At 68.6% G+C, this 114,060-nt stretch carries 111 protein-coding genes and 1 pseudogene (2 of these 112 running past the window's edge); 68 read left to right on the plus strand and 44 right to left on the minus strand.

Annotated features, from left to right (window positions below):
- The 3 genes from ABD188_RS06535 to ABD188_RS06545 all read right to left on the minus strand — a co-directional run.
- A protein-coding gene (locus ABD188_RS06535; RefSeq protein ID WP_344059699.1) for a helix-turn-helix transcriptional regulator crosses the window boundary here: on the minus strand, positions 1-153 show its 5' end (the start). Its footprint begins 2,781 nt before the window's first position; only the first 153 of its 2,934 coding nucleotides appear in the window; its start codon is at positions 151-153; the stop codon falls past the left edge of the window.
- A gap of 83 nt (positions 154-236) precedes the next feature.
- Entirely contained in the window at positions 237-446 is a 210-nt protein-coding gene (locus tag ABD188_RS06540) for a hypothetical protein (RefSeq protein WP_344059701.1), read from the minus strand.
- Between the two features lie 157 nt (positions 447-603).
- A complete protein-coding gene (locus ABD188_RS06545; RefSeq protein ID WP_344059703.1) occupies positions 604-987 on the minus strand; it encodes a cupin domain-containing protein in 384 nt (127 codons plus the stop codon).
- 102 nt (positions 988-1,089) lie between these two features.
- Here ABD188_RS06545 and ABD188_RS06550 point away from each other — a divergent pair, with 102 nt between their 5' ends.
- Positions 1,090-1,695, plus strand: coding sequence for a TetR/AcrR family transcriptional regulator (locus ABD188_RS06550; RefSeq protein ID WP_344059704.1), 606 nt, complete (start codon positions 1,090-1,092; stop codon positions 1,693-1,695).
- Between the two features lie 62 nt (positions 1,696-1,757).
- On the opposite strand, the gene ABD188_RS06555 is transcribed toward ABD188_RS06550, so the two are convergent.
- The gene (locus ABD188_RS06555; protein WP_344059705.1) at positions 1,758-2,252 is read right to left on the minus strand and encodes a winged helix-turn-helix transcriptional regulator; all 495 of its coding nucleotides are present in this window, start codon (positions 2,250-2,252) and stop codon (positions 1,758-1,760) included.
- Between the two features lie 64 nt (positions 2,253-2,316).
- Here ABD188_RS06555 and ABD188_RS06560 point away from each other — a divergent pair, with 64 nt between their 5' ends.
- Positions 2,317-3,561, plus strand: coding sequence for an MFS transporter (locus ABD188_RS06560; RefSeq protein WP_344059706.1), 1,245 nt, complete (start codon positions 2,317-2,319; stop codon positions 3,559-3,561).
- Between the two features lie 15 nt (positions 3,562-3,576).
- Here ABD188_RS06560 and ABD188_RS06565 read toward each other — a convergent pair whose 3' ends face one another.
- Complete coding sequence (locus tag ABD188_RS06565; RefSeq protein WP_344059708.1) at positions 3,577-4,155, minus strand: TetR/AcrR family transcriptional regulator; 579 nt, start codon at positions 4,153-4,155, stop codon at positions 3,577-3,579.
- Between the two features lie 70 nt (positions 4,156-4,225).
- Between ABD188_RS06565 and ABD188_RS06570 the strand changes: the two genes are divergently transcribed.
- The 4 genes from ABD188_RS06570 to ABD188_RS06585 all read left to right on the plus strand — a co-directional run bounded on the left by ABD188_RS06570 (position 4,226) and on the right by ABD188_RS06585 (position 8,778).
- Positions 4,226-6,748 carry an MMPL family transporter gene (locus tag ABD188_RS06570; protein ID WP_344059709.1) on the plus strand — a complete coding sequence of 841 codons (2,523 nt, stop codon included), beginning with the start codon at positions 4,226-4,228 and terminating at the stop codon, positions 6,746-6,748.
- Positions 6,749-6,894: 146 nt separating this feature from the next.
- Positions 6,895-7,566, plus strand: a complete 672-nt coding sequence (locus tag ABD188_RS06575) for a FadR/GntR family transcriptional regulator (RefSeq protein ID WP_344059711.1) — start codon at positions 6,895-6,897, stop codon at positions 7,564-7,566.
- Between the two features lie 19 nt (positions 7,567-7,585).
- A complete protein-coding gene (locus ABD188_RS06580) occupies positions 7,586-7,927 on the plus strand; it encodes an L-rhamnose mutarotase (protein ID WP_344059713.1) in 342 nt (113 codons plus the stop codon).
- On the plus strand, positions 7,924-8,778 hold the full coding sequence (locus ABD188_RS06585) for an amidohydrolase family protein (RefSeq protein WP_344059715.1): 855 nt from the start codon (positions 7,924-7,926) through the stop codon (positions 8,776-8,778). Before ABD188_RS06580 ends, ABD188_RS06585 begins: the two co-directional genes overlap by 4 nt.
- Positions 8,779-8,817: 39 nt before the next feature.
- On the opposite strand, the gene ABD188_RS06590 is transcribed toward ABD188_RS06585, so the two are convergent.
- Together ABD188_RS06590 and ABD188_RS06595 are read right to left on the minus strand one after the other, a co-directional pair.
- Positions 8,818-9,786, minus strand: a complete 969-nt coding sequence (locus ABD188_RS06590; protein WP_344059717.1) for an aldo/keto reductase — start codon at positions 9,784-9,786, stop codon at positions 8,818-8,820.
- On the minus strand, positions 9,783-11,084 hold the full coding sequence (locus tag ABD188_RS06595; protein ID WP_344059719.1) for an L-fuconate dehydratase: 1,302 nt from the start codon (positions 11,082-11,084) through the stop codon (positions 9,783-9,785). Before ABD188_RS06595 ends, ABD188_RS06590 begins: the two co-directional genes overlap by 4 nt.
- 129 nt (positions 11,085-11,213) lie before the next feature.
- Here ABD188_RS06595 and ABD188_RS06600 point away from each other — a divergent pair, with 129 nt between their 5' ends.
- On the plus strand, positions 11,214-12,062 hold the full coding sequence (locus ABD188_RS06600; protein WP_344059721.1) for a fumarylacetoacetate hydrolase family protein: 849 nt from the start codon (positions 11,214-11,216) through the stop codon (positions 12,060-12,062).
- A gap of 22 nt (positions 12,063-12,084) precedes the next feature.
- On the plus strand, positions 12,085-12,849 hold the full coding sequence (locus ABD188_RS06605) for an SDR family NAD(P)-dependent oxidoreductase (RefSeq protein WP_344059723.1): 765 nt from the start codon (positions 12,085-12,087) through the stop codon (positions 12,847-12,849).
- A 35-nt stretch (positions 12,850-12,884) separates the two neighbouring features.
- On the opposite strand, the gene ABD188_RS06610 is transcribed toward ABD188_RS06605, so the two are convergent.
- The gene (locus ABD188_RS06610; protein ID WP_344059725.1) at positions 12,885-13,697 is read right to left on the minus strand and encodes an LLM class flavin-dependent oxidoreductase; all 813 of its coding nucleotides are present in this window, start codon (positions 13,695-13,697) and stop codon (positions 12,885-12,887) included.
- 89 nt (positions 13,698-13,786) lie between these two features.
- A complete protein-coding gene (locus ABD188_RS06615) occupies positions 13,787-14,779 on the minus strand; it encodes a hypothetical protein (protein ID WP_344059727.1) in 993 nt (330 codons plus the stop codon).
- Positions 14,780-14,859: 80 nt separating this feature from the next.
- Between ABD188_RS06615 and ABD188_RS06620 the strand changes: the two genes are divergently transcribed.
- The 3 genes from ABD188_RS06620 to ABD188_RS06630 all read left to right on the plus strand — a co-directional run bounded on the left by ABD188_RS06620 (position 14,860) and on the right by ABD188_RS06630 (position 17,527).
- Positions 14,860-15,783, plus strand: a complete 924-nt coding sequence (locus tag ABD188_RS06620) for a zinc-ribbon domain-containing protein (protein WP_344059729.1) — start codon at positions 14,860-14,862, stop codon at positions 15,781-15,783.
- Between the two features lie 50 nt (positions 15,784-15,833).
- A complete protein-coding gene (locus ABD188_RS06625; protein WP_344059731.1) occupies positions 15,834-16,514 on the plus strand; it encodes an HNH endonuclease signature motif containing protein in 681 nt (226 codons plus the stop codon).
- A 104-nt stretch (positions 16,515-16,618) separates the two neighbouring features.
- On the plus strand, positions 16,619-17,527 hold the full coding sequence (locus tag ABD188_RS06630) for an SDR family oxidoreductase (protein ID WP_344059733.1): 909 nt from the start codon (positions 16,619-16,621) through the stop codon (positions 17,525-17,527).
- Here the strand turns inward: ABD188_RS06630 and ABD188_RS06635 are convergent.
- Positions 17,499-18,062: a GNAT family N-acetyltransferase gene (locus ABD188_RS06635; RefSeq protein WP_344059735.1), complete on the minus strand. Its 564-nt coding sequence runs from the start codon at positions 18,060-18,062 to the stop codon at positions 17,499-17,501. The genes ABD188_RS06630 and ABD188_RS06635 overlap by 29 nt on opposite strands.
- A 45-nt stretch (positions 18,063-18,107) precedes the next feature.
- Positions 18,108-18,896 carry a CDP-alcohol phosphatidyltransferase family protein gene (locus ABD188_RS06640; RefSeq protein ID WP_344059737.1) on the minus strand — a complete coding sequence of 263 codons (789 nt, stop codon included), beginning with the start codon at positions 18,894-18,896 and terminating at the stop codon, positions 18,108-18,110.
- Positions 18,897-19,072: 176 nt separating this feature from the next.
- On the opposite strand from ABD188_RS06640, the gene ABD188_RS06645 reads away from it, so the two are divergent.
- Genes ABD188_RS06645 through ABD188_RS06675 form a run of 7 tightly spaced genes read left to right on the plus strand, consistent with a single transcriptional unit; the run spans position 19,073 to position 25,365 of the window.
- Complete coding sequence (locus tag ABD188_RS06645; protein WP_344059739.1) at positions 19,073-19,957, plus strand: zinc-dependent alcohol dehydrogenase; 885 nt, start codon at positions 19,073-19,075, stop codon at positions 19,955-19,957.
- Positions 19,954-20,355: a 6-pyruvoyl trahydropterin synthase family protein gene (locus ABD188_RS06650; protein WP_344059741.1), complete on the plus strand. Its 402-nt coding sequence runs from the start codon at positions 19,954-19,956 to the stop codon at positions 20,353-20,355. The genes ABD188_RS06645 and ABD188_RS06650 overlap by 4 nt, the downstream gene beginning before the upstream one ends.
- Positions 20,352-21,395, plus strand: a complete 1,044-nt coding sequence (locus ABD188_RS06655; RefSeq protein WP_344059743.1) for a glycosyltransferase family 4 protein — start codon at positions 20,352-20,354, stop codon at positions 21,393-21,395. The genes ABD188_RS06650 and ABD188_RS06655 overlap by 4 nt, the downstream gene beginning before the upstream one ends.
- On the plus strand, positions 21,392-22,009 hold the full coding sequence (locus ABD188_RS06660) for a hypothetical protein (RefSeq protein WP_344059745.1): 618 nt from the start codon (positions 21,392-21,394) through the stop codon (positions 22,007-22,009). Before ABD188_RS06655 ends, ABD188_RS06660 begins: the two co-directional genes overlap by 4 nt.
- On the plus strand, positions 22,006-22,986 hold the full coding sequence (locus tag ABD188_RS06665) for a lysylphosphatidylglycerol synthase transmembrane domain-containing protein (protein WP_344059747.1): 981 nt from the start codon (positions 22,006-22,008) through the stop codon (positions 22,984-22,986). Before ABD188_RS06660 ends, ABD188_RS06665 begins: the two co-directional genes overlap by 4 nt.
- The gene (locus ABD188_RS06670; RefSeq protein ID WP_344059749.1) at positions 22,983-23,717 is read left to right on the plus strand and encodes a RibD family protein; all 735 of its coding nucleotides are present in this window, start codon (positions 22,983-22,985) and stop codon (positions 23,715-23,717) included. Before ABD188_RS06665 ends, ABD188_RS06670 begins: the two co-directional genes overlap by 4 nt.
- Positions 23,718-23,775: 58 nt before the next feature.
- Positions 23,776-25,365: an alkaline phosphatase family protein gene (locus ABD188_RS06675; RefSeq protein WP_344059751.1), complete on the plus strand. Its 1,590-nt coding sequence runs from the start codon at positions 23,776-23,778 to the stop codon at positions 25,363-25,365.
- A 21-nt stretch (positions 25,366-25,386) separates the two neighbouring features.
- On the opposite strand, the gene ABD188_RS06680 is transcribed toward ABD188_RS06675, so the two are convergent.
- On the minus strand, positions 25,387-25,785 hold the full coding sequence (locus ABD188_RS06680) for a RidA family protein (RefSeq protein WP_344059753.1): 399 nt from the start codon (positions 25,783-25,785) through the stop codon (positions 25,387-25,389).
- A 119-nt stretch (positions 25,786-25,904) separates the two neighbouring features.
- Here ABD188_RS06680 and ABD188_RS06685 point away from each other — a divergent pair, with 119 nt between their 5' ends.
- Positions 25,905-27,158 carry an FAD-dependent oxidoreductase gene (locus ABD188_RS06685; protein ID WP_344059755.1) on the plus strand — a complete coding sequence of 418 codons (1,254 nt, stop codon included), beginning with the start codon at positions 25,905-25,907 and terminating at the stop codon, positions 27,156-27,158.
- 136 nt (positions 27,159-27,294) lie between these two features.
- Here ABD188_RS06685 and ABD188_RS06690 read toward each other — a convergent pair whose 3' ends face one another.
- From ABD188_RS06690 to ABD188_RS06705, 4 genes are read right to left on the minus strand one after another with little or no spacing between them, the layout of a single operon-like run.
- The gene (locus ABD188_RS06690; protein ID WP_344059757.1) at positions 27,295-27,915 is read right to left on the minus strand and encodes a bifunctional 4-hydroxy-2-oxoglutarate aldolase/2-dehydro-3-deoxy-phosphogluconate aldolase; all 621 of its coding nucleotides are present in this window, start codon (positions 27,913-27,915) and stop codon (positions 27,295-27,297) included.
- A 29-nt stretch (positions 27,916-27,944) separates the two neighbouring features.
- Complete coding sequence (locus ABD188_RS06695; protein WP_344059759.1) at positions 27,945-28,832, minus strand: sugar kinase; 888 nt, start codon at positions 28,830-28,832, stop codon at positions 27,945-27,947.
- Positions 28,833-28,840: 8 nt separating this feature from the next.
- Entirely contained in the window at positions 28,841-29,620 is a 780-nt protein-coding gene (locus ABD188_RS06700; RefSeq protein ID WP_344059761.1) for an SDR family NAD(P)-dependent oxidoreductase, read from the minus strand.
- Positions 29,617-30,573: a LysR family transcriptional regulator gene (locus ABD188_RS06705; RefSeq protein ID WP_344059763.1), complete on the minus strand. Its 957-nt coding sequence runs from the start codon at positions 30,571-30,573 to the stop codon at positions 29,617-29,619. Before ABD188_RS06705 ends, ABD188_RS06700 begins: the two co-directional genes overlap by 4 nt.
- Before the next feature lie 209 nt (positions 30,574-30,782).
- Between ABD188_RS06705 and ABD188_RS06710 the strand changes: the two genes are divergently transcribed.
- From ABD188_RS06710 to ABD188_RS06735, 6 genes are all read left to right on the plus strand, one after another.
- Positions 30,783-32,084, plus strand: coding sequence for a C-glycoside deglycosidase beta subunit domain-containing protein (locus ABD188_RS06710; protein WP_344059765.1), 1,302 nt, complete (start codon positions 30,783-30,785; stop codon positions 32,082-32,084).
- 40 nt (positions 32,085-32,124) lie between these two features.
- Complete coding sequence (locus tag ABD188_RS06715; protein ID WP_344059767.1) at positions 32,125-33,600, plus strand: C-glycoside deglycosidase beta subunit domain-containing protein; 1,476 nt, start codon at positions 32,125-32,127, stop codon at positions 33,598-33,600.
- 169 nt (positions 33,601-33,769) lie between these two features.
- Positions 33,770-34,723 carry an alpha/beta hydrolase gene (locus ABD188_RS06720; RefSeq protein ID WP_344059769.1) on the plus strand — a complete coding sequence of 318 codons (954 nt, stop codon included), beginning with the start codon at positions 33,770-33,772 and terminating at the stop codon, positions 34,721-34,723.
- Positions 34,720-35,928 carry a GDSL-type esterase/lipase family protein gene (locus tag ABD188_RS06725; protein ID WP_344059770.1) on the plus strand — a complete coding sequence of 403 codons (1,209 nt, stop codon included), beginning with the start codon at positions 34,720-34,722 and terminating at the stop codon, positions 35,926-35,928. Before ABD188_RS06720 ends, ABD188_RS06725 begins: the two co-directional genes overlap by 4 nt.
- Complete coding sequence (locus tag ABD188_RS06730; protein ID WP_344059771.1) at positions 35,925-37,424, plus strand: family 43 glycosylhydrolase; 1,500 nt, start codon at positions 35,925-35,927, stop codon at positions 37,422-37,424. The genes ABD188_RS06725 and ABD188_RS06730 overlap by 4 nt, the downstream gene beginning before the upstream one ends.
- Positions 37,421-39,061, plus strand: coding sequence for a DUF5597 domain-containing protein (locus ABD188_RS06735; RefSeq protein ID WP_344059773.1), 1,641 nt, complete (start codon positions 37,421-37,423; stop codon positions 39,059-39,061). Before ABD188_RS06730 ends, ABD188_RS06735 begins: the two co-directional genes overlap by 4 nt.
- Before the next feature lie 36 nt (positions 39,062-39,097).
- Here the strand turns inward: ABD188_RS06735 and ABD188_RS06740 are convergent, their stop codons facing one another.
- Positions 39,098-39,619, minus strand: a complete 522-nt coding sequence (locus ABD188_RS06740; protein ID WP_344059775.1) for an SRPBCC family protein — start codon at positions 39,617-39,619, stop codon at positions 39,098-39,100.
- Between the two features lie 235 nt (positions 39,620-39,854).
- Between ABD188_RS06740 and ABD188_RS06745 the strand changes: the two genes are divergently transcribed.
- A complete protein-coding gene (locus tag ABD188_RS06745; RefSeq protein ID WP_344059777.1) occupies positions 39,855-40,589 on the plus strand; it encodes a hemerythrin domain-containing protein in 735 nt (244 codons plus the stop codon).
- 20 nt (positions 40,590-40,609) lie between these two features.
- Here ABD188_RS06745 and ABD188_RS06750 read toward each other — a convergent pair whose 3' ends face one another.
- The 3 genes from ABD188_RS06750 to ABD188_RS06760 form a co-directional block, all read right to left on the minus strand.
- Complete coding sequence (locus ABD188_RS06750; protein WP_344059779.1) at positions 40,610-42,790, minus strand: glycoside hydrolase family 3 N-terminal domain-containing protein; 2,181 nt, start codon at positions 42,788-42,790, stop codon at positions 40,610-40,612.
- A 79-nt stretch (positions 42,791-42,869) separates the two neighbouring features.
- Complete coding sequence (locus tag ABD188_RS06755; protein ID WP_344059781.1) at positions 42,870-44,165, minus strand: ABC transporter substrate-binding protein; 1,296 nt, start codon at positions 44,163-44,165, stop codon at positions 42,870-42,872.
- A gap of 151 nt (positions 44,166-44,316) precedes the next feature.
- Positions 44,317-47,526 carry a glycosyl hydrolase gene (locus ABD188_RS06760; protein WP_344059783.1) on the minus strand — a complete coding sequence of 1,070 codons (3,210 nt, stop codon included), beginning with the start codon at positions 47,524-47,526 and terminating at the stop codon, positions 44,317-44,319.
- Between the two features lie 155 nt (positions 47,527-47,681).
- Here ABD188_RS06760 and ABD188_RS06765 point away from each other — a divergent pair, with 155 nt between their 5' ends.
- The 15 genes from ABD188_RS06765 (at position 47,682) to ABD188_RS06835 (ending at position 61,460) form a co-directional block, all read left to right on the plus strand.
- Positions 47,682-48,647: a carbohydrate ABC transporter permease gene (locus tag ABD188_RS06765; protein ID WP_344059785.1), complete on the plus strand. Its 966-nt coding sequence runs from the start codon at positions 47,682-47,684 to the stop codon at positions 48,645-48,647.
- 1 nt (position 48,648) lies between these two features.
- The gene (locus tag ABD188_RS06770) at positions 48,649-49,485 is read left to right on the plus strand and encodes a carbohydrate ABC transporter permease (protein ID WP_344059787.1); all 837 of its coding nucleotides are present in this window, start codon (positions 48,649-48,651) and stop codon (positions 49,483-49,485) included.
- Between the two features lie 7 nt (positions 49,486-49,492).
- On the plus strand, positions 49,493-49,867 hold the full coding sequence (locus ABD188_RS06775) for a nuclear transport factor 2 family protein (RefSeq protein ID WP_344059789.1): 375 nt from the start codon (positions 49,493-49,495) through the stop codon (positions 49,865-49,867).
- Between the two features lie 35 nt (positions 49,868-49,902).
- Complete coding sequence (locus tag ABD188_RS06780; RefSeq protein WP_344059791.1) at positions 49,903-50,697, plus strand: TIM barrel protein; 795 nt, start codon at positions 49,903-49,905, stop codon at positions 50,695-50,697.
- Positions 50,694-52,229, plus strand: coding sequence for a GMC oxidoreductase (locus ABD188_RS06785; RefSeq protein WP_344059793.1), 1,536 nt, complete (start codon positions 50,694-50,696; stop codon positions 52,227-52,229). The genes ABD188_RS06780 and ABD188_RS06785 overlap by 4 nt, the downstream gene beginning before the upstream one ends.
- Before the next feature lie 74 nt (positions 52,230-52,303).
- Positions 52,304-52,699, plus strand: coding sequence for a C-glycoside deglycosidase beta subunit domain-containing protein (locus ABD188_RS06790; protein WP_344059795.1), 396 nt, complete (start codon positions 52,304-52,306; stop codon positions 52,697-52,699).
- Positions 52,696-53,823 carry a sugar phosphate isomerase/epimerase family protein gene (locus ABD188_RS06795; protein ID WP_344059796.1) on the plus strand — a complete coding sequence of 376 codons (1,128 nt, stop codon included), beginning with the start codon at positions 52,696-52,698 and terminating at the stop codon, positions 53,821-53,823. The genes ABD188_RS06790 and ABD188_RS06795 overlap by 4 nt, the downstream gene beginning before the upstream one ends.
- Entirely contained in the window at positions 53,820-54,854 is a 1,035-nt protein-coding gene (locus ABD188_RS06800; protein ID WP_344059798.1) for a sugar phosphate isomerase/epimerase family protein, read from the plus strand. Before ABD188_RS06795 ends, ABD188_RS06800 begins: the two co-directional genes overlap by 4 nt.
- Positions 54,847-55,662 carry a nuclear transport factor 2 family protein gene (locus ABD188_RS06805; RefSeq protein ID WP_344059800.1) on the plus strand — a complete coding sequence of 272 codons (816 nt, stop codon included), beginning with the start codon at positions 54,847-54,849 and terminating at the stop codon, positions 55,660-55,662. The genes ABD188_RS06800 and ABD188_RS06805 overlap by 8 nt, the downstream gene beginning before the upstream one ends.
- A 25-nt stretch (positions 55,663-55,687) precedes the next feature.
- Positions 55,688-56,104 carry a C-glycoside deglycosidase beta subunit domain-containing protein gene (locus ABD188_RS06810; protein ID WP_344059802.1) on the plus strand — a complete coding sequence of 139 codons (417 nt, stop codon included), beginning with the start codon at positions 55,688-55,690 and terminating at the stop codon, positions 56,102-56,104.
- On the plus strand, positions 56,101-57,297 hold the full coding sequence (locus ABD188_RS06815) for a Gfo/Idh/MocA family protein (protein ID WP_344059804.1): 1,197 nt from the start codon (positions 56,101-56,103) through the stop codon (positions 57,295-57,297). The genes ABD188_RS06810 and ABD188_RS06815 overlap by 4 nt, the downstream gene beginning before the upstream one ends.
- A 110-nt stretch (positions 57,298-57,407) precedes the next feature.
- Positions 57,408-58,409, plus strand: coding sequence for a sugar phosphate isomerase/epimerase family protein (locus tag ABD188_RS06820; protein ID WP_344059806.1), 1,002 nt, complete (start codon positions 57,408-57,410; stop codon positions 58,407-58,409).
- A 59-nt stretch (positions 58,410-58,468) separates the two neighbouring features.
- Positions 58,469-59,440 (plus strand): sugar phosphate isomerase/epimerase family protein, encoded by a 972-nt coding sequence (locus ABD188_RS06825; protein WP_344059808.1) that lies wholly within the window; start codon positions 58,469-58,471, stop codon positions 59,438-59,440.
- Complete coding sequence (locus ABD188_RS06830) at positions 59,437-60,438, plus strand: sugar phosphate isomerase/epimerase family protein (protein ID WP_344059810.1); 1,002 nt, start codon at positions 59,437-59,439, stop codon at positions 60,436-60,438. Before ABD188_RS06825 ends, ABD188_RS06830 begins: the two co-directional genes overlap by 4 nt.
- Positions 60,439-60,464: 26 nt before the next feature.
- The gene (locus ABD188_RS06835; protein WP_344059812.1) at positions 60,465-61,460 is read left to right on the plus strand and encodes a Gfo/Idh/MocA family protein; all 996 of its coding nucleotides are present in this window, start codon (positions 60,465-60,467) and stop codon (positions 61,458-61,460) included.
- 37 nt (positions 61,461-61,497) lie between these two features.
- Here the strand turns inward: ABD188_RS06835 and ABD188_RS06840 are convergent, their stop codons facing one another.
- From ABD188_RS06840 to ABD188_RS06850, 3 genes are all read right to left on the minus strand, one after another.
- A complete protein-coding gene (locus ABD188_RS06840) occupies positions 61,498-62,367 on the minus strand; it encodes a ThuA domain-containing protein (protein WP_344059814.1) in 870 nt (289 codons plus the stop codon).
- The gene (locus tag ABD188_RS06845) at positions 62,364-63,782 is read right to left on the minus strand and encodes a hypothetical protein (protein WP_344059816.1); all 1,419 of its coding nucleotides are present in this window, start codon (positions 63,780-63,782) and stop codon (positions 62,364-62,366) included. The genes ABD188_RS06840 and ABD188_RS06845 overlap by 4 nt, the downstream gene beginning before the upstream one ends.
- 83 nt (positions 63,783-63,865) lie before the next feature.
- On the minus strand, positions 63,866-65,131 hold the full coding sequence (locus tag ABD188_RS06850; protein WP_344059817.1) for an ROK family protein: 1,266 nt from the start codon (positions 65,129-65,131) through the stop codon (positions 63,866-63,868).
- A 111-nt stretch (positions 65,132-65,242) separates the two neighbouring features.
- Here ABD188_RS06850 and ABD188_RS06855 point away from each other — a divergent pair, with 111 nt between their 5' ends.
- From ABD188_RS06855 to ABD188_RS06905, 11 genes are all read left to right on the plus strand, one after another.
- Positions 65,243-66,286, plus strand: a complete 1,044-nt coding sequence (locus tag ABD188_RS06855) for a Gfo/Idh/MocA family protein (RefSeq protein ID WP_344059818.1) — start codon at positions 65,243-65,245, stop codon at positions 66,284-66,286.
- Positions 66,283-67,062, plus strand: a complete 780-nt coding sequence (locus ABD188_RS06860; RefSeq protein ID WP_344059820.1) for a hypothetical protein — start codon at positions 66,283-66,285, stop codon at positions 67,060-67,062. Before ABD188_RS06855 ends, ABD188_RS06860 begins: the two co-directional genes overlap by 4 nt.
- 108 nt (positions 67,063-67,170) lie before the next feature.
- Complete coding sequence (locus ABD188_RS06865; RefSeq protein WP_344059822.1) at positions 67,171-68,190, plus strand: VOC family protein; 1,020 nt, start codon at positions 67,171-67,173, stop codon at positions 68,188-68,190.
- An 84-nt stretch (positions 68,191-68,274) separates the two neighbouring features.
- The gene (locus tag ABD188_RS06870) at positions 68,275-69,246 is read left to right on the plus strand and encodes a fumarylacetoacetate hydrolase family protein (RefSeq protein WP_344059824.1); all 972 of its coding nucleotides are present in this window, start codon (positions 68,275-68,277) and stop codon (positions 69,244-69,246) included.
- Positions 69,247-69,358: 112 nt separating this feature from the next.
- The gene (locus ABD188_RS06875; RefSeq protein WP_344059826.1) at positions 69,359-70,357 is read left to right on the plus strand and encodes a cyclase family protein; all 999 of its coding nucleotides are present in this window, start codon (positions 69,359-69,361) and stop codon (positions 70,355-70,357) included.
- A 31-nt stretch (positions 70,358-70,388) separates the two neighbouring features.
- On the plus strand, positions 70,389-71,522 hold the full coding sequence (locus tag ABD188_RS06880; RefSeq protein WP_344059828.1) for an FAD-dependent monooxygenase: 1,134 nt from the start codon (positions 70,389-70,391) through the stop codon (positions 71,520-71,522).
- Positions 71,519-72,535: an amidohydrolase family protein gene (locus tag ABD188_RS06885; protein WP_344059830.1), complete on the plus strand. Its 1,017-nt coding sequence runs from the start codon at positions 71,519-71,521 to the stop codon at positions 72,533-72,535. The genes ABD188_RS06880 and ABD188_RS06885 overlap by 4 nt, the downstream gene beginning before the upstream one ends.
- Positions 72,532-73,506, plus strand: a complete 975-nt coding sequence (locus tag ABD188_RS06890; protein WP_344059832.1) for a fumarylacetoacetate hydrolase family protein — start codon at positions 72,532-72,534, stop codon at positions 73,504-73,506. Before ABD188_RS06885 ends, ABD188_RS06890 begins: the two co-directional genes overlap by 4 nt.
- 338 nt (positions 73,507-73,844) lie before the next feature.
- Complete coding sequence (locus ABD188_RS06895; protein ID WP_344059834.1) at positions 73,845-75,305, plus strand: MFS transporter; 1,461 nt, start codon at positions 73,845-73,847, stop codon at positions 75,303-75,305.
- Positions 75,306-75,336: 31 nt separating this feature from the next.
- Positions 75,337-76,926, plus strand: a complete 1,590-nt coding sequence (locus ABD188_RS06900) for a GMC oxidoreductase (protein ID WP_344059836.1) — start codon at positions 75,337-75,339, stop codon at positions 76,924-76,926.
- Between the two features lie 25 nt (positions 76,927-76,951).
- Positions 76,952-77,752, plus strand: coding sequence for an SDR family NAD(P)-dependent oxidoreductase (locus ABD188_RS06905; protein WP_344059838.1), 801 nt, complete (start codon positions 76,952-76,954; stop codon positions 77,750-77,752).
- 301 nt (positions 77,753-78,053) lie between these two features.
- On the opposite strand, the gene ABD188_RS06910 is transcribed toward ABD188_RS06905, so the two are convergent.
- From ABD188_RS06910 to ABD188_RS06950, 9 genes are all read right to left on the minus strand, one after another.
- Positions 78,054-79,046: a hypothetical protein gene (locus ABD188_RS06910; protein WP_344059840.1), complete on the minus strand. Its 993-nt coding sequence runs from the start codon at positions 79,044-79,046 to the stop codon at positions 78,054-78,056.
- Between the two features lie 13 nt (positions 79,047-79,059).
- The gene (locus ABD188_RS06915; protein ID WP_344059841.1) at positions 79,060-80,898 is read right to left on the minus strand and encodes a hypothetical protein; all 1,839 of its coding nucleotides are present in this window, start codon (positions 80,896-80,898) and stop codon (positions 79,060-79,062) included.
- A gap of 166 nt (positions 80,899-81,064) precedes the next feature.
- Complete coding sequence (locus ABD188_RS06920) at positions 81,065-81,424, minus strand: hypothetical protein (protein WP_344059842.1); 360 nt, start codon at positions 81,422-81,424, stop codon at positions 81,065-81,067.
- Between the two features lie 184 nt (positions 81,425-81,608).
- Positions 81,609-82,415, minus strand: coding sequence for a prolipoprotein diacylglyceryl transferase (locus tag ABD188_RS06925; protein WP_344059843.1), 807 nt, complete (start codon positions 82,413-82,415; stop codon positions 81,609-81,611).
- A 3-nt stretch (positions 82,416-82,418) separates the two neighbouring features.
- Complete coding sequence (locus ABD188_RS06930; RefSeq protein WP_344059845.1) at positions 82,419-82,736, minus strand: hypothetical protein; 318 nt, start codon at positions 82,734-82,736, stop codon at positions 82,419-82,421.
- Entirely contained in the window at positions 82,733-84,301 is a 1,569-nt protein-coding gene (locus ABD188_RS06935) for a radical SAM protein (protein ID WP_344059847.1), read from the minus strand. The genes ABD188_RS06930 and ABD188_RS06935 overlap by 4 nt, the downstream gene beginning before the upstream one ends.
- Positions 84,302-84,451: 150 nt before the next feature.
- Positions 84,452-84,787, minus strand: coding sequence for a hypothetical protein (locus tag ABD188_RS06940; RefSeq protein ID WP_344059849.1), 336 nt, complete (start codon positions 84,785-84,787; stop codon positions 84,452-84,454).
- A 95-nt stretch (positions 84,788-84,882) separates the two neighbouring features.
- On the minus strand, positions 84,883-85,608 hold the full coding sequence (locus ABD188_RS06945; RefSeq protein ID WP_344059851.1) for a GAF and ANTAR domain-containing protein: 726 nt from the start codon (positions 85,606-85,608) through the stop codon (positions 84,883-84,885).
- The gene (locus ABD188_RS06950) at positions 85,605-86,312 is read right to left on the minus strand and encodes a GAF and ANTAR domain-containing protein (RefSeq protein ID WP_344059853.1); all 708 of its coding nucleotides are present in this window, start codon (positions 86,310-86,312) and stop codon (positions 85,605-85,607) included. Before ABD188_RS06950 ends, ABD188_RS06945 begins: the two co-directional genes overlap by 4 nt.
- Positions 86,313-86,538: 226 nt before the next feature.
- On the opposite strand from ABD188_RS06950, the gene ABD188_RS06955 reads away from it, so the two are divergent.
- From ABD188_RS06955 to sufU, 7 genes are all read left to right on the plus strand, one after another.
- Positions 86,539-86,889 carry a DUF7882 family protein gene (locus ABD188_RS06955; RefSeq protein WP_344059855.1) on the plus strand — a complete coding sequence of 117 codons (351 nt, stop codon included), beginning with the start codon at positions 86,539-86,541 and terminating at the stop codon, positions 86,887-86,889.
- Positions 86,876-87,136 (plus strand): hypothetical protein, encoded by a 261-nt coding sequence (locus ABD188_RS06960; RefSeq protein ID WP_344059857.1) that lies wholly within the window; start codon positions 86,876-86,878, stop codon positions 87,134-87,136. Before ABD188_RS06955 ends, ABD188_RS06960 begins: the two co-directional genes overlap by 14 nt.
- Positions 87,137-87,213: 77 nt before the next feature.
- On the plus strand, positions 87,214-87,441 hold the full coding sequence (locus tag ABD188_RS06965) for a hypothetical protein (RefSeq protein ID WP_344059859.1): 228 nt from the start codon (positions 87,214-87,216) through the stop codon (positions 87,439-87,441).
- 94 nt (positions 87,442-87,535) lie between these two features.
- Positions 87,536-87,901, plus strand: coding sequence for a PadR family transcriptional regulator (locus ABD188_RS06970; RefSeq protein WP_344059861.1), 366 nt, complete (start codon positions 87,536-87,538; stop codon positions 87,899-87,901).
- A 1-nt stretch (position 87,902) separates the two neighbouring features.
- Entirely contained in the window at positions 87,903-89,246 is a 1,344-nt protein-coding gene (locus ABD188_RS06975) for a permease prefix domain 1-containing protein (protein WP_344059862.1), read from the plus strand.
- Positions 89,247-89,321: 75 nt separating this feature from the next.
- Entirely contained in the window at positions 89,322-90,590 is a 1,269-nt protein-coding gene (locus ABD188_RS06980; protein ID WP_344059864.1) for an aminotransferase class V-fold PLP-dependent enzyme, read from the plus strand.
- Positions 90,587-91,048 carry a Fe-S cluster assembly sulfur transfer protein SufU gene (gene sufU / locus ABD188_RS06985; RefSeq protein ID WP_344059867.1) on the plus strand — a complete coding sequence of 154 codons (462 nt, stop codon included), beginning with the start codon at positions 90,587-90,589 and terminating at the stop codon, positions 91,046-91,048. The genes ABD188_RS06980 and sufU overlap by 4 nt, the downstream gene beginning before the upstream one ends.
- Before the next feature lie 4 nt (positions 91,049-91,052).
- Here sufU and ABD188_RS06990 read toward each other — a convergent pair whose 3' ends face one another.
- Both ABD188_RS06990 and nhaA read right to left on the minus strand, forming a co-directional pair.
- Complete coding sequence (locus ABD188_RS06990) at positions 91,053-91,613, minus strand: Dps family protein (protein WP_344059869.1); 561 nt, start codon at positions 91,611-91,613, stop codon at positions 91,053-91,055.
- 82 nt (positions 91,614-91,695) lie between these two features.
- Complete coding sequence (gene nhaA, locus ABD188_RS06995) at positions 91,696-93,552, minus strand: Na+/H+ antiporter NhaA (RefSeq protein ID WP_344059871.1); 1,857 nt, start codon at positions 93,550-93,552, stop codon at positions 91,696-91,698.
- Between the two features lie 106 nt (positions 93,553-93,658).
- On the opposite strand from nhaA, the gene ABD188_RS07000 reads away from it, so the two are divergent.
- On the plus strand, positions 93,659-95,221 hold the full coding sequence (locus ABD188_RS07000) for an SLC13 family permease (RefSeq protein ID WP_344059873.1): 1,563 nt from the start codon (positions 93,659-93,661) through the stop codon (positions 95,219-95,221).
- 115 nt (positions 95,222-95,336) lie between these two features.
- On the opposite strand, the gene ABD188_RS07005 is transcribed toward ABD188_RS07000, so the two are convergent.
- On the minus strand, positions 95,337-96,404 hold the full coding sequence (locus tag ABD188_RS07005; protein WP_344059874.1) for an SDR family NAD(P)-dependent oxidoreductase: 1,068 nt from the start codon (positions 96,402-96,404) through the stop codon (positions 95,337-95,339).
- 50 nt (positions 96,405-96,454) lie between these two features.
- Between ABD188_RS07005 and ABD188_RS07010 the strand changes: the two genes are divergently transcribed.
- Both ABD188_RS07010 and ABD188_RS07015 read left to right on the plus strand, forming a co-directional pair.
- On the plus strand, positions 96,455-97,039 hold the full coding sequence (locus tag ABD188_RS07010; protein WP_344059875.1) for a TetR family transcriptional regulator: 585 nt from the start codon (positions 96,455-96,457) through the stop codon (positions 97,037-97,039).
- A 21-nt stretch (positions 97,040-97,060) separates the two neighbouring features.
- Positions 97,061-97,378 carry a DUF7882 family protein gene (locus tag ABD188_RS07015; RefSeq protein ID WP_344059877.1) on the plus strand — a complete coding sequence of 106 codons (318 nt, stop codon included), beginning with the start codon at positions 97,061-97,063 and terminating at the stop codon, positions 97,376-97,378.
- Between the two features lie 144 nt (positions 97,379-97,522).
- On the opposite strand, the pseudogene ABD188_RS07020 reads toward ABD188_RS07015, so the two are convergent.
- The 8 genes and pseudogenes from ABD188_RS07020 to ABD188_RS07055 all read right to left on the minus strand — a co-directional run.
- Positions 97,523-97,843 (minus strand): annotated as a pseudogene (locus ABD188_RS07020) (DUF7882 family protein); the annotation flags it as partial.
- Positions 97,844-97,913: 70 nt separating this feature from the next.
- Entirely contained in the window at positions 97,914-98,549 is a 636-nt protein-coding gene (locus tag ABD188_RS07025) for an NADPH-dependent F420 reductase (RefSeq protein WP_344059881.1), read from the minus strand.
- 43 nt (positions 98,550-98,592) lie between these two features.
- Positions 98,593-100,029, minus strand: a complete 1,437-nt coding sequence (locus ABD188_RS07030) for an aspartate aminotransferase family protein (protein ID WP_344059883.1) — start codon at positions 100,027-100,029, stop codon at positions 98,593-98,595.
- A gap of 116 nt (positions 100,030-100,145) precedes the next feature.
- Positions 100,146-100,445, minus strand: a complete 300-nt coding sequence (locus tag ABD188_RS07035) for a hypothetical protein (RefSeq protein WP_344059885.1) — start codon at positions 100,443-100,445, stop codon at positions 100,146-100,148.
- A gap of 116 nt (positions 100,446-100,561) precedes the next feature.
- A complete protein-coding gene (locus ABD188_RS07040; protein WP_344059887.1) occupies positions 100,562-102,847 on the minus strand; it encodes a beta-xylosidase/alpha-l-arabinosidase in 2,286 nt (761 codons plus the stop codon).
- Positions 102,844-103,716 carry a carbohydrate ABC transporter permease gene (locus ABD188_RS07045; protein WP_344059889.1) on the minus strand — a complete coding sequence of 291 codons (873 nt, stop codon included), beginning with the start codon at positions 103,714-103,716 and terminating at the stop codon, positions 102,844-102,846. Before ABD188_RS07045 ends, ABD188_RS07040 begins: the two co-directional genes overlap by 4 nt.
- On the minus strand, positions 103,716-104,759 hold the full coding sequence (locus tag ABD188_RS07050; protein WP_344059891.1) for a carbohydrate ABC transporter permease: 1,044 nt from the start codon (positions 104,757-104,759) through the stop codon (positions 103,716-103,718). The genes ABD188_RS07045 and ABD188_RS07050 overlap by 1 nt, the downstream gene beginning before the upstream one ends.
- 11 nt (positions 104,760-104,770) lie before the next feature.
- Positions 104,771-106,060: an extracellular solute-binding protein gene (locus ABD188_RS07055; RefSeq protein WP_344059893.1), complete on the minus strand. Its 1,290-nt coding sequence runs from the start codon at positions 106,058-106,060 to the stop codon at positions 104,771-104,773.
- 196 nt (positions 106,061-106,256) lie between these two features.
- Between ABD188_RS07055 and ABD188_RS07060 the strand changes: the two genes are divergently transcribed.
- Complete coding sequence (locus ABD188_RS07060) at positions 106,257-107,264, plus strand: LacI family DNA-binding transcriptional regulator (protein ID WP_344059895.1); 1,008 nt, start codon at positions 106,257-106,259, stop codon at positions 107,262-107,264.
- A gap of 9 nt (positions 107,265-107,273) precedes the next feature.
- Here the strand turns inward: ABD188_RS07060 and ABD188_RS07065 are convergent, their stop codons facing one another.
- The gene (locus ABD188_RS07065) at positions 107,274-108,455 is read right to left on the minus strand and encodes an ROK family protein (RefSeq protein WP_344059897.1); all 1,182 of its coding nucleotides are present in this window, start codon (positions 108,453-108,455) and stop codon (positions 107,274-107,276) included.
- Between the two features lie 151 nt (positions 108,456-108,606).
- Between ABD188_RS07065 and xylA the strand changes: the two genes are divergently transcribed.
- The 5 genes from xylA to ABD188_RS07090 form a co-directional block, all read left to right on the plus strand.
- Positions 108,607-109,797, plus strand: coding sequence for a xylose isomerase (xylA, locus tag ABD188_RS07070; protein WP_344059899.1), 1,191 nt, complete (start codon positions 108,607-108,609; stop codon positions 109,795-109,797).
- A 103-nt stretch (positions 109,798-109,900) separates the two neighbouring features.
- On the plus strand, positions 109,901-111,229 hold the full coding sequence (xylB, locus tag ABD188_RS07075) for a xylulokinase (RefSeq protein WP_344059901.1): 1,329 nt from the start codon (positions 109,901-109,903) through the stop codon (positions 111,227-111,229).
- A 172-nt stretch (positions 111,230-111,401) separates the two neighbouring features.
- Positions 111,402-112,094, plus strand: coding sequence for a GTP pyrophosphokinase (locus ABD188_RS07080; protein WP_344059903.1), 693 nt, complete (start codon positions 111,402-111,404; stop codon positions 112,092-112,094).
- Between the two features lie 310 nt (positions 112,095-112,404).
- Positions 112,405-113,253, plus strand: coding sequence for a transposase (locus ABD188_RS07085; RefSeq protein WP_344059905.1), 849 nt, complete (start codon positions 112,405-112,407; stop codon positions 113,251-113,253).
- 47 nt (positions 113,254-113,300) lie between these two features.
- Positions 113,301-114,060, plus strand: partial view of a cation:proton antiporter gene (locus ABD188_RS07090; RefSeq protein ID WP_344059907.1) — the 5' portion only. It continues 443 nt past the right edge of the window; 760 of the gene's 1,203 nt are visible here — the first part of the coding sequence; it begins with the start codon at positions 113,301-113,303; its stop codon lies off the right edge, out of view.

A 114,060-nucleotide genomic window follows, 5' to 3' on the forward strand; every position in this document is an offset into this window, starting at 1 on the left:
GAACTCGTCGACGAGGCGGGTCTTGCCGATTCCGGCCTCGCCACCGACGAGGACGGCGCGGCTGGAGCCCGTGATGCTGTCGGCGTAGGCGTCGTGGAGCGCGTCGAGGTCGGCCTGTCGGCCGACCAGGGCGGGGCTGACCACTGCGCGCATGAACCCATCGTCCCACCCGCCTGCGACACTCGGGGCGGCCCATCGCAACCCGAGTGCCGCGGGCGGCGAGCCCGCCCCCGGGGTCATCGAGAGGGTGAGAGGACCGAAGGCCTTGCGTGCGCGGCCGGACGGATGCCGCGGATGCGGCGGACGACGCTGCCCAGCGCTCGTGCGGCCGCTGATTCCATGTCGTCCCCGCGCTCCCGCGCGATGCGGCGGTATTCCAGCTCGCGCTCCAGCTGCTTCTGCTCGGCAGCGCGGAGGTGCTCGAAGCTGTAGATGCTGACGCTCATGATGTCTCCTCAGGTGATTCGTCATGAGCGAGGATCGCGCCTAAGGCAGGGGGCCGGCATCCGTAAGATGCCCTATCTTTGCGCGATCGATCGCGGGTGACCCGACATCCGGCCCCTCCGAGTCACCCGCACCTGAGGGTCGTGGCCCGTCCTGTGATCAGGCGTGCGCGGCGACGTTGCCTGCCGGCTCTTTCGCCCAGTCGGTTGCGCCGAACCAGTCGACGACGATCACCTGCTCGTCGCCCACCACCCAGGCGTCGTGGCCCTCGGGCAGGCTCGTGACATCGCCGGGACCGGCGATGAACTCTTCACCGTCGTCCATGCGGATGCCGAGCCGCCCTTGCACGTGGTACTGGAAGTGCGGCGCCAGGCACGACTCCGTGCCGGCGATCGGTTTGACGTCATTCGACCATCGCCACCCCGGTTCGAGCACCAGGCGGCCGATCGTGGCGTCTCCGACGTTCAGGATCTCTGCGTGCCCGTGCGGGAACTCGCGAATCTCCGTCGGAGAGCCGAAGCTCTCGTGCTCCACTGTCTGCATGGCTCCTCCTTGATCCGATGCCTATCTACCTACTAGTAGACAGATCGATTGTCTACCTATCTGTAGGTAGATGCAAGGCCCCGACCCGACTAATGTGGAGGCATGGTCACCACCGCGACCCCCGACACCGCAACCCCTGACACCGCGACCCGCATCCTCGACGTGGCAGAAGAGCTCGTGCAGACGCGAGGGCTGAACGCGATGAGCTACGCCGACGTGTCAGCGCGCGTCGGCATCACGAATGCATCGCTGCACTATCACTTCCCCGCGAAGGCCGACCTGGCCGTCGGCCTGGTGGATCGCTACTCCGGGCGGTTCTTCGCGGCGCTCGACGAGATCGAGCGCACCAGACCGGATGTCGCGGACCGGCTTCGCGCCTATGTCGACATCTACGGCGCAGTGCTCGCGCGAGGACGCATGTGCTTGTGCGGCATGCTCGCCTCGGACTTCGAGACGCTCCCGGCTGCCGTGCAGAAGCGCGTGTCGGAGTTCTTCGAGCGGAGCTACACGTGGCTCGAGCACGTCATCGACCGCGGCGTCGCCGAGGGCCGCTTGCCGGCGCCCGCCTCGTCGCGCGCAACCGCCGAGGCCCTCGTCGCGGGCCTCGAAGGGGCGATGCTCGTCTCACGACCCGCAGCGGGCACCGAGCGTTTCGCGGCGATCGCCGACGCTCTGCTCGCGGCGGTGGGGGTTCCGGCGCGGGTCTGAGCGCGAGTCGCGCGAGGCGGTCTCCGAGCCTGTCGAGGGGGTCGCCGGACGCTTCGACAGGCTCAGCGACCGGCTGTGGGCTCAGCGACCGCGAGCGACCAGGTGCCGCCGGAGCCCGGCACGATGGCGACCTCATCCGGGGCGACGACGCGGTCGTCGTCACCGCGGAACGCCAGATGCAGGGCAGTTCCGTCACTCGGGTCGACGACCATCGACCCCGGACCGGTGGGCGCCGGGTCGAAGCGATCATTCCATTCGAGCATGGCGGCGATGACGACGCGGAGACCCTGCCCCGCTTCGGTCAGGTGGTAGCTCGCGCGCTCGCGGCTTCCCGCCTCGCGGTAAGAGCGCTTCTCGAGGATGCCCGACTCGACCAGCGATGCGAGTCGCGCAGCGAGGATGTCGGTCGGGGCGCCCAGCGACTCGCGGAACTCCGAGAATCGGGTGCGGCCGCGCAGGGCGTCTCGCACGATCAGCAGCGCCCACTTCTCGCCGACGATGTCCAGGGTGCGGACCACCTGGCATCGCGGTTCGGGTTCTCGATGGCGCGTGATCACTCACCCAGGCTACGTCGATTCCGGCTGAATTGGAAATACCAAGTCAGATGGGTATGCTGACGGCATGACGCGCCTCAGCGAACCCGCTCCTGTTCGAACCCCGACTACGCGTCGCCCTCCGATGGGCTCGCGCGGCACGTTCTGGTCGGCCGCTGCGGTGCTGGCGCTGTGTCTGTGGTCCAGCGGTGCGCCGAGCGTGCTGTATCCGCTCTACTCCCGGCAGTGGGGCCTCACTCCCGCGATCACGACGGCCGTCTTCGCGACGTATCCTCTCGCGCTGATCGTCACGCTCGTGCTGTTCGGCGGGATCTCGGATGTCGTCGGCCGCCGCCGCGCGATGATGATCGGCGTCGCGCTCATCGCGGCATCCGCGCTCGTGTTCGCCACGGCATCGGGAGTCGGCTACCTCTTCGTGGGACGCGTGCTCCAGGGCGTCGGCACGGGACTCGCGCTGAGCGCCGCGAGCGCCGCGCTGGTCGAGCACAACGTCTCGGCGAACCCCCGATTCGCCAGCTCGCTCGCCACGGTTTCGACGTCGACCGGACTGACCCTCGCGCTCGTCGTCTCGGGCATCCTCGCCCAGCTCGCGCCGCTGCCGTTGGTGTGGAGCTATGTCGTGCTGTTCGGGCTCGGTGCCGCCGCGCTGGTGGCGCTGTGGGCGACGCCCGACGACCGCCCACTCAGTGCCGTGTCGTGGCGGCCGCAGCCGCTGCGGGTGCCCACCGGCATCCGGCGCGTCTTCGTCCTCGCCACCATCTCGGTGTCGATCGCCTACTGCGTCGGTGCGATCTTCCTCTCGCTCGGCGCGCTGATGGTGCGCCAGTTCGCCCACACCACCGACATGATCGTGATCGGCGTGTTGCTGGGTCTGTCGTCCACGGCGATCGGCGTGACGGCACTGCTGCTCTCGCGGGTCCCGGCGCACGTCGCGGTCTGGGTCGGAGCGACCCTCTCGCTGGTCGGCCTCGGGATCATGGCCGCGGTCGCCGCAACGGGCTCGATCCCCCTGTTCCTGGTGTGGTGCCTGGTCGGCGGAGTCGCCTACGCGTTCGCCTTCACCGGCGGCCTTGGGCTGATCAACCGCGCCGCCCCGGCACACCATCGCGGCGCGACGCTCTCGCTGCTCTACCTCTTCGCCTACCTGCTGCAGGCGCTCACCGCGATCGGGGCGGGCGCCTTGGCGACCGCGTGGGGACTCGGCCCGGCCGTCGACATCATGGCGCCGGTGCTCGGCATCCTGTGTGTGGCGGCGTTGGCCCTCGCGGCCGTCGATGCGGTCGTCGTGCGCCGCGTCGCCCGCGTCGCCTGATCTCGGGGATCCCGCTCAGGCGAACCGGGGCGCCAGGATGAAGCGGATCAGCTGCCGCATCGGGCCCTCGTACTCGTTCGCCCTCGTGAGCACTTGGATGACCAGGGCGCCGATGATGGCCTGGGCCAGCTCCGTGACGGGGGCATCCGGAGGGAGCTGACCGTCCGCGATCCCGATCCGCATGCGTTCAGAGAGCCGGTCTTCGACCCCCATGCCCAGCGTCAGGTGGTCGCCGACATCCGCGTCCTCTGCGGCCGCGGCGACGAGCGAGCGAAGCAGTGACTCGCCGTTGTGCGAGACCAGGATGCCGATCACACCGGACACCCATTCCTCGATGTCGGCGATGACATCTCCGGAGTTCTTCGCCACCAGATCGACGGGAAAGAGCCGTCCGTCCGTCAGGCACTCCGCGATCAGGGCTCCCCGCGACTTCCACCACCGGTAAATGGTCTGCTTGCCGACGCCGGCTTCCTTGGCGATCCCCTCGATCGTGAGTTGCTCGTAACCCTGCGCTTGGAACATCTTCGCGGTGGCCGCGAGTATCGCTTCGCGGGCTGCGGCGCTTCGAACCGGGCCGGCACGGTGCTCGTTCACCCCTTCAGGCTAACTCTCAGGGAGTAGACGAGACGGTGCGTATGCTCAAACTGACTTCAAGGAGATCTCCATGGCCGCGCTGCTCTACCGCCTGGGTTCCGTCGCCGCGCGCCGGGTATGGCAGGTCATCGTCGCCTGGGTGCTCATCCTGGGCTTTTCGATCGGCGCGTTCCTGGCCTTCGGCGGATCCCTGGCCGACAACTTCGACATCCCCGGCACGGCATCGGGCGCGGTCGTCGACGAGCTCACCGACAAGCTGCCCGACAGCGCCGGGATGACGGCATCCGTCGTCTATCAGACGACGGACGGCTCGGCATTCACGGACGAGCAGAAGCAGGCGATCTCGGATGTCGCGGCCAGCGCCGAGGACCTCGACGACGTCGCGACCGTGCTCGACCCGTTCGATGCCCAGCAGCAGCAGGACGAGAACGCCCAGCAGCTCGCCGACGGGCAGAAGCAGATCGACGACGGGGGAGCTCAGCTCGACGACGGCCAGGCGCAGCTCGATGCCGGCAAGGCGCAGCTCGACGCGGCGCAGGAGCAGCTGACGGCTGCGCGTGCGCAGGCCGAGGCCGCCGGTGCCGGTGCCGAGCAGCTTGCGGCGCTCGACCAGCAGCAGGCGCAGCTCGACGCGCAGACGGCGGCGCTGCAGGAGCAGCAGGACACGCTGGATGCCTCGCGGGCCGAACTGGACGACAAGGCCGTTCAGGTCGAGCAGGGCACGGTCCTCCTGGGTCTCGCCGACGGCATCGGCGTGGTCTCGGAGGACGGGTCGACCGCGATCGTCAACGTCACGTTCGACGAGACCCGGCTGGAACTGCCGGAAGGTGCGAAGCAGTCGGTGATCGACCACTTCGAGGCGGAGCCGATCAACGGCGTGCAGGTCTACTTCGGAACCGAGCTGGCACAGGGCGTCCCGGAGCTCTTCGGTGTCGGCGAGGCGATCGGCCTCGTCTTCGCCGCGATCGTGCTGATCGTGACGCTCGGGTCGCTCATCGCGGCGTCACTCCCGATCGTCACGGCGCTCGTCGGCGTCGCGGTCGGTGTGACCTCGTCGCTCGCGTTCTCGGGGGTAGTGAATATGGCGTCGGTGACGCCCGTGCTCGGCGTCATGCTGGGCCTCGCGGTGGGCATCGACTACTCGCTCTTCATCGTTTATCGCCATCGCAAGCAGTTGATCCGCGGCGTGCCGGTGCAGGAGTCCATCGGGCTGGCTACGGGCACGGCCGGAACCGCGGTGGTGTTCGCCGGATCCACTGTGATTGTGGCGCTCATGGCGCTCAATGTCACCGGAATCCCGTTCCTCGGACTGATGGGCACCGTCGGCGCGGTGTGCGTCGCGGTCGCCGTGCTCGTCGCGATCACGCTGGCACCCGCCATCCTGGGGCTCGTCGGCACCCGCCTGCTCCGCCGTAAGGCTCGCGCCCGGATCGGCAGCGAGCGCGCTGCACACCGGGCCACGAAGGCGATCACGCCGATGTCGACGCTCCGCGCGATCCTCACCGTGCTCGGCGCTGTTGCGCTGCTGCTGGTCATCGCCATTCCGTCGATGTCGATGCGGCTCGGTCTGCCTGACGGCTCGAGCGAGCCGGCCGGCTCGACCAGCTACCAGGCCTTCCAGATCATAGAGGAGGAGTTCGGCGCGGGCGCCAACGGTCCGCTGCTGGTCACGGCGACGGCCGCCGATCCGATCAGCGACGACGACATCCTGGCGACGCAGGTCGAGGTCGCGCAGCAGCTCGCGGATCTCGACGACGTGGCCGCCGTCGCGCCGATCGCGACATCCGACGACAACACGCTTCTCGCGTTCCAGGTCGTTCCCGAAGAGGGCCCGAACAGCGAGTCGACCGAGCGGCTCGTGCAGGACATCCGGGCGCTTCCGCCAGTCGACGACCTCACGATCGGCGTCGCGGGCCAGGCCGCGAGCAACATCGACATCTCGCAGGCGCTGAGCGACGCGCTCCCGATCTACCTCGTCGTCGTGGTCGGGCTGTCGTTCCTCATCATGATCCTGGTGTTCCGGTCGCTGCTGGTCCCGCTCATCGCGACCGGCGGCTTCGTGCTGTCGCTGTTTGCGACCTACGGCCTGATCGTCAGCGTCTTCCAATACGGCTGGGGAGCGTCGCTGATCGGCGTGCACAGCACCGGGCCGATCCTGAGCTTCCTGCCGGTGATCCTGGTCGGCATCCTGTTCGGGCTCGCCATGGACTATCAGCTCTTCCTCGCCTCGGGTATGCGCGAGGCGTTCGTGCACGGATCGCCCGCGAAGCTGGCGGTGGCGCAGGGCTTCCGCGCAGGTCGCTCGGTCGTCACGGCTGCGGCGCTCATCATGGTGTCGGTCTTCGGCGGATTCATCTTCTCGGACTCGACGATGATCCGCTCGATCGGCTTCGGCCTCGCGTTCGGCGTGCTGCTCGACGCGTTCGTGGTGCGGATGCTGCTCATGCCGGCGCTGATGCACCTGCTCGGCCGGTCGGCCTGGTGGCTGCCGCGGTGGCTCGACCACATCATGCCGAACGTCGACCTCGAGGGCGCCTCGCTCGAGCGTGACCACCCCGGCATGCAGGTCGGTGGCGTCCCGCACACCGTATAGCGGGAGGTTCGGCGTCTCGGCGTCTGCGAGCGAGAGGTGACGAAACCTGGAGCGGATGCCGGAATCGAGCGCGCGAGCGCGGGCGCGCTGGCACACTCCGACCAGACAGTGCGAGTAGAGGTCGGATGTCTGGGTAGCATGTGGGCATGGCCGTGACGGATGAAGCGATCCAGAAGATCCGCGAGATGATCACCTCGGGCGATCTCGGGCCGGGCGATCGGCTTCCGCCCGAGAAGGAGCTCAGCGAACGGCTGGGCCTCTCGCGCAACTCGCTCCGCGAGGCGGTGAAGGCGCTCGAGGTCATCCGCGTGCTCGACGTGCGGCGCGGTGACGGCACCTACGTCACGAGCCTCGAGCCGCGGCTGCTGCTCGAGGCGATGTCGTTCGTCGTCGACCTGCACACCGACCGCTCCGTGCTCGAGATCTTCGGAGTGCGCCGCATCCTCGAGCCTGCCGCGGCGGCACTCGCCGCGCGCCAGCTCAGTCCTGAGACGTCGGCCCGGCTCGAGCACCTGATGGACGAGACCGACGCGGTGGCAGGCGTCGAAGACCTCGTTGAGCACGACCTCGAGTTCCACCAGGCGATCGTCGAGGCATCCGGCAACGAGTACTTGAGCCGACTCGTCGAGTCGATGTCGAGTGCGACCGTGCGCGCGCGGATCTGGCGCGGTATCACGCAGCAGGGTGCCACCGACCGCACGATCGCCGAGCATCGTGGCATCCTGGACGCGCTGCAGCGCGGCGATTCCCGCCTCGCCGAAGCCCTCATGCTCACCCACATCGCCGGCATCGAGGCCTGGCTTCGAGATGCCTCATGACGAGAGGGGATGACGCGCCATGCGCATCGCACTTCACTCCGTGATCCGCGAGGGTGCGATCGACGAATATCGGTCTCACCATGCCCGCGTGCCGGACGAGCTGGTCGAGCTGTTCGAACGCGCGGGCATTCGCGACTGGACCATCTGGCGGTCGGGCGACCGCCTGTTCCACCTCGTCGACTGCGACGACTTCGACCATGCGATGACGATCGTCGGCGCCGACCCGGCGAACGAGCGCTGGCAGGCGGACATCGGGCGTTTCGTCGAGGAGTTCCGCGGTCCGGACGGTGACACGTCCTTCACGCCGATCGAGGCAGTGTGGAGTCTCGCCACCCAGCGGGCGACGGGCGCGAACGCGTGACCGCGGTCGACACCCACGTCCATATCTGGGATCCGCGTCTGCTCGACTACCCCTGGCTCCGGGGCGCGGACGCGCTCGACGCACCATTCCTCCCCGCCGACTTTCCGTCCGTCCGTACGGAGCGGGTGGTCTTCGTCCAGGCTGATTGCGCGCCGGCCCAGGCTCTCGACGAGGCCAGCTGGGTCGCCGGTCTGGCGCCGGAGTGGCCGCAGCTCGCGGGCATCGTCGCCGGTGCCGACCTGCGTTCGCCCGAGCTCGAACAGCACCTGGACTCCCTTTCCGAGATCGGGCTCGTCGTCGGGGTGCGCCATCTGCTGCAGGGCGAGCCGGTCGAGCGACTCTCGGAGCCCGCACTGCGGCGGGGCCTCGGGGCGCTCGCAGCCCGGGGCTTCACGTTCGACGCGTGCATCCAGCATCCACAGCTCGGTGCGCTGATCGAGCTGCTCGATCGGATTCCGCAGCTGCAGGTCGTGCTCGATCACCTCGGCAAACCGCCCGTCGAGGAGGGCATGGCGGGCGATGCGGGCAGGCGATGGTCGGACGGGATCCGTCGACTCGCCGAGCGCGAGGGGACGTTCGTGAAACTCTCCGGTCTGCCCGCGGAGACGGCCGACCGCGCCGCGTACGAAGCCCATGCCGCAGACTTCCTCGCTGTCGCACTCGACGCCTTCGGCCCGGAGCGAGCCATGCTCGGCAGCGACTGGCCGGTGAGCGCCCGCGTCGGCGTCGGCGAGTCGCCCCTGGCCTGGACCGAGCGGGTCCGCGTGGCGACATCGGTCGATGCGCGCGAGTGGGACCTCATCGCAGGTGAAACGGGCTCGCGCTTCTATCGCCTGAGTGAGACGCCCTGAGCCCGGGTCGAGGCAAGACCGCGCGGTCCTCGCCCCTCCTCAGCTGCTGAGCACGGGGTCGCTGACGAGCTCGCGATCGACCAGCGCCCGCCACAGTTCGTCCGGGATCGGCAACGACATCCGTGCGACGTTCTCGGCGACCGAGGCCGGGTTCGCGGTTCCCATGACGACCGTCGCGACGAGCGGATTGCGGAGCGGGAACTGCAGGGCAGCGGTGGGCAGCTCAACGCCGAACTCGGTGCAGACCCGCGCCAGGGCCCGGGCGCGCTCGAGGATGTCGTCGGGCACGTCGCCGTAGTTGTAGCGCGCGCCCGCACCCGGGTCGCTGGTGGCGAGCAGGCCGGAGTTGAACACCGCGGCGTCGACGATGCGTACACCACGCTCGGCGCACGCAGGCAGGAGGTCGGCTGCGGCGGTCTGTTCGAGGAGCGTGTAGCGTCCGGCGATCATCACCACGTCGAGGTCGCCCTCGACGACGGCTCTCGTGGCGGCGGCGGAGTCGTTGACGCCGACGCCGATGGCATCGACCAGACCCTCGCCGCGGAGCGTTGCCAAGGCGGGGAGGCCTTCGGAGAGGCCCCAGTCGAGGTCGTACACGTCGGGGTCGTGGAGAAAGAGGATGTCGACCCGGTCGAGGCCCAAGCGTTCGAGCGAGTCCTCGAGCGATCGCCGGACCCCGGTGAGAGTCGGGTCGAAGCGGCGGACCAGGCTGTCGGGCACATCGAATCCGTTGTCGAGGTCTCGGCCGCCTGCATGGGCCGGATTGGGCTCGAGGAGGCGTCCGACCTTCGTCGACACGACGTACTCGTCGCGAGGCTTGTCGCGCAGGAACCTGCCGAGCCGCTGCTCCGACAGCCCGAGCCCGTAGTGCGGTGCCGTGTCGAAGTAGCGGATGCCGGCATCCCACGCCGCGTCCAGAGTCGCGAACGCCCGGTCGTCGTCGATCTCCTTGTAGAGGTTTCCGAGCGGCGCTGCGCCGAGGCCCAGCCGGGGGAGTTCGACGCTCACGCGCCCACCTCTGAGTCGACGGCGTTCCAGGTGTAGTCGGCGATCGAGGCGCGGTGCATCTCGGTGCCTGCTCCCGGCGCCAGGGGCGCGAGGTAGTTGCCGGAGCGGATCTCGACCGGCGTCACGAAGTGCTCGTGAAGGTGGTCGACGTATTCGATCATCCGACCGTCGACCGAGCCGGTCACGGCGACGAAGTCGAACATGGACAGGTGCTGCACCGCCTCGCACAGCCCGACGCCGCCGGCGTGGGGGCAGACCGGGATGCCGAACTTCGCCGCGAGCAGCAGGTTCGCGATGTTCTCGTTGACGCCGCCGACACGCGTCGCGTCGATCTGCAGGATGTCGACTCCGCCCGCCTGCAGCAGCTGCTTGAAGACGACCCGATTCTGCACGTGTTCGCCGGTCGCCACCCGGATCGGTGCAATGCCACGCGCGATCGCCGCGTGGCCGAGGATGTCGTCCGGGCTGGTGGGCTCCTCGATCCACGCCGGGTCGAACTCCTTGAGCGCGTTGACCCATTCGATCGCCGGCGCGACATCCCATCTCTGGTTGGCGTCGATCGCGATCGGATAGCCGGCAGGCACGTTGGCGCGGGCGATCCGCAGGCGTCGCCGATCGTCCTCGAGGTCGGCGCCGACCTTCAGCTTGATCTGCGTGAACCCGTCGGCGACGGCCTCGCGGCAGAGCCGCGCGAGCTTCTCGTCGGAGTAGCCGAGCCACCCGGGCGAGGTCGTGTAAGCGGGGTAGCCCGCTTCGAGCAGGCGTGCGATCCGCTCTTCACGGTGGGGCTCGCTCGCCTCGAGGATCTCTAGCGCCTCGTCGGGCGTGAGCGCGTCGGTGAGGTACCGGAAGTCCACGAGCGAGACGATCTCGGCGGGGCTCAGCCGACTGAGGTGCAGCCAGAGCGGTAGGCCGGCTCGCTTGGCGCGGAGGTCCCACAGGGCATTCAGCACGGCGCCGATCGCCATGTGCATGACGCCCTTCTCGGGGCCGAGCCAGCGGAGCTGGGAGTCGTGGAGGAGCAGCCGCGCCGTGGCGCCCATGTCGCCGAGGAGCGCATCGAGGTCCTGCCCGAGGAGGTGATCGCGCAGGGCATCGATCGCAGCGACCTCGACGTCGTTGCCTCGTCCGATCGTGAAGACGAAGCCGTGCCCTTCGAGTCCGTCGGGGGCGTCGGAGCGGATCACGACGTACGCCGCAGAATAATCAGGGTCGGGGTTCATCGCGTCGGAGCCGTCGAGGCTGAGCGAAGTGGGGAACCGGATGTCGAAAGTCTCGACGGCGGTGATGACAGGCATGGGGATCCCTTCCACTAGCGAGACTAAACATCCGATGTCTTGTCTGTCAACTGCCGACTTCTATGCCAGAATCGAGTATGTCGGGCTCCGAGCTCGACGAGAGTTCCGATCTTCGAGGAGGAGGCTGGCGTGAGATTCGCACGTTTGGGACCGGTGGGCGCAGAGATCCCGGTGGTCTGGGATGAGGGCCAGGCGTTCGATCTGCGGCTCATCACCGCCGACATCGGCGGAGAGTTCCTCGCCTCGGATCCGGTTGCCGCGGTGCGCACCGCTCTCGATGCCGAGACACTGCCTGTGGTGGGGGATGCCGGGGCGCTCCGCGTCGGCGCGCCGATCGCACGGCCGTCGGCGGTGTACTGCATCGGCATGAACTACGCCGCGCACGCGGCAGAATCGGGTTCGGCTCCACCCGAGAACATGGTGATGTTCATGAAGGCGCCGAACACCGTCGTCGGGCCCGATGACGACATCCCGATCCCGAGGGGAAGCGTCAAGACCGATTGGGAAGTCGAACTCGGCATCGTCATCGGGGCGCGCGCGTCCTATCTCGAGTCGACGGATGACGCATCCGCCCACATCGCCGGGTACGTGATCGCGAACGACCTGTCTGAACGCGATTGGCAGATCGCCGTCTCCGGAGGTCAGTGGTCGAAGGGCAAGTCCGCTCCGTCGTTCTGCCCGCTCGGACCCTGGCTCGTCACCCCCGATGAGGTTCACGCGGAGGATGTGCGGCTGCGCAGCTGGGTGAACGGCGAGTCACGTCAGGACTCGCGCACATCCGACCTCATCTTCGGAATCGACCGGATCGTGTGGGAGCTCAGCCAGCACCTGGCCCTCGAGCCCGGCGATCTGATCCTCACCGGCACGCCCGAGGGTGTCGCGCTCTCGGGCCGCTTCCCGTACCTTGCACCTGGCGATGTCGTGGAACTCGAGATCGACGGCCTCGGCCGTCAGCGCCAGAACTACGTCGCGGGCTGAGCCCGCAGGAAGGAGCGGTCTGATGTCCGCACCATTGGACGGCCTCGTCGCGATCGTCACCGGCGGAGCGTCGGGACTCGGCGCCGCGATCGCACACCGCCTGCGCGAGGACGGCGCCGCCGTCGCGATCTTCGACGTGAACCCGGATGCCGCCACCGGCGTGGATCTCGCCGTCGCCGTGGACGTCACCGACGACGCCTCGGTGGTCGCGGGTGTCGAGCGGGTCGTCGAACAGTTCGGTCGACTCGACATCCTTGTGAACAACGCCGGGATCGGGGCGCAGGGGGATGTGACGGCGAACTCGGATGACGAGTGGCACCGCGTGTTCGACATCAACGTCGTCGGAATCGCGCGCGTGAGTCGTGCGGCGATCCCCTACCTGCGCACGTCGCCCTCGGCCGCCATCTGCAACACCTCGTCCATCGCGGCGACGGCCGGTCTCCCGCAGCGAGCCCTCTACAGCGCGACCAAGGGCGCTGTGCTCTCGCTCACACAGGCGATGGCCGCCGATCACCTGCGAGAAGGCATCCGCGTGAACGCGGTGAACCCGGGCACCGCCGACACGCCGTGGGTAGGGCGACTGCTGTCTGCGGCACCCGACCCCGCAGCAGAGCGCGCGGCCCTCGAGGCACGCCAGCCACACGGGCGGCTCGTACGGGCAGAAGAGGTCGCGGATGCCGTTGCCTACCTCGTGAGCCCTCGGGCCGGCTCGACCGCCGGTGTCGCGCTGGCGGTCGACGGGGGCATGCAGGGACTGCGACTGCGGCCGGCGGAGCCGGTGGGCTGACCGTTTCGTCGAGGCTGGTTCGCTGACGTCCTCGCTCAGCTCCCAGCGAGTCGCTCGACGAGCGTGGCGAGGCGCCCCGCAAGGTCGCCCGGCACGGTGAAGTACGAGACCCCGGTCTGGTCTCTCAGCCGCTCGAGCGCGTCGGCGTCACGGCCGACGTCGCCCGAGAGCATGGCGGCAGCGCCCGCGTCGCGCAGCCCGTCCGGGGTGAGCCCCATCTGACGCCGCAGCCACTCCGGGATGTCGTCGCCCACGCCCGTGATCTGAAGTGCGAGTTCGAGATCGCCTGCGATCGATCGGGCCCGATCCGTCTGCACCGTGATCGCCGCCATGTCGGCAGTGGGAGGGGATGGGAGCGCGAGAGTGGTGGCGAACCGGCCGGCGATTCCGAGCATCCGATCGCCATTGCCGGCGATGACGATCGCCGGAGCCGGGTCGACGCCGGTTCTCACTGCCGTCAGCGTCGCCTCGACCTGGGTGACACGCTCGCCCCCACGACCCCACAAGACGCCGAGTGCCTCGGCGTCGCGCTCACCGCCCGGTCGCCCGGCGCCGATGCCGAGCTCGAACCTGCCCGCCGAGAGTTCCTGCAGCGTCTTGGTCTCGCGCACGACCTCGGCGGGTCGGCGCAGCGGCGCGGCGATCACCCATGTGCCGAGCCGCAGCGTGGTCGTTGCGGCGGCGGCCGCGGTCAGCACCAGGAAAGGCGACGGCGTCCACAGCGTGTCGGGCACGAGCAGCGTCGAATAGCCGTCGTGCTCGAGCTGGCGGGCGGTGTCGGCCCAGAGTGTGGCGGGACCGCGGACTGCGGCAACGGCTCCGAAGCGAAAGGGGTGTCGCGTTGTCATCCATCCATGGTCGTCGGCCGGTGGGTGATGCGCATTCTCCCGCCGGACGCACTTTCGCTACTCCCTGCGAGGTACGCGCTGGGCCGGCGTCAGGTGGATGGGAACCTGCCGGCGGCCGCGAGCACGGCCAGTGCGTCCGCCGTGACCCACTCATTGGCCTGTCGGGTCGAGACCGCTCCCCAAGACACGGATTCGATGTTCGAGCCGGCATCCGCCACTCGCCAGTACCGGGCATCGGCGCTCCAGCCGCCCTGTGTCCGGCGGCGTGATTCGAGCATCGTCAGGGCCGGTTCGCAGCGGATGTCGTCGAGCAGGTCGAGTTCGCGGAGTCCGACGAGCCCCGCGAGGACGTCGAAGTGCCAGTACACGGGATAGTGCAGCTTCACCGCGTCGGCGCTGAGGGGCTTGTCCGACGAGCGGCGCCACGCGACCCTGCGGGTGAGGAACACCTCGGCCGCGGCGACCGCCGCAGATCGGGTCGCCGCGTCACCGCTGGCGTCGGCATAGGCCGCGAGACCGCGCATCGGGAGCAGTGTCTCGTGCACCGACGACATGGCCGTGTCGGGATCGCGGTCGCAGTTCCATCCGCCGTCCGGCCATTGCCAGGCGCACAGTCTCTGGGCGAGCATCGACGCGCGCCCGTCGTCCAGGCCGAGGCGGATGATCGCGAGCAGCGCACCGCCCTGCTGCGACGCGTGAACGCGGGAGCGGCCCGAAACACGCGGAACGGCGGTCTCATACGACGTCCTGGTGATCCGGCTGACGTCCGCATCCACGAGATAGCCAGCCCTCAGCCACTGGCCGAGCACGACGTCGCGCAACGGCAACAGCGCGGGGTCTCCGCTGGGGTAGCCGAGGTTCGAGAGCGCAAGCAGAGCCCAGTGCGGGCCGCGCCACTTCGCGTACGGTGCGAGCCCGCGGCATCCGTTCAGAATCGCTTCAACGCGAGGCGAGCGGCGGATGTCGTCCTGCAGCGCGCGGATGGATCCGTCGTCGGCCCGCTCACGCAGCACGGCGGTGCGCACCCGCCACCGCACCGAAGGCTCCTCGCTCCGGAGCAGCTGCGAGACGATGTCGTCCATCGCGCCCATTATCGCGCCGCAGTGCGTCGCCGGGGGGTGGTCGGCTTCTCATGTGGGTGGCCGGGGGTACCGTGCCGCGCATGGCGGAGCGGGTCGAGGCGTGGTGGGCGCGACGTCAGTTCTCGCGCGGCGCGGAGGTGCCCTACCCGGTCGGCACCTACCGCGAGGCGTGGGCGCCGTTTCCGATGCTCATTCGGCAGTACCACCCGGAGCTGAACGCCGGGATCACTCTGACGCAGATCCCGCCGGCCGCGGATGTCCTGCTGTTGTGGCAGTGCGAGGCCGGGCATCTCTTCGCGGCGACTCCGAGCGAGCAGCGCGCGCGTCCAGGGCGCGAGCGGCGACGATCAGCGTGGTGCCCCGAGTGCACCCTGCTCGCGAATCCGCCGCGGATCAAGGGGGCCGGGGAGGGGTCGGGGGCTTGGGTGATGGGGGTTGGGGCGGTCGACGCGGGGGCCGCTGGGTCTGGCGTGCCGGTGCCTGGCCCACGCACATCCGGTATCTCGAGACAGAGTTCTCGGTCGACGAAGTCGCTGCGACCGGTGTGCGCGAAGACGCCGACGCTTCCGGTCGGCGAGCCGTTCCTGAGCGAGTGCGCTCCACGACCGGCATCCGCCGTCGAAGCGCGTCTGCGCGCCGACCTGTTCGCCCGGCTCGGCGTGACCTCGGGGCTGAATGCCGTCCGGATCAGTCGGCCGTTCTTCGACCATGTCGAGGTGTGGCCCGACATCCTGCTTCCGGAACTGCGCATCGCGGTGGAATACGACACCACGGGACGGTTCGGCCTTGAGCACGTCGGCAAGCGCGAGGATGCCGATCGGCGCAAGGACCGCGCGCTGCGCACAGCCGGATGGGAGGTCGTGCGGATTCGCACCGGCAAGCTCGAGAAGCTCGGTCCCCACGACGTTCAGCTGTCGTCGATGGGTCGGAGGGGCATCGATCGGCTGGTCGATGTGTTCCGCGACATCCGTGGGCCGCTGTTCGTCGACGCGTACCTCCTGTGAAGAGGGTTCGCTCTCGTTCGAGTGTCGTAGATATGTTCTATGTTTCAGGTGTGGAATTCGATGACGAACCACCCCCCGAACACGACGATGAACCGCGATGGGAGTCGGACTTCTCCGATTGGCCGTCCACTGGCGCGGATGCGCCGGATGCAGTCGGGCTGGTGATGGAGGTTGCGGACGTGATCGCGGTGTTCGCCGCGGAACGACTGGTGCGGGTGGATCGGATGCGACGCGAAGCCCTCGCGCACGCGGAACGGTACGGCTGGACCATGACGGATGTGGTCGCGCGGTCGATCCGCCTCGAACTCGCCTGCGCGCTGCGGATCACGGAACACGCCGCGGGAGACCTGCTCGGTTTGGCGGAGGCGGTGGTGCACCGCTACCCGCCCGTGCTCGAATCGCTGAGTCGGGCGCGGATGACGGAACGGCACGCCGAGGTTCTCGTGAGCGCGCTGGACCGATGCTTAGGACCGGGATGTGGGATGCCCGCCTCTCGCTGCCACATCGATCACAACGTGGCGTGGGAACACGGCGGATCGACCGCGTTGACGAACCTGGCCCCGTTCTGCGAAGGACACCACATCGTGAAACACCACGGCGGCTGGATCGTCCGGCAACTCCCCGGCGGAGCCATCGAATGGACCTCACCCACCGGACGCCGCTACACCGTCCACCCCGAAAGACCCGTACCCGCGTTCCGCACCACCGCCGACAACGACGCACCCTTCTAGGCAGGGAATCCGTTCACGTGGCGGGCAGCCTCCGCGACCACACGTAGACTCGCGGCGGTGGGCGAGGGGCCCTGCCTACCGAATCCTGCGTAGAGGGAGAGCCCGTGTACATCGTCCCCGATCAGACGGGACGGCGCGTCATCGTGACCGGCGCGAACAGCGGCACCGGACGCGAAGCCGCCCAGCGACTCGCCGGCGCGGGTGCCGAGGTGGTGATCGCGGTGCGTGACGCCGAGAAGGGCGAGGCGGCGCGGCGCGACATCCTGAACCTCCACCCGGATGCCGACCTCGAGGTGAGAGTCCTCGATCTCGCCGATCTGACGAGCGTGCGCACCTTCGCGGGGTCCATCGAGGCGGACGGGCGACTCGACGTGCTGATCAACAACGCGGGCGTCATGGTGCCGCCCAAACGGATGACGACCGCCGACGGTTTCGAACTGCAGCTGGGCACCAACTTCCTCGGCCCGTTCGCGCTGACCATCAGGCTGCTTCCGGTGCTGCTGCAGAGCGCCGCGCCGCGCGTCGTGACGATGAGCAGCATGACGGCGAACTTCGGACGGATTCACTTCGACGACCTTCACTCCCTCGCGCACTACAGGCCGGGCCGCGCCTACTCGCAGTCGAAACGCGCCGACCTCATGATGGGCGTCCATCTCGCGACGATCGCGAACGAGCGTGACTGGCCCCTGCTCAGCACCATCGCGCACCCCGGCTACACGCGGACGAACCTGCAGACGGCCGGACGCAACCTCGCCCGTGACAAGCCGCTGTCGCCCATCCGGCGCACTGTGCTGCCGTCCCAGTCCCCTGCGGAGGGCACTGAACCGCTGCTGTTCGCGGCCGCAGATCCGGATGCCGCTCAGGGCGCCTACTACGGCCCGAGCGCATGGGGCGGCCTCGTCGGGCCGCCCGTGCGCATCGATCTGCCACGCAGCGCGCGCGGCGTCGACCTTCCGGCATCCGTCTGGGCGATCGGGGAGTCGCTCACAGGCGAGCGACTTCCCCCGTCGTGACCACGACGCGATCGTCCGAGAGGCGTCCCGCCACGACGAAGCCCTCATCGAGGAACGCTGGAAGCACCCCCGTGAAGCGGTTGCGAGTGGCGCCGGGTGCCGCAACGTCGATGGGGTAGGCCTCGATCGGCACGTTGCGGGCGCGACCCCATTCGGCGGCGAATCGGATGAGTGCGCGCATCACCCCGCTGCCTTGAGCGCTGCGCGCGATGAAGAAGCACGGCAGCGACCATGCGTCATCCGGGGTGAACTCGAACGCCGAGAAGCGCGCCCCGAGCCACGTGAGCTCCGCGCGCGGGGTCAGGCGGGCCCAGCCGACCGGCCGCCCGTCCTGATACGCGAGCAGTCCCGCCCGGTCGCTGCCCGCCTGCGACTGGAGGTCGTGCCGATTCTCGGCCCGGTCGCGGTGGTGATAGCCGGCGCCGAGCAGCCAGTACTGACACCAGCATCCGTTGTCGGCTCCGGCTCGCCCGAACAGCGTCTCGAGGTCCGTCCAGCGGTCGGCGTCCACGTGTTCGATCTGGATCTCAGTCACGCTACCCCCGATCGGGAGCGCTCGCAGCCTCCGATTCAGCACACGCTAGACACCGCGTCCGACGTCCGCAATGTCGTCGCGCCGCCGACTCGCAATCGGCAAAGCCACAGAGCGGACCGCCTGCCGGCCCGAGGCGGTGACTGCGGCACGGTGCCGGACGAACAGCCAGACCACGTCGCGCCCGAACGACTCGATGAGCAGGCCCAGCGCGATCAGCACCACCAGGTCGTCCACCCACCGGGGCGCCAGCCCCGAGGCGGCGAGGGCCAGCGCGACACCGGCGATGGCGGCGACGACCTTGCGCCAGTACCGGAACGGCACCGTCGCCTGCAGCCAGGGAAGGAGCCATCCTGCGACGGCCAGTGCGTATCGCATCAGCCCGATCAAGAGCACCCACCATCCCAGCTCCTGCGCGACGTAAGCGCTCAGGGCGAAGATGAGGAACGCATCGACCTCCATGTCGAATCGCCCGCCCAGCTCGGTGATGGTGTCGGTGCGACGGGCGATCCAGCCGTCGACGGCATCGAGGGCGAGGGCCGGGACCGTCAAACCGATCAGCAGCGGAACCGCGATCGGCGCGGTGAAGGATGTCGCGACCAGCGCCGTGACGATACCGACCAGTGTCGATCTCGTCGCCGTCGCGATGTTCGCCGGACCGAAGCGCACAGTTCGGTGGCGGCGCAACCCCCTCGCCAACAGCACATTCGACACGACAAGGTAGAGAAGTCCGGCGATCCATCCCGCCGCGGACAGCGCACCGAACCAGTTGACCAGGGCGAGGCCGGCAACGCCGCCGACGAACGACCACAGTGGAGCGAGGTGAACCTTTTGCACAGTGAGATCCGTTCTCCCCTCATGGGTACCACTCATGACACGTACGGCGCGGGCCGAAAGGTTCAATCGCGGAGCGCGAAGAAGTGACGACCGCGACCGCGTTCTGGGTGGAGGCGCCGAACCGGGGCGCTCTCCGGTCGGAAGAGGTCGGCGCTCCAGGGCCCGGGGAGGTCCTGGTGAGGACGGTTTACACGGGCATCAGCCGCGGCACCGAGTCCACCGTCTTCCGCGGCGAGGTGCCTGTCGGCGAACATGAGCGGATGCGGGCGCCGTTCCAGTCGGGCGACTTCCCCGGACCGGTCAAGTACGGGTATCTGAACGTCGGCGTCGTCGAGGACGGTGCGTCGCAGTTCCGCGGTCGTTCGGTCTTCACGCTGTTCCCCCACCAATCCGTGTTCGTCGTCCCCGAGTCGGCGGTCGCCCTGGTGCCGGAGGGCGTTCCCGCACGCCGCGCAGTGCTGGCGGGCGCGGTCGAGACAGCGGTCAACGTGCTGTGGGATGCCGCGCCCCTCCTGGGCGACCGCATCACGATCGTCGGGGCCGGCATGATCGGCTGCGCAGTCGCGCGGCTCGCGCGCGGCATCCCGGGCGTCGACGTCAATCTCGTGGACGTCGACCGATCCAAGGAGACGGTGTGCGCAGCGCTCGGCGTCGAGTACGCGCATCCGGAAGACGCACCCCTCGAGCGAGACCTCGTCGTTGACGCCAGCGGATCGGAGGCCGGACTGCAGTTCGCCCTGCAGGCCGCGGTCACCGAAGGCGACGTCGTCGTGGCGAGCTGGTTCGGCGATCGCGGCGTCCGCCTCCACCTCGGCGAGGACTTCCACTCGCGGCGGCTGACGATCCGCTCCAGCCAGGTCGGCATGATCGCCCCGCGCCGCCGCGCGACCCGCACCACCGGCGACCGCCTGGCCCTCGCGCTGCGACTGCTGCGCGACGCGGCTTTCGACGCCCTGCTCACCGACAACTCGTCGTGGCGCGAGCTGCCCGATGTCATGGCAGCCGTCGCTGCCGGATCGCCGGGACTCTGCCACACGATCGACTGGAGGGACTCCGAGTGACCTACTCCGTCACGGTCCGCGACCACATCATGATCGCCCACAGCTTCGCCGGCGAGGTCTTCGGTCCCGCGCAGCGACTGCACGGCGCGACCTTCGTGGTCGACGCGAGCTTTCGCGCTGCCACGCTCGACGACGACGGAGTCGTGGTCGACATCGGTCGCGCGTCGGACGCGCTTCACGACATCCTGTCGATGCTGACGTATCGCAACCTCGACGACGAGCCGGAATTCCGCGGAGTCAATACGACGACCGAGCGACTGTGCAGCGTGATCGCCGACCGACTCGTCGCGGCCGTTCGCGAAGGCCGACTGGGCGCGAACGGCGGGCGACTCACCTCGATCGGCGTCACGCTCCACGAATCCCACATCGCGTGGGCGTCGTACGAGGTGACGCTGTGACCGATGCCGAGCTGCGCGCGGTGAGCTTCATCGTGCCGAGCGGCTTCGACGACCCGCAGCGGGCGAGCGGCGGAAACGTGTACGACCGACGCGTGAGCGACGGCCTCTCGCGCCTCGGATGGACGGTGCGGATGTCGCAGGTGCACGTCGATGACCCTTCGACCGTTCACTCCGTCCTCTCGCAGGTATCGGATGGTGAGCTCGTGCTCATCGACGGCCTGATTGCCGGAAGGGCACCTGCGGCGGTCGAGATCGCGAGTCTGCGGCTGCCGGTCGTCGTGCTCGCCCACATGGCCAGCGGAGCGTTCGAGGATGCGGACCCCGCGCTCATCGAGGGTGAGCGCCGTTCGCTGCGCTCTGCGCGGCAGGTCATCGCGACCAGCGACTGGACCCGATCGGAGCTCGTGCGCCGGAGAGTCGTTGCCGCCGACCGGATCATCGTTGCGACGCCGGGCGCCGATGACGCGCCGATGTCGACCGGCACGTCTGCCGGGGGCGCGCTGCTGTGCGTGGGGGTCGTCGCTCCGCACAAGGGGCAGGACACGCTCGTCGAGGCGCTCGCGACCCTCTGCCCAGACCACGAGTGGACCTGCACGATCGCGGGTTCGCTCGACACCCGGCCGGACTTCGCCGAGCAGGTCGAGCGGCTGGCGACCATGTCGGGCATCCGCGACCGGGTGACGATGCCGGGCGTGCTGGCTGCGGACGAACTCGACCGGGCGTACCGCGGCGCCGACCTGCTCGTAGCGCCATCGCGCTCCGAGAGCTACGGCATGGTCATCGCCGACGCGCTGCGACGCGGCATCCCCGTCGTGGCGAGCGACGTGGGGGGAATCCCGCAGACAGTGGCATCGAGCCGGGCGGCGATCCTGGTGCCGCCGAATCAGCCGAAGGCGCTCAGCGATGCCCTCCGGCGATGGATGGTCGACCCCGCGCTCCGCGCGAGACTCGCCGCGGACGCCCGGCGGGCCGGTTCGCACTTGCCGCGGTGGAGCGACACCGTCGCCCGGATCGCCCAGGCGCTCGCGGGTGTGCGATGAATGACGAAGACGTTCAGGGCGTGCTCACCCGCGTGGCGGATGAGCTCGCTGAGTCGACCACCCGCGACCGAGGTGTCGCCAGGGGCGTCACGGATGCCGTCGCCAGCCGCCGCGCCGACGGATGCGCCGTCGCACCGGGATCGACGGCGTCCCGTGCCATCGACGGAGTCACCCGCGACGAGGCGGAGGCTCTGGTGCGTGCGACCGTCGCCGCGGGAACCGAGGCCCGCTTCACCGCGAGCCGTGGCCCCGGCGTGACATTCGAGCCCGTCGATCCTGGCGATCGCGTGTTCGAATCGTCCTTCAACGACCATCAGCGCCGGATCGTCGGAGATCAGCGGCTCTTCGGACCCGACGCCGTCGCCGCCGTGATCGATCTCTTCCACGCCGCGGGCTGGTCGGTGCGCGTCACCGACCAGCAGCGGGTGCTCGACGCGTCCGATCGTCGCCGCGCTGCCGACTGGCTGCAAGACCGGGTCGGCGCCGCGGTCGCGCAGCGCCCGGCACTGCGCGAATGGGCGGACGAGTACCTGCGCACCCGCAGCGCACAACTGGCCGATGGCAGCCTGCGCATCGTCGTGCATGACGCGGACATCCTTGCGTGGTCGCCATGACGACCGCCCTGCGCCCTCATGCTGTCGGGGAGATGCTCGCCACGCCCCGCTTCCGCGGCTATGCACGCGCCGCCATCGGGGTCGTGATCCTGGTGGCCATCGTGCTGCACGCCGGCGGTGAGCCGTTCGCTCGCGGGCTCGCCTCGGTCTCGATCGCCGCGGTGGGAGCGGCGCTGGTCCTCGCAGCCGTGTCCACCGCCGCCGCAGCATGGCGCTGGCGGATGCTCGCAGGCGGCCTCGGCCTGACGCTGAGCTGGCCGCAGGCGGTGTCTGGGTACTATCGGTCGCAGTTCTTGAACACCGTCCTACCCGGGGGAGTCGTCGGAGACGTGCACCGTGCGGTGGCTCACGGTCGCAGCGTGAACCAGGTCGGACAGGCTTCCCGCGCCGTCGTCGCCGAGCGCTCCGCCGGCCAGGTCGTGCAGCTCGTGCTCGCGGCGGTGGTGCTGGTGTCGCTGGGAATGTCGGCCTACGCTCCCGCTGTGGGCATCGTCGCACTCGTGGTGGCTGTCATGTGCGCCGTAGGGTTCGTCGCGGCGGCCGCGAGCACGCGTGTGCGCGTGGCGGTCCGACGCGAACTCGCGGCCCTGCGAACCGCGTTCGCGTCGGGGAGCACTGTGGTGAAGGTCATCGCGGCGTCGCTGATCGTCGTGGCAGGGCATGTCGCGACGTTCGTGGTCGCGTGCCTGGCCGTCGGGGTCGACGCTCCGACCGAGCGGCTCGTGGCCCTGGCGCTGATCGCGGTGCTGGCCGCATCGATTCCCCTCAACATCGGCGGATGGGGCCCGCGAGAGGGCGCCGCAGCGTGGGCGTTCACCGCCGGCGGTCTCGGCGCCGCGACCGGAATCGCCGCCTCGACGGCATTCGGGGTGCTCGCGATGATCGCGGTCACTCCCGGTGCCGTCGTGGTCGCAGCATCCGCCCTTCGCCGTCGACGTGACAGCCAGGCCGTGCAGAGTCGGATGGTGGCGTCGTGAACCGCCCGTACGTCACTCTCAGCTGTGCGATGTCGCTCGACGGATTCCTCGACAGCGCAACGCCGCGGCACCTCGCCATGTCGAACCCGGCCGACTTCGATCGCGTCGATCAGCTGCGCGCCGAGAGCGACGCCATCATGGTCGGCGCTTCCACGGTGCGTCGCGACGATCCGAGGCTGCTGGTGCGAAGCGAGGAGCGACGCCTCCTGCGCCGTGCCGCGGGCAAGCCCTACTCGCCGACGAAGGTGACAGTGACCGGCAGCGGTGACCTGCCACCGCAATCGTCCTTCTTCACCGAGGGGGATGTCGACAAGCTCGTGTACTGCCCGGATGCCGCAGCCCCGGGTATCGCCCGTACTCTCGGTCGCAGCGCCACCGTGGTCGGGCTGGGGAATGGCTGCGTGACGATGGCGGATGTCGTCAGCGACCTCGCCGAGCGTGGCGTGGGCCGGCTGATGGTCGAGGGCGGCGGCAGACTCCACACCCAGTTCCTGACCGAAGACCTGGTCGACGAGCTGCAGCTCGTGGTCGCGCCCTTCTTCGTCGGCGAGTCCCGGGCGCCGCGATTCGTCGAGGCCGGGCATTTCCCGTGGACCGCCTCTCGACGCGCGACCCTCGCGGAGACGCGGCAGATCGGGGACGTCGTCCTGCTGCGATACGCCCTGTCGGACCGGTGCAAGGACGCGGTGCGAGGGGCAGACGCGACTCGGGGCCTGCCCGCGCGCTCGTGAGGGACAGAGCGTGAACGGCGATTTCGGCACTGAGCGAAACCGCGGGCGCGGATCGAGCGTGGCCACGGTCGGTGCGTTCGCCGCACTGGTCGTCGCGCCGCTCATCGCGGGCGCACTCGCCCTCGGCACACCCGCGGCGCTGATGAGTCTTCCGGCGGAGTCGATCGCCGTCGTGCTGATCCTGATCGCGATCCCCGCGGGCTGGATCCGCTGGGCCGTCGCGGGTGCGTTCGGAGTCGTCGTGGTCGTGGCCACCGTCGTCGCGGCGCTCGATCTGGGGTTCGAGGCGACCGTCGACCGTGCCTTCAGCCTTGCCGAGGACGGTCCCGCGCTCGTGAGCGCGTTCGGGGTCGTCGGCGACGCCACCGGCACAGGCAACGCCATCCTGATCGTCGCTCTGATCGTTGCGCTGCTGGTCGCGGCGGCGATCGCGCTCGCACGCGCGGCGCTCCGGGCAGAGCGCGTGACGGTGAGGTCTGGGCGCACCGGTCGCATCGCGGCGACCGTCATCACCGCGACGTGGATCGTGTGCGCACTCGTCGGGGTGCAGCTGCTGCCCGGTGTGCCGTTCGCCGCGGCAGATGCGACGGCGACGCTTGCCGCCACCACGTCGCAGACGGTCGTGAGCCTGCAGGAGCAGCGCGACTTCGAGCGTGCCGTGCAGACCGATCGGTTCGGCGACGGCCCGACCGACGGGTTGCTGAGCGCGCTCAAGGGCAAGGATGTCGTCATCGCCTTCATCGAGAGCTACGGCAGGGTCGCAGTCCAGGAGTCCGCGTTCTCGGCGGGCGTCGATCGGACCCTTCGACAGGGTGGTGCGCAGCTCGCCGAGGACGGGTACTCGGCCCAGAGCGCCTTCCTCACGTCGCCCACGTTCGGTGGCGTGAGCTGGCTGGCGCATTCCACGCTGCAGAGCGGGGTCTGGATCGCGTCGCAGCAGAACTACAACCGGCTCTTCGCCCGTGACCGCTTGACCCTCACTCGCGCGTTCAAAGACGCCGGATGGCGCACCGTCTCGGTGGTGCCGTCGAACAGCGAGCCGTGGGTCGAGGGGAAGCACTTCTACGGCTACGACGCCATGGTCAATTCCCTCAACATGGGCTACCGGGGTCCGGCGTTCAGCTACGCCCGCGTCCCCGACCAGTACACGTGGCAGCACTTCTACGATGAAGAGCTCTCCGACCCGCATGCCCCGGTCATGGCCGAGATCGATTTCGTGTCGTCGCACACGCCCTGGACTCCGGTTCCGTCACTCGTCCCGTGGCCGGAGATCGGCGACGGCTCGGTCTTCGACGCGCAGCCCGCGCAGGGGCTGGCCCCGGTCGACGTGTGGCCCGACCCGGAGCGCGTCCAGGAGGTCTACGGGCAGTCGGTGCAGTACACGCTGGGTGCGATGTTCTCGTTCCTCCATACGTACGACCAGCCGGATCTCGTGCTCATCGTGCTCGGAGACCACCAGCCGGCGAGAATCGTCAGCGGACCCGACGCCGACCACGACGTGCCCATCTCGATCATCTCGAAGGATCCCGCGGTGTTCGACGAGATCGCTTCATGGGGATGGGGGACGGGTGTGCTCCCGGCCCCGGACGCGCCGGTGTGGCGGATGGACCGGTTCCGCGATCGATTCCTTGACGCCTTCAGCCCGTGAGATGCGGTCACTTGCCGGGTATCAGGCGTCGCGCGCCGGGAATCCCGCGACGGCCTCGATCTCGACGAGGGCGCCCGGTCGCGCCGGAGTGACGGACAGCACCGAGACGGCAGTGCGGCGGTTGCCCCACACCGCACCCGTTGCCGCGTATGCCTCGGTGGGGTCGACTCCCGTGGCGAGGAAGATCGTCAGCTTCGCCACGTATTCGGGGGAGGTGCCGGCTGATGCGAGAACGGCGAGCAGGTTGCGCAGCGCCTGCTCGGTCTGGGCCGCGAGGCCTTCGAGCAATTCGCCATCCGTGTCGACACCGTCCTGGCCGCCGACGTACAGGGTGGGTCCGGCGGGGATGATCATCCCCTGTGCGAACGCAGGACTGTGGAACAGCTCCGGGGGATCGACCGGGATCAGTTCGTTGCTCATCTTCGCGTTCCTTCCGTTCGTTCTTCCAGTGTCGCGCCGACCACCGACACAGCGGCGGCGACGGGTTGCCGCTAGATTCGGCCCAGGGCGCCGGCCGGGCAGCGGGAGGTGGAATCCGGGTGAGAGTCGGGATCATCGGCGGCGGTGCGGCGGGTCTTACGAGCGCCTGGCTGCTGAGCGAACAGCACGAGGTCACGCTGTTCGAGAAAGACGACCGCCTCGGCGGTCACGCGCACACGATCGAGATCGACGCGCGCGGCCAGCGAATTCATGTGGATGCCGGGTTCCAGTTCTTCGGCGCCGGCGAGTCGTACGCGCGATTCAACCGGCTGCTCGACATCCTCGAGGTGGCCCGCACGGCCTATCCCGCGACGCTGACCGTCTTCCACGAGCGGTACCAGCATCCGGTCGTCCTGCCGCCGTTCCGCAACGGGTGCCCCGTGTGGGCATCGCTCACGCCGACCGCGATATGCCACATGCTGAGGCTGCGATCCTTCCTGTCCGGGGTGCCTGCCTTCCTGGAACGGCACGAGATGACGCTGACCATCGGCGAGTACATTCAGGCGCAGCACCTGCCGAAGCGGTTCGTCGACGACTTCCTGTACCCGCTGCTGCTGTCGTTCTGGTGCGTCGAGCTCTCTGAGTTCCGTGGGTTCGCCGCGTACAACGCGCTGTTCTACCTCGGGGCGAACATGCCGGCAGGACTCTCGCCGCCCTCGCAGAGCGAGATCACCGGCGGACTGAAGGTCTACATCGACGCCCTGGTGCGCGGGCTCGGCACCACGAGGATCCGGATCGATGCCGGCATCCGTCGTGTCACCCGCGAAATCGACGGCTACGCCGTCGACGATGCGAACGGGACGCGCCATACGTTCGATCACGTCCTCATCGCGACCAACGCGCGGCAGGCGGCTGACCTGATCGAGTCCGTCCCGGAACTCGAGGCGAGGGCTGCCGAGCTGCGCCGCTTCCGGTACTTCGACACGACGATCGCGATCCACGGCGATCGCCGGCTGATGCCCCGCAGCAACGCCGCATGGTCGGTCGTCAACGCCCGTTGGGACGGGGCGCACAGCTCGCTCTCGATCTGGAGCCCGGCGCGCGGGCTGCCGGTCTTCAAGAGCTGGGTCACGTTCGATCAGGCGCTCCCCGAGCCTCTCTACGCCGTGACGACCTACGAGCACGGCAAGATCGACACCGACTACTTCGACGCGCAGCGCCGGCTGAAGGATATGCAGGGGCAGCACGGGCTGTGGCTGGCCGGCCTGTACACCGACGATGCGGATTCGCACGAGAGCGCCATACGCTCCGCGATCACCGTGGCACAGCGGCTCGCGCCCGATTCACCGCGGCTCGCGCAACTGCTCGGCTGAGCCCGCCGGTCTCTGAGCCCCGGCCGGTGGCTGGGCTTGTCGAAGCGTCGGGCGGTCCGCACCGGGCCCCTCGACAGGCTCAGGGCCCTTCGACAGGCTCAGGGCCCTTCGACAGGCTCAGGGCCCTTCGACAAGCTCAAGGACCGGTGGTCGGCGAGATCGCCCGCTTGATCTCTTCGAGCTGCGCGGGGTCGGCCAAGCTCGATCCGAGCCCGACGACCCGAACTCCGGCGTCGACGAAGGACCTGGCGTTGGCGGCCGACACCCCGCCCGTGGCGACGAACCGCACCTCGGGGAAGGGGCCGTTCATCGCAGAGATCCACTCCGGCCCGAGCACCGACGCAGGAAACGCCTTCAACCAGTGCAGTCCGAAGCCCCTGCATCGCTGGATGTCGCTCGCCGTGGCGACCCCGGGAAGAGTCGGCAGCCCCGCGTCGAGGCTGGCGCGGATGACCGCTTCATCGGCGCCGGGGCTGACCGTGTACACAGCTCCGGCATCGCGCGCGACCAGTACCTGGTCGGGCGTCAGTATCGTGCCCGCACCCACGACGAGGCCGCGCTCACGACCCGCTGCGGCGACGTTCGCCAGCGCTTCCACATCGGTGGCAGACTGGATCGGCAGTTCGAGCATCGTCACACCGAGGTCCCAGGACTGCTCGGCCATCTGCAGGCTCCGCTCGACTCCGAGGCCGCGCGCGATCACCAGTATTCGCTCGTCCGCGAACGCCTCGTCGAACCACTCATCGGATGAAGGCATCCCACTCTCCCTGTCTGTAACGGTGAGGTTCAGAAATCCCCGAGCGACATCAGCACCGCTCGGGCCCGGTCGTGTCCCGTGCGCAGGGCATCTTCCGTCGATCCGCCGGCGAGCACACCCGCGAGATAGCCCGCCGCGAACGCATCCCCCGCGCCGACCGGTTCGACGACCTCGATGGCCGAGGTCGGTTCGACGAAGCGACCGGACGAATCGAACGCGTATGCCGCCCGTTCGCCGTCCTTCACGACCAGCACGGCAGGCTCGCGGAGAAGGTCGCGCACATCGTCCGCCGACTCCGTTCCCCACAGCGCATGTGCCTCATCGAGGCCGACGAACACGATGTCGCACCGCGATGCTTCTGCTCGGAGCCGGCGCGCGGCTTCGTCCCGACTCGGCCAGAGGCTCGGTCGGTGATTCACGTCGTACGACACCGGCAACCCGGCGGCCTCTCGCCGGCCGATGATCGCGGCGACCAGTGCACGGCACGAATCCGAGAGGGCGCCCGTGATGCCCGTCAGGTGGACGCACGGCACCTCCGCGAGCGGCAGCGTGTCGGCGAACGCAGGGCCGAGCTGTGAAGCAGCCGAGCCCGCCCGGTAATAGACGACTCGGGTACCGTCTGGGCCGGGATCCTTGAAGTAGACGCCCGTCGGCGCGGACGGGTCGACCACGACCCAGCGGGTGTCGACACCTCGCTCACCGAGCGTCGCTCGCACACGCCGGCCGATCGGGTCATCGCCGACAGCACTCGCCCAGCCCGAGGGAACACCGAGGTGCGCGAGGTGGCTGGCGACGTTCGATTCCGCGCCGCCGATGTCGAGCCGCAGCGTCGACGCGCGTTCGAGCGCCACGAGCGGATCGGGGGTCAGCAGGCCCATCGTCTCGCCGATCGCGAGCACGGTGGGCAGCCCAGACATGGCGTCACTCACGAGGGTGGGGCCATCGCGGCGATGCGATCGGCCATGACCTTCGCGCCGCCCGACGAGGTGAATCCGCCGTCCACCGGAATCTCGGCGCCTGAGATGTAGGCCGCGGCATCCGACAGCAGGAATGCGGCGATCCCGGCCACCTCGTCGGACTGCCCGACGCGCTCGAGCGGCGTGAGCTCGAGCTGCGCCGCGCGCATCGCGTCGGGCGCGGATGCGGTCATCGGCGTCTCGATGAAGCCGGGATGGATGATGTTCACCCGGATGCCGCGCGGCCCGAACTCCGTCGCCGCGACGTGGGTGAGGCCCCGGAGTCCCCACTTGCTCACGGTGTAAGCGGCCGGGTAGTGCCCGGTCAGCGCGGCGCTCGAACCGACGTTGACGATCGACGAGCCTTCCGCCATGAGAGGTGCGATCGCCTGGATGCCGAGCATGGCGCCGGTGAGATTCACCGCGAGCACCCGGTCCCAGTCCTCGCGCGTGAGGGTGCCGAGACGCGCGCGATGGGTGATGCCCGCGTTGTTCACGAGACCCTTGACGGGCTCGCCGTCACGGAGGTCATCGGCGAGGGCGATCCAGTCATCCTCCGAAGCCACGTCGAGCCGCCGATATCGGATGCCGGTCCCCGCGAACGCCCCAGGCGGCGTGTCCGCGAGATCGGTGGCGATGACACGAGCGCGGAGCCTGTGGAGCAGCAGCGCCTCGGCGGCACCTTGACCGGCCGCCGCGCCGGTGACGATCACCGTACGGCCCGTCAGCGAGTCGTCGGCGGGTGTCATACGGTGACGCTTCCTGCGGGATGCAGCTGGGTGTCCACGATTCGCGCCGCCTCCGCGAACAGCCCGCGCATCCAGGCGTGCTCGGGGTCGCGATTGTGGACCGGATGCCACCACAGCGCGTTGACGATCGGGGTGGCGTCGAAGGGGGCCGACAGGATCCGGATGCCGGGCACCTGCTGTGCCGCGAGCGGCGCGAGGCCCGCCTGCAGCAGACCGAGCCGGTTCGTGCCGCTGATGAAGTGCGGGAGTGAGAGGAAGCTCTCCACGACGACTTCGACCCTGGGCTCGATGCCGAGCTGCTGCAGCTGCCGTGCGGCCGAGGTGAACGCGGTGCGCGACTGGAACGTGAAGACCCAGGGCATGGCACCGAGATGCTCCATGGTGATCTCGTCGCCGATGGCCTCGTTCGACTCCGATGCGACGATCACCCAGCCATCACGCCAGAGATCGACATACGGCAGATCGGTCAGGTAGCCGTGGGGGATCAGCATGCCGTCGACGGCGCGCAGCCGCGTCGAGACTTCGTCGACGATCGATGGGTTGTGCAGCATGAACCGGAATCGCACGCCCGGAGCGCGCTCGGCGGCGATTCTCGACACCGCAGTGCCGATCGTCGCGAAGCCGTAGTCGGATCCATACACCGAGAATTCGCGCGTCGAATCCAGCGGATTCCACGTCGCCTGACTCTCGAACACCCGGCGCGCGGCCTCGAGCGCCGTCGTGGTGTGCTCGATCAGCCGAAAGGCGAGGGGCGTGAGCTCGTAGGTGTTACCGCGCCGCGCGAGGATCGGGTCGTTGAAGTGCGTGCGCAGCCGCGCGAGTGACGCGCTCAGCGCAGGCTGACTCAGGTGCAGTCGCTCCGCCGCGCGCGTGACGCTCTGCTCAGTGAGCAGCGCATCGAGGGCGACGAGCAGGTTCAGGTCGAGCCGGGAGAGCAGCGGTTGATCGGACACGTCGGTGTGTTCCTTCGCGGTCGGGATGCCTCGCCCAGTGTATCCGCGCGGTCTATGAGGACGGTAGGAGCCATCGTTGGCGACGATGACCGCACGGTCGAATGGTTATGCGCACATTGATCATACTTATGTATGAAACACACCTAAAGCTGTTAGTCTGGCGATGCACGCCGGAGGGCGCGGCATCCCGATCCAGAGAGAGAGCATCGATGCTTCTCGAGCGAGACCTCATCCAGTCCGTCGGCTTCCGCAATGTCCGAGAGGGCGATCAGATCACGGGCTTTCAGCTTCGCGTGCGGATGCCGTCGTACCGCGGGATGACGGCATCCCTCATCGACGGCATCGCCGTCCGCGTCGGCGACCTCGTCGACGTCGCGGCAGACGTTCCGCTGTGGACCTTCCTGGGCGCGACCTACACGCTCGTGGAGCTGTGGGAGAGCGACGGCGTCCGCTGGCCCCTCGAAGAGGCCGCGATCGTCACGGTCCCGTTCGAGGGCGGATTGCCCGACGGGGTACACGAGGTGTCGATAGAGCTGCGACTGCGGATGTCGTACATCCCGGTCGAGCACCAGCCGTCGACGTACAAGGTCACCAAGCACGTGACGCTCTCGCCCGAGGGCGACGGCGCACCCTTCAAGTACGGAGTCTCGCTCTACAGCTTCATGGGCGACTACGGCACGGTGCTCGACCTCGAAACCGCGCTCGCCGGCATCGCCGACCTCGGTGCGACGGGCGTCGAGATCCTCGGCGAGGGACACATCCCGAACTACCCGGATCCGTCGGAGGAGTGGGTGGACGACTGGTTCCGGCTGCTCGACACCTACGGGCTCGAGCCCACGAACTACGGCTCCTGGATCGACACCCGGCTGCACTCCAGCGGCGACAACGGTCGCGACATGACCGTCGAGGAGGGCGCCGCCGCGCTGCAGCGCGACCTTCGGCTCGCCAAGCGGCTGGGCTTCCGGTTCGTGCGCCCCAAGATCGGCGTCGTGTCGAGCGACCTGATCCCGCATCCGATCTGGACCGAGGTCGTCGAGCAGAGCCTTCCGCTCGCCGAAGAGCTCGACGTCATCATCTGCCCCGAGATCCACGCGCCGACGCCGATCAAGCACGAGGTCGTCGACGAGTACATCGAGTTCATCCGGCGCACCGGAACCAAGCACTTCGGGCTGCTGATCGACACGGGCATCTTCCAGGACCGGCCGATCCCGCTCAAGCCCGGTGAGCTCCCCGGCCGCCGCCCGGCGTTCATGGACGGCATCGCGGTCGACCCGGCCGACTTCGCGGATGTCGCCGAGCACGTCGTGTTCGTCCAGGCGAAGTTCCACGACATCGACGAGAACCTCGAAGACCAGCAGATCCCGTGGGAACCGGTGCTGCGGGCGATCAGGGATGCCGGCTACACGGGATATCTCTCCAGCGAGTACGAGGGCGAGCGCGAGCCCTGGCGCTCGATCGAGCAGGTCCGCCGTCATCACTCGCTGATGCGCCAGGTCGCCGACGCGCTCTGAGCCGCGGCATCCGATCTCCACCGACGAAAGAAGCGACACCATGCCCAACGGACTCATCGCCGACGACAGCCTGCGCGTCCACCCGGAGGGCCTCGCGCTCTCGCTGACGATCCCCTGGTACCGCAGCCTCTGGCTGTCGTCGGTCGGCACACTGCAGGTGTCCATCGACGGCGAGCCCGCGGATGCCGCCGATCTCGCATTCGAGCTGGCGGGAGCGCGCTACGTCCTTGACGACCTGCCGGATCAGAGCGACGTGCTCTGGTACCTGCAGGAGCACCCGCTGCTGATCGTGAAGCGCGACATCCCCGTCACCCTCGGCGAGAGCCACGAGGTCGAGATCTTCGGTCAGCTGCGGCTGCCCTACATGCAGATCGCGCCGGGACAGGACGGCGGGCCGGGCATGTACGTGCCGAACGTCGTCCGCCAGACGCTGACCTTGACCGCGACGGATCGGGATGCCGCGCCCCCGGCGCTCGTCTCGGACATCGCGCCGGTGCCGCCGGCGACGGACGGCGACCCGTTCAAGCTCGGTCTGACTCTGTACTCCGCGAGTGCGGAGTTCCGTGCCGGCTGGTACGACTTCGACGGACTGCTCGACCGGGTCGCCGAACTCGGCATCGGACCGGGGATTGAGATCGTGGCATCCCAGATGGTGCCGACCTACCCGGTGGTGTCGGACGAGTTCGTGCGCACCTGGCGCGCCGCGTTCGACAAGCACGGGTTCGACGAGAGCTCGTTCGGCGCGAACCTCGACATGGGCAGGCGCCGCGACCGCGACATGACCCCGGATGAGGAGTTCGAGTTCAGCGAGCTGATGTTCCAGGGGGCGAAGAAGCTCGGCTTCCCGCTCGTGCGCATCCAGTCGGCCAAGCCCGATCTGCTCCGCCGCCTGCTGCCGGTCGCCGAGAAGCTCGACCTCACGCTCGCCTATGAGATCCACGCCCCGATGGGACCGAACACCGAGGCGATCCTGAAGGTGCGCGACACGTACGCCGAGCTCGACTCGCCGCTGCTCGGATTCGTCGCCGACTTCTCCGCGACGATGCACGCCATGTCGCCGACGCTGCTTCGCGCCGTTCAGCGGGCGGGGCTCGATGAGGAAGCGCTCGCCAGGATGCAGGAGATCTGGGCGACGGATGCTTCCATGCAGGAGCGGCAGCAGGAGTTCATCGGCTACCTGAAGAGCCGCGACTTCGATCCGGGCCGGCTGGGCTCGTTCGCGCACCTGGCGTTCAACATGCACGGCCACATCGACCCGCGTGAGTGGGGCGACATCATGCCGCAGATCAAGCACGTGCACGCCAAGTTCTACGACATCGACGAGACCGGCCAGGAGCCGGCGATCGACTACCCCGAGCTGGTGCGCGTCTTCGTCGAGGGCGGCTACCGCGGGTACTGGTCGAGCGAGTGGGAGGGTCACGCCTTTGCCGAGCTCGGCGAGGTCGACCCGCTGGTGCTCGTGCGCAAGCAGCACGATCTGATCCGTCGGTCGATGAGGGAGCTGCAGCCGGCATGACGCCGGCCGGCGGTCCCCGCACCGTCCTTCCCGTGCTGGCTCGCCGGGAGACCACGCTGGTTACGTCGCGTGCGTGCGGGCTCGGTGATCCAGCACGGGAATGACAAAGGGGCGGGGTCGACCACAGAGACGGATGCCCGGCAGCGGCGCGAAAAAGGAGAATCAGCGCATGACCGATACCGAGTTCGACATCCGATCGCTGCCGTTCCCCGATGCACTGCGTTGGTTGCGAGAAAACGGCGAACCGGCGGATCCGCGCACCGACATCGACACCGCGTCGCTGCGTCGCCGGTTCCCTCGGCTTGCGAGCGTGACCACGACCGACCTTGAAGTCGACAGTCCTCACGGGCCACAGCCTGCTCGGCTATACCGTGATGCCTCGGCTCCGGCATCCGGCCGTGGGCTGGTGTGGGTGCACGGTGGCGCCTTCATCGGCGGCTACCTCGACATGCCCGAGTCGAACTGGGTGGCCCTCGAGCTCGCTGCGCGCGGCATCCCGGTCTTCGCCGTCGACTACACGAAGTGCCTCGGCGACGTGCACTTCCCGGTGCCATCCGACGACGTGCTGGCCGCCTGGGATCATGCGCGATCGAACGCGCAGGAGCTGCTCGGCGTCACGCCCGACGGACTCGTGCTCGGCGGCGCGAGTGCGGGGGGGACGCTGACGGCCGGCGCGATCGCCAGGCTGCGGGATGCCGGACGAGACGTCCCGGCGGGAATTGTCAGCGTCTACCCGGCCGCGCACCCTGACGGCGGGCACCCGGGCGAGATTCCGGATCCGGCATCGCCGATGACGCAGATCGCCCTCAACTACGCAGGATCGGCGGAGTTGCTTGCCGATCCTCACGTCTTCCCCGGACTCGGATCGGGTGAGGGCTTCCCGCCGACCCTCGTGGTCGTGTGCGAACTCGACGGACTTCGACCGTCGGGCGAGGCATTCGCCGCCCTGCTCGCCGACGCCGGCGTGGACGTGGCTGTGCACTTCGAGCCCGGGGCCGATCACGCGCACATCAATGAGCCGGCCGATCCGACAGCGCTGCCGACGATCGAGGCGATCGCCGACTGGATCGGCGGTCGGGCGCGATTCCCGGCGCTGGCGGAGAGCGAATCAGGAGCGACATGAAGCAGTACACCGCTGAACTCGTCCGCGCGAGTCTGCGCGGAGCGGTCGATGTCGAGGTCAGCCCGACGGGCCTGACCCCGTTGCGATTGCCGCCCCGCGCCACGGCGCAGTCCGGCTCCGACTGGATGCGGATCGCCGCGGAGCAGGCGTCCGGTGTGCGCTGCGAGTTCTGGACTGCGGCCACGTGGATCGAGCTCACGGTCGAGACGACCGGTCTGTATCTGCCCTGGGTTCCCGACCAGGTGCGATGGGCGGTGTTCTCTGCGACGGTCGACGGCGGGCCGGTCGACGATGCCCGCGTGACCGGTGGATCGGAGCTGCATCTCGCTGAGCCCGGGGGACCGCGTTTCGTCAAGGGCGAGCCCGCCGTCGTGCGGTTCGAGCTCGGGGGCGCGGGATTCGAGGAACGACGGGTTGTGGTGTGGCTTCCGCAGAGCGACACCGTCGAGATCCGCGATGTGCGCGCCGACGCGCCCGTGACGCCCGCCGAGCCCCTCGACCAGCTGCGCTGGTGGCATCACGGCAGCTCGATCAGTCACTGCATCGAGGCGGCGACACCGCGTGGTGTGTGGCCGGTCGCTGCGGCCGACCAGCTGGGTCTCGATGTCACGAATCTCGGTTTCGCCGCGAACGCCCATCTGGATCCATTCACGGCACGGACGATGCGCGATTCGGGTGCAGACCTGTTCAGCCTGAAGATCGGCATCAACATCGTCGGTGGCGACACCATGAAGCAGCGCACGTTCATACCGGCCGTGCATGGCTTCCTCGACACCCTCCGTGACGGCGCGCCGTCCACGCCGATCCTGGTGATCTCGCCGATCCTCTGCCCGATGCACGAGGACACGCCGGGCCCCACCATCACCGACCCGGTCACGGGGGAGCGTCGAGGAACACAGAGCACGACGCCGGACTTCTTCGAACCGCCGCTCACCCTGCGCTCCGTGCGGGAGATTCTGCGGGACGTCGTCCACACGCGGGCCGCGGATGATCCCGCGATCTTCTACCTGGACGGACTGGATCTGTTCGGCGCGGACGACATCGCCGAACTTCCCGATGGGCTGCATCCCAGCCCGGCGGGATACCTGCGCATTGCGGAACGGTTCGCCGGGTCCTCCATCGTGACCAGGTGGATGGCGCAGGCGGCCGAACGGGTGGGTTCGATGCCGGTCGGCAACGGCCGGGGGGTCGGTGTGTTCCCGTGACCGCGTCCGGCATGACGTTCGTCAACCCGATCCTCCCCGGCGATCGGCCGGACCCGGCGATCATCAAGGTCGGCGACGAGTACTGGCTGACCTACTCGTCCTTCGAGGCTGCCCCCGGACTCCTGCTGTACCGCTCGAGTGACCTCATCAACTGGACGTACGAGTGCGCCGCCTTGCCCGAACCCATCGGCAGCACTTTCGCTGTCGACATCGCCGAGCACGAAGGTCGCTTCTACATCTACATCCCGTTCATCCCGACGCCGTGGTCGACCCTGACGGATGCCTCGATCTTCGTCATCCACGCGCCCTCGATGAGCGGCCCATGGTCGGCGCCGATCGATCTGGGCATCCGCGGAGCGATCGACCCCGGGCACGTCGTGGGTGAGGACGGCCGCCGCTACCTCTTCGTGAACGGCGTGCGCAGCATCCGCCTGTCTGCCGACGGACTCTCGACCGTCGGGGAGCTCGAGCACGTCTACGACGGCTGGCGCTACCCCGACGAGTGGGTAACTGAGGCCTACGCCCTCGAAGGGCCGAAGCTCCTCCGCAAGGACGACTGGTTCTACCTTGTGAGCGCCGTCGGCGGAACCGCGGGTCCGCCGACCGGGCACATGGTGATCGTCGCGCGCTCGCGGTCGGTTCATGGCCCGTGGGAGAACCACCCGCGCAACCCGATCGCGCGGACGACGGATGCGGGTGATCGCTGGTGGTCGCGGGGTCACGCGACGCTTGTGCCGGGGACCGGGGAGACGCACGACTGGTGGATGATCTCGCACGGCTATGAGAACGGCTACCGCACCCTCGGCCGGCAGATCCTGCTGGAGCCGCTCCGGTGGACGGATGACGGGTGGCCCGAACTGGCGGTGGACGATCCGGGCGGAGTGCTCCAGGCTCCCGTCGGCGCGATGGTGCAGCATCCGTCCCCCGATGTCCACGATGACTTCTCGACCCTGGTCCCGGGCGAGCGGTGGGCCTTCCACGCGCCCGATCCCGGCGAGGCGGATCGTCTGAGTCTCGATGGCGGGCTGCAGATGGCCGGCAAGGGCACCTCGCCGGCCGATACCTCGCCGCTGGCGATGCTCGCCGGCGACCACTCCTATGAGGTCGAAGTCGACGTGGCCATCGAGCCGGACGGAGGCGAAGCCGGCCTGCTGCTCTTCTTCAACAATCGGCTCTTCTGCGGCTTGGGCATCGACGGCGAGCGGATGCTGAGCTATTCGGGCGGCATGAGAACCCACTGGCGCGAACCGGCGCCGGTGACCGACCGGATCATGCTGCGCATCCGCAACGACGAGCACATCGTGACGGCCTGGTACCGCGTTCCCGGCGGCGAGTGGATCCGTCACACTGTGCGGTACGAGACATCCGGCTACCACGCCAACACGATGGGTGACCTGCTCAGTCTGCGACCGGCGCTGTATGCGACAGGCGCCGGCAGCGCTCTGTTCCGCGATTTCCGTTACCAAGCGCTCCCCCCGAGAGGATCACGATCATGAACACACAGAGCACACCGGCCCCGCGCCCGTGGTCGATCACCGCCGAGGGCGGATTCGCCCTGCGGCGGAACGGGGGACCGGCGCTGCTGCTGGGCGGGCAGGTGTTCAACTCCTCCTCGTCGTCGTCGCGCTCGATCGCGGAGTCATTCGCCCACATCCGGCGTATGAACGGCAACGTGGTTCTCGCTCCGGTGAGCTGGGCGCAGTTGGAGGCGGAGGAGGGGACCGTCGACTTCGCACTCGTGGACCGGATGATCGAAGAGGCGCGCCACCACGGATTGCGGCTCGTCCTCCTCTGGTTCGGCGCCTTCAAGAACGCAGCATCCACCTATGCGCCCCGATGGGTGCGCGTCGATCGCGAGCGGTTCCCGCGCGCCGTGGTCGAGCCCAAAGGCCGTCATGCGTTCAGCTATGAAGGTGCCACAGCGAAGCCGGTGCTGTCGGTCTTCAGTCCGGAACTCCGCGAGTCGGACGCGCGTGCGTTCGAGAAGCTGGTCGCCCACATCGTGGATGCTGATCCCGACGGTGTGGTCGTCATGATCCAGGTCGAGAACGAGACGGGCCTGCTTTCCGACAGCCGGGACCGCGGTCCGCTTGCCGAGGCGGCGTGGTACAACCCGGTTCCGCCGGAGCTGCTCGAGCATGTCGGCGCCGCCGCTGTCGACACCTCGTTCGCGCGCGCCCTGTGGGAGGCCAACGGATCGAGGCCGTCCGGGTCATGGCCCGAAGTCTTCGGAGAGAGCTCCGCCGCCGACGAGGTCTTCATGGCGTGGGGCTTCGCGAGCTACGTCGAACACCTCGCCCGGCGAGGGCACGCGATCGCAGACATCCCGATGTACGCCAACGCGTGGCTCGGTCCGCAGCCGGGTCAGGATGAGCCGGGCCAATATCCCAGCGGTGGGCCGGCATCCCGGGTTCTCGACGTCTGGCGCGCTGCAGCGCCGTCGTTGGCGCTCTTGGGCCCCGACATCTACGTCGATGATGCGGACGGCGCGATGCGTGACTATGCGAGCGGCGTCCAGCCGCTCTTCGTGCCCGAGTGCCGCATGAACGCGGGGGAGCTCGTGCGGGCCGTCGGCGTCTACCGGGCGATCGGATGGTCGGCATTCGGCTTGGATGGCGGCAACCCGGACGGACAGGTGGCGGCCACCCTCTCGTTCCTGGTTGCGCTCGAGCGTGAGATCGCCGCAGCCCAGGTCAGCGGGCGTGTCGGAGCAGTGGTGATCGAGCCCGGGGTGGAGGTGACGAATGTGAACATTGCCGGAATCGACATCTCCGCGCGCGCGACTCTCGCTCTCCTCCAGCGGATGCTGCTGGATGCCGGCGTGCACGTTCCGGATCCGGACCTGCATGTGCCCGATGAATCCCTCCCTGGCGCGCCGATCCCGCACTCCGGAGACAAGCGTCCGTTCGGGCTGATCGTCGGGGCGGGCGAGGACAACTTCGTCGTCATCGGTCGCGAGCTCACGCTGGACTTCTTCGCCGCGGATGCGCGCATCGAGATCGACTCCGTCGAGGAGCTGCTCGTCGAGGACGGCCGCATCGTGCCGGGCCGGGTGCTCAATGGAGACGAGCGACTCCGCGTGCTGCCGACCGATCGCATCGGTGCCGCACGCATTCAGCTTGCACGAGTCTGACAGAGCGGGAGCAGCCGGTGACCGGTGCAGTGTCGGTCATGATTCCGCGGCGGTACCAACAGCCTGCGGGTGCTGCACCTGCCAACGCCCCGCTGCGCGAGCTTCGAGCGTCAGCAGCCGATCCAGTCGCCGGAAGTCCTGCGCGAGGATGCGGTGCCACGCCCATACCGGGAGCCACCCGACCTGCCAGCGCAACGAGTCGCTGAGGTCCCCCGCGTAGTCCGCGCGAATACGGGTCCCCGTGCCGGACTCGGCGCAGGCGTATTCGACGCGTGCGTTCCACGGCGCCGAAGAGAGCCAGACCACACGTCGGTTCTCGTCGAGGACTTCCAGCCGATCGATGAAGTGGATTCGGAACGGTCCGATGCGGTCGGTCGCCATCCATCTCGTACCGACGCAGGGCGGACCGGGGTCGATCTGCTTTCGGAATTCGGCGGCGGGCGCGAAGTCACGCCATTGCGTCGGGTTCGCCAGGTAGGGGAACACTCTCTCGATCCGGTGGCTGACGGTTGCGTCCACGACGATGTGGCGCTCCCAGCGGGTATCCGTCACGCTCACGCGCGCGCCGACGGCCGTCGAGCGTCGATCGAAATCTCGCCCCCCAGGAGCGTCTATCTCCACGGTCGAGAGCGTAGGGCGCCGGTTGCGTGGCGGGCAAGGGGGCTTCGCTCGCCGCCGGGGTGGTGCTGGCCGTTCGGGTGATGTGGCCGTTGCGCGACAGGTGTAGCATGCGGCTGTTCGCCGCGCGCGGCGTCATGCGTCGAGGACCCGTGGCGAGATCGGGGGATTCGAAATGGCCACCAAGCTGCCGTCGTCCGGGTCACTTCCTGATGGACAGAACCCCGGCTGCGATCCCTCCGGCCTGATCCTCGTCCACCGCATCTTCCGCTGGCTGTACACCGAGCTCCCGGTTCTCATCCGAGAGGTCGAGGCCGACGACGTCGACCGGGCCGCGATCATCGGGGTCTACGCCAAGCTCTACTTCTACGCCCTGCACCTGCATCACGAGACCGAGGACATGCTCCTCTGGGACCGATTGACCACCCGTGATCCCGCCTGTGTCGCGCATGTCGATCAGATGCGTATGCAGCATGCCGAGGTCGGGTCGCAGCTTGCCGGTATCGAGCCGCAGCTCGCCCCGTGGGTCGCAACGGCCGATGCGGGGCTTCGCGATGCGTTCGCCGGCGACATCGAAGTCCTTCGCGACATCCTCTTCGCGCACCTCGGCCAAGAGGAGGACGACATCCTTCCGGTCGCGGCAGCGGTGCTGTCACAGCCCGAGTGGGATGAGCTGGAGGTGCACACTCGCGCCACGCTGACCGCCCACCGAAAGGAATTCCCGAGGGATGTGCTGTCGCTGCAGCTCGGCCTGCTTCTCGCCAGCGTTCCGGAGTCCGAGCGGGAGGAGTGGTATCGCGCCAACGTTCCCGCACCCGTTCGGCTGCTGTACCTCCTGCTGATGAAGCGAAGGTATGACAACGCGATGCGTGAGCTCTATCCGGACCGCCCGGTGCCTGCGATGGTCTGACGAGCTCGCGCCGCGTCGTTTCAGGTCACGCGCAATTCCACCGGCTGCGTGCGATCGAGTGACCCGCCGATGTGGAAGCGGAACACGCCGGGCTCGACGAGCAACGTCGCACCCGTCGGCGGGGCCGTGGGGACGGTGGTCCAGAACCCCAGCTGTCCATGCCCGACGGCGAACTCGAAGGTGGCGGTCTCGCCGGGCTCGAGCGTTCGGCGCTCGAAAGCGATCAGCCGTCGAACGGGAGCCGCGATGCTGGCGATGAGGTCGTGCACATAAAGCTGCACGACCTCATCGCCGGCGCGATCGGACGTGTTCGTCACGTCGACGGCGATGCTGACGCCCGAGCCGGCGTCGATGTCTCTCCCGGCACGCTCGGCGTGCGAAATGCGGGGCAGTCCGTGTGCGAAGGATGCGTAGCCCGACCCGTGACCGAAGGCGAACTGAGGCCCCAGGTCGAGGTCGAGGTACTTCGACGTGTACTTGTCCTTGACGTTGTCGGGGCCGTGCAGTCCGATGTCCTCGAACTCGGCGGTCATCGCGCCGCCCGTCGTCGCCGGCCGGCCGGTGTTCTCGTGCGCGTAGTGCACGGGAATCTGGCCGACGGAACGAGGGAATGACATCGGCAGGCGTCCCGCGGGGTCCTCCTCGCCGAGCAGCACGTCGACGATCGCGGCGGCAGCCTCCGTGCCGCCATGCCACGCCTCGAGCACGGCAGGGGCATGGTCGATCCAGTCTGAGACAACGAGTGGGCGCCCGTTTTCCAGCACGACCACGAACGGCACTCCGGTGGCGGCCACAGCGCGAATCAGCTCTTCCTGTCGGCCCGGCAGGCGCAGATCACTGCGCGATGCCGCCTCGCCGGACAAGGCGCTGGGTTCTCCGACGAAGAGGAGGACGAGCTCGGCATCCTGCGCAGCACCCACGACGCCGGCGATGCCGGACCCGTCGTCGTCGAGGAAGCCCACGCCGGGCACGACACGGACATCGATCTCACGCCAGCGGGTGCGAAGCTCGTCGGCGATGGTCCGGGCCGGTGCGGCGAAAGACTGGGTCCAGGCGCCGAGGTGGTCGTCCGATTCGGCGTACGGTCCCGTCAGGAGCACACGCTGGGGCGTGCGAAGCGGCAGCGTGCCGTCGTTCTTGAGCAGCACACACGACCGGGCGGCGGCGCGTCGGACGGCAGCGCGCGACGCATCGGCGGGCGCCGTGATCTCGGCCGCCTCGTCGACATAGGGCCGGTCGAAGAGCCCGAGCGCTTCCTTCAGCCCGAGCACGCGAGCGACGGCATCGTCGATCCGGGCCGGGTCGAGCGCCGCGAGGACCGCGGGCTCGACGTCGCTCGGCGCACCGCCCATCTCGACATCCAGCCCCGACGCGAACGCTTGGCGCACGGCATCCGCCACGTCTTCCGCGATCCCGTGCGGAACGAGATTTCGCACGCCGTCGGCGTCGCCGACCACCACGCCGCCGAACCCCCACTCGTCCTTGAGGACTCCGGTGAGCAGGCCGTGATGCGCGTGCATCGGACGACCGGCGACCGTGTTGAACGAGGCCATCACCGAGGCGGCGCCTTCGTCCACGACCGCGCGGAAGGGCTCGAGGTAGACGTTGCGAAGTCGGTGCTCCGAGACATCCACCGCGTTGTAGTCGCGACCGCCCTCGGGCTGTCCGTAGGCGACGTAGTGCTTCGCCGTCGCCGCGATCGAGTCGGGGGAGGAGAGATCCGAGCCCTGGTAGCCCCGGACCATCGCACGGCCCATCGTCGCGGCGAGATGAACGTCCTCGCCGAAGCCTTCGACGACCCGCCCCCACCGAGGGTCACGGGACACATCGACCATCGGCGAGAAGGTCCAGGTGACGCCACCCGACCGGGCCTCCGCGGCAGCGAGGTGGGCGAGCTGCTCGACGAGCAGGGGATCGAAGCTCGCCGCCTGGGCGAGCGGCACCGGTGCGATGGTGCGCTGGCCGTGGATGACGTCGAGTCCCACGAGTACCGGGATGCCGAGCCGCGTCTCTTCGACGGCGACCTGCTGCAGCGCGTTGACGGCTGTGGCCGATCGCGGCCAGAACACCGAGCCGATGCCGTCACGGATGAGCTGCGCGGCGTCTTCGAGTCGCGGACGGAAGACGATCTGCAGCTGGCCGAGCTTCTCCTCCCACGTGAGTTCGTCGAGCAGTCGTTGCAGACGCGGACTTCTGGTCACGTTCGTGCCTTTCGCCGAGAATGGCGGATGCCGCCCGAGCACGTGGCTCGAGCGGCATCCGATGGATCAGAGCAGGGGATCAGCTGTCCCAGGCCGCGTCCATGTCGGCAAGCACCTGGTCGACGGTCTTCTGGCCGGTCAGCAGGCCCTGGACGCCCGCGCCGAGGGCGTCGTACACGGCCGGGTTGGGCCAGGTCTCCAGCGGAAGCGGCGTATAGGCGCCGGACTCGAGGAGGTCGCCGATCGGCTCGTAGCTGGGCAGCAGGTCCCCTGCGGTCACACCGGTGATCGGGACCAGACCCGACAGGTCGGCGAACGCCTTCGACTCCTCGGGAGAGCCCACCCAGTCGAGGAAGTTCTGGATCGACTTCTGCTTCGCGTCGTCGGCCTTGGCGTTGACGGACCACGCGTAGTTCGCCGAGGCGAGCGTGAACGGCTCTCCGCCGTCTGCCGGCGGGAAAGCCTGCACGGTGATGTCGAGGCCGGTCGCGGTGCCGATGGAGGCGGCCGCCGAGCCGGGGGTGGCTGCGCTCAGCGACGTGCCGCCGCCGATGCCGGCGGTGATGCTGTCGAACGTGCCGCCTTCGACGCCGTCCTGGAAGCACCCGCCGTCCTTCATGTCGATGACGGTCTGGAGCGTCTCCTTCCAGCCTTCGCTGTCGGAGAAGGTGACATCCCCCGCGGCACGCTGCTCGTTCCAGTCAGGAGTCTCCTGGTACACGCGCGTCGCGGAGATGAGCTGGGTGAACAGCCCCGTGTTCGGCGGCATCGAGCCGGCGAGCACGGTGAACGTCTTGCCACCGTCGCGAGCTGTCGTGCAGTCGGCGAGCAGATCCTCGTAGGTCGAGGGGTATTCGTCGATGCCCACGTCCGTGGCGCCGCCGCCGTTCCAGATCATCCCGACCGGAGCCAGCGCGGTGGGCTGGCCGTAGATCTTTCCGTCCGAGCCGTACAGCCCTTCGGTGCCCTCCGGGATGAGGGTTGCGGTGTTGCCGGCGAGGGGGGCCAGGAAGCCCGCGTCCGCGAGGGTGACGACCGAGATCGCCTGACCCGTTCCGGGGTTGAGGATCATGACGTCCGCGGCGTTGCCGGCCTGCAGCTGCGTCGTGACCTGCGTGTTGTACGCGTCGGAAGGATAGGGGATGACCTCGATCGCGACGCCGGTCTCTTCGGTGTACTTCTCCGCGGTCTGCGCGTAGAAGTCGTCGGCGTCGTTCGCCTGGGCGACCATGATGCTGAAACCGACGTCGGCGCCGGGCGTGCCGGTGCTGCCGCCGTCCGGGGAGCCGGAACAACCGGCGAGGATGAGTGCTCCGGCGACCGGTGCCGCGAGAAGCGACCACCGGAGACGCCGCGAGGCTGTGTGCTGTGGCATTTCGACCCTTTCGTGACTTCGTTGTCGCCAGCATTTCGGGAAGCTGGCTCGGCCGCTGGCCGCACGATCAGCCTGGCACACATCTGCCGGTTTCCGACATTAGTATTGTTTATGTGGTGCAATAGCCCCGCTGATTCCTGCCGGCGGTACGTCAGGACCCTGAGGTCACGAGCACGAGCACCGGCCCGCCAAGACCGGCGACCAGCGGTTCGGCATCCGGTTCGAAGACCTGCGTCATCGGGGCGAAGATCGCACCGGAAGCAGTCTTCGCCTCGGCGATGAGCCGGTTCCGCCACGGCGTCGCCACATGGACCTCCAGGGCGTTGATCCCGCCTCGCGCCGCTGCCGTCACGTCGCATCGGAACGGCGGCGTCCATGCGACGCCGCAGTCGATGCCGTTGACGAGTACCCGGGCGATGTCTCGCACGCTGCCGAGCGACAGGGTGAACCGGTCGCCGTCGTCGACGGATTCGAGGACGAACTCGGCGCGATAGACCGCCGTCCCCGAGAACCCGCGAGCCTCCGTGTCGAGCTCGGTCCAGTGCATCGGCCCGCCGGGCAGTTCGATCTCGCCGCGGCCGGGCATCGCGAGCGACCACCCTCCCGCGACCTCGACCGCGACGGAGCGAAGGGACGCGGCATCCTCAGCGTGCTTCGACGCGTCCGGCAGGACGAACAACGAACCGAACGCCGGCAGGTGGATCTCGAACGAGATTCCTCCGGCCGTCGCCGGGATCTCGGTCAGCGCCGTCGTTCGCAGCTCGACGGGATCCCACCCGGTCAGCGGTCCGACCTCCGGCGGGACCGTGACTTGTGCGCTCACATCCTCGCCGGCGGGATTCGCCAGGAACGTGACGCGCCGTCCGTCCACGAGCCTCGCAATCGACCAGAGCTCCGCCCCGGAGATCTCGAACGCCGACCGCACTCCGAGCTCTCGCAGGGCCACGTCGAGGTCAGACGTGGGCACGATTCGCCCGAAGGCGCGCGGGCGCGCCCAGATCCGGTCGCACACGGCAGCGAAATCACCGTTGTCGTCCGCCAGCGATGGAGAGCATTCCGGACGCAGCCCCACGACGGTCGCGCCGTCATCGAGCAGCTTCTCGATTCGTCGCAGGGCGGCCACCGTTGTCCGTCGGCTCGAGCCGCCGAGATACAGCAGACGGTATCGAGCGCCGAGGGAGCGCAGCTCGCCGTCCTCGACGGTCAGCAGCGACAGCCCATCGGCTCCGACGTAGTCGAAGTCGAACCCCATCGGCACGCACGTGTCGAACCGCTCGTCGAACAGGCCCGTGACCGGCGCCTCTTCGCCGACGAACACCGCGACGTCCACAGCCGGCTCGCCCGCCGAGAGCATCGCCGAGCATCGCGCGAGATAGTCGATCCACGGGTGCGCCATCTCCGCCCATGTCTCGTTGATGGTGAAGGCCTGACCGAGGAAAGGGGCCAGGGCCACCCCCGGCGGGGGCGCCGCGAGCGGCTGATGCGGTGAGGTGTGGATGCAGAAGCGCGTAACCCCAAGGGCGAGCTGCAGGTCGGCTACGTGCTTCAGGCTCCGCGGGGACGAGGCCCACGGGCGGTCGAAGCTCGTGAAGGCCTCGGCACCCGTCCATGCTCTGCCGTGCACGTGGGCGACGGATGACGCGCCTTTGAGATCGGCGACATACGTCGGTCGTGGGCCGGACGCGGAATCGAACGTCCACATCGCACCCATCGGCACGTCGGCATGAGCGCGCATCCCGAGGTCGTCACCGAGCTGCGGGCGGCCGTCTTCGAGCGCCTCGGCGTAATAGACCATGCCACGTCGGTGAGCCTCGCCCGCGAGGGTGCCGTAATACTCCCGCGCGAACAGCTCCGTGATCGTGCGCCGGTAGTCGTACAGGAAGCGATCGGATGCCGCCGCATCCTCGATCACGAAGCCTGCCAGTGCGGGAAGCCACGGCGTCGGGTCGTAGCCCCGCAGTTCCCGGAACCGTTCGGCGATGGCATCCGTCCAGTTCTGCGCACCGGATTCGATGCTGTCGCTCAGCAGGGCTCCGAAGCCCGACTCCACGCCGAACTCCGCGAGGTGGCGTTGCAGATAGGCGGCGACCCGCCGGCCGTCGAGCTTGTCGACCTCGAGCCCGGTCGAGTCGGGCAGCGCGGGCCCGTTCGTCTGACCGGTCAGCGACGCGCCGAACCGGAGGATCCGCCAGCGGCCGGGCGGGGCATCCCAGTCGAGCCGGCCGTCCTGCACCCGACGAGTGAGGTCGTGCACGTCGGTCTGGGGAATGACCCCGTTGTGGGTCGTCTCCATCGTGTCGGCTGCGTAGTAGTCAGGGATCACTCCGAAGCCCGATTTCACCTCGGACCGGTGGACGCGTGCCGCCGAGCGCAGTGCGAACTCCGATACGAGGAAAGTGTCCGAGCGGCGCAGGACCGGCGGCAGCCGCACGCCCTCGGCGACGGGTGGCAGCGCGTCGGCGGCGGCGGCGCCGGAGAGCACCAGCCGGAACCACCTCGCGGTCACAGCGGGGAAGGTGGCGCTGCGCACCGGCACCGAAGTCGGCGGTAGCTGCGCGACATCGCGGTAGAGCGTGCCGTCCTCGCTCGCCTGGAGCACCGCGTGCGGCGCGGGAGCAGCGCCGAACCCGCGCGGCCCGGGAAGGCCGAGAGTGACGGAACGCACCGTGACCGGCGAGGCGAACTCCTCAGTGAGCGAGGCGGATGAGAAGTCGTCGGGGTCGCGAGGGAGTGCGATGGATGCCTGGAAGCCGTCGTCGACGAGAGCCGTCCAGTCCCGGACGGGTGCGGAGCCTTCCACGGCGGCGGGGATCAAGGGGTCGTGCGCCGCGATGTACGGTACTGCGACGACCCGCCAGTCCGTCGACCAGCTGGAGCCGTCGGCAGACCCCCATCGGCGGGAGTCCTGGAACGGTCCCGCGACTTCGGGGAGCGGCGTGAGCTCGACCTCGCACAGATCGCCGCCCGGCACGATTGTCTCGGACCAAACGAGCTTCTTCATCGCGTCCGCCGGCTCGACCCAGGGGCCGCCTGCCGCGCTCCATCCCGACGACGTGGCGACGGCGAGTTCCAGACCGAGGTCGGCGGCGGTGCTCACCGCGGTGCTCACCGCCTCCTGCCACGCGGGCGATCCCGGCCGGACGGGCTCGGGGACGACGAGGGGAACGCCCATGCCACCGTCGAACAGCTGAACTCCCCGCACGCCGACTCCGTGAAGCCACGTGAGATCTCGTCTGATGCCGGCGGGATCAACATTGCCGTCCATCCAATGCCACCAGGCGCGAGGTCGCGCATCGTCTGGTGGGTCGACGAAGACTCGGTGGAGGTCCTCCCACGTGGCGGACGGCGATGACTCGGTCACGGTCCTCATACTCGCGCTTTGGACACGGCGCGGGACGCCTCTCACTACTTATAGCGGATATCGCTGATACTAATGTGTGCTTCCGACACAAGTGTGTGATAGTGGCTCCAGGCGCCCCCGATGAGGGGGCGGGTGACAACGAGGTCAGGGAGCAGATGACAGTGACGATCGAGCGGGATGCAACTCGCACCCTCACGGTGCCCCCTTCAGCACGCCGCACTCCGCGGCCCCGCGATTCAAAGCGCAAGCCGCTGATCAGCTACGGCCATTGGTGGTGGGCGCTTCCCGCCATCGTGCTCGTGATCGGCGTGCACTATGCCGCGACCCTGACGGGCGGGTTCTTCGCCTTCACGAACTGGACCGGCCTGGGCGACTGGGAGTTCGTCGGCCTCGACAACTTCGTCCGGATCTTCAATGACCCGACACTCCTGGGGTCAGTCTGGAACACACTGTTCCTCGCGTTCGGATCCGTCATCCTGACGAATGTGTTCGGTCTCATGTTCGCGCTGGCGATCAACCGCACGCTCAAGTCGCGCTACATCCTGCGGACGCTCCTCTTCCTTCCGGTCGTCTTGAGCCCACTGGCTGTCGCCTACATCTGGAAGTTCATCTTCCAGTTCAACGGCCCGCTCAACGGTCTCCTCTCGGCCGTGGGCCTCGAGGGCCTGCAGAAGGTCTGGCTCGCCGATCCGACGTGGTCGATCTGGGCGATCCTCATCACGGTGGTCTGGCAGCAGACCGGTTTCGTGATGGTGATCTATCTCGCGGGCCTGGCATCTGTGCCCGTCGAGATCGAAGAGGCAGCCGCTCTCGACGGCGCCGGAATCTGGCAGCGCTTCGTGCACGTCACGGTGCCCGCCATCCGCCCCTCCATCGCCATTGCGACGACACTCGGAATCATCCAGGGCCTCCGCATCTTCGACCAGATCTTCGCACTGACTGCCGGCGGTCCAGCGGGCGCGACCGAGACTCTCGCGACACAGGTCTACAAGCAGGCATTCTCACTCGGGCAGTTCGGCTTCGGATCGTCGCTCGCCCTGGTGCTGACGCTCATCATTCTCGTGTTCGCCATCCTCCAGCAGTACGCCACCCGCGATCGCGACGCCGTCGGAAGGGCCTGACATGTTCCGCTATACGAAGCTCACCGCCGTTCGCGAAATCGGCATCTGGATCATCACGGTCATCTGGTTGCTGCCGCTCTACTTCCTCGTTGCGACGGCGCTCAAGGGCGACCAGGAAGCACTCACGACCAGCGCCGTCACGCCGCCCTCATCGCTGAACTTCGGCGCATTCATCGAGGTGCTCACCGCCGGCGGACGCAACAACATCCCGCTCAGCATCCTGAACAGCCTCATGATCACGGCGGGCGCGATCGCCGGGCTCGTACTGCTCGGGTCGATCGCGGCGTACGTGATCACACGGCGCACCCGGGCGTGGACGAATCTGACGTTCTATCTGGTGCTGATCGCGATCATCCTTCCCGCGCAGCTCGGCACCGTGCCTCTTTACATCGGTGCGCGGACGGTCGGCCTGACGGGAAACGCAGTCGGCATGATCCTGCTGTGGATCGGCATCCTGCTGCCGCTGTCTGTGTTCCTGTACGCGAGCTTCTTCCGAGGCCTCACGACGGAGTACGAAGAGGCAGCCGTCATCGACGGGGCGACGCCGACGCAGACGTTCTTCCGTGTCGTGCTGCCGCTGATGGCCCCTGCCACAGGCACGGTCGCCATCCTCGCGGGACTCATCGTGTGGAACGACTTCTTCAACTCGCTGATCTTCCTCGGCGGATCGACGACCCAGACGCTGCCTGTCGCGATGTACACCTACGTGGGCGGACTGGTGTCGGCCTGGAACAAGATCTTCGCGGTCGTCATCATCTCGATGATCCCGATCCTGCTGTTCTACATGTTCGCGCAGAAGAAGTTCATCCAGGGCTTCGCCGGTGGGCTCAAGGGCTGAGCCGACCATGAGCACCGACAACCGGGCCGCGTTCGAGCGGTTCGTGGATCTCTTCTATACCCAGAAGCGAGTGGCGGATGCCTTCGCCGGCCTGGTCGCGGACGACTACCGACAGCACAATCCGACCATCGTCGACGGTCCGGATGCCGCGATCCAGGCGCTGACGCCGAAGTTCGACGGCTCCCCCGACGCCCGCTTCGAGATCCAGCGGATCCTCGTCGACGGCGACCTCGCGATGGTGCACGTCAAAGCCTCCCGTCCCGGCGCACCAGACGCCGCGGTCGCGGACATCTACCGATTCGAGAGCGGCCGGATCGTCGAGCACTGGGACGTGCTTCAGCAGGTTCCCGTGCACGCCGCCCACGACCATCCGATGTTCTGAGGCTTCGACAGGCTCAGCGACCGAAAGAGATCAACGTGTACCAGCTCGCACCCAATATCGAATTGCTCTTCACCGAGGCCGGCGACTATCACGACCGCGTGCGCGCGGCCGCGGCATCCGGATTCACCGCCGTCGAGATGTGGGGGCCGACCGGCGCCGACGCGCCGTCGACGCCCAAGGACCTGCCCGCGCTCAAGGCTGCACTCGAAGAGACCGGCTCGCAGCTCACCGCCCAGCTCTCCGAGCCCCGGACGCAGTTCATGATCCCGCCGTGGGACCATTCGGAGTTCTACCGCAAGCTCGACGAGGGTGTGGAGATCGCGCATTTCCTCGGCACGCCCCGCATTGTGGTCGGCAGCGGCACAGGATTCGGCGGTTGGAAGCGCCAGGTGCAGCTCGACAAGCTCATCGAGATCTACCAGAAGGCGATCGCGCAGATCGAGGGCTCCGGTATCACCCTCGTACTCGAGCCGGTCAATGTGCGCGTCGACCACCCCGGGTCACTGCTGGATCGCACGAGCGAGGGCGTGTACGTCGCGCGCGGCGTCGACTCGCCGTTCTTCGGCGTGCTGTACGACCTGTACCACTCCACCGTCGAAGGCGAGGATGTGGCTGCGGAACTCGCGAACGCGGGTGACATCATCCGATACGTCCAGATCGCCGACGCCCCCGGGCGCGGTGAGCCCGGCACCGGTGAGATCGACTGGCCCGCGTCGCTCGCGCTCCTCCGCTCATCGGGATACGACGGCCCGATCGGGCTCGAGTACTACCCGCAGACCGCGTCGGCAGAGTCCGTGGCCTACATCCGAGGGCTGGCAGAGTCCGCATGAGCGCGTGGGACTATCCCGCCGCCGTCGACGTCGCGATCGTCGGGAGCGGGCCGACCGGCGCCGCCTACGCCCGCATCCTGAGCGAGCAGGCGCCGTCCGCGACGATCGCGATGTTCGAGGTCGGCCCGACGGTGTCCGATCCGCCTGGCGCCCACGTCAAGAACATCACCGACCCGGACGAGCGGGCGAAGGCACAGCTGCGCTCGGAGGGACCGATGGCACGCGAAGGCGGTGACCGGGTGGGCGGGATCGTCAAGACGACGCAGCGCCGCGCGCGGCCCGGCACGTTCCTGCTCGAGGACGGATATCAGGTCGATGGCGAGGACGGTCTGCCCGTCGCCGCGTTCTCGAGCAACGTCGGGGGCATGGCCGCGCACTGGACGGGTGCGTGCCCGAGGCCCAACGACAGCGAGCGCATCGGCTTCCTCGATGACCGCGGGATCTTCGACGAGCTCCTCGACGAGGGCGATCGCCTGCTCGGGGTCACAAGCGCCGCCTTCGACACGTCCCCCCACGCCGCTCTCGTGCGCGAGCGCCTCGCTGACGCCGAGGACGAAGGACGAGACCCGCATGAGCGCGTCCAGCGGATGCCGCTCGCCGTGCACCGGCGCGACGACGGACGCCTCGTGTGGTCGGGTTCGGATGTCGTGATGGGCGACGTGACACGCGGGAACCCGAACTTCCACCTGTACGACGAATCGCTCGTGACGCGTGTGCTCGTCGAGGGCGGTCGCGCGGTCGGAGTCTCTGTCACCGACGTGCGCAGCGGCGAGAGCCACGACGTGCGCGCACGGTTCGTGGTCGTCGCTGCGGACGCGCTGCGCACTCCGCAGCTGCTGTGGGCTTCGGGCGTCCGCCCCGACGCGCTCGGTCGCTATTTGAACGACCAGGCCCAGATCGTGTTCGCCGTGCGCATCCGCGATTTCGTCCCCGCCCTCGAGGAGGAAGGGGCGGGATCGGCCGGGCTGAGCGAGTACAGCGGAGTCACATGGGTGCCCTTCACGGACGATATGCCCTTCCACGGTCAGGTGATGCAGCTCGACGCATCGCCGGTCAAGCTCGCAGACGACGATCCTGCCGCACCCGGATCCATCGTGGGGCTCGGCCTGTTCTGCGCGAAGGACCTGCAGGCCTCGGACCGGGTGGAGTTCTCCCCGGACACGCTCGACGCGTACGGCATGCCCGCGATGACGGTGCACTACACGCTCACGCCGCGCGACCACGAGGTGATCGATCGCGCCAAGGCCGAGATCATCCGACTGGGCAAGGCGATCGGCGAGCCGCTGGACGACCGTCCGTTCATGATGCCGCTGGGCGCCTCGCTGCACTATCAGGGCAGCACGCGGATGGGTGAGACCGAGGACGGCGAGAGCGTCTGCGGGCCCGACAGCGAGGTGTGGGGAGTGCCCGGACTTTTCGTCGCCGGCAACGGCGTGATCCCGACCGCCACGGCCTGCAATCCGACCCTCACGAGCGTCGCGCTCGCGGTCCAGGGGGCGCGACACATCGCATCCGAACTTGCTTCTGTCTAATTCAGACATTAGAGTGTAGAAACAATGACAAAGATGTCCGGCCGACCGTGTCGGCTCAGAACCAGGAGGTTCTCGTGATCCCCGATCGCATCATCGAGCAGGGCACGCTCACGACCGACGGTGCCCGCACCGCGGTGGAGGTACGTCTGCCCTGGTACCGGGCGCTCCCCGGGTCGTGCATCGCCGGCGCGAAGCTCAGCATCGACGGCGTCGAGGCGCCGACCGAGTCGCTGCGCTGGAGGATGAACGACCGTGAGTTCAGCTTCGGCGAGCTGGTCGACGAGACCGGCGAGTGGTGGTTCCCCACCGACTCAGCCGTCCTGTCGGGCGATATCCCGGTTGCGGATGACGCCGACCACGAGGTGCGGGTCGATCTCACGCTCTACATCCCGTACATCATCATCTCCGACACCGAGACGCTCCATATCGAGGAGCACGACGTCAAGACCATGAAGGCGGTCGCAGCATGAGCACGGTTCCTGAGCTCGTCGAAGGACTGGGCACTCCCATCCAGGGCGTGACGCTCTACAGCTTCACCCGTGCCTTCCACGGCCGGGAGTACGACCTCGAGGGTCTGATCCGGAAGGTCGCTGCGGAGGGCTACGGGCCGGGCCTCGAGGTCATCGGCTTCTCGAGCTTCCGCGGGTTCCCCGTGATCGAGGACTCCTTCGCGGGCTGGTTCCGCGACCTCGTGGACGAGGTCGGACTCGTCACGACCTCGCTCGCCGTGAACGCGGATATCGGCATCCACCGCGATCGTCTGCTCACGCAGGACGAGCTGATCGACTACATGACGCTGCAGATCAAGGCGGCAGCCAAGCTCGGCTTCCCGATCGCGCGCGTGCAGATCTCGATCGAGCCCGACTCGATGGAGGCACTCGCGCCGATCGCCGAGGAGCATGGCGTCACGCTCGCGCTCGAGGTGCACGCCGACCAGTATGCGTCCCACCCGCGGATCCTCGCCCTCCGCGACCGCTACGAGAAGGTCGGCTCGCCGTTCCTGGGCTTCACGATGGACTGGGGTGCAACCGTCAGCGGCTTCGCCCCGTCGCTGATCGAGGCCTATCGCCGACGCGGCGCGTCCGAAGAACTGCTCACCAAGGTCGTCGACCTCTGGAACACCTACTACGAGCAGGGCCCGCCCGCGGATCAGGCCCAGCACGGCCAGCGGTTCGGCTCGTTCATCGGGCTTGCCGCGCAGAACGGCCGCCCCGACCTCGGCATCGACTTCGGCATCAACGGCACCGGCCTGTTCGGCCCCGCTCAGGTGAACGACTGGCTGGAGATCATGCCGTGGATCCGTCACGTGCACGGCAAGTTCTTCGGCATCGACGAGAACGGCGAAGAGCCGTCCGTTCCGGTGCGCGACCTGATCAGGCTGCTGGTCGAGAACGGCTACAACGGCGCGATCTCGAGCGAGTACGAAGGCTGGCACTGGAACTACTGGCAGAGCCCGTTCGAGATCATCGCCGGCGAGCAGTCCGTGCAGCGCTCGGCAGCCGTCGACGCCGGCTCGCGCATGACAACGGATGCCGCACACGCGCGCACACAACTCTCGGCCTGGCTGCCGACCACAGAAGGAGCGAACTCATGAGCGACGGCATCGCCGGCACGGGCATCAAGCTCGGAACGACCCTGTACTCGATGACGAGCGAATTCGCCGCGGGCCTGTACACCCCGGAGACCCTCATCAAGGCCGTGCATGACGAAGGCATCGGCCCGGGCGTCGAGTTCAACATCGCGCAGCTGCTGCGCACCTACCCCGACGTCGACGACGACTTCGTCAAGCTGTGGTTCGACTCGCTCGACAAGTACGGTCTCGAAGCGAGCGCGATCGGCACCAACCTCGACATGGGGCGTCGCAAGCAGCGTGACATGACGCCCGATGAGGAGCACGAGTTCCTCGCGCGTCAGCTGAAGACCGCGCACACGCTCGGGTTCAAGAAGGTCGTCATCCGTTCGCACGGGAAGGAGCTGCTGCGCAGCCTCCTTCCGCTCGCCGAGAAGTACGACCAGAAGCTCGGCTACGAGATCCACGCGCCGTCGGGGCCGAACAACCCGCAGGTCCTGCAGATGCGTGAGATGTACGACGAACTGCAGTCGGACCGTCTCGGCTTCACGGCAGACTTCTCCTCGACGATGCACAGCCTCTCCCCGACCCTGCTGCGCACGCTCAGCAACATGGGCATGGACGAGAAGCACTTCCCCGTCATGGACGAGATCTGGCACGAGCCCACGCCGATGCACGTGCGCAACCAGAAGTTCGAGGACTACCTGTCGGGCGAAGGAGTGGATTTCCTCCAGTTCGGTCCTTTCACACGGCTCGCCTTCAACATGCACGGTCTGGTGCCGCCGGAGGAGTGGCTCGACATCATGCCGCAGATCTTCCACGTGCACGCCAAGTTCTACGACATCGGGCCCGACGGCGAAGAGCCTGCGATGGACATCCCGCGGATCGTCAAGCAGTTCGTCCAGGGCGGCTATCAGGGCTACCTCTCGAGCGAATGGGAGGGTCACGCGTTCTCCGACCTCGGCGAGAGCGACCCGATCGACCTCGTCAAGAAGCAGCACGTGCTGATGCGCCAGGCGATCGAAGACACGGTGAAGGAGCAGAGCCTTGTCTGACACCCAGACGGTCCCTGAGCTCGTCGAAGGGGCGACCATCGCCGAGCCGACCGTCTCCGAACTCCGCGCCGAGATCGACGCGCTGCGAGGCACGCTGGCCGAGGTCGCGCGGGTCGCGCAGTCCGCTCACGACCGCGGCGCCGTCGAGAACGTGTTCAACCGCTACATGTACCTGCACAACGCGTTCCAGGACGAGCAGATCATCCCGCTGTGGGTCAAGCGCGGCACCGAGGGCATCCGGGCTCGGTATACGAACGCCGGGGAGTACACCGAGTACGACAGCGTCATCCGGTATCACCAGGGTCGCCCGTCGCCGACCGGCAAGCTCATCCTGCACGCCACGACGACTCCCGTCATCGAGGTGGCCGCCGACGGCGAGACCGCCAAGGGTGTCTGGCTCATGGCCGGCACCGAGTCAGGGCTCACCGATCCCGAGGTCGCCAAGGAGTTCCCAGACATGTACTCGCCCGGCGAGGTGCTGGGCAAGAAGGTCTGGGCGCACTGGGTCTGGTGCAAGTACGCCATCGACTTCCTCAAGCAGGACGGCGAATGGAAGATCTGGAAGTTCCGCTGCTACGAGCTCGCCCGCGCGCCGTTCGAGGAGAACTGGATCAGCTTCGGCCTGAAGAACCAGGGTGCGTTCGACCTCGACCTCATGTACTTCGGCGACGACGGCAAGCCGGTGTTCATGCCGCCCGCCGACCAGCCCGTGCCCTCCGAGAACCACCCCTACAGCCCGGAGACCGTGCAGCAGCTCGAGCCGGTGCCGCCGGTTCCGCACAACACGTTCACCGACACCTTCCACTGACCTCTCTGCGATCGAGGAGCCTGCCATGGCCACCCACAATTCCCTCTTCTCCGACAAGGACGTTCACCGTCGCGACGACGCGATCGCCGTCTCGGTGCAGCTTCCCTGGTACCGCAGCCTTTGGCTGTCGGCCGTCGACGATGTCGCGGCATCCGTCAACGGCGTCGCCGTGCCGAAGGAGGAGCTGCGTTTCGAGCTCAACGGCACGAGCTACCGCATCGAAGAGCTGCCCGATCAGTGGGACACGCTCTGGTTCGTCGCCGACAAGCCCGAGGTCGTCATCCCACTCGACCACGCTCCCGAGGCGGGCGAGAAGCTGACCGTCGAGGTCGTGCTGACGATGCGCCTGCTCTACATGCAGATCATGCCGGGCACCGACGGCGGCCCCGGTCGCTATGTCACCAACCGCGTACCGGTCGAGCGCGAGGTCGTGCTGGCATGACGCTCCGCGTCGCCATGATCGGCTACGGCTTCATGGGCGCGACCCACTCGGTCGGGTGGCGTCAGGCGCCCCGCATGTTCGACCTTCCGGACGCGGTCGAGATGGCCGTGATCGTGGGCCGGAATGAGGATGCCGTCGCCGCCGCCGCCGAGAAGTGGGGCTGGGCGGAGTCCGCGACCGACTGGCGCGAGGTCATCGCCCGCGATGACATCGACATCGTCGACATCGTGACTCCGGGCGACTCGCACGCCGAGATCGCGATCGCCGCGCTCGACGCCGGCAAGCACGTGCTGGTCGAGAAGCCGCTGGCGAACTCGGTGGCCGAAGCGGAGGCGATGACGGATGCCGCAGCCCGGGCGGCGGCGAACGGGGTTCGCTCGATGGTGGGCTTCACCTACCGCCGGGTGCCGGCGGTGACGTTCCTTCGCGACCTCGTCGCCGAGGGCGTCGTCGGCACGGTGCAGCAGGTCCGCGCGGCCTATCGCCAGGACTGGCTCGTCGATCCGCAGATGCCGCTCGCGTGGCGACTGCAGAAGGAGCACGCCGGTTCGGGAGCCCTGGGCGACATCGGCGCGCACATCATCGACATGACGCAGTTCGTCACCGGGCAGACCGTCGACGCCGTCTCGGGCACCATGGACACGATCGTGAAGGAGCGACCGATGCTCGGCGCCGGTGAGCTCGGGTCCCTGAGCTCGTTGAAGGGCGCTGCCGAAAGCCTCGGGCAGGTCACGGTCGACGACGTCGCGCTCTTCACCGGACGCCTCGCGAACGGTGCGCTCGTCTCGTTCGAGGCGACGCGCTTCGCAACGGGCCGGAAGAACGCGCTCACGATCGAGGTCTCGGGCGACAAGGGTGCGCTCGCTTTCGACCTCGAAGACCTCAACAGCCTGCAGTTCTACGACGGCACGGCGCCGGAGGACCGCCAGGGCTTCACGAAGATCCTGGTCACCGAGGCGCAGCATCCATACCTGGCCGCGTGGTGGCCCGCCGGGCACATGCTCGGCTACGAGCACGGCTTCTCGCACCAGGTCGTCGACCTGGTCACCGCGATCCACGAGGGCTCCGACCCGCATCCGTCGTTCGCAGAGGGCCTCTCGGTACAGCGTGTGCTCGATGCCGTGGAGCGCTCGAGCGAGCACGAGTCCGCCTGGGTCCGCACCGACGCGGGCTCACTCACCACCGGTCGTTGAGCGAGCGAAGCGAGACGAAACGCAGCAACGGCGAGACTCGCAGGTTCGGGGCGGTTCGTCTCGTCGCTACGCTCCTCGCTCAACGACCGACCTGACAAAGGAGACACACAATGGCGCGCCCGATCACCCTGTTCACCGGCCAGTGGGCCGACCTGCCGTTCGAAGAAGTCGCCCGCCTCGCCGGCGAGTGGGGCTACGACGGCCTCGAGATCGCCTGCTGGGGCGATCACCTCGATGTGTCTCGGTGGGATGACGCCGAGTACGTCCAGAGCCGGCTCGACATCCTCGAGCGCCACGGCTTGAAGGTCTATGCGATCTCGAACCACCTGACCGGCCAGGCGGTCTGCGACGACCCGATCGACGAGCGCCACCGCGACATCCTCTCGGATCGTGTCTGGGGCGACGGCGACCCGGAGGGCGTGCGCCAGCGCGCCGCGGAAGACCTCAAGAACACGGCACGCATCGCGGCGAAGCTCGGCGTGACGACAGTGAACGGATTCTCCGGATCATCGATCTGGAAAGCGGTGGCGATGTTCCCGCCGGCGTCCGACGAGTTCATCGCGCACGGCTACCAGGACTTCGCCGACCGATTCAACCCCATCCTCGACGTGTTCGAAGAGGTCGGCGTGCGCTTCGCGCTCGAAGTGCACCCGTCCGAGATCGCCTACGACTACTGGACCGCGAAGGACACGCTCGAGGCGATCGGCCACCGCAAGAGCTTCGGCTTCAACTTCGACCCGTCGCACTTCGTCTGGCAGCAGCTGGACTACCTGGCGTTCGTGCTCGACTTCGCCGAGCACATTTTCCACGTGCACGTGAAGGAGTCCATCACGAATCTCGACGGTCGCAACGGTGTGCTCGGCTCGCACCGGCCCTGGGCCGACCCTCGCCGCGGGTGGACCTTCGTCTCGACCGGTCACGGCGCGGTGCGGTGGGAGCCGCTCTTCCGCGCGCTCAACGCGATCGGCTACGACGGACCGACGAGCGTCGAGTGGGAGGACGCCGGAATGGACCGGCTCATCGGCGCTCCCGAGGCGCTCGCGTTCGTGCGCAGGCTCGCGGAGATCACACCGCCCGCTGCGGCGTTCGACGCCGCGTTCTCGACGAAGTAGGCGCCTCTTCGAAGTCGACGCCGTCGGCTCACCCGCTCACCACGAAAGCAGGCACGACCATGACGAGCCCGACCACCGAGCCGCCGAAGATCAAGTGGAGCTACATGGACCACTGGCGCAGCCAGGGTCCGGCGGGCCCCATCGACCAGTGGCAGTCCCGGCTCGCGATGACGCGGTTCCTGCGCCAGGTGGCCGCCGTCGGCTTCGACGCGATCGACACCTTCGACTTCCGGTTCTGGCAGATCCTCGAACAGTACGGATCGGTCGCGAACTATCAGGAGTTCGTGCAGGAGCAGGGCCTCGAGCGCATCGTGAACACGTTCCACGGCGTGTACTACACCCCCGACCGCTACGCGCCGGAGGTGCCGGCGACCCACGACACGATCCTCGAGGACTTCAGGGTCACGATGGACCGGTGGTCCGGCATCCAGCTCGACAACATCATCGTCATGCCCGGTTCGCGATTCTTCGACGAGGTCGGTGTCAGTGACGACGGGCTCAAGCACGCGGCGGAAGTCTGGGGCAAGGTCGGCCAGATCACCCAGGAGTACGGCGTCAATCTGACGTGCCACCACGAGTTCTACGGTGGCATCCGCACGCGCGCGCAGATCGACGCGTTCTACGACTATGCCGATCCCGAGTTCGTGAAGTTCTTCGTCGACACCGCCCAGCACTGCATCGCGGATGTCGATCCGGTCGACGTGTACGAGGCGCACCACGATCGCGTGACGGGCTTCCATTTCAAGGACACGCGGACGAAGGACGTCAACGAGGACTACCGGCTCTGGCCCGATGCCGAGCTCTCGGCCGTGACGACAGAGAAGTGGTTCTACGAGATGGGCACCGCCGAAGGCCTGGTCGACTTCGAGTCGTTCATGCGGTCGGTGCGCGACCACGGCTACACGGGCTGGATCAGCGTCGAACACGACAAGGCCGACAAGGTGGGTGGCGACTACTCGGAGAGCACGGCGATCGCGCGGTGGTACGCGAAGAACGTGCTCGACGGCATCTACGAGGAGGTCGCGAAGTGACCGGCGTCCGATGGGGCTATGCCCTGAACCAGTGGGACACCAACATCGACGCGTTCGTGCGCAAGCGCGATCACGAGCGGGCGTTCAAGACGATCTCGATCAGCGGGTTCAGCGGCGTCGAGCTGACGGCCGTCAGCTTCGGACCATGGGAGCCGTTCGGCAGCCCCCATGAGATCGCGAACCTGTACGGATCTCTGGATGGCCTGCGATCCTTCCTCTCCGAGTGCGCGCTCGACGCCGTGAGCAGTTACGTGTACGACCCGTTCGTCGGGTTCGACGTCGAGATGGGCCGCGGACCTGACCCTCTCGATCCGGGTGCGGTCGAGCAGATCACCGGCACCGCCCTCTGGTTCGCCGAGGCGGTGCACCGTCTCGGCGGTGACACGCTCGTCGTGCGTCCGGTCGGCTCGGCATGGCAGACGGGCGAACTGAGCGATGACCAGGTCGGCACGCTCGCCCGCCTCTGGAACGAGGTGGGCCGCCGTATCGCGGAGCATGACGTACGGCTCGCACTCCACGTCGACTTCCTGTCGGCCCTGCGCCTGGGCGACGGAATCGACAGACTTCTTGCCGCAACCGCACCCGAGTTCGTCGGCCTCGCCCTCGACACCGCCGAACTCGCAGTCGCGGGTATCGACCCCGTCGAGTTCTTCCGGAGCCACGCCGACCGGGTCCGGCACATCCAGCTCAAGAACGCCCGCGAGCTCGTCGACGACGCCGAAGCGCTCACGCCCCATGCGGAGCAGTTCGTCCGCACCGAAGGCGGCGCGCGACGCATCGAGCGCTGGTTCTTCGAGCCGACCGACGAAGGCGGCCTGATCGACTTCGAAGCCTTCGCGCGCGCTGTGGCCGACTCGGACTATTCCGGGTGGATCGTGGTCGAGTCCGACCAGAGTCCGCGCCCCGCCGAGAGCGCGATGGTCAGCGGATGGTACGTCCAGAAGGTGCTGGAGCCCATCATCGCGCGTTCCCGCCATGCGTTGGGCGCTCCCCGGTGATGGCCCGGGCCGGTCAGGATGAGGCGATGACCGCGCCGAGCCTGGGAATCGGAATCATGGGTGCTGCCGGCATCGCCGAGCGGGCGATCGTGGAGCCGGCGCGCGAGCTGGACGGCGTCCGAGTGATCGCCATCGGCGCACGCGATCCAGATCGGGCGCGGGCGCTGGCCGATCGCCTCGAGGTGCCCGAGTCGGGCGACTACGAGATGCTCCTGAACCATCCCGACGTCGACCTCGTCTACATTCCGCTGCCCTCGACCGTTCAGGCCTACTGGGCGGTGCGGGCGCTGCGGGCCGGCAAGCACGTGCTGTGCGAGAAGCCGCTGTCGGCGAACGGGACGACCGCGGCGCAGATCGCCGAGGCGGCGGACGCGGCGGGCAGGCGTGCTTTCGTGGGATTCCACTACCGACTGCACGGCTTCACCCGTCGGCTGCTGGGCGTGCTCGCCTCAGGGGTCCTGGGGCAGATCCAGCGCGTCGAGTTCGACTACAGCATCCCTCACTTCGTCGTGAAGCCCGGCAACATCCGCCTCGACGGAGATCTCGGCGGCGGGTCGTTCATGGACGTCGGGTGCTACGCCGTGGACCTCATCCGTGCCGCGTGGGGGGAGCCGTTGGTCGTCTCGGCCGAAGCAGTGCTGTCGGGCGACGACCCGCGTGTGGACCTGCAGACGGATGCGGTGCTCGAGCTCTCGGGCGGCATCCCGGTTCATGTGCGCTCGTCCTTCATCGGCGACGACAAGGGAAGCATGTCGCTGCGGGTCGAGGGGTCCGCGGCCTCGCTCGTGGCCACCAGCGTGATCGTGCCCCAATGGGGCGCCGTGCTGACGGTCACCGCCGGCGATGACGTGCTCGTCGAGGAGAGGGCGGTCGAGGGCGAGAACAGCTACGTGCGCCAGCTCGAGCACGTGATCGGGGCCCTGCGCGACGGCACGCCCAGTGAATTGGACGCAGCGCTCGGCGTCGGCACGATGGAAGTCGTCGACGCCGTCTACCGCGCCGCTGGTCTACAGCCCCGCTGACGAACGACGGTGGCGGACATCCGCCCTGGTGGCGGGGTCAGCCCTCGTGGTTGTAGTACGGCCACGGGAGGAACCGGCGCTCGCCGCGGCGGTCGGGGCCCTCGAGGGTCACCTCGCCGGTCGCGGCCCACTCGACGCCCCGAGGGAACATGCGGATGAACTCGATGCGCCGGAAGGTGTCGATGTCATGTCCGATCGTGATCGTGAAGGAACGGCCCGCGCCATACTCGTTGATCCAGGCGATCGGCTGGTCGGTGTTCATGCCGTTGAGAGCGGCGATGCCGCCCTCGGGGATCACGACGGGATAGTGCGACATCGGCCACACCGGCGCGTTCTCATACGCCTCGAGGTCGTCGAACGTCGTGAGCAGCTCCTGTGCGCCCTCGTACAGCTGCACCCCGGTGAGGATGTCGTCGCCCGTCACGGTCCACGTCGCGTTGATGCCTTCGGTGATCGGATGCCGCGGCTCGGTGGTCTTGAGAAGAGCCTCACCCCAGGGCCGGGGCCGCAGCCCCGTCTCGTACGCGCTCAGCTTCGCGCCGCGCATCACGTTGTACTCCTCCGGGTACCCCCACGAGTCCTCCTGCACCGCCGACCCGTGGAACCACACGATGCCCTTGCCGTCGTCGTGCACGAAGCGCAGCAGCGCGGCATCCGTCTCGGCGCCGAACCCGACGGCCTTGTCGTGGTAGCCATCGCGGCCCTCGAAGACGACGATCACGACGTCGTACCTGTCGATGATCTCCGCGCCGAGGCCGCGCGGGTCCTCCACGACCCGCACTGTGAACCGCCCGGTGTCTTCCAGCAGGGTCGTGAGCCACTGGTTGTGCTGGCGGAAGCTGCGATGCTCGTTGTCGTGCTCGATCGTCATGTGTCCCGAGAGGATGAGGACGTTCAACAGCGTCATGCGTTCGCTCCGCTCAGTGCCCGGCGGGCCAGCGCGAGGTGGTCTCGGGTCATGCTCGTCGGGTCGTCGTCGAGCCATTCGTGCCCGCCCCACTCGCTGCACAGCGTTCCGCTGAACCCTGTTCCATCCAGGAGCGCCGCGACATCGCGGATCGGACCGCTCACGCGGTCGTCGGAGTCGTCGAGATCCCAGAACTTCAGGTGGAACGCGCCGATCCAGGGCAGCACGTCGGCAATCGCCGTCGCCTCCGATCGGCCGAATCTGACCAGCATGTCCATGTACAGCGTGTGGACGGATGCCGGCACTCCGCCGGATCGCAGCAGATCGACGATCGCGCCCACGATCTCGGGATCGCGCCAGCGGTGCCGCAGGGTCTCGATGAGGTCCGCGGGCACTCCGCCGTCCTGCAGGCGTGCGAGATAGCTCTCGGGAACGGCGGGCATGAACATCGAGATGTCCACGAGGAGGCGCACGTGCGGGTCGTCGAACTCGACGATCCGATCGATCGCGGGACCGGCCTGAGGCGAGCCGGGAATCTGCGAACCCTGGATCTCCTCGAACAGCGTCAGACCCGTCTCGTGCAGGACGGGCAGCACGCGCTCGAGCAGCGGGGGGCCGGCCTGCCCGATGGGCAGGCGCAGGCCGCGCGCGCCGAGCTGATGGGCGATCTCGATCTGCGGCAGGAGGAATGCGAGCCGCTCGCCGTCCGTGCGGCGAGTGCCCTGCGGCGACCAGTCATCCATGCTCGCGCCCAGGATGCTGACGCGTCCGCCCGCTGCGGCCAGGCGCGCACCGAATGCCGCGGCATCCGCCTCGCTTCGCCCGGGGAACGATCGCCACAGCTGTCCCGGCTCCGCTTCGATCTCGACCGCCAGGCCGTCTTCGACGATGCCGACGGCGATGTCGACGGCATCACGGTCGCCCGCGATCATGTCCGGTGTCCAGTTGAAGGCGCTCGCGGTGAGCACCCAGCCCGCGGGAAGCGAACCGTCGCTCGTCGTCGGCGCGGCATCCCTCGTCACCGCGGCCGGCACGTGCGGCGCGTCGGGCACGAGCGACCGCTCGGCGCGGAACGGCAGGGTGAGCGGGCCGTCCGGCCCTACCTGCAGGTAGGGGATCCGCAGCCCGAACTCGACCGCGACGTCGTGGGTTCCGAGGTTCACCCGGTGCGGCCACGCGAGTGTGATGCGATCCTGCTGGAACCACCAGCCGTCTTCCTCGCCGAGCTCACCAGGCGCCACGGGCCTGCCGTCGAGCAGCACCGCGACGTCCTCGGCGAGGACGCCGTCGATCGTCACTGACGGGTCCTGCAGAGAGGTCATGGGCAGGGACCTGATCCACGGCAGGGAGACGCGCACGGCGGCCCCGTCCGGCGTGGTGATGAGGGAATCGTCGCGCAGCAACGGCAGCGTCATGGGCACATCCTCGTGTCGTCGACCGCAGCAGATACGGCTTAAGACGAGAATCTACACGCTTTAGTCGATAAACGAAAGAAGTGCTAGACCGTGCCGTGCACGCCCTCGATCGTGGGCCGGCCATCCGCGAACCATCGCGGGAAGGTGACGTCGAAGAGCTGTTCGCGCACCATTTCGGCGCCGCCGCGCAGCGGCTCTCGCAGGTCGCTCTGCGACTGCACGATGTTCAGGTCCCGTGTCGCGAGGGGAAGGGAGAGTTCGTAGACCCGCTGGCGCACCTCGGCGAGGAAGACCTCGCCGGCTCCCACGACCGCTCCGCCGATCACGATGACGCCGGGGTTGAACATGTTCACGAGCGCCGCGATCGACTCCCCGACCACGCGCGCGCACCGCTGGATCAGCGAGATCGCGAGGGCGTCGCCGTTCTCGGCCGCGCGAGCGATCGCCTCGGGAGTGATGGGCTCGCCCTCGCGCGTCTGCTGAGCGAGAGCACCGGAGGCGCCATCGGCGACGGCGACTTCCGCGTCGCGCACCAGAGCCCATCCACCGGCCACGGCCTCGAGGCAGCCGACCTTGCCGCACCGGCAGAGCGCATCCGACCCCGCGACGCGCACGTGACCGATGTCGCCGGCCGCTCCGTTCGCCCCGCGATGGATGCGGCCCTGCGAGAGCAGCCCTGCGCCGATTCCCGAACCCACCTTGCAGTAGATCAGGTCGAGGTGCTCGTCGCGCCGACGTGAGCGTTCGTTCAGCGCGAGCAGGTTGACGTCGTTGTCGACCCAGACCGGCGCGGCGTAGCGCTCCTCGAACCGGCGACGGATGTCGAACCCGTTCCAGCCCGGCATGATCGGCGGCGCGACCGGGCGGCCTGAGGCGAAGTCGACGGGCCCGGGGATGCCGACGGAGATGCCCCACACGGGCACGTCCGGCGTCCGTGCGAGCACGTCGTCGATCATCGCGAGCGCGGTGTCGAGCGTCTCGGCCGGCCCGCGAGAGATGTCCCACGCGCGGTGGGTCTGCTCGAGGATGTCGCCCTCGAGCATCGCGACACCGACGTGGATATGCAGGGCTCCGAGGGCGCACACGATGATGCGGCCGCGGCCGCTGCGGAAGCGCAGGGTACGGGGAGCCCGACCGCCGGAGGACGGGCCGAACTCGCCGTCCTCGAGGTAGCCCATCTCGATCGCCTGGTCGACGCGCTGCGTCACGACCCCTCGTCCGAGCCCCGTGACGCGCCCGATCTCCGGTCGAGTGGATGCGTCACCCGCGCGCACCATGTTCACGATCCGCAGCAGGCTCGTCACTTCGTCGGTCTGAGCGCCGAAGCGCAGTGTGGACTCCTTGGCCATGGTCGATTTTCACACAAGACCGGCATCCTTTGGGCAATCTGACGACGCGTATAGTCATATTTCTCACAACTTAGGTACGCTTCACGCATAACGGTCCACGAGGGAGTCAGGATGTCTCACGGTGTCGGCATCATCGGCGCGGGTCCTGGCGTCGCGGCGCTGCATGCGCCGACCATCGCCCGGCTGGGCGGCGCGTTCCAGGTCGTCCACGTCTCTGACTCCGGCAGTGGGCGCGCCGAGACCATCGCGCTGCGCACGGGTGCCCGATGGTCGTCAGGCATCGACGATTTGCTCGCGGATCGCGAGGTCGACGTCGTCGTCGTGTGCAGCCCACCGGCGGAGCACGCCCGACACGTCCTCGCCGCGGTCGCGGCCGGCAAGCGCGCGATCTTCTGCGAGAAGCCGATCGCAACGACCGAGGCCGATGCGATCGCGGTGATCGAGGCGTGCCGTGCGGCGCGCGTCCCGCTCATCGTCGGCACCAACCATCTGTTCGACGGGGCCTGGGGCAGGGCACGACACCACTTGACCGCGACGGGCGGACCGGTTCGGGCGATCGCCGTGACGATGGTGCTCCCCCCGAACGGCCGCTATCACCAGGTCGTCACCGAGCTCGCTTCGGTGGCGGCGCCCGCGCGCGACGGCGGTCCCGACCTGGGCGAGCCGGCGGTCGCCGCTTCCGTCGTTCGTCAGCTTCTCACCGGACTCGCGGTGCACGATCTGCCGCTTCTTCGCGACCTCGCCCCCGATTTCGAGCGCGTCGTCTACGCCCGCGCAGTCGCGCCGATCGGCTACGCGGTCGGGTACGAGGCGTCTGGTGTGCCGATACGTCTCGCGACCGTCATGGTGCCCGACGGGCCGGACGCGCTGTGGCGGCTCGAGATCACCACGGATGACGAGAGGATCGACGTGTCGTTTCCACCGGCTTTCGTGCATGCCGGCAGCGCCTCGGTGCAGGTTCGCTACGCGGATGACCGACTGATCGTCTATCCGCAGGAACCCGACAACGGCTACGTCGCCGAGTGGCGCGCGCTCGTTCATGCCATGCGCGGAGAGGTCGAGATCGAATACGACGAGCTGCTCGCCGACGCGCGGTATGCGCTGAGCCTCGCTGACGCCGCTTCGGCCGTGATCCTCGAGGGTGGACGGCGATGAGCGAGTATGTGCCGGTGGTGACAGCCTCGTACGCCTACCGCGTCGCCGTCGCCGAACTGCCGCTGCGGACGCGGCTGTCGGATGACCCCGCGGGAGCTGTGGTGGTCGTCGACGGTGGCTCGGAGTGGTGCGACAAGGTGAGCGATTCGCTGGCCGCGGGGGCTCGTGCGATCATCGTCGCTCGGCCGTCCACGGCGTCGGCAGACGAGCTCGCCGCGCTCGTCGCCCGGGCGGGTGATCGCGCGATCGTGCTCGAACGACCTTTCCTGCGTCCGGATGCGGTGACGGATGCCGTCACCGCTCGCCGCGCCGCGGACGCGCAGGCGCGGGCCCGTCTCGTCGCAGCCGACTGCGCCGCGGCCTCGAACGACTTCGCAGCCGCGCTGCGGGACTCGATCGGATGGCTCCGCGGACTCTCGGGCGGCGCCCTGGTGCTCCGCACCGGCGGCAACGGGGTCGGCCTGTTCGACTCGCGAGAGGCCGACGGCGTGCCCGCAGTCCTCACCGCCGTGCGCGCCGGCGGGACGAGTCGCCTCCGCATCCGCGCCCTCGGCGAGGCGGTCTCGGAGGTCGACGTCTCCATCGCGCGCGCCCTCGTCACCACCTCGACCGCCGGCGGCCGATCGACGGCGCCGGAGCGGTTCGAAACGCCCCAGCGCCTCGCGCTGCGGCGTGCAATCGACGCGATGACCGCCGACGCGCAGATCGAAGATGTCGCCGAGTTCGCAGCCGATTCCACGCTCGCAGCCGCGGTCATCGCACCTCGCGGGGCATAAACGTGACTGATCCATCGGATCGTCAACTAGGGATTCCTGGATATGTCGGTGTTGGGCGAAAGTTGATCTCGGGAACACCCCACACGCTTCATCTGGAAAGGATCGAAGATGATCAAGCTTCTCTCCCACCTCTCGTACGTGGCCATCACGACGCCCGATGTCGAGGCGTCCGTGACGTTCTACGAGGAGCAGGTCGGCCTGACCGTCGTGGATCGCATCGACGGCGCCGTCTACCTCCGCTGCTGGGGTGATTACTACGCCTACTCGCTCGTCATCCTGCCCGGCGATGAGCCGTCACTTGCGACGATGGCCTGGCGCACGTCCAGCGCCGAAGCGCTCGATGAGGCTGCGAAGCGCATCGAAGCGTCCGGTGTGCAGGGCGAGTGGGTCGAAGATGTCCACAAGATCGGCCGGGCCTACCGCTTCACGGGCCCGTTCGGACACTCGATGACGCTGCACTGGGACGTCACGCGCCACGACGCACCAGGACATGTCGCGTCGATCTACCCTGACCGGCCGGAGAAGCGCAGCAAGATCGCCGGCGCCCCTCGCCAGCTCGACCACGTCACGGTCGCGGCCGGCGATGTCGACGCGTTCGTGCAGTGGTACGTCGACGTGCTCGGCTTCCGGTTCATGGCGCGCACCGTGCTGGACGAGGCCCCGATCTCGGTGTTCTCCGTGCTGACGACCAACGAGAAGTCGCACGACCTCGGTGTCGTCCTCGACGGCTCGAGCCGCGCGGGGCGCATCAACCACTACGCGTTCTGGGTCGACACCCGCGAAGAGCTGCTCATCGCCGCCGACACCCTCATGGAGAACGGCACTCCGATTGAGTACGGGCCGAACATCCACGGAATCGGCGAACAGACGTTCCTCTACTACCGCGAGCCGTCCAGCCTGCGCATCGAGCTGAACACGGGCGGGTACCGCAACTACGTGCCGGACTGGGTGGCCAACACCTGGAAGCCGTCGCAGGGCTCGAACAACTTCTATCGCAACAGTGCCATGCCGATGTCGATGACGGAGTCGTTCCCGCCGGCTGACGGGCCGAGCGCGACCGAGGAGGGCGTGCCGGATGAGATCAAGGACGCGCTTCTCAACCCGTACGCCCAGCACGGCCGGGGCTGAAGCCTGGTGAGTGCGGGGTGGGCCGGATGATGCAGCCCGGCTCGCCCCGATCTCACCGACACCACGATCCTCGGAGGAGAATCCATGACGACGATGTCTCTCGATCCCCAGACCCCCTTCGCCCTCGCGCGCTACCGCGAGGGCGCTGGGACGCGTCTCGGGCTCGTGGTGCGCGACCGCATCCGTCCGCTCGACGCTGACGAGCTGGGTGCCGCGGGTTTGAACGCCTTTCTCGCCGCACCGGACTGGGATCGCCTGGCTGGTCTGGTTGACGACGCAGGTGAGTGGATGCCGCTCGCCGATGTCACGCTGACGGCTCCCGTCGAGCCGCGGCAGGTGCTGCAGGCAGGCGCCAACTATCGTGAGCATGTCATCGAGCTGGTGGCGGCGGGACTCACGAACAACAGCGACCGTACGCCCGAAGAAGCCCGCGAGTTCGCGGCCAAGATGATGGACGACCGCGCCGCCAACGGTGAGCCGTACTTCTTCATCGGCCTGCCCGCGTGCGTCGTGGGCGATGACGTCTCACTCGTGCTGCCCGGGTACAGCGACGTGCACGACTGGGAGCTCGAGCTCGCCATCGTCATCGGCCGCGACGCGTTCCGCGTCTCGCGCGAGGACGCGCTCGATCACGTCGCCGGCTACACGATCGTCAACGACATCACGACCCGCGATCTTGTGTTCCGCAAGGACATGAAGGAGATCGGCACGGACTGGTACCGCTCCAAGAACGCGCCCGGGTTCCTGCCGACCGGCCCCTTCCTCGTGCCGGCCCCGTTCGTGGACGCGGGCGACCTGACGGTGCAGCTCGACCTGAACGGTCAGGTGATGCAGAACGGCTCGACGAGCGACCTGCTGTTCGACATCCCTTCTCTTATCTCTGGTGCGAGCCAGACGATGCCGCTGCTCGCCGGCGACCTCCTGCTGACCGGGAGCCCTCCGGGCAACGGCCAGCACTGGAAGCGGTTCCTTCGCGACGCCGATGTGATGACCGGCACGATCCAGGGCCTCGGCACCCAGGTCGTCCGCTGCGTCGCGGAGGTGCCGACAGCATGAGTCCCCACCGTCCAGGTCCCGAAATCCTCGCTTCATGTCCCGATTTCCCTCGCTTCGGCCGGGCCATACCGAGCGAAAGCGGGACATGGCCGGCGAGGGAGAGGGATGCGCCATGACCAGCCCCTCCGAGAACCCCGCGGACCTCGACCGCTCCGACCCTGAGGGCGAGATCGGCGCGCGGGCTGAGGCGTTCCGCAACTGGGGGCGCTGGGGCGATGACGACGTGCTCGGCACGCTCAACTTCATCGACGCGGCGAAGCGGGTGGATGCCGCATCCCTCGTCCGCGACGGTCGTGTCGTGTCGCTCTCGCAGTCGTTCGACACCAACGGTCCTCAGAAGGGCTGGCGCCGTCGCACCAACCCGGTGCACACGATGACCGATACCGGCGTCGATGCGGAGCGCGGCAATCAGGGCTTTCCGCACGGCATCGGCGGGGCGGATGACGTCATCTCGATGCCGCTGCAGTGCTCGACGCAATGGGACGGCCTCGGCCACATCTTCGACCACGGGATGGCCTGGAACGGACGCCGCGCGGGCGACGTCGTGACGAGCGAGGGCGACCTCGTGACGGGCATCGAGCACGCGGCATCCGTCATCGTCTCCCGTGGGGTGCTGCTCGACGTCGGCCGCCACCTGCAGCCGGAGACCGGCGAGCTCGAAGACGGCTACGCGATCACCGTCGCCGACCTCGAGGCGACGATCGCCGCCCAGGGCCCGACGAGCGCGGTGAGGCGCGGTGACATCGTGCTCGTGCGCACGGGGCAGCTCGCCCGCGCGCGCCGCAACGGGTGGGGCGACTACGCCGGCGGTCCTGCGCCCGGCCTGAGTCTCACCACAGCCGCGTGGCTGCACCGCACCGAGATCGCGGCGATCGCCACTGACACGTGGGGGTTCGAGGTCCGCCCGAACGAGTTCGACGCGCCCGCCTTCCAGCCGCTGCACCAGGTCGTCATCCCGAATCTCGGACTCACGATCGGCGAGATGTGGGACCTCGACGAGCTGGCGGCGGTCTGCGCGGGCCTCGAGCGTTACGAGTTCCTGCTCTCTGCCGCACCCCTGCCGATCACGGGAGCGGTCGGCTCGCCGATCAACCCCGTCGCCATCCTCTGACTACCCGAACCCAGAACAGGGAGGTTCTGACATGACCGCAGTGAAGAAGGTCGCGATCGCCGGCAGCGGCGTCGCGGCGCTCGCCACCGCCATCCAGCTCGCCAAGGCCGGCGTCGAAGTGGACGTGTTCGAGGCGAAACCCGAACCCAGCACGCTCGGCTCCGGCATCTCGCTGCAGGGGAACGCGCTGCGGGTGTTCGACACGCTCGGCGCGTGGGAAGACATCCGCGCGGCCGGCTACCCGTTCGAGGGCCTCAACCTTCGCGCGCCGGGACCGGGGGCTCCCATCGTCGCCGAGTTGCCGGACGTCAAAACCGGCGGGCCGGACTACCCGGCCGCGATGGGGATGCCGCGTCCCGAGCTCGCGCGCATCCTGCTCGAGCACGCCGCCGCTGCCGGTGCGAACATCCGGTTCGGCGCGAAGGTGACGTGGCTCGTGCAAGGAGACGATCACGTCGAGGTGTTCGTCAATGAACAGTCGGCCGGTGTGTACGACCTGCTCGTCGGCGCGGACGGCCTCAACTCGACCGTGCGCGACATCATCGGCATCGACGTGAAGCCGCAACCGACCGGCATGGGCATCTGGCGCTCATTCGTCTCACGCCCGACCGAAGTCGTCCGCAGCGAGCTGTACTACGGCGGCCCGGTCTACATCGCCGGCTACACGCCCACGGGCGAGAACTCGATGTACGCGTTCCTCGTCGAGAAGGCCGAGGACCGGTTCGGCACACCCGACGACGTAGCCACCCAGATCATGCTCGACGAGTCTCGCGCCTACGAGGGGCCGTGGAACTCGATCCGGTCCGACCTCGAGGGCGGCGCACACGCCAACTACACCTGGTTCACGTCGCACATCGTTCCTGCGCCGTGGAACCGCGACCGTGTCGTCGTGATCGGTGATGCCGCGCACAGCTGCCCCCCGACGATCGCGCAGGGTGCGGCCCAGGCGCTCGAGGACGCGCTCGTGCTCACCGAGCTGCTGGTCGATCGCGGCGAGCTCGACCAGGACCTCTGGGACGCCTTCCACGCTCGGCGCCTCCCTCGCGCGACGCGGATCGTCGAGGCATCCGTGCAGCTCGGCCAGTGGCAGCTCGACGGCGTTCGCGACGCGGATGTCGCCGGCCTCATGTTCGGGGTCGCCCACCAGATGTCGGAGCCCGCATGAGCGACCTCACCATCACCGACGTCCACGCGCACATCCTGCTGCCCGGACTCCACGCAGAGGTCGAGCGACGGGCGCCTGACGGCGTCCGCGATGCGGCCGCGCTCGAGCTGAAGCGCAACGGCGGCGAGAGCCTGGCCGTGTCGGGACCCATGGTCGGAGCACGGGTGCCGAAGCTGACCGACGTCGGAGTGCGGCTCGCGGCGATGGATGCGCAGGGCATCGACCGGCAGTGGGTGAGCGCGTCGCCGAACCACTTCTACCCCTGGGCGCCCGAGGGACTCGCGGTGTGGATCGCAAGCGAGGCGAACCGGCTGGTCGCCGACCATGTCGCGCAGGCGCCCGATCGCCTCACCGGCCTCGGCCTGGTGCCGCTGCAGCACCCCAGCCGCATGCTCGAGAGCCTCGACGACGCCGTGCTCGGTCGCGGCCTCGCGGGCGTGGAAATCTCTTCGTTCGCCGGGGATGTCGAGCTCTCGGACGAGCGGCTCGAGCCGTTCTGGGCGCGCGCCGCCGAGCTCGGGGCCGTCGTCTTCCTGCACCCGTTCGGCTGCAGCCTCGACGAGAGGCTCGATCGGTTCTACCTCTCGAACACCGTGGGGCAGCCGGCCGAGAACGCCGTGGCGCTCTCGCACGTGATCTTCTCGGGCGTGCTCGACCGGCATTCGGGACTCAAGATCCTCGCCGCCCACGGCGGAGGGTACCTGCCGTTCGCCATCGGCCGCTCCGACCGCGCCTGGCGCGTGCGCCCCGAGGCGCAGCGCTGCGAGCACGAGCCGTCGAGCTACCTCCGCAGGCTCTGGTTCGACACCGTCGTGCACGACCCAGCGGGGCTTCGGCACCTCGTCGAGGTCGCCGGAGGCTCGCGGGTGCTGCTCGGCAGCGACTTCCCCTTCGACATGGGCCTCGATGATCCGGTCACGGAGATCCGCTCCGCGGGCCTGCCCGAGGAGATCACGCGCCGCATCCTTGGCGTGAACGCCGAAGCGCTGCTCGAGACGCTGGTGAAGGCGTGAAGATCGCCCGCTGGGACGACGCGACCGGCGCGATCGGCGAGGGGTTCATCATCGACGATTGCGTGGTCCCGTTTCCGGACGGCCTGACGGTAGCGGACGTGCTCGAGGGAGGGCTGGATGCTGCGCACGACGCGTTCGGTCGCGCTCGAGAAACTGAGGGCACCCCGGTCGCCGACGTGCGGCTGCGCGCGCCGCTGGTCCCCGCGGCCATCCGCGACTTCGTCGCGTTCGAGGAGCACGTCGAGGGCGTGAGCGCCTCGGTGGACGGCAAGAGCGAGGTCGTGCCGGAGTGGTATCAGGCTCCGACCTTCTACTTCACGAACCCGCACACGGTGCTCGGCCCGGACGAGCCGGTCTCTCCGCCGGTCACGGAGCGACTGGACTTCGAGCTCGAGATCGCCGCTGTGGTCGGCGGTGTGGCTGGCTCCGACGGCGCGAACCTCACGCCGGCGGATGCGGCATCCCACATCTTCGGCTACACGATCATGAACGACTGGTCGGCCCGCGACATCCAGTCCCGCGAGATGAAGGTGCGGCTCGGTCCGGCGAAGGGCAAGGACTTCGGAACGAGCCTGGGCCCGTGGATCGTCACGGCGGACGAGCTCGCCGGCTTCATCGACGCCGACGGGTTTCTCGCCGTGCGCGCAGAGGTGCGCATCAACGGCGACCTGATCGGTGAGGACCTCGTGTCGAACATGGGCTGGCCGTTCCCCGAACTGGTCGCGTATGCGTCTCGCAACTCACGAGTCGTGCCCGGCGACGTCCTCGGATCCGGCACGGTCGGCAACGGCGGCTGCCTCGGCGAGCTGTGGGGACGTGCCGGGTCGCTGACGCCGCGGCCCCTCCGCGAGGGTGATGAGGTTCGAATGACCGTCGAGGGCATCGGCGAATTGGCGGCCCGAGTGGGCGCGCCAGTGGTCGCACCCGACCTTCCGCCGGCGCGCCAGCGCACCCGGGCGCGGACCCGCTGATGCCCCGCCGGTCGCTGAGCCCCCGCCGGTCGCTGAGCCCCCGCCGGTCGCTGAGCCTCCCCGTCGGTCGCTGAGCGTGTCGAAGCGTCCGGCGCCCGCGCATCGGGCCCTTCGACAGGCTCAGGGACCGATGCTCGGCGCGTCGCTGACCGACGCACTTTCCTTTCTTTAGTTGTTTTCCGACGAAAGTATGACTAGAATCGACATGACGTCGGGGCCCCTCGCGGGGCCCGTCGCTCGGGTCTCCGCGGTCCCGAGTGCACACCCCGTCGCGTCGACGACCCGATCGTTCGGGTAGAACCGTTATGCCGCTCTCTGTGTGGAGACTTCGTCTCCTGATGATCTCGCTGTTCACCGTGTCGTTCCTCGGCGCGCTCGACCACACGGTGGTCGCCACTTCGCTCGCCACGATCGCCGGTGATCTCGGCGCCGTGCAGCAGATGAGCTGGGTCATCGTCTCGTACACCCTCGCGAGCACCGTCGTGCTGCCGGTGCTCGGCAAGCTCGCCGACCTCACCGGCGCTCGTCTCATCTTCCTCGCGAGTCTCGTTCTGTTCCTCATCGCGTCGCTGCTCTGCGGATTCGCGCAGGACATGACCCAGCTCGCTCTGGCCCGCATCGCGCAGGGCGTCGGGTCGGCTGGTCTCCACCTCATGCCGCAGACGATCATCGGCGAGGTGACCTCGCCGCGCCAGCGCCCCCGGGTGCTCTCGATCATCGGGGCGGCCTTCCCCGTCGCCATTCTCATCGGGCCCCTCGCCGGCGGACTCATCACCGATGCGTGGGGCTGGCGCTGGGTCTTCTGGATCAATATCCCGGTCGGGCTGGTCGCGCTCGCCCTGGCGGTCGTCGCCGTGCCTCACATCGCAGGCCGCTCGGGTCGGAGGTTCGACATCGCGGGCGCGATCTCGCTCGGGGTCACCGTCACCTCCCTCGTCCTCGCCGCCGGCTGGGCGAGCGGCGGTGCATCCGCAAGCGGGAGCGCGGTGATCGTCGCAGCCCTGGTCGCCATCCTGGGTCTCGCAGCGTTCATCGCCATCGAGCTCCGGGTCGACGAGCCGCTCGTACCGCTCCGGCACTTCGCGAACCGCACCGTCCTGATCACGATCGTCCTGTCCACCGTGATCGGCGTCGGACTGTTCTCCGTGGTCTCGTACGTGCCGACCTACATCCAGATGGCGTACCGCACTTCGGCGACGGTGTCGGGTCTCGTGCCCATCGCGACCGTGTTCGGAATGCTCGTGAGCACACTCCTGACCGGCTGGCTCTCCAGCAGGTCGGGGCGCTACCGAGTGTTTCCGATCTTCGGCACCGCCACGGCCGCGGTCGGTCTGCTCGTCATGGCGCTCCTTCCCGCCGGGATGCCGCTTTGGGTGCCCATGGTCGCCATGGCCCTCGTCGGCATCGGCACGGGCTCCTTCATGAACATCATCGTCGCCGTCGCGCAGAGCGCTGCCGCGCGCACCGACACGGGCAGCGTCACCGCGACCCTCAGCCTGGTGCGTCAGGTCGGGTCGACGACCGCGACCGCGGTCGTCGGTGGACTCATCGGTGCCGGGGTGACGGCGGGCCTTCCCGCCGCGCTCGCGACGTTGACTCCGCAAGCCGTGCGCGAAGCGCCGGACGCCGTCCAGCTGCAGGTTGCCGACCTCTATTCGAGCGTCCTGGCGCCGATCTTCGTCGGCCTCGCGATCGTCTATGCCCTTGGAGTGGTGGCCGCTGTCCTGCTGCCGGACGGGCGGCTCTCGGACGAATTCGAACAGCACACCCGCGATGCCGCCGAAGCGGCCATCGCCTGATTCCCGCACCCGCACTCGAAGAGGAGACGCCATGTCGCAGCATCCCATCATCGCCATCGTCGGCAGCGGCCCGATCGGCTCCGCCTACGCCCGTCTGCTCGTGGAGGAGGTCCCCGACGCACGCGTCGTGATGTTCGAAGCGGGCCCGCAGGTGACGCCCGTGCCCGGAGCGAGCGTGCGCAACATCATCGACCCCGATGAGAAGGAGCGCGCCCGCGAGATGTCTCAGGGTCCCCAGGCCGGTGCCCTGCGCGAGTCCCTCGGCATTCCGGCCGGAGTCGTGGTCGAGGGCATGTTCACCGCACGACAGGGCACTCACCTGATCGACTTCGGGGGTGAGGGTTCAGGACACGCCCCCACGTTCGCGGCCGCGGCCGCCTCCACCAACGTCGGGGGCATGGGTGCCCACTGGACGTGCGCCACGCCATCGCCGTCCTTCAGCGAGAAGATCCCGTTCATCCCGGATGACGAGTGGGACGAACTGCTCGAAACGGCCAAGAGTCTGCTGCACGTGCAGGATGCGGCATTCGCCGACTCTGCGGTGGGGGAGGGCATCCGCGCGCTGCTGGCGGAGGAGTTCGCCGGTGAGCTGCCCGACGGATACGGCGTGAGCACGCTCCCTGTCGCCGGAGACCCGCAGCCCGATGGCTCCATGCGCTGGGCGGGCGCGGACGTGGTGCTCGGCCCGCTCGTCGACCCGTCCTCGCCGCTCAGCGAGAGATTCGAGCTGCACGACCTGTCGCTTGTGCGCCGAGTCGAGGTGGCCGACGGTCGGGCGACGGGCGTGACAGTCCAGGATCTGCGCACCCACGAGACGCGCTTCGTGCCCGCCGACGTCGTGGTCGTCGCGGCGGACGCGTTCCGCACGCCGCAGCTGCTGTGGGCGTCCGGCATCCGTCCCCGCGCGCTCGGGCACTACCTCACCGAGCACCCCGTCGTGATCACGACCGTCGCCGTCGACGCCGACAAGATCGGCCGCTTCGCGACGGAGGAGGACCTCGACGCCGAGATCGCACGTCGCTCCGTGAACCCCGCCGATCCGGTCGCGGCGGTCAACCGCATCCCGTTCTCCGAGCCCGGCCATCCGTTCTCGCTGCAGGTGATGTACGCCGAGAACCCGCCGTTCCAGCTGGATCCTTCGCACCCGGCCTCGGGCAACCGATGGGGCTACGTGAACATGGGCTATGGCATGCGCAAGCGGCCGCGCTTCGAGGACGGCGTCACCTTCGACGACGCGGAGCCGGACTACCGCGGCTTCCCGAACATGACGATCCAGTACGAGCTGACGGATGCCGAGAACGCCGAGAGCGCGGCGGCTACCGAGCGGCTGCGGCGCGCGGGCGGGGCCATCGGCACATTCATCGCGGAGCCACGACTGCTGCCCAACGGGTCGAGCCTGCACTATATGGGCACGACGCGGATCGGAGAGAGCGACGACGGCACCTCCGTCGCCGACCCCTGGTCGCGCGTGTGGGGAGTGGGCAGTCTGTTCGTCGGCGGCAACGGAGTGATCCCGACCGCGAACACGATGAACCCGACGCTGATGAGCATCGCGGTCGCCGTCCGTGGGGCGCGCAAGGCGGCAGCGGAGCTCGCGCAGCTCGCGACGGCGGCGCGGTGAGCCGCTGACGCGCGAGGATGGGGAGATGACCGACGCCCGGGACCCGCTGCCCGATCTCAGCCCCGGCGCGCTCTTCTCGTGCGCCGGGCAGGTGGCGATCGTCACCGGTGCGGGCACGGGAATCGGGCGCGTGTCCGCCGCGGCGCTCGGCGCGGCGGGAGCGCGAGTGGTGCTGGCCGGGCTCTCCGAATCCGAGCCGCAGGTGGCCGCAGACGAGCTCGTCGCGCGAGGCGCGGATGCTGTCGGGTTCGATTGCGATGTGACGGATGCCGGGCAGCTGGCCGAGCTCATCGAGACGACTGTCGCGCGGTGGGGCCGGATCGATACGGTGGTCGCCAATGCCGGCGCGGCGCTGGATCGGCCGGGCGCCGAGGATGCCCTCGAACGGATGGACCGGATGTACGCGCTGCACGTGCGCGCCGTGGCGGGTCTCGCGGAACGGACGCTCCCGGTGATGGCGGATGGCGGTGGGGGAGCGTTCCTGGTCATGTCGAGCCTGTCCGGTCTCCGCGGCAACCGCGTGCTCTCGGGCTACGGCGTGACGAAGGCCGCGAACGCTCAGCTCGTGCGGAACATCGCGGTGCAATGGGGTGGTCGCGGCATCCGGGCCAACGCGATCTCGCCCGGCGTGATCGCGACCGACTTCGCGCGACCGATCACCGCGGATGCCGCCGCGGCGGAAGCGCGCCTCGCGAAGACTCCGCTCGGTCGGTTCGGGACCCCGGAAGAGGTCGCAGGCGCCGTCGTGTGGCTCGCCTCGCCCGTGGGGGCGTTCGTGAGCGGCCAGAACATCGTCATCGACGGCGGCACGCTCATCTCCGACTGACGGCCCCTTTCCAGCCGTTCGCTGGGCGCCAGCCCGTCGCTGGGCGCCGGCCCGTCGCTGGGCGCCGGCCCGTCGCTGGGCGCCGGCCCGTCGCTGGGCGCCGGCCGGTCGCTGGGCGCCGGCCGGTCGCTGGGCGCCCGCCGGTCGCTGAGCGCCAGCCGTTCGCTGGGCGCCCGCCGGTCGCTGGGCGCCCGCCGGTCGCTGGGCGCCGGCCGGTCGCTGAGCTTGTCGAAGCGTCCGGCGATCGCATCGGCCCTTCGGCAGGCAGGGGCCGATGCTCTCCCGCTCAGGGACCGACGCGCTACACCACCCGCACGATGAACGACAGGCCGCCGACGACCTCGCCCTTCTCGTCGAGGTGGACCACGTCGAACGCGTGAAGGCGCCCGGGCTCGTCATCCGGCGACACGGCGAAGGTGACGGCCCCGTAGCGCTGCTTCTCGCTCTCGAGCCGTCCGCCCACTTCGGCGGCGAAGCCGGCAGTGTCCCGCAACCGGGTGATGCCGAGCGCGACAGGCACTTCGGCGGCGAGCGTGGGACGCTGCAGGGTCTCGCGCGCCGTGAGCAGGCGCACGCCGAGGTCGGCGAGAGGCACCTTCGCGCCGAGACCGCCCTCGCAGCCGCCCATCTTGGCGAGCTGACGGGCATCCATCTCGAACGTCCGCTCCACGGTACGCAGCACCGCGCGACCCGCGGCCTCACGCGTGCCCACCAGGAACCGGAACGACATCTTCTGCCCCTGTGCCACCTCGAGCACCTGGATGTTGCGCTGGGCGACGTGCCGATCGCCCACGACGTCGAAGACCGTCGGATCGACGTAGCTGTCCAGCGGAGCGATCAGCGAGACCCGGGCGACGACGCAGCGGTGCCCCGAGTCGGACGCCTGCGGCGTCCACGGCAGATACACGTCCGCGGTCGAGTACGCCTGGACCGTCACGTAGTCCCCGCCGACCGAGAAAGCGGTCGCCGGGGTGATCCCGGTGGAGGGATCGGCGACGAACGCGTCCACATACGCGTCGACGGCGGGGATGCCGCCACCGTTGGTCACCGTCACTTTGACCTGGTTCACTTCGAGCGGGACGGCCTCTCCGCCGACCGCACCGCCGGGCTTGACGATCGAGATGTCGGGGCTCGTCCAGAACGCGAGGGTCGAGGGAAGCGGTTCCGTTCCGTCGTCGGCCGGATTCGTCCGGATGTAGAGGCGGGTCACACCGTCGAACGGCTTGTCGTTGCCGTGTCCGGGTTCGCCGTTCGGGTTGTGTCCCGGTTCGCCGGGCTTGGGGTCGTCAGGCATCACGTCACCTCACTCAGATGTAGTCGACGTCGACGGGATTCACGACGTCGATGTCGGGCTGCTTCGGCTGCCACGTCTTCCAGCCGTAGCCGCGGTCGGCATCGAGGTTGAAGTTCGGCAGATCGTCGATGTGCTCGCTGATCAGCCGTGCGCTGAAGGCGGGGATGCTGCCGAACTGGAATCCGCCCCACGTGGACTGATCGGTCCAGTGGGTGAAGTCCGGGCCGGTGCCGTACGGTGCCTTCGCGGTGTACAGGTCCTCGATCTGCGAGTCCCACGCGTGGAATCCGCTGAGGATGACATCCGGATTCTGCCCCCAGAACGTGAGCGGAGCCGACTCGGTGCCATCGAACTCGCGCGGCGTTCCGGGGTAGACGAGGTGGTGCTCGGTCGGGCCGAACAGGCCGTGCGACTCCTGCTTCAGCGGGTAGTTGCCGAACGACGGAGGCGGTCCACCCGTGAGGTGGGCGCTCGCCGTGTTGATGAAGGCGGTGCCGAACGGCACGCGTGCGAAGTCCCGGGGCTCCGGCGAGAGGTACGCACCGAGCACGAGCGCGAACCGGCCCTCCTCGTAGATCTGCCAGACGAGCTTCTGGATCTGGTAGATCAGCCACTTCACGAGTCCCAGCGCCTCCGTCACGGGAAGGGTCAGGATGTCGATCGCGTGCGTGATCGTCCAGGTGATCGTGTAGGCGAGAGCCTCGACGAGCCACTCGATGAAGGCGAGGATCGCCGCGAAGATGTCGAGGATGCTGAACCCGCCCCCTCCGCCGCCACCGCCACCGCCACCACCGCCGCCGATCGTGGGGAACCCGCTCACGAAGTCGGTGAACAGGGTCGCCGTCGCCGATCCTGGCGGAGGAACGGGAGTGGGCTTCTGGGCGGAGCCGATCGTCGTCGCACGCTCGAACCACATCAGCCAGAGGCGGTAGGTCGTGTCGAAGTCCGTGCCGTTCAGCGCGGTCGGCACGTTCGAGCCGGAGTAGACCTGGGCGACGGCGTTGACGAGCAGATCCTGGAGCTTGCCCGGCATCTGGCCGCCCGAGAACTCGCACAGCCGGTAGTAGTAGCTGCCCGAGATCGCGTCCGCGAGGTACGTGTCGTCCGACCCGATGTGCAGGCACTTCTTGCGCTTGCTCGAGTCGGGGATGGTCTTGCGCGCGTACGCGTCGATCCAGTTCTCGATGAGGTGATGGCGATGCCAATGCGAACGGTAAGGGCCGCCCACGATCGAGTTGACGAAGGGATGGCCCGCGACGTCGCCGCCGATGTGGCTCGCGTAGCCGAGCGCGTAGCGCATCAGGTCGTCATCGCCCTGCGCCATCTTCCACATCGTCGAGGCGAACTCGCCGGTCTTTCGGTAGTGCCACGTATCGAACCAGTACCACTCGTTCTCGGGCTTGCCCTGCTGCAGCTTCGGGTAGAAGCCGTAGAACAGGTCGATGTTCTTCGTGACGAGCGCGGCGAGCTGCGCCTCGAAGGCCTTCACGAGCAGGTTGCCGGTGTCGCCGATCTGCGTGAACAGGCCCTCGAACAGCGCCTGGTCGACCGCCGTGATCGCGTCGTCGATGGCGTCTTCGACCGGCTCGATCACGGTCTCGTAGAACTCGATGAGCGGCTCCATGGCGTCGTAGACGCCGAACAGGAAGTTGGCGAACTCGTCGAGAGGAGTCCCGTACTCCTTGAGCGAGAACACCAGGAAGTCGGGTCCCTGCGCTCCGAACCCCGCATAGGGGCTGCAGGGATCCTTCTGGAGGAGGTCCGCGAGCTCTCTGCCGCGATCGCCCCCCAGCTCTCGCAGGTACATGGGTAGAGCGGCGATGTTCTGAAGGTGGACGATGGGTCCGGGCATGACGGCAAACCCCCCTGGCTAGCCGCGCCGTTGCCTACACAGCGGCGTGTATCGTTCCCCCGCCGCGCACTCTTCCACTCGCGGGTTCATCGCGCAAGAGGGGCAACGATGAGGCGCCTCGGATTCGGTCGGTCCGTGACCGCGGGCGTCGATTCAACGGGTCGGGTCACACCCCGAATCCGTTGATGATCGCGATGCAGGGTCCGATCACCACGATCCAGGTGGCGGCAGCGACGATGAGCGCACCCGTCGCGAAACGCCGCCATCGCCGGGACAGCATGAGCAGCGCTGCTCCGATGGTGAACAGGATGAACGGCCAGAGAGCGCCGAAGAAGCTCGGGATGATGCCCGCGGTCAGAAAGAACAGGATGACGGCGAGCACCTGCAACCCGCATCCCGTCGCCACGCCGGGGCCGACACCGGGCCGGCTGTCCTTCTCCTCGGGCGGCTGCTGCTCGAACGGCGACTGCCCCTGCGGCGGTGCAGGAGGGACCGGCGGGTAGGCCATGGCAGACGGGGTGGCCACCGGGGGTTCGCCGGGCGGAGTCTCGTCGGGCGATGACTCGGCGGGCGGGGGTTCGGTCGGTACTGACGGTTCCCCGGGCGAAGCGGTCTGCTCGGGCGCCGCGGCTTCCGGGGCTTCAGGTCCTGCGGGCGGCGGCGGTTCCTCGTGCTCGGATCCCTCCGGGTGCGGTTGCTCGGGCGGTTCGTCAGGCGGTCTGTCCACGGGCCACCATCCTCTCTGGGGTGCGATGGAATGCCCCACGTGACGCAATCACCGCGATGCGCGCGAGGACGAGGGGGATCGTGACGAGCAGGAACAGCTGCGGACGAGTCAACCCCAGCCACGCGACGTCGTTCCCTCGCACGAACTCGACGAAGAACCGGAAGATCGCGTAGGCGGCGACATAGAGGGTCAGCGTCTCACCGGCGGCGATCGGCCGATGGCGCAGCCACAACCACAGCACCGCGAACGCCGCGACGTGGAATGCGATCTCGTAGAGAAAGCTCGGGTGCAGCGGCACGCCGACCGGGGCGCCCACGCGGGCCGCGGCATCCGGATCGAGGACGATGCCCCACGACGCGCCGGTCGGCGTCCCGGGCTTCTCGGTGAAGAAGCACCCGAAGCGCCCGATCGCGAGAGCGACGGCCACGGCCGGCGCGAACAGGTCGCCGGTGCGGTGGGGGTAGCGCACGATGCGCTTGGCGACGTGGACGCCGATCCACGCGCCGACGAGCCCGCTCAGCATCGACGCGTTGCCGTAGGCGAGCTGCTGGACCAGATCGAGGTTCCTGCTGGGGTCGAGGTGCTGAGCCCAGGTGCCGAGTCGCGCGGCGATCGCTGCGCCGACGAGCGCGCCGAGCACGAGGTAGGGGATCCGCGGGTCACTCACCCCACGTCGGCGTGACTCCGCCAGGAAGACGAGGCCGGCTGCTGCCATGCCCAGCGCGACGAACGCGGAGTGGGTGTCGATCGGCGGCCCCCATCCGAGCAGGTCCGGCAGCGTCGGGAACATGCCTCATCCCCACCGCGTCAGCCAGAACATGACCCAGAAGGGCGTCGCGACCGCGGCGAGCACGGCGAGCACCGAGAGATAGACCAGCACCAGGCGGGTGTCGCCGATCTTGCAGCGCGAGCGGAGCAGTCCTGCCCGGCGTGCCTTGGCATAGCCCGCGATCGCGATCGACGCGAACGCGAGCAGGGCGATCGGACCGAGCACGCACGTGATGGCGGCGATCGTCGCGAAGACGCACAGCCGAAGCGGATCGAACGGCGCGACCGGATCCCCCACGGTCTCGTCGTAACGATTCAGACCGTCGAACTCCGACGCGCTCACGATACCGAGACCGGGATCTGGCGTCGCCCGCCCGTCGCGGTCGACAGTTTCGTCCGCGCGAGCGGCGCCCATGCCTGCACCGCGCAGAAGGGCGCGCACTGGTGCGCGTCGGTGGTCGCGTTCACGGTCGCCACGTGCACGCAGCACTGCGTGAGGCGCTCCTCGATCATCGTGTTGATGTCCATGAACGGCTTCACCGTCACCCGCAGCACGCGCTCACCGAGCATCGCGCGAAGCCGTTTGTGCTGGCCGGGCAGCGCGGACGTCGCGAGGGCGGTGAGCGTCCCGATGCCGAGATCGCAGTTCTGGCAGATGTCGCGCCAGATCGACGTCATCGACGGATGCGACAGCGAGGACTGCTCGCTCAGCAGATCGAGCAGCGATCCCTTGACCGCTTCTTTGAGTGCCTGGTTGACCGAGCTGTCGGCGATGCGATTCGCGAGGAGGTCCGGCTCGAGATCGAGGAACTCCTTGATCTTGTCGTGTCCGATCAGGGCGGTCAGCGACTTCCAGCTGCCCGAGTCGTCGCGCAGCAGGTAGCCGACAGAGCAGCAGTGCGGATGACTGCACGGGAGCGCCGTGAGGTCGCGCCACGTGACTTCGCCGTCGGTCTGCCCTTCCAGTCGTGCCAGCACTCCGGTGTGGGTCAGCCGGTCGTCCGGGTCGATGCCTGCCGATCGGCCCGAGCCGAACACCGGCTGCACGGTGACGCCGCCGACGTACGGCGTGTTCATCGCACGGCGGATGACCGCGCCGATCTCGCCGTCGTTGACGCCCAGCGCCGCCGTCATGGTGAGTGTCGTGAACACGCCGGCGGCCGAGAGCCGCTCGAGCGCGCGCTCTTTGAATCTGCGGATGTCGGCACCACGGTGATAGGCGGATGCCTCGGCGCTCTCCCCGTCGTACTGCAGATAGATCTCGACCCGCTCGCGATGACGTTTGAGCGTCTCGACGAACGCGTCGTCCTGCGCGATGCGCAGCCCGTTCGAATTGATCAGGATGCGAACGATGGGCCGCGCGACGAGGTGATCGAGCAGCTGCTCGAGCCACGGATAGAGCGTCGGCTCGCCGCCGCTCAGCATCAGCACGTCGATCCGATCGTTCTCGCGGGCGAGACGCGCATCGACCGACGCGAGCACCTCCGCGAGGGGAGCGATCGCGCTGGCCGCCGGGCTCGACTCGGCGAAGCACGTGGGGCATCGCAGATTGCAATGGTCGGTGAGGTCCTCGAGCAGGATGCAGGTGTGCTGCGTCTGCATCTGCGGCAGGCCGTCTTCGTACGCGGATGGGACCGGCTTGAAGTTGCCGAGCGTGTCGGGGCCGTGCACCTTCGTGGGCGCCGTCCACTGCTCGAGATAGGTCAGGATGTCGGCGGACTCGTCGTAGAGCGTGCTGATGAGGCCATGCTCGGGGCATCCGCGTTCGAGCCACACCCGCTCGTCCCGCACCGCCAGCCAGCCTGAGAGACGAGCGACATCGGCGAGCGGCCGCTCGGGATCCTCGTCGTGGCACCGGGGGCAGAACGCATTGACGTACCGGTGGATCCGGTAGTCACGAAGGGGCATGCCGGAACCGGCTGTCGGGCTCACTTCGACTCGCTCGCTCGCTCAGGACGTCGTCGCATGCGCTCACCATATCGGGGCACGCCGAGCCGCGCCGCAACCCATCGGGGTGCCGCTTGCGATGTGGCGTGCAGCGAGCGAGAGGAGCTGCGGTCAGAACTCTTCGACGCGCGCGAGGTACGAGATCTCGTCGGAGGCGAGCGGAGTGTCGCCGCTCGGATTCAGTGCGGCCACCCGCTTTCGCAGTTCGGCCAGCGTCGCGCCGTCCAGCAGTTCGACGCCCTGCCCCTGGTGCACTTCAGCGTTCATCGTGGCGTGCCATCCCACGATCAGCCGAACACTGCCGACCCGTCCATGCTCGGCGATGTACGGCACGTCGACGAGGTCGACGCGCTGTTCGTTCGCCAAGGCCGCACCGTAGCCGAGCACCGCATTCGCGATGTCGTCGCCGGTGAGATATGCCCCAGAACTGTTCGTGAGCAGTTTCATCCGGGACCCCCTTCACTCGCCATCGATAGCGCCGTACCGGGGTCTCGGGCACGTGACGAGTCTACGCCCGGATGCGGGCGGAACCGGGGAATCCGCTAGGCGGGGCTCGCGAGCGTCAACTCGCGGCGGACGAGGCGCGCAGCGACATCGCTCAGCGGCATCTGGTGGCTGCGAGCGTATGCGCGGATGAGGTCGAAGGCTTCATCGATCGGCACGTTGTTGGTGAACGCGACGACGCCTTTGGCCTGCTCGATCACCACGCGGGTCCGCAGGGCCAGCTGCAGCTGCTCGGACAGCACCTCCGACTCGCGCAGCGATCGTTCATGAAGGATGCCGATGGTCGCGACATCGGCGAATGCCCGCGCCGCCGTGGCATCGAGGTCGGTCATCGTGCCGGGCTCGGATCGGAGCAGGTTGAGGGTACCGATCGTCTCGTCTCGCAGCCGTAGTGGGATGGCGTCGACCGACGCGAACCCCTGGCCGAGAGCGCTGTCACGGAACGCCGCCCACTCAGCGGGGGCGTCGACAACCGAAGGCACCGACACTGCTCTTCCCGTCCGGTACGACTCGATGCACGGGCCGGCTTGGGCGGCGAGCTGCATGATCTCGACGAGCCGGCTCGCCTCGCTCGTGGAGACGACGAGCTCAAGGTCGCCGTGTCCGTCGGCGAGCAGGATTCCGGCCGCCGTCGTGCTCAAGAGGTCGCGGCATGCATCGACGAGCGACTGGAGGAGTTCCACGATGTCGTAGTCGTCGACAAGGGTGTCGGCGAGCATGGCGAAGGTCTGCAGCAGGCGCGCATCTCGCGTGGTCTCGGTCATGACACCACCTCTATCCCGCCGTTGTCGCGATGGAAGGCGAGCCGTCCGTCGACGATCTCCGCCGCGACGTCCATCATGGGCTGATTCGTCGCGAACGCGTGTCCTTGGATGATGAGGAGCGCGTCATCCGCCGACATGCCGAGCTGCGCCAGGACGATGCCGGTCGCCTGGTGGATCGTGCGTCGGGACCGCGGGTTGACATCGAGGCTGTCGGCCACAGCGGGGGAGCCGAGCGCCCCGCGGAGCACCTGCCGGCCGATGACCTCTGCGAGCGTCGCGGCGCGTCGGTTGTCGCTGGCGTCCAGAGCGACGGGATCCGCGGAGTACAGGTCCACGGCGCCGAGCCGAAGCGGGCCGACGATGAGCGGGAACGCGAACACGGAGCTGACCGGCTCGTCTCGAACAGCTGCGGCGAATGCGGGCCACCGCTCAGGACCCGCGCTCTGGAACGCGGACTCTGCAACCGGCTTGGCCAGCCGCATTGCCTCCCAGCACGGTCCCTCTCCGAGGTCGAACTGCACCTCATCGAGTCGCGCCGCGAGCGCGTCCGTCGCCGAGATCGTCTCGCTGCCGAGAGTCTCGCCGAGCGTCGAGACGGCAGCCCCCGTCACAGGAAGGAATTCCACGAAGGGCTCGCTGAACCGCTCGGGCCAGTCGGCGGCGCGCTCGAGCGCTTCCACTGCTGCCAGGAATTCATCGACCATGTTCATATCTCCCAACTCAACGGTAGACCCCTGGGCGCGGCATGCAAGAGCACGCCGGTCGCGGTTCGGCCGCGGGATCGTCGTTCGCCCCAGCAGGCGACGATGATGCCGAACGGGATGGGGGCACAATGGCAGGGCAGGCGCTTTTGCCCGGTCGATTTCGAACCGTCTTGTTCACGGATTCTCGTCGGCGGGCCCATGGCGCCCGCGGATGGAAGGGGCCCAGATGGGCAAATTCACGTACGACGGCATCGTCAAAGTCGATTTCGAGGATCGGCTGCTCGCGCACCTGCAGCTCGTGATCGGCGCGAAGATGCGCCGTGGCGAGTCGTTCCACTTCACCTGGAAGGACGACACGAGCATCGGCGACGGTCGCACGACCGTCTGGATCCACCCGAGGGTGTCGCTCGTCTACAAGTTCTACGGGAGTCGCAAGCCGTCGATCAACCGGGCGTGGGTCGATGCGCTGCTCTACACCGCGAACACCCCTGTCGGACTCTACGTCGTGCCCGAGCCGGCGGAGTACGAGCACGCGAACGGCCATGCGGCAGGGGAGGACGGGCATGAAGCGCATTGACGTGGTCTACGACGGCCACGTCTACAGCGTCGGCCAAAGAGATCTCGACGAGCTTCGGGATCTCATCGCCGAAGGTCATGCCGCTGGGGGCATGTGGCTGCTGGTCAACGAGGGTGAGGGGACTCGGAGGGACGCCTATCTCTGGATAGCCCCAGGGACCTCCATCGCGTTGGTGCCGATTCCGGGCGACGCCGACAGCGCGCCCGTCGACGAAGGACCGCTGGGCACGTATCCGTCGACCACCTGAGCAAGCACCGGTAGCCGCGCTCGTGGCGCCCGTCAAGCCCCTGTCCTCGAGGTCGGCGGGTCCGGATCCTGGCAGGTATGACGGCCGCGGAACGATCCTTCGACCCGCGACACGCACGCGCGGAGGCCTGGTGGCCGTATGTCACCCTCGGGGCTCGTGCCATCATCATGCGGCATCCTGAGCGCGCCCTCTCCCCGCAGGTGCTGCAGGAGATCCACCGAGCCACGGGCGTGGCGCTCGAGCCGGGCACACTGCTGGACGAGGACGACCGGCGCTTCGTGCAGTCCCAGACCGACGTCGACTGAGCACGGGAGTCTCGGCAGCCGCCCTTGAGTGCGCCGCGCTGTTCGTATACCTTGTACCTCTAGGTACATAGCACTGGCAGGTATAGGAGCGGGCATGCGGATCGGCAAAGACCTCGTCGCTGCGGCGGCGACGCCCATGGTGCTCGGCATCCTCGCGGAGGGCGAGTCCTACGGTTATGCGATCCTGCAGCGGGTCAGCGAACTCTCGGACGGCGAGCTGGAGTGGAGCGATGGCATGCTCTACCCGCTGCTGCACCGACTCGAGCGGCTCGGCCACGTGGAGTCGGCGTGGGGCGCATCACCGTCGGGACGGCCGCGCAAGCACTATCGGCTGAGCACGGCCGGCATGACGGTGTTCCGCGAGCAGCGTCGGCAGTGGGATGTCGTCAGCCGCGCACTCCAGAAGGTGTGGTCGGACCGACCAGGCTCTGGCGCGCCATTCGCTCTGGGGGTGGTCTGACGTGGACGGTCCGGTGGAGGAGCAGATCGCAGCGTGGCGAGAGTTCGTCACCGCCCGCGCGGTGATGGCCGGTGACGCCGTGGAGCTCGAGGCCCACCTGCGCGACCAGATCGACGGCCTCGAGGCATCCGGTCTCTCCGGCGACGAGGCTTTCCTCGTCGCCGTCAAGCGGATGGGCCGGCTCGACGAACTGTCGCGCGAGTTCGCCCGCGAGCACTCCGATCGGCTCTGGAAGCAGCTCGTTGTGGGTGGAGCGACCGCGACGGAGCGTCCCTCGACCGGACTCGCCCTCGCCGTGGCGCTGGCCGTCGGTGCCGGGCTCGCAGCGCAGCTGCCGAGAGTCTTCGGCCTGACCTACAGCACCGCGCCGGAGGTCTTCGTGAGCAACCTGCCGGTGCTGGTGCTGCCGTTCCTGGCGGCGTTCCTGATGGTGCGGCGCTCGGCGCGGATCGGCACGATCCTCGCCGTCGCGGTGCCGTTCGTCGCGGCCGCCCTCATCCTCAACCTCTACCCGTTCGCGACGGATGGCGCCACGTTCGTGCTGGCGTCGGTCCACGCGGCTGTGGCCCTGTGGATCGTGGTCGGAATCGCGTACGTCAACGGAGATTGGCGGTCCGACCGAGCCCGGATGGATTTCATCCGATTCACGGGGGAATGGTTCGTGTACTTCGTGCTTCTCGGCCTCGGCGGTGGAGTGCTCATCGCCCTCACGGTCGGGCTCTTCAGCGCGATCGGCATGGATGTCACGCGCTTCGTCGAGGAATGGATGCTGCCGTGCGGCATCGGCGGCGCCGTCGTGATCGCGGGCTGGCTCGTGGAGGCGAAACAGAGCGTCATAGAGAACATCGCGCCGGTGCTCACGAAGGTCTTCACTCCGCTGTTCACCATCCTGCTCCTCGCGCTCGCGGTGGCCGGGCTGATCCAGGGAAACCTCGTCGACTCGGACCGCGACCTGCTCATCCTGTTCGACGTGACGCTCATCGTCGTGCTCGCGCTGCTGCTCTACTCGCTGTCTGCCCGCGAGCCCGCCGCGGCACCTGGTTGGTTCGATCGGCTCCAACTGGTGATGGTGGTCGCCGCCCTCGTCATCGACGTGCTGCTGCTCATCGCGATGATCGGTCGTATCGGAACATACGGCGCGAGCCCCAACAAGCTCGCCTCGCTCGGGCTCAACCTCATCCTGCTGGTGAACCTCGCCGGCGCGGCGTGGCTCCAATTCGGGTTCGTGCGCGGCCGGGTCGCCTACGGCCGCCTTGAGCGGTGGCAGACCTCCTACGTCCCGGTGTACCTGGTGTGGGCTGTGGTCGTGGTCGTCGTGTTCCCCCCGCTGTTCGGCTTCGTGTAGCCGGCAGGCGCACTCGCGAGGGCGCCGGATGCCGCCGCAAGGGGCAGACTGGAAGGTGATCATCCGAGGAGAGAAGTGGACACCACCATCCCGGCGGCCTCGCCGCTCGTCGACATCCGTGCCGGCTTCCCGCTGCTCAGTGCGCATCCCGAGCGGGTGTACCTCGACTCGGCGGCCACGTCGCAGCGGCCCCAAGCCGTCATCGATGCCGAGACAGCCTTCATCCGCGACTCCTACGCCGCCGTGCACCGCGGATCGAGCATCGCGACCGGCGACGCGACGACCGCGTTCGAGGCTGCACGCGAGACCGTCGCGACATTCGTGGGCGCCGCACCCGCCGAGATCGTGTGGACCGAGAACGCCACAGACGCGCTCAACGTCGTCGCCCTCGGCATGTCGGACGCCTCGCTGGGGCTGGGTGGCGACCGGTTCGCCCTGGAGGCCGGCGACGAGATCCTGATCACCGAGGCGGAGCACCACGCCAACCTCATCCCGTGGCAGCGTCTTGTCGCGCGTACGGGTGCGACGCTGCGATGGGTTCCCGTCGACGAGCACGGCGAATGGTCGATCGACGACCTCGCCGCCGCAGTGGGTTCGCGCACCCGCGTCGTCGCCTTCGCCCACGTGTCGAACGTCACGGGCAGCATCGCTCCGGTCGCGGATGTCGCCGCGATCGCTCGCAGGGCGGGCGCGCTGACCGTGCTCGACGCCTGCCAGTCGGTGCCGCACCAGTCCATCGACTTCCACGCGCTCGGCGTCGATTTCGCGGCGTTCTCGTCGCACAAGATGCTGGGGCCGACCGGCATCGGCGCGCTGTGGGGACGCACCGAACTGCTGGATGAACTGCCGCCTGCGCGCACCGGCGGGTCGACCATCACGACGGTCACGATGGAGAAGACCGAGTTCCTGCCCGCGCCCCAGCGATTCGAGGCTGGGACGCAGCCCGTGAGCCAGGCGGTCGGCTTCGCGGCGGCAGCGGACTTCCTGACCGAGCTCGGCCACGATGCGATCCTCGAGCACGAAGAGCGGATGACGGAGCTGCTGGTCGACGCGGTCGTCTCGACACCCGGCGTCACGCTCGTCGGCCCGCGGCCAGGCAGGCGCAGGGCGTCGCTCGCGAGCTTCATCGTCGACGGCGTGCACGCGCATGACGTCGGGCAGTTCCTCGACGATCGCGGCATCACGGTGCGCACCGGGCATCACTGCGCTCAGCCGTTGCACCGTCGACTCGGAGTGGCGGCCACCGCACGCGCCAGCGCCTACGTGTACACGACCGCGGACGACGTCGAGCAGCTGCGGCTCGCCCTCGCCGAGGTCCGCGCCTTCTTCGGAGCGGACCGATGAGCGATCTCGAGAACCTCTATCGCGAAGTGCTCCTCGACCACTCGCGACGCCCGGAAGGGCGAGGCGACATCAGCGGCTTCGCCGTCACCCACCATGAGCTCAACCCCTCGTGCGGAGACGAGATCACACTCGGGATGTCGCTCGCCGCCGACGGCACGATCGACGCGATCGGGTGGGAGGGGCAGGGATGCAGCATCTCCACCGCGTCGGCGTCGATCATGACCGGGCTTCTGGAGGGCGAGCACACCGAGACCGCGCGCGAGATGATCGGCGAGTTCCGGGCCATGCTCCGTTCGCCGGGCGCCGAGCCGCCGGAGCGTCTCGGCGACGCCGCGGCGTTCCAGGGCGTCGCGCGCTACGTCATGCGCGTCAAGTGCGCGATGCTCGCGTGGGTCGCCGCCGAGGCGTGCCTGCTGCAGCTCGGTGCGGCGGACGAACCGCAGTCGAGCCAGGCCTAGCGCGTCAGCGTTTGGCGGCCGGCTTGCGGTTCTCGGCCGAGACCATCCAGGCGAACTGCTCGAGACGCTCCAGGATCGCGTGCAGGATGTCGGCGCTCGTCGGGTCTTCGTCATCCACCTCGTCGTGAACGTCGCGGCACGTGCCGATGACCGCCTCGAGACGCTCGGTGGTGAGGTCGATGACCTCGGCGGTGTCGATCTCGCCCTGCGGGAATTCGGGCAGGGTCGTCGTCTCGGCGACCGTGTCGCTGCGCCCGTCGGGCAGCGCGTGCAGCGCCCGCATCCGCTCGGCGATCGTGTCGCTGAACTCGCGCGCGGCATCGATGATCTCGTCGAGCTGCCGGTGCGTGTCGCGGAAGTTCTTGCCGACGACGTTCCAGTGCGCCTGCTTGCCCTGCGATCCGAGTTCGATGAGGTCGACGAGCACGTTCTGGAGCTTCTCACTCAGTTGCTGCGAGGCGGTGAAGCCGCTCTCGGAGTTCTGCTCCTTGGTGAGCTCGGCACCGCTTCGGGCAGGGCGTCGCTTGTTGCGGGCAGGGGTCTGGGTCTTCGTGGCAGTCGCCATCGTCGGGTCTCCTCTGATCGGCTTCGAGCGTAGGACGTGTCCTCTCCGGTGATCAGGGGATTGCCGCTGCTGTGCCCGCGTGCTATTCGGAAGCCTCGAGCGCGCGAATGAGCGACTGCGCGTCGTAGGGGCCGACGTGGCGGCGACCGTTGATGTAGAACGTCGGCACGGCCGTGATGTCCATGGCCTCGGCATCGAGCATGTCGTCGCGGACGCGACCGGTCACGTCGGGCGAGCGCAGGTCCTCCTCGAAGCGCGGCATGTCGAGCCCGAGCTCGGACGCACGACGCATGATGTCGGACGGCAGCTGCCGCTCCTGATCGGCGAAGAGGCTCTTGCCGAACGCGGCGAAGGCGTTCTGACGCCCGGCGGCCTCGGCGGCTTCGGCTGCGGCGAGAGCATTCGGGTGGTAGCTCGTGAGCGGCGCGTGGCGCCAGACGTAGCGCAGCCGGTCGCCCAGCTGCTCTCGGACCTCGTCGATCGAGCCTGACGCCCGCGAGCAGAACGAGCACTGGAAGTCGCCGTACTCCACGATGGTGAGCGGCGCATCGACCGGGCCCGAGATGTGGTCCCGTTTCGCATCGACCGGACGCACCAGCAGTTTGAGGCTCTCGTCCGGCGGGCGAACCGCATCCGAGATTCGGAAGATCACGGTCGCCAGCACGAACGCGATGACGGATGCCGACAGCACACCCACCCGCGCGTCGTTGCGCATCGACGGCTCGACGGCCAGTTCGACGATGAAGAGCGAGATCGTGAACCCGATGCCGCACAGCGCGGCCCCGCCTGCGACGCGATCGAGCGAGAGCCCGGCGCCGAACGTGCCGATCCGCGTGAGCTTCATGAAGGCCGCCGCGCCGAACACGCCGATGAACTTGCCGACCACGAGCGCCGCGACGATGCCCCAGGTCAGCGGCGAGACCATCGCCCGTGCCAGGATCTCGGGACTCAGCTCGACCCCGGCGTTGGCGAGGGCGAAGAGAGGCAGGATGACGAAGGCGACGTAGGGCGCGTACGCGGCCTGCAGCCGCTCGTTGATCGAGATCGATTCGCGCAGGCTGTTCGCCGCGGCTCGCGCGTACTGGGTGTTGGGGGACTGCTGGAAGGTGCGGGCGAGCTCCAGCGCCTGTTCGACCGCGCGGCGGTCGGGCCGGTACACCGGTATCAGCAGCGCGACGGCGACCCCGGCGAGCGTGGGGTGCACGCCCGAGGCGAAGAACGCGAGCCACACGATGATCGCCAGGGTCACGTAGATCGGCCCGCGACCGCTCCGGAGGTACCGCGTGAAGTAGATGCCCGCGAGGCCCACCGCCGCGACGATGAGCGGCAGCGGGTTGAAGTCCTCGGTGTAGACGACGGCGATGATGCTCAGCGCGCCGATGTCGTCGACGACCGCCAGGGCGAGGAGGAACACCCGCAGCCGCCCGGGCGCCTTGGGGCCGACGAGGGCGAGTGCGCCGACGAGGAACGCGGTGTCGGTGGAGATGACGACGCCCCACGCCCCTGCCGCGCCCGAGTCGAGATTGAACGCGACGAAGACGAGGGCCGGGATCACAAGCCCCGCGATCGCCGCGAACACCGGCACGACGGCTCGCGACCAGCTCGTCAGCTCGCCGATGGCGAACTCGCGACGCACCTCGAGCCCTACGGTGAAGAAGAAGATCGCCATCAGCGCCTCATTCACGAGGGCGTGGAGCGTGAACTCGAGCTGGAAGTCCTCGATCCCGATGACGAGGTGCGTCTCCCAGAAGCCGTGGTAGGACGCACTCGAGACGTTGACCCAGACGATCGCTGCGATCGTCGCGAGCACGAGTGCGAGTGCGGCCATCCGCGCGGTGCCCACATTGCGGATGCGGTCGGCGATCGATCGGCGTGGGCGCTCCGCCGGCCGCTCCGGGTCCGGCGAGCGCTCGATGAGCGTGAGGGTGAGGTGCGTCATCCGTCTCCTCGGGTGTCAGGGGCGGGGTCCCGACTCCTTCGTCAGTCTCAGTATGGAGCGCGCACCGGGGGCGTGGGCGCTGAGGGGCGAGACTACGCTGAGCCGCGTGGATCCCGTGGTCGCGACGCTCGTCATCCTGGGGCTCGCGATCGTCGCGTTCGCGAGCAATCGCCTGCCGCTCGGAGTCGTCTCGATCGGCGTCTCGCTCGCGCTCTTCTTCACCGGTGTGCTCAGCCTCGCGCAGGCGCTCGCGGGCTTCGGCGATCCCACCGTCCTGTTCATCGCATCCCTCTTCGTGGTGAGCGAATCCCTCGATGCCACGGGGGTCACCGCGTGGGCCGGGCAGAAGGTCATCGCGCGCGCCGGCACGAAGCGTCTGTCGCTGCTGATCGTCATCTGCGTGCTCGTGGCCGCCACCACGGCGCTCATCAGCATCAACGGCGCGGTCGCCGCGCTGCTGCCTCTCGTCGTCGTGGTCGCGGCGCGCGCCGGGATCAAGACCTCGCAGCTGCTCATGCCGCTGGCGTTCGCCGCATCCGCCGGATCGCTGCTGCTGCTCACCGGAACGCCGGTCAACATCATCGTGTCGGAGTTCGCGGCCGAGAACGGCGGACGCGCCTTCGGCTACCTCGAGTTCGCACTCGTCGGCGTGCCGCTGGTGATCGTCACGGTCGCCTTCATCGCGCTCTTCGGACGCCGACTGCTCCCCGAGCGCAACGGCGGGCAGATGCCGCTCGACCTCGTGCGACACGCGCGGCTGCTGCGGCAGCAGTACTCCCTCACCCTCGACACCGGGGTGATCATGAGCCCGCAGAACGGAGTGACGGAGGTCGTCATCCCACCTCGCTCGCCGCTCATCGGCACGAAGGTCTACTCCGGCATGGCGACGCCCGATGGCGAACTCGTGATCCTGGCCGCGCGGCGCGGTGATGACGAGCTCAAGGGGCGGGATGTCGTCATCCAAGCGGGCGACGCACTGCTCCTCCAGGGGTCATGGGATGAGCTGACCCGTCACGCCGAGTCGGCGGGTGTGCTCGTGGTCGACTCCCCGGCGCGGCTCCGCCGATCGGTTCCGCTCGGGCGAGGAGCGAAGCGCGCCATCATCGTCCTCGCCGCGATGGTCGCACTGCTCGCGACGGGCGTCGTCCCGCCCGCCGTCGCGGGTCTGCTGGCAGCGGTCGCACTCGTCCTCACCCGAACGGTGTCGCCCGCCCAGGCGTACCGGTCGATCTCGTGGACCACGGTTGTGCTGATCGCCGGAATGATCCCGCTGTCGACCGCCTTCATCGAGACCGGCACGGCGGATCTCGTCGCCGGATGGCTGCTGGCGATCATCGGCGATTCGAGCCCGTATGTCGCGCTCGCCGTCCTGTTCGTGCTGACACTCGTGCTCGGCCAGGTCATCAGCAACACCGCGACGGTGCTGATCCTCGCCCCCGTCGCGGTGTCACTGGCCATCGCGATGGACGTGTCGGTGCAGCCTTTCATGATGGGGCTGACCGTCATCGCGGCTGCCGCGTTCCTCACGCCCATCGCGACTCCCGCGAACCTCATGGTGATGGAGCCGGGCGGCTACAGGTTCGGCGACTACTGGAAGCTCGGACTGCCGCTGTCGGTGATCTTCCTGCTCTTCGCGGTGTTCTACGTGCCGCTGGTCTGGCCGTTCTGAGCGACGCCGGTGTCGGCGCACCGGTCGCTGAGCCTGTCGAAGCGCGCCCGGCGACGCGCATCGGACCCTTCGACGGGCTCAGGGACCGATGCGCGCCCGCGTGATGTCCCGTCGGTCAGGCGGCGGACCAGCCGTTGTCACTCGCGAGGACGACGCCGTTCACGTTGACGCCGTCATCGCTCAGCAGGAACGTGATGGATGCCGCGAGGGCCTCGGCCTCTGCCGCGTCGGGCAGGATCGACATCCCGAACTGGATGCGCTCTGCGCCGAGAGGCGAGCCGAAGGTCGCCTCGATGTTCGTGATGGTGGGGCCGGGCGCGACCGCATTGACGCGGATGCCGCTCGGGCCGTACATGAAGGCGCTGGACTTCGTGAGTCCGACGACGGCGTGCTTCGATGCCGTGTACGCCGCACCGGCCGCCGAGCCGCGCAGCGCAGCTTCGGACGCCGTGTTGACGATCGAGCCGCCGCCCTGAGCGAGCATCGCGGGGATGACGGCACGGGTGAGCTTCATCGTGCCCGTCACGTTGACGCGCATGACGCGCTCCCAGACGGCATCCGAGAGGTCACCGACGGGCGTCATGTCGTCCATGATCCCGGCGATGTTGGCGAGCGCGTCGATCGTGTCGCCGGCGGCCGCCACGATGCGGGCGACACCGGCATCGTCGGTGATGTCGGCGGTCAGCGAGACAATGTCGGCGCCCGAGTGATCGGCGACGAACTCGTCCAAACGGTCCTGGCTGACGTCCACCGCGATCACGCGTCCGCCTTCGCGGGCGACGCGGGATGCCGTCGCCCGGCCGATGCCGGACCCGGCACCGGTCACGATGACCGTCTTGCCCGTGAAGCGGCCGGCGTTGATCCGCTCGGTCCATTCGCGCAGCTGCACGGTCGGCGTGGCATCCGCTTCGAGGTCGTCGGCGGCGGCGACCTCGACGATGAGCGTTCCGTCGGGAACTTCGCCCGCTGCCGCACGGCTGACGAGGTCGTCGAGCATCTCCTGGGTGAACGCGCCCCGGCTCATCTTGACGAGTCGCTTTATGGCGAGGCGCCGGACGGGCTTGAACACGTCGGGCGACTGGCCGCCCTGGGCGAGCATGTCGGTGAGGATCGCGCTGCCCGTCGGGTCTGCGAGCCAGTCGGCGATCGAGGTGTCGCCCGTAAGCGGCTTGGTGGTTGCCATGTGTGATTCCCTTTCTACCGGACAACTATGTCCGGTACTAGGCTACACCCGTGCCGTCCCCCACGAAAGCGACTCCCACGAAAGCGACTCCCAAGCGCAACCGCGGTCCGGCCGCCGGGCCGGACAATCGGCGCGCTCTCATCGCCGCCGCGCGGGAGGTCTACGCCGAATCCGGTCTGACCGTGCCCTTCAGCGCGGTCGCGAAGCGTGCGGGGGTCGGGCAGGGGAGTCTCTATCGTCACTTTCCCGACCGCACGGCGCTCGCGGTCGCCGTCTTCGAGGAGAACGTCGGCGACCTCGAGGAGTATGCGTCCGCGGAAGGTCGGACGATCGACGATCTGCTCGGTCGCGTCGTCGATCAGGCGATCGTCTCGACCGCCTTCATCGAGCTCATCACCGCGGACCTGCACGACCCGCGTGTGGTTCCGCTCGGACTGCGCTTCAACGGCGTCGTGAGCCGACTCGTCGACCGGGAGCGGGCAGCCGGACACATCGGCGAGCATGTCGAGCCGGAGGATGTCGCACTGGCGACGGGCATGCTCGCGACTGAGCTCGCCCGAGCGGATCCCGCACAGCGGGCGGAGGTCGCGAGGCGCGCGCGGAGGCTCTTCGCCGCCGCGTTCGCGCCTCGCTGACGCGGGACGTATGCTCCTCCCATGGGCAGGTTCATCTATGACACGGCGGGGAACTCCGTCGACATCGACGACAGGACGCTCGCCCACCTCCGCATCGTCGTGATGAACAAATTACGTCGCTCGGAGTCGTTCATGTTCGACGTCGAGATCGGCGACGGCAGTGGGCGTCGCAGCTTCTGGATCCATGAGTCGGTGCCGCTGCAGTTCCATTTCTTCGGAAGCCGACCGCCTCGGATCAACCGGGTCTGGATCGAAGAGCTCATGCAGGCGGCGAGCAGCCCGAATGGGCTCAGCATCACGCCCGAGCCCACCGAAGACAGCGCGCCCGCGCCGGAGTGAGTCCGACTGCTGCGAAGGTCACTCGTCGTCGCTTCCGCCCGCCATGTCGGACCCTGCGACGCTGAGCTTGTCGATCTCGAGGTGCTCGACCTCGACCGTGCCGAGGGTGACGCCGTCCGCGTTCGCCACGGCGAGGCCCTCCGTCGCGACGGGCACCGGACCGGTGTCGAAGTGCTCGGCCACAAGCAGGATGCCGCCCGACGAGTTCGCCGAGCTCGCGAGTTCCTCGATCCACTCCCTGCTGAGTTCGGCCGGCTCGGGATCATCGAAGACGAACCGCAACGGGATCGACGGATGCAGCCACAGCGTGCTGCGCCCGCGCGGCTGATCCTCCGGATGCCGCCACGACACGGTGAAGCTCTCGTTGCGCCTCAGCTTCGTCGCGATGACGACTTTCAGGTGCGCGAGAGCTCGATCTTCGATATGGATCGGCGTCGCGGATCCGCCGTAGTAGATGGTTCCCACGGAGCCACCCTAAGCCTCATGCGACGCGACGGACGTGCGTCCGCGAACTCGCACTCGTCGACCATGGTCGTCAGCGAGTCGCACGGGCGAGATTGGCCTCGAGCTCGTCCTTCGTCTGAGGCACGACATACGCCGGCTGTTCGCGCTCGACCCGCCAGCTCTCGGCGAGCGAGCCGATGTCCACGGTGTCGAAGCCGAAGGCGTCGTACAGTGACGCCACCCACGCGACGGCATCGGGGTGATCGCTCGCCGTCGCCAGCGCGCGGCGGCCGGGCGTGCCCGCGGGCTTGCCGTCGGTGAGGATGGTGCTGGATTCGATGTGGTTGAAGGCCTTGACGACCTTCGCGGTGGGCAGGTGCTCCTGGAGGAGGCCCGTCACGGTCGCCGTCTTCTCGTCGAGTGCGGCGATGTGTCCATCGCGTTCCCAGTAGTAGTTGTCGGTGTCGAGCACGATCTTGCCTGCGAGCGGTTCGACCGGGATGTCCTTATAGGCCTTGAGCGGCACGGTCACGATGACCACCTCGCCGGCTGTCGCGGCATCCATCGCCGTTTCCGCGGTAGCGAGCGGTCCGAGCTCGGCGACGAGCGTCTCGAGGCTTGCAGGCCCACGCGAGTTGCTGATCACGACCTCGTAGCCGCGGTCGACGAGCCCGCGCGCGAGGGCGGATCCGATGTGTCCTGCTCCGATGATTCCGACTCGAGTCATGTCGGGTCCAACGCCGTCGTCGGCGGCTCATTCCCGGCGCGGGTCAGAGGCGCGTCCACGCCTCGGTGAGGACGCCGCGCAGGATCTGCTCGACCTCGTCGAACTCGGCCGGCCCGATCGTCAGCGGCGGCGCCAGCTGGATCACCGGGTCGCCCCGGTCGTCGGCCCGGCAGTAGAGCCCGGCGTCGAAGAGGGCCTTGGACAGGAAGCCGCGCAACAGGCGCTCGGACTCGTCGTCGTCGAACGTCTCCTTCGTCGCCTTGTCCTTGACGAGCTCGATGCCGAAGAAGTAGCCGTCGCCGCGCACGTCTCCGACTATCGGCAGATCGGTGAGCTTCTCGAGTGTCGAGCGCAGGATCGGCGAGTTCTCGCGCACGTGTGCGAGCAGGCCCTCCTCTTCGAAGATGTCGAGGTTCTCGAGCGCGACCGCCGCCGACACCGGGTGACCGGCGAACGTGTAGCCGTGCGGGAACGACACGTTCCCGTGTGCGAACGGCTCGTGGATCCTGTCGCTGACGATCGTGCCGCCGAGCGGTGAGTAGCCGCTGGTCACCCCCTTGGCGAACGTGATCATGTCGGGCTGATACGCGTACGCGTCGCACGCGAAGTACTCGCCGATGCGTCCGAACGCGCAGATGACCTCATCCGAGACGAGCAGCACGTCGTACTTGTCGCAGATCTCGCGCACGCGCTGGAAATACCCGGGCGGCGGGGGGAAGCATCCGCCCGAGTTCTGCACGGGTTCGAGGAACACCGCGGCTACCGTGTCGGGTCCTTCGAAGTTGATCATCTCTTCGATGCGGTCGGCCGCCCAGATCCCGAACTCCTCGCGTGCATCGGTCGTCGAGCCTGCAGAGACGAACCCCATCTCGCCGGCGCGGTAGTAGTTGGTGTTCGGCACCCGGAACCCGCCGGGGGTGACCGGCTCGAACATCGACTTCATCCCCGGCAGGCCCGTGATCGCGAGTGCGCCGTGCGGCGTGCCGTGATACGCGATGAAGCGCGAGATCACCTTGTGCTTGTGGGGCTTGCCCTGCAGCTTCCAGTAGTGCTTCGCGAGCTTGAACGCGGTCTCGACGGCCTCGCCGCCGCCCGTCGAGAAGAAGACGTGGTTGAGGTCGCCGGGGGCGCACTCGGCGAGCCGAGCGCCGAGCTCGATGGCGGCGGGATGCGCGTACGACCAGATGGGGAAGAACGCGAGCTGCTCGGCCTGGCGCGCAGCCGCGTCGGCGAGGCGCTTGCGACCATGGCCGGCATTGACGACGAACAGCCCGGACAGTCCGTCGATGTACTGCTTGCCCGCCGAGTCCCAGATGTGGTGCCCTTCGCCGCGCACGATGATCGGGACTCCCGGGCCCTCGGTCATGACCGACTGCCGCGCGAAATGCAGCCAGAGGTGGTCCTTGGCCATCTGCTGCAGCTCCGCTTCACTCCTCGCGGGGCGGTCGGTGCGGGCGTGGCGATCGGTCGTCGTCGACATGGGGGTGCCTTCCGTCGGGCGTCGATCCCGACGATACCCGCGGGCGACCGACCGGGCCACGACGGTTCGTCCGGTTCGTCACGCGTTTTCGGCGGACCGTCCGCGGCCGACTGCGCTCAGCTGTAGCCGGGGGTCGGACCGGTCGGATGTCCGGGCGGTGCCTCAGGGGGTGCGGGTGTTCCGGGGACCGGATCCGAGGGTCGGGTCGGCGCCGCAGGTCCCGCGGGCGCGGGCTCCGGCACCGGCGGAAACGACGGCTCGGGAGGATTCGGGAAGGTCGGCTCGTCCGGCGTCGGAACGGTCGGCTCGTCCGGGCTCGGTGCCGGCGGTTCGGTCGGCGCGGGAGTCGGGGTCTCGCGGGCTGCCGGCCCGTCGGGCTCGGCCGGCCTGTCCGGCACGCTGCGGGGATCGCTCATGGAATACCTCCTGGCAGCCAGCCTGCGCCCGAGCCGCGGCATCCGTCGCCCCCGTTGACCCCCGCCGATCGTCGGTGTACGCGCCACCGGGAGCACGGGACCGCCGGGTGAACCCTTCAGCCGATCCGGGCCGTCGCGCGTCGCGCATCTGCGGGCGAGACGACGTGCAGATCGCCGATGATCTCGAGGCTCGCCGTCGTCTCGCGTTCGGCGCACGACGGGCCCACCCACAGCTCGATCGCCCCGGGCTCGATGATGCGCACGCCGGTCCGATCCGTGAACGAGAGCCTGGCCAACGGCACGTCGAACCTCACCACGGCCTGCCCGCCGGGTTCGAGTGCGACGCGCTGATATGCGGCCAGCACGGCGACCGGACGGGTGACGCTCGCGAACACGTCGCGCGCATAGAGCTGGACGAGATCCACACCGGCCCGTTCGCCGGTGTTGCGAACGCGCACGGACGCCGTGAACGAGCCGTCGGCGAACGTGGTCGGGTCGACCAGCAGGTCGTCGCGCACGAACGTCGTGTACGACAGTCCATGCCCGAAGGGCAGTGCCGGGGTGTTGTCGGCGCTCGTGATCTCGGACGGCGCGCCCAGGATCGGATGCAGGTACGAGTAGGGCTGCGCGCCCGCCGATCGCGGGAGCGAGACGGGGAGATGGCCCGAAGGCGTGATGCGACCGGAAAGGACGGATGCGATGGCGGTGCCTCCCTCCTCGCCGGGGAAGAACGCCTGGGCGACGGCTGCCGGCGCCGACGCGCCATCCAGAGCCCATCCGATGGCGTACGGCCGACCCGAGATCACCACGAGCACGACGGGCGTGCCCGTGGCGACGACCGCCTCGACGAGACGGCGTTGGATGCCGGGAAGTTCGAGGTCGTCGATGTCGTTGCCCTCGCCGACCGTGCCGCGGCCGAAGAGGCCGGCGCGATCGCCCACCACGACGATGGCGACATCCGCCGCGTGCGCGGCTGCGACGGCTGCCGGGATCTCCGAGGCGTCGTCGTCCTCGACATCGCAACCGCGGATGGCGTCGATCAACGCACCGGGGAGCTCGCCGCGCAGCGCCTCGAGCACGGACGGGATCTCGAAGCCGAGCGGCGTGCCGGGGTGGTGTGCGAGCACGTGGTTCGCGAAGGAGTAGCAGCCCATGAGCGCCTCGGCGGATGCGGCGTTGGGCCCGATCACGGCGACGCGACGTCCGGTCGACTCACCGAGGGGGAGGATCCCGTCATTCGTGAGCAGCACGATCGACTCCTCGGCGAGCCGGCGCGCGCTCGCGCGGTGCGCCGGGGAGTCGAGGTCGATGGTCGTGGGCGGGTCGTCGAAGCTCTCGTCGAGCAGCCCGAGCTCCTCCTTCTGCGCGAGTACGCGCCGCACCGCCACATCGACGACCGACTCATCGACACGGCCGTCGCGGACGGCGCCGGCGAGGGGCGCAAGGAATGCGTCGCCCGTGGGAAGCTCCACGTCGATCCCGGCGGCGAGCGCCTGCGCCGCCGCCTCGCCGAGGTCGGCTGCGACGGCATGCATGGTGTGCAGGAAGGCCACCGAGAAGTAGTCCGAAACCACCGTGCCGTCGAACCCCCACTCATCGCGCAGCAGTGCGGTGAGGTACTCGGGCGTCGCCGCGACAGGGACGCCGTCGATCTCGGCGTAAGAGTTCATGACAGACCGCGCCCCGCCCTCGCGAAGCGCCATCTCGAACGGCGGGAGGAAGACATCCGCGAGCTCGCGCGCACCGGCGTGCACCGGCGCGTGGTTGCGCCCCGCCTGCGAGCCCGAGTATCCGACGAAGTGCTTCAACGTGGCGTGGACCCCGCTGCGCTGCAGCCCCTGCACGTAGGCCGTGCCGACGGTGGCGACGACGTACGGGTCCTCCGAGATGCACTCGTCGACTCGACCCCAGCGCGGATCGCGGACCACGTCGAGCACGGGGGCGAGACCCTGGTGGATGCCGAGCGTCCGCATCGACTCGCCGATGAGCGCGCCCATCTCCTCCACCGCCTCGGGGTCGAACGCCGCTCCCCAGGCGAGGGGAGTCGGGAAGGTCGCGGCCTTCCAGGTGGCGAGGCCCGTCAGGCACTCCTCGTGGACGATCGCCGGGATGCCCAGCCGGGTCTCCGTTCGCAGCCGCCGCTGCTCGCCCCACAGCCAGTCGGCGCGCTCGATCGGGTCGACCGGACGCGTGCCGTATACACGGGTCAGGTGCCCGAGGCCGTGCACGGTCGCATCCTCGTACTGCGTCGTCGTCACGAACTCCCCGGCCATCGGGGCGACGAGGTCATCGCCCTGATCGACCCAGTAGCCGACGAGCTGCGCCAGCTTCTCCTCGAGGGTCATGTCCGCCACGAGAGCGCGCACCCGCTCGGACGCGGACGCGGTGATCGTGTCGCTCATCCCTTGACCGCTCCCGTGAGCCCGCCGACGATGCGACGCTCGAACAGGCTGAAGAACACGAGCGCGGGGATCATCGAGAGCGACGTGAACGCCAGCACCTTCGCCGTGTCGACGGAGTACTGCGAGGCGAACGCCTGGGTGCCCAGCGGCAGCGTGTACGTGCCCTCATTGCTGAGCAGGAAGAGCGGAAGGATGTAGCTGTTCCAGCTCGCGATGAACGCCAGGATGCCGACCGTGATCACCGCGGGAAGCGACAGCGGCAGCACCATCCGCCAGAAGAAGCCCAGCCGACTGCAGCCGTCGATCGATGCCGCCTCCTGCAGCTCGTTCGGGATCGCGGCGAGGAACGGCACCAGGATGATGATCGTCACCGGGAGCGCGAACGCGATCTGCGGGATGATCACGCCCACGAGCGAGTTCGCGATCCCCAGGTTGCGCACCAGGATGTACAGCGGCGTGATCGCCACCGTCATGGGGAACATGAGACCGGCCGTGAAGAGCGCATAGACGGCCCCGCGGCCCCGGAACGAGTAGCGCGACAGCGCGTATGCGGCCATCAGGCCCAGGGCCACGACGAGGACCGTCGTGGCGACGGCCGTGATGGTCGAGTTGAGCACCTGCGTCCAGAAGATGGGGCTCGTGAGCACGTCGGCGTAGTTCTCCCAGTGCCAGACCGAGGGCAGCCCGGACGGGTCGACCGTGATCTCGGAGTTGGAGCGGAAGCCGCCGATGATGATGTACGCCACCGGGGCGAGCATCAGGCCGATGAGCACCAGCGCGACGAAGTAGATGAGGAACGTGCCGGTGCGCTTCTGCCCAGGCGAGTAGCGCTCTCGGGGAGCCGGCAATGCGACGAGTGCGGTGGCCATCAGGACTTTCCTCCTGTGATCGCTCCGGCGGTATCACGCCGCAGCACGAAGCGCTGATAGAGCAGGGCGATGGTGAGTGAGATGAGGAACAGCACGACGGCGACGGCGCTGCCGTAGCCGTAGCTGCCGGCGTTTCGTCCGTTCGAGACCATGTAGGTGGCCATCGTCGACGTGCCGGCGGTCGATGAGACGTACTGTCCCCAGATGATCCACACCAGGTCGAACAGCTGAAGCGACCCGATGATCGAGAGGAACGCCCAGATGCGGATCGTGGAACCCATGAGCGGGAGCACGATGTATCGCTGGATCTGCCAGTACGACGCGCCGTCGATCGCAGCCGCCTCCGAGAGCTCGTCGGGGATGCCCTGAAGACCCGCGAGGAACAGGATGACGGCGAAGCCGATGTACTTCCAGGTGATGATGACCATCAGCGTCCAGATGGCGATCGAAGGGTCTGAGAGCCAGTCGGAGGTCAGCGCGCCGAGGCCGAACCTTCGGAGCAGTCCGTTGAGGGCGCCCTCCGACTGGAGCATGAGGCTCCAGCCGATGCCGACGACCACCTCGGAGATCACGTAGGGAACGAAGATCAGGATGCGGATCGCGGACTGGAACCGGAGCTTGCGGTTCAGCAGCAGCGCCAGTCCGATGGCGATCGGGCCCTGGAGCACCAGCGACATCAAGGCGATGAACAGGTTGTGGCCGAGGGCTTCGTGGAAGGCGGGGTCGGTGAGGATCGTGACGTAGTTTCGCAGCCCGACGAACTTCGTGGGGGGACCGAAGCCCGACCAGCTGAAGAAGCCGTAGTACGCCGCGAGCGCGACCGGGAAGATCACGAAGGCGACGAAGACGACGAGCGCCGGCCCGATGAGGACGAGCAGCTCGAGGCGTGCAGCCCACCCGATGCCCCGGCGCCGCGGCCGCCCGGCCGAGGGCCGGACGGCGGGCGGGAACTCGGACGGGGGCTGCGTCTGCACGCCCCCGTCCGAGCCGGGCATGCCGGGCGCGTTCGCGGTGGTCAGCGATGTCTCGCGCGCGGTAGCCATGGGTGGTCGCCTCAGGACTTCGCTGCGGCGTCGTTGACGGCGTCGACGATGTCCTGCGCCGAACCCTTGCCGGCGAACATGTCGACCACGGCGACATTGAGCGCGTTGCCGATGTTCTGGCCGTACAGCGTGTCGAGCCAGAGCTCCACGTACGGTGCCTTGTTGTAGGCCTCGAGGATGTTCGTGAGTGCAGGGTCGGTGACGACGCTCTGCGCCTCCTGCGACGCGGGGAGCGTCTGGAACGCCGTGGCGTACGCCTCCTGGTTCTCCTTCTCGACGATGAAGTTCAGGAAATCGACGCACTCCTTGGGCGCGTTCACCCAGCACGAGTAGCCGTCGACGCCGCCCATCATGGCGCCGGGCTCGCCGTCACCGCCCGAGACCTCAGGGAACGGGAACCACGCCAGGTCGGCGAGCGGCTTCGTGTCGGGCGTCAGCGACGCGATCACACCCGGGTCCCACGCGCCCATGAGCTCCATGGCCGCCTTGTGGTTGGCCACCAGGCCGGCCGACGAGCCGGCGCCCTGCTGAGCGGATGTCGTCAGGAAGCCTTCGTTGAACGGGTCGGTGTCGAGGAAGTCCTGCAGATTCTCACCGGCCGTGAGCCAGCACGGGTCGTCGAACGAGCGGCTCTTCGCCGCGTCATCCAGCACATCCTTCGAGCACGCCCGCAGGGCGAAGTTGTAGTACCAGTGCGCGGCGGGCCACGCGTCCTTTGCGCCGACCGCGATGGGTGCGACGCCGCTGGCGCTCAGCTTCGCGTTCGCGTCGACCAGCTCGTCGATCGTCGTCGGGTTCGCCGTGATGCCCGCGGCCTCGAACAGATCGCTCGAGTAGAACAGGCCCGACGGCAGGATCGAGAGGGGAACGCCGTAGTTCTTGCCGTCGATCTCGAACGCCGAGAGCGAGCCGCCGACCGCTGACGCGGTGGCATCGCTGAGGCCGCTGGAGATGTCCATGACCTGGCCCGCCTCGACGATGTCTGCGAGCTTGCCACCACCGCGAGCCATGAAGATGTCTGGTCCCTCGTTGGAGTTGAGCGACGTCTGGAGCTTGCCGTCCATCTCCTCGTTCTGAATCGCCTGGACCTTGATGGTGACGTCGGGGTTCGCCTTCTCGAATGCCGCGACGGTGTCGTCCCAGTACTTCTTGCCGTCGCCGGTGGTCGAGTTGTGCCAGAAGGTCATCGAGACCTTGCCGTCCTGGTTCGAGTCTCCCGAGCCCCCGCCGCTGCAGCCGCTGAGCGCGAGCGCGCCCATCGCCACGACGGCGGTCCCCAGGAGGATCCTCTTCGCGTTCATGTGATTCCCGTTCTCTTCATTGAGGGGCGTTTCCGTCATCGAGACGCCCGGTTTGCCGTGACTGCTCCGGGCGCTCGTTCCGACGACTCGCGGTGGCGCGGCGTCTCGACATCCCGGAATTGCCAAAAGTTTTACAGGACAACAAACCCATGTCAAACGTTTTCAATAACGTTTTCGAACTGTTATGGTGGCACACATGAGCACCAGGCCCACCATCCGCGACGTCGCCGCGGCTGCGGGCGTGTCCGTCGCGACGGTGTCGAAGGCGGTCAACTCCCGGTACGGCGTCGCACCGGCGACGGTGGACCATGTGATGCGAATCGTGCGAGAGCTCGGCTACGAGTCGAGCCTCATCGCGAGCAGCATGCGGTCACGCCGAACGGGCGTGATCGGGGTGCTGGTGGCCGATTTCGAGCCCTTCAGTGCCGAGATCCTCAAGGGCGTGAGCGCCGGGCTGCGGGAGCATCCGTTCGAGCTCCTCGCCTACAGCGGTTCTGGCCATGCCGAAAGCGAGGGGTGGGAGCGCCGATCGCTCAGCCGGCTCAGCGGGACGCTCATCGACGGCGTGATCCTCGTGACCCCGACTGTGGTCAACATCACTGCGGACGTGCCGATCGTCGCGATCGATCCGCACACCGGTCCCGCCGACCTTCCGACGGTCGAATCCGACAGCTTCGGCGGCGCCCGTGCGGCAGTCGGCTTCCTCACCGAGCTCGGGCACACGCGCATCGGCTTCATCGCGGGACGCCCCGACCTGCGCTCCTCCATCGCCCGCGAGGCCGGCTATCGGAGTGCCCTCGCCGACGCGGGGATCGCCGTCGACAGTTCGCTCATCGGTGTCGGCCGCTACGCGCAGGACACGGCGCGGGAGGCGGCGACCGCGCTGCTCTCGCGGCCCGATCGCCCGACCGCGATCTTCGCCGCCAACGACCTGTCAGCCATCGCGATCATCGAGGTCGCGAATCTCCTCGGGCTCGAGGTGCCGCGAGACCTGTCCGTCGTCGGATTCGACGACATCCCCGAGGCATCCCAGCTCACGCCCGCCCTCACCACCGTCCGTCAGCAGATGCAGTCGCTCGGGGCGGTGGCCGCCGGGCTCCTGATGTCGCTCATGGCCGACGAGCATCCCGCCGCCCAGCACCTGCGGCTGCCGACGAAGCTCATCGCGCGCGGCACGACCGGCCCACCCCCACGTTCGGACTGACAGCTCCGGTCAGGAGGCCCTGGGCGCTCCGGGTGCTCCGGGTGCGAGCGGGTCACGCAGCAGGTCGGCGAATGCCGCCTCCGCGGCGCCGATCAGCAGGCGATCCTCCGCGAGAACGGCGACGCGGATGGAGAGATCCTCACAGGTGGACGGCATCGCGGTGTCGCTCACGGCCGTCAGCAGCAGGTCGAGGTCCTCGGCCGCGAGGGCGGCCAGGTATCCGCCCAGCACCACCACGGAAGGGTTCAGGACGTTCACGGCGTTCGCGAGCGCTGTGGTGAGGATGCGCCGCTGGCGGGCGACCTCGGCACGCACCTCCGGCGCCGTCGAGGCCGCCAGTGCCGCCGCGAGTGTCGGCTCATCGGCGCTGCGGAGGCGGAGCACGGACAGCAGTCGGGCCCGGCTGACCTCGTCTTCGAGTACGCCGCCGTCCACCGTGCGATCCGTGTCGGCGGCGATGCCGGGGCGATTCTGGCCGAACTCACCCGCGTATCCCGCCGCGCCGGTGACGGGCGACCCGTTCACGACGAGTCCGCCGCCGATACCGCTCGCGCCGCCGTTCAGGTAGACGATGTGGTCCTCACCGCGTGCCGCTCCGAAGAGGTGCTCGGCGGCGACACCCATGCTGGCGTCGTTGCCGACGACGACGGGAAGGCCGGACGCCGTCGACACCAGATCGCGGAGCGCGACATCCCGCCACATCAGGTGTGGCGCGTCGCGGACCAGACCGTCCGATGCGCGGACGAGGCCGGGCACCGCGATCCCGACGCCGACGACGCGGTGGCCGACCAGGGCCTCCGCCTTCCACAGGCCGATCTGCTCGGCGACGAGCGCCGCCGTCTCGTCGGGCGTGAGCAGGTGGTCCACCTCGAGCCGCACGCGGACCGGGATGCGACGGCCGAGGCCGACGGCCGCCATGGTGAGGGCATCGACCTCGGGATTGACCGCGATCGCGACCACCCGGGGATGCGCCGCGACAACGGGCGACGGCCGGCCGACGCGGCCGACCGGGTCCGGCGCGCGCTCTTCGACGAGGCCGCCTTCGACGAGGGCGCCGATGAGGTCCGCGATGGTCGAGCGGTTCAGCCCGGTGGCCTCGGTGAGGGCGGCGCGCGAGAGGGGACCGTCGACGTGCACGAGCCGCAGCACACGGCTCAGGTTGGCCTGACGGATGCCGACGGAGTCGTTCACGACACTTACTGTACGAGTGGACCCAGGTTTGTTGCGCCAAACGACGAATTCTGACGTCCGTGTCGATGGAGCACGACGCGACAGTGGACCCGTTCGTGCTTTTGGTATAGGTTGTCAATCACAACAATTAGTTTCTGCGCGAAGGAGCGTCATGCCCACCCCCACTCCCGCCGACAAGTTCTCCTTCGGCCTCTGGACCGTCGGCTACAACGGCACCGATCCGTTCGGAGGACCCACCCGTCATCCGCTCGACGTCGTGCACGCGGTCGAGAAGCTCGCCGAGCTCGGCGCTTACGGCCTCACGTTCCACGACGACGACCTGTTCGCGTTCGGCTCCACCGATGCCGAGCGGCAGAACCAGATCGATCGCCTCAAGGGCGCGCTGGCGGACACCGGACTCATCATCCCGATGGTGACCACCAACCTCTTCTCGGCCCCCGTCTTCAAGGACGGCGGCTTCACCTCGAACGACCGCGATGTGCGGCGCTTCGCGCTGCGCAAGGTCTTCCGTCAGCTCGACCTCGGCGCGGAGCTCGGTGCCCAGACGTTCGTCATGTGGGGCGGCCGCGAGGGCGCCGAGTACGACGCCGCGAAGGACATCCGCCAGGCGCTCGAGCGCTACCGCGAGGCCGTGAACCTGCTCGGGGACTACGTGACCGACAAGGGCTACGACATCCGCTTCGCAATCGAGCCGAAGCCCAACGAGCCGCGTGGCGACATCCTGCTGCCGACGCTCGGGCACGCGCTCGCGTTCATCGACTCGCTCGAGCGGCCGGAGCTCGTGGGCCTGAACCCCGAGGTGGGTCATGAGCAGATGGCCGGCCTGAACTTCGCCGCCGGCATCGCCCAGGCGCTGTACCACGGCAAGCTCTTCCACATCGACCTCAACGGCCAGCGCGGGATCAAGTACGACCAGGACCTGGTGTTCGGTCACGGCGATCTGCACAATGCCTTCGCCCTCGTCGATCTGCTCGAAAACGGCGGTCCCGGCGGTGTCCCGGCCTACGACGGCCCCCGTCACTTCGACTACAAGCCCTCCCGCACCGAGGACGAGACCGGCGTGTGGGACTCCGCCGCCGCGAACATGAGCACGTACCTGCTGCTGAAGGAGCGTGCCGCGGCCTTCCGCGCCGACCCCGAGGTGCAGGAGGCGCTCGCCGCTTCGCGTGTGCCCGAGCTCTCGGTGCCGACGCTGAACCCCGGCGAGACCTACGACGAGTTCCTCGCCGACCGCTCGGCCTACGAGGACTTCGACCCGAGTGTGTACCTCGGCGGCAAGGGCTTCGGATTCGTCCGCCTGCAGCAGCTCGCGACCGAGCACCTGCTCGGCGCCCGCGGCTGACCCACCCACACCCATCCGGTTACGGATGCGACACGCCGCGTCGCGCGGCCCGCGCGCGGCGTGTCGCGTCCGTAACCGAGGGGGTTGAGAGAGGACCGGAGCGATGGCGCTCGTGATAGGAGTCGACTCGTCGACACAGTCCTGCAAGGTCGTTGTGACGGATGCCGCAACCGGTGCCGTCGTTCGGTCCGGCCGGGCATCCCACCCCGACGGAACCGAGGTGGATCCCGCCGCATGGTGGGTGGCCCTGCAGTCCGCGCTCGCGGATGCTTCGACGGGGCTCAGCACACGTGGCGGCGGCCTCGAAGATGTGGCGGCCTGGGGGATCGGCGGCCAGCAGCACGGCATGGTCGTCCTCGATGCGGAGGGACGCGTCATCCGCCCTGCACTGCTGTGGAACGACACGCGCTCGGCGGGCGCGGGCGCCGACCTGATCGCGGAGTTCGGCGCCGACGCGCTGGCGCAGCGGACGGGGCTCGTGCCGGTGGCATCCTTCACGATCACGAAGCTGCGGTGGCTGCGCGACCACGAGCCCGACAACGCAGCCCGCGTGGCGGCCGTCGCGCTGCCGCATGACTGGCTCACGTGGCGGCTGCGCGGCTTCGGCCCCGCAGCCGAGTCGCCGCGCGGTCCGGTGCTCGACGAGCTCGTCACAGATCGGTCGGATGCCTCGGGCACCGGCTACTGGAACCCCGCGACCGGCGGCTACGATCGGGAGCTGCTCATTGCGGCCCTCGGTCACGACGCCGTGCTGCCGCGTGTGCTCGGCCCCTACGAGTGGGTCGAGGACGAGGCGGGCCGCAGGGTCGGATCCGGCGCGGGGGACAACGCCGGCGCGGCCCTCGGACTCGATGCGCAGCCCGGCGATGTGGTGGTGTCGATCGGCACGAGCGGCACGGTCTTCGCGGTCAGCGAGGAGCGCACGATCGACCCCTCGGGTACGGTGGCGGGCTTCGCCGACTGCACCGGGCGCTTCCTTCCGCTGGTCGCGACCCTCAACGCCGCGCGGGTCCTGGATGCCGTCGCGCGACTGCTCGGAGTCGACCACACCGAACTGAGCCGCCTCGCCCTCGACGCCGAGCCCGGCGCGGGTGGGCTGACGCTGGTGCCGTACTTCGAGGGGGAGCGGACCCCCAACCTGCCGGATGCCACCGCCTCCCTCACCGGCATGACGCTCACCTCGACGACGCGCGAGAACGTCGCGCGCGCCGCTGTGGAGGGCATGCTGTCGGGGCTCGGCGCGGGGCTCGAGGCGCTTCGTGCGCTCGGGGTGCCGCTCGAGCGGGCGCTCCTCATCGGCGGCGGAGCGCAGTCCGAGGCGGTGCGGATGATCGCCCCGCAGGTGTTCGGCATACCCGTCGAGGTACCCGAGCCCGGCGAGTACGTCGCGCTCGGCGCAGCGCGACAGGCGGGGATCGTCGCCTCGGCCTGAGCGGGGCAAATCCTGCCGGATGCGAAGCGTGACGCCGTATCCCCGACCCGGCCACGAGTTCAGGCGCTTCGCCGACATCAGGCCGATGGCGGCGCGAATCAGCCTGATGCCGGCAGTTCGCCGAGCCCGATCTCACAGATTGTTCGTAGGCGGATTACGTACGGTGGGCTGCATGGCGTCTTCGCTCGATGAGCAGCAGTTCACCATCTCGCCGTCGGAACTGCGCAGCGCGCGTGACGAACTGCAGCGATTCCTGCTGGAGTATCGATTCGGCATGCAGGAGATCGAGACGAAGATCGGCATCCTGCGCGACGAGTTCCTCCACAACCACGACTACAACCCGATCGAGCACGTCTCGAGCCGTGTGAAATCGCCCGACAGCCTCGTCGACAAGGTCGTGCGCAAGGGAATCGATGCCGGGTTCGACTCGATCAGGGCGAACATCACCGATATCGCCGGCGTCCGCGTCACGTGCAGCTTCGTGCCCGACACCTACCGCCTGTTCGATCTGCTCACCGCGCAGGATGACGTCACCGTCCTTGCGGTGAAGGACTACGTCGCCCAGCCCAAGGAGAACGGCTACAAGAGCCTGCACGCCATCGTCGAGGTGCCGGTGTTCCTCTCGACCGGCCGCGTGCAGGTGCCGGTCGAGGTGCAGTTCCGCACGATCGCGATGGACTTCTGGGCGAGTCTCGAGCACAAGATCTACTACAAGTACGACAGGCAGGTTCCGGCACGCCTGCTCGACGAGCTTCGGGATGCCGCGCACACCGCTGCCGAGCTCGACACCCACATGGAGCTTCTGCACCGCGAACTGCACGGGCCGTCGACATCCACCGACTCGCGGGCGCAGCTCTCGGTCTGAGACGCGGCGAATCCCCCGAGCCGCGCCGACTCAGCAGTTCGCGCGGGACGCGGACCGGATGCAGTGTTCCTGGACCGGCGGGTCAAGGGCAGCCACTCGTGACTGGGGGGCGGTCCGGGTTTCGCAGGTTTTGGGTGCCTGGATCCTGTGTTTCCTGGACCGGCGGGTCAAGCGCAGCCACTCGTGGACACCGTCCGGTCCGGGTTTCGCAGGTTCGGGGTGCAGGGATGCTGTGTTTCCTGGACCGGCCGGTCAGGGGCAGCCACTCGCTGACTCGCGGCCGGGCCTGCCGGGGCGCCAGAATGGGCTGGTGGCCTCCGCCGACGACGCGACCGACGCACTGGATGCGCTCGCGGTCGAGCTGTATGCGCTGCCACCCGACGAGTTCACGGCAGCCCGCAACGCCCGTGCGACGGCGGATCGTGCGCTCGCCGGCCGGTTGAAGGCGCTCCGCAAGCCGACGGCCGCGGCGTGGGCGGTCAACCTTCTCGCCCGCGAGGGCCAGCTGCGCGACGCTCTCGACCTCGCTGCCGCCCTGCGAGAGGCGCAGGACGACCTCGACGCGGCCGAGCTCTCGCGTCTCAGCCGCCAGCGCCGTGCGCTGGTCTCGGCGCTCGCGACTCAGGCGGTGCAGCTCGCCAAAGATCGCGGGGTCGTGGTGAGCGCGGTGGCGCGGGAGGACGTCGAGAAGACGATCAATGCGGCGGTGATGGATGCGGCCGCCGCCGCCGCGGTCATGACCGCGCGGCTCACCCGCCCGCTCGAGGCCACCGGCTTCGACGCCGTCGACGTGACCGATGCCGTCGGCGGCAGCCTGCCGGGAGTGCTGGACGCCCCGGCGCCGACCCGCGACGACCTCGCCGAGCGCCGGGCGCGCAAGGCCGCCGAACGAGCCGCACGCGAGGCCGAGCGTGCGGCGGGTGAGGCCGCACGGGAGCTCGGCAAGCTCGACGAGAAGCTCGCGAAGGCGCGCGAGCGCACGGACCTGCTGCGCGAGCGCATCGACGGGCTGCGGGCCGACCTGGAACGGCTCGAGGGCGATGCCGAGAAGGCAGGGCGAGAGACCGATCGGCTGGAGGCGGAGCAGGCGGATGCCGCATCCCGCTCCCGCGCGGCGGCGAAGCACGCCGACGCCGCACGATCCGCGCTGGGCCGGTGATGAATTGAACGGGCGAGGGCACTCCTGGCCATCGCTATGGTGAGTGCGTGGACCAGCTCGAGCCGACGCTGCTGATCGTTCCGCTCCTCGCCGTTCTCGCGCCGCTGCTGGCGCGCGGGCTCGGGCGCTGGGTGCGGGTGCCGATCGTGGTGTTCGAGCTCCTGCTCGGCATCATCCTCGGCCCGAGCATCCTCGGCTGGGCACAGCCCGACGAGTTCATCGCAACGCTTTCGCAGTACGGGCTCGCCATGCTCTTCTTCATGGCCGGCTCGGAGATCGAGTTCGCCGTGTTCCGGGGCAGGACGGGACGCAACGCCGTCGTCGGCTGGATCTTGAGTCTGGTCGCCGGTGTCGCAGTGGGCTGGCTGCTCGCGCCCGGCGAGGGCGCAGTGATCATCGGCGTAGCCCTGTGTTCGACGGCGCTCGGCACGATCCTGCCGATCCTGCGCGACGCCGGCGAGCTTCGCACGCCGTTCGGCCGCGCCACCGGCGCAGTCGGAGCCGTCGGCGAATTCGGGCCGCTCATCGCGATCTCGATCTTCCTCGGCGGCCGCGACCCCGACATCTCGACGATCGTGCTGATCCTGTACGGCGCGATCGCGGCGCTGGCCATCTGGCTGGCGTTCAAGCTGCCCCGAGGAGCGATGCACCGGTTCGTCAATGCGACCCTTCATACCTCGGGCCAGTTCGCGATCCGCGTGGTCCTCCTCATCCTCGCCGCGCTCATCGCCGTCAGCATCGTGCTCGACCTCGACATGCTGCTCGGCGCGTTCACCGCCGGCGTGGTGTGGCGGCTCATCATGCGCG

This window comes from Microbacterium pumilum (genome assembly GCF_039530225.1).
In the GTDB taxonomy this organism is placed as follows: domain Bacteria; phylum Actinomycetota; class Actinomycetes; order Actinomycetales; family Microbacteriaceae; genus Microbacterium; species Microbacterium pumilum.

Bases quoted from the DNA above. Each gene is read 5' to 3' on its own strand.
- ABD188_RS06950 (WP_344059853.1), bottom strand. From the start codon at position 86,312: ATGGTCGATGAATTCCTGGCAGCAGTGGAAGCGCTCGAGCGCGCCGCC.
- ABD188_RS06715 (WP_344059767.1), top strand. From the start codon at position 32,125: ATGCCCAACGGACTCATCGCCGACGACAGCCTGCGCGTCCACCCGGAG.
- ABD188_RS07015 (WP_344059877.1), top strand. From the start codon at position 97,061: ATGGGCAGGTTCATCTATGACACGGCGGGGAACTCCGTCGACATCGAC.
- ABD188_RS06915 (WP_344059841.1), bottom strand. From the start codon at position 80,898: ATGCCCGGACCCATCGTCCACCTTCAGAACATCGCCGCTCTACCCATG.
- ABD188_RS06990 (WP_344059869.1), bottom strand. From the start codon at position 91,613: ATGGCGACTGCCACGAAGACCCAGACCCCTGCCCGCAACAAGCGACGC.
- ABD188_RS07055 (WP_344059893.1), bottom strand. From the start codon at position 106,060: ATGAACGCGAAGAGGATCCTCCTGGGGACCGCCGTCGTGGCGATGGGC.
- ABD188_RS06870 (WP_344059824.1), top strand. From the start codon at position 68,275: ATGACGACGATGTCTCTCGATCCCCAGACCCCCTTCGCCCTCGCGCGC.
- ABD188_RS06945 (WP_344059851.1), bottom strand. From the start codon at position 85,608: ATGACCGAGACCACGCGAGATGCGCGCCTGCTGCAGACCTTCGCCATG.
- ABD188_RS07060 (WP_344059895.1), top strand. From the start codon at position 106,257: ATGAGCACCAGGCCCACCATCCGCGACGTCGCCGCGGCTGCGGGCGTG.
- ABD188_RS06855 (WP_344059818.1), top strand. From the start codon at position 65,243: ATGTCTCACGGTGTCGGCATCATCGGCGCGGGTCCTGGCGTCGCGGCG.
- ABD188_RS06970 (WP_344059861.1), top strand. From the start codon at position 87,536: ATGCGGATCGGCAAAGACCTCGTCGCTGCGGCGGCGACGCCCATGGTG.
- ABD188_RS06665 (WP_344059747.1), top strand. From the start codon at position 22,006: ATGACGACCGCCCTGCGCCCTCATGCTGTCGGGGAGATGCTCGCCACG.
- ABD188_RS06860 (WP_344059820.1), top strand. From the start codon at position 66,283: ATGAGCGAGTATGTGCCGGTGGTGACAGCCTCGTACGCCTACCGCGTC.
- ABD188_RS06615 (WP_344059727.1), bottom strand. From the start codon at position 14,779: ATGGACGACATCGTCTCGCAGCTGCTCCGGAGCGAGGAGCCTTCGGTG.
- ABD188_RS06935 (WP_344059847.1), bottom strand. From the start codon at position 84,301: ATGCCCCTTCGTGACTACCGGATCCACCGGTACGTCAATGCGTTCTGC.
- sufU (WP_344059867.1), top strand. From the start codon at position 90,587: ATGAGCGATCTCGAGAACCTCTATCGCGAAGTGCTCCTCGACCACTCG.
- ABD188_RS06770 (WP_344059787.1), top strand. From the start codon at position 48,649: ATGTTCCGCTATACGAAGCTCACCGCCGTTCGCGAAATCGGCATCTGG.
- ABD188_RS06605 (WP_344059723.1), top strand. From the start codon at position 12,085: ATGTCCGCACCATTGGACGGCCTCGTCGCGATCGTCACCGGCGGAGCG.
- ABD188_RS06885 (WP_344059830.1), top strand. From the start codon at position 71,519: ATGAGCGACCTCACCATCACCGACGTCCACGCGCACATCCTGCTGCCC.
- ABD188_RS06845 (WP_344059816.1), bottom strand. From the start codon at position 63,782: ATGACGCTGCCGTTGCTGCGCGACGATTCCCTCATCACCACGCCGGAC.
- ABD188_RS07040 (WP_344059887.1), bottom strand. From the start codon at position 102,847: ATGAGCGACACGATCACCGCGTCCGCGTCCGAGCGGGTGCGCGCTCTC.
- ABD188_RS06910 (WP_344059840.1), bottom strand. From the start codon at position 79,046: ATGCCTGACGACCCCAAGCCCGGCGAACCGGGACACAACCCGAACGGC.
- ABD188_RS06560 (WP_344059706.1), top strand. From the start codon at position 2,317: ATGACGCGCCTCAGCGAACCCGCTCCTGTTCGAACCCCGACTACGCGT.
- ABD188_RS06680 (WP_344059753.1), bottom strand. From the start codon at position 25,785: ATGAGCAACGAACTGATCCCGGTCGATCCCCCGGAGCTGTTCCACAGT.
- ABD188_RS06725 (WP_344059770.1), top strand. From the start codon at position 34,720: ATGAAGCAGTACACCGCTGAACTCGTCCGCGCGAGTCTGCGCGGAGCG.
- ABD188_RS06575 (WP_344059711.1), top strand. From the start codon at position 6,895: ATGGCCGTGACGGATGAAGCGATCCAGAAGATCCGCGAGATGATCACC.
- ABD188_RS06840 (WP_344059814.1), bottom strand. From the start codon at position 62,367: ATGACGCTGTTGAACGTCCTCATCCTCTCGGGACACATGACGATCGAG.
- ABD188_RS07050 (WP_344059891.1), bottom strand. From the start codon at position 104,759: ATGGCTACCGCGCGCGAGACATCGCTGACCACCGCGAACGCGCCCGGC.
- ABD188_RS06905 (WP_344059838.1), top strand. From the start codon at position 76,952: ATGACCGACGCCCGGGACCCGCTGCCCGATCTCAGCCCCGGCGCGCTC.
- ABD188_RS06695 (WP_344059759.1), bottom strand. From the start codon at position 28,832: ATGTCTGGGCTGCCCACCGTGCTCGCGATCGGCGAGACGATGGGCCTG.
- ABD188_RS06700 (WP_344059761.1), bottom strand. From the start codon at position 29,620: ATGACACCCGCCGACGACTCGCTGACGGGCCGTACGGTGATCGTCACC.
- ABD188_RS07035 (WP_344059885.1), bottom strand. From the start codon at position 100,445: ATGAGCGATCCCCGCAGCGTGCCGGACAGGCCGGCCGAGCCCGACGGG.
- ABD188_RS06795 (WP_344059796.1), top strand. From the start codon at position 52,696: ATGAGCACGGTTCCTGAGCTCGTCGAAGGACTGGGCACTCCCATCCAG.
- ABD188_RS06965 (WP_344059859.1), top strand. From the start codon at position 87,214: ATGACGGCCGCGGAACGATCCTTCGACCCGCGACACGCACGCGCGGAG.
- ABD188_RS06940 (WP_344059849.1), bottom strand. From the start codon at position 84,787: ATGAAACTGCTCACGAACAGTTCTGGGGCATATCTCACCGGCGACGAC.
- ABD188_RS07030 (WP_344059883.1), bottom strand. From the start codon at position 100,029: ATGTCGACGACGACCGATCGCCACGCCCGCACCGACCGCCCCGCGAGG.
- ABD188_RS07025 (WP_344059881.1), bottom strand. From the start codon at position 98,549: ATGACTCGAGTCGGAATCATCGGAGCAGGACACATCGGATCCGCCCTC.
- ABD188_RS06775 (WP_344059789.1), top strand. From the start codon at position 49,493: ATGAGCACCGACAACCGGGCCGCGTTCGAGCGGTTCGTGGATCTCTTC.
- ABD188_RS06710 (WP_344059765.1), top strand. From the start codon at position 30,783: ATGCTTCTCGAGCGAGACCTCATCCAGTCCGTCGGCTTCCGCAATGTC.
- ABD188_RS06550 (WP_344059704.1), top strand. From the start codon at position 1,090: ATGGTCACCACCGCGACCCCCGACACCGCAACCCCTGACACCGCGACC.
- ABD188_RS06580 (WP_344059713.1), top strand. From the start codon at position 7,586: ATGCGCATCGCACTTCACTCCGTGATCCGCGAGGGTGCGATCGACGAA.
- ABD188_RS06785 (WP_344059793.1), top strand. From the start codon at position 50,694: ATGAGCGCGTGGGACTATCCCGCCGCCGTCGACGTCGCGATCGTCGGG.
- ABD188_RS06875 (WP_344059826.1), top strand. From the start codon at position 69,359: ATGACCAGCCCCTCCGAGAACCCCGCGGACCTCGACCGCTCCGACCCT.
- ABD188_RS07005 (WP_344059874.1), bottom strand. From the start codon at position 96,404: ATGGCAACCACCAAGCCGCTTACGGGCGACACCTCGATCGCCGACTGG.
- ABD188_RS06865 (WP_344059822.1), top strand. From the start codon at position 67,171: ATGATCAAGCTTCTCTCCCACCTCTCGTACGTGGCCATCACGACGCCC.
- nhaA (WP_344059871.1), bottom strand. From the start codon at position 93,552: ATGACGCACCTCACCCTCACGCTCATCGAGCGCTCGCCGGACCCGGAG.
- ABD188_RS06755 (WP_344059781.1), bottom strand. From the start codon at position 44,165: ATGCCACAGCACACAGCCTCGCGGCGTCTCCGGTGGTCGCTTCTCGCG.
- ABD188_RS06765 (WP_344059785.1), top strand. From the start codon at position 47,682: ATGACAGTGACGATCGAGCGGGATGCAACTCGCACCCTCACGGTGCCC.
- ABD188_RS06955 (WP_344059855.1), top strand. From the start codon at position 86,539: ATGGGCAAATTCACGTACGACGGCATCGTCAAAGTCGATTTCGAGGAT.
- ABD188_RS07045 (WP_344059889.1), bottom strand. From the start codon at position 103,716: ATGGCCACCGCACTCGTCGCATTGCCGGCTCCCCGAGAGCGCTACTCG.
- ABD188_RS06895 (WP_344059834.1), top strand. From the start codon at position 73,845: ATGATCTCGCTGTTCACCGTGTCGTTCCTCGGCGCGCTCGACCACACG.
- xylB (WP_344059901.1), top strand. From the start codon at position 109,901: ATGGCGCTCGTGATAGGAGTCGACTCGTCGACACAGTCCTGCAAGGTC.
- ABD188_RS06620 (WP_344059729.1), top strand. From the start codon at position 14,860: ATGGCGGAGCGGGTCGAGGCGTGGTGGGCGCGACGTCAGTTCTCGCGC.
- ABD188_RS06735 (WP_344059773.1), top strand. From the start codon at position 37,421: ATGAACACACAGAGCACACCGGCCCCGCGCCCGTGGTCGATCACCGCC.
- ABD188_RS06835 (WP_344059812.1), top strand. From the start codon at position 60,465: ATGACCGCGCCGAGCCTGGGAATCGGAATCATGGGTGCTGCCGGCATC.
- xylA (WP_344059899.1), top strand. From the start codon at position 108,607: ATGCCCACCCCCACTCCCGCCGACAAGTTCTCCTTCGGCCTCTGGACC.
- ABD188_RS06720 (WP_344059769.1), top strand. From the start codon at position 33,770: ATGACCGATACCGAGTTCGACATCCGATCGCTGCCGTTCCCCGATGCA.
- ABD188_RS07080 (WP_344059903.1), top strand. From the start codon at position 111,402: ATGGCGTCTTCGCTCGATGAGCAGCAGTTCACCATCTCGCCGTCGGAA.
- ABD188_RS06595 (WP_344059719.1), bottom strand. From the start codon at position 11,084: ATGCCTGTCATCACCGCCGTCGAGACTTTCGACATCCGGTTCCCCACT.
- ABD188_RS06825 (WP_344059808.1), top strand. From the start codon at position 58,469: ATGACGAGCCCGACCACCGAGCCGCCGAAGATCAAGTGGAGCTACATG.
- ABD188_RS06900 (WP_344059836.1), top strand. From the start codon at position 75,337: ATGTCGCAGCATCCCATCATCGCCATCGTCGGCAGCGGCCCGATCGGC.
- ABD188_RS06545 (WP_344059703.1), bottom strand. From the start codon at position 987: ATGCAGACAGTGGAGCACGAGAGCTTCGGCTCTCCGACGGAGATTCGC.
- ABD188_RS06610 (WP_344059725.1), bottom strand. From the start codon at position 13,697: ATGACAACGCGACACCCCTTTCGCTTCGGAGCCGTTGCCGCAGTCCGC.
- ABD188_RS06880 (WP_344059828.1), top strand. From the start codon at position 70,389: ATGACCGCAGTGAAGAAGGTCGCGATCGCCGGCAGCGGCGTCGCGGCG.
- ABD188_RS06690 (WP_344059757.1), bottom strand. From the start codon at position 27,915: ATGCCTTCATCCGATGAGTGGTTCGACGAGGCGTTCGCGGACGAGCGA.
- ABD188_RS06850 (WP_344059817.1), bottom strand. From the start codon at position 65,131: ATGGCCAAGGAGTCCACACTGCGCTTCGGCGCTCAGACCGACGAAGTG.
- ABD188_RS06960 (WP_344059857.1), top strand. From the start codon at position 86,876: ATGAAGCGCATTGACGTGGTCTACGACGGCCACGTCTACAGCGTCGGC.
- ABD188_RS06745 (WP_344059777.1), top strand. From the start codon at position 39,855: ATGGCCACCAAGCTGCCGTCGTCCGGGTCACTTCCTGATGGACAGAAC.
- ABD188_RS06540 (WP_344059701.1), bottom strand. From the start codon at position 446: ATGAGCGTCAGCATCTACAGCTTCGAGCACCTCCGCGCTGCCGAGCAG.
- ABD188_RS06660 (WP_344059745.1), top strand. From the start codon at position 21,392: ATGAATGACGAAGACGTTCAGGGCGTGCTCACCCGCGTGGCGGATGAG.
- ABD188_RS06800 (WP_344059798.1), top strand. From the start codon at position 53,820: ATGAGCGACGGCATCGCCGGCACGGGCATCAAGCTCGGAACGACCCTG.
- ABD188_RS06925 (WP_344059843.1), bottom strand. From the start codon at position 82,415: ATGTTCCCGACGCTGCCGGACCTGCTCGGATGGGGGCCGCCGATCGAC.
- ABD188_RS06820 (WP_344059806.1), top strand. From the start codon at position 57,408: ATGGCGCGCCCGATCACCCTGTTCACCGGCCAGTGGGCCGACCTGCCG.
- ABD188_RS06815 (WP_344059804.1), top strand. From the start codon at position 56,101: ATGACGCTCCGCGTCGCCATGATCGGCTACGGCTTCATGGGCGCGACC.
- ABD188_RS06810 (WP_344059802.1), top strand. From the start codon at position 55,688: ATGGCCACCCACAATTCCCTCTTCTCCGACAAGGACGTTCACCGTCGC.
- ABD188_RS06570 (WP_344059709.1), top strand. From the start codon at position 4,226: ATGGCCGCGCTGCTCTACCGCCTGGGTTCCGTCGCCGCGCGCCGGGTA.